The 115,343-nt window shown below is 36.6% G+C and carries 103 protein-coding genes, 4 tRNA genes, 3 rRNA genes and 2 pseudogenes (2 of these 112 only partly in view); 76 read left to right on the forward strand and 36 right to left on the reverse strand.

What is annotated here, in order from left to right:
• On the reverse strand, positions 1 to 1,032 hold the 5' portion of the coding sequence (ahpF, locus tag QSG86_RS11105) for an alkyl hydroperoxide reductase subunit F (RefSeq protein ID WP_317031223.1). The gene continues 534 nt to the left of window position 1, outside the view; only the first 1,032 of its 1,566 coding nucleotides appear in the window; it begins with the start codon at positions 1,030 to 1,032; the stop codon falls past the left edge of the window.
• Between the two features lie 563 nt (positions 1,033 to 1,595).
• Between ahpF and QSG86_RS11110 the strand changes: the two genes are divergently transcribed.
• Positions 1,596 to 1,811, forward strand: a complete 216-nt coding sequence (locus tag QSG86_RS11110; RefSeq protein WP_317031555.1) for a DUF1653 domain-containing protein — start codon at positions 1,596 to 1,598, stop codon at positions 1,809 to 1,811.
• A 285-nt stretch (positions 1,812 to 2,096) separates the two neighbouring features.
• Entirely contained in the window at positions 2,097 to 2,714 is a 618-nt protein-coding gene (locus QSG86_RS11115; RefSeq protein WP_317031556.1) for an O-methyltransferase, read from the forward strand.
• Positions 2,715 to 2,752: 38 nt separating this feature from the next.
• On the opposite strand, the gene QSG86_RS11120 is transcribed toward QSG86_RS11115, so the two are convergent.
• Positions 2,753 to 2,959 carry a KTSC domain-containing protein gene (locus QSG86_RS11120; RefSeq protein WP_317031557.1) on the reverse strand — a complete coding sequence of 69 codons (207 nt, stop codon included), beginning with the start codon at positions 2,957 to 2,959 and terminating at the stop codon, positions 2,753 to 2,755.
• Positions 2,960 to 3,238: 279 nt separating this feature from the next.
• A complete protein-coding gene (gene ahpC / locus QSG86_RS11125) occupies positions 3,239 to 3,802 on the reverse strand; it encodes an alkyl hydroperoxide reductase subunit C (RefSeq protein WP_317032559.1) in 564 nt (187 codons plus the stop codon).
• Between the two features lie 571 nt (positions 3,803 to 4,373).
• Between ahpC and hrpA the strand changes: the two genes are divergently transcribed.
• From hrpA to QSG86_RS11165, 8 genes are all read left to right on the forward strand, one after another.
• Positions 4,374 to 8,246, forward strand: a complete 3,873-nt coding sequence (gene hrpA, locus QSG86_RS11130) for an ATP-dependent RNA helicase HrpA (RefSeq protein WP_410487492.1) — start codon at positions 4,374 to 4,376, stop codon at positions 8,244 to 8,246.
• 29 nt (positions 8,247 to 8,275) lie between these two features.
• Positions 8,276 to 9,394 (forward strand): beta-ketoacyl-ACP synthase III, encoded by a 1,119-nt coding sequence (locus QSG86_RS11135; protein WP_317031559.1) that lies wholly within the window; start codon positions 8,276 to 8,278, stop codon positions 9,392 to 9,394.
• A 231-nt stretch (positions 9,395 to 9,625) separates the two neighbouring features.
• Positions 9,626 to 11,047, forward strand: coding sequence for a cysteine--tRNA ligase (gene cysS / locus QSG86_RS11140; protein ID WP_317031560.1), 1,422 nt, complete (start codon positions 9,626 to 9,628; stop codon positions 11,045 to 11,047).
• A 61-nt stretch (positions 11,048 to 11,108) separates the two neighbouring features.
• Positions 11,109 to 11,184: transfer RNA gene (locus QSG86_RS11145), tRNA-Gly, on the forward strand.
• A 471-nt stretch (positions 11,185 to 11,655) separates the two neighbouring features.
• Positions 11,656 to 13,257 carry a GMC family oxidoreductase gene (locus QSG86_RS11150; RefSeq protein WP_317031561.1) on the forward strand — a complete coding sequence of 534 codons (1,602 nt, stop codon included), beginning with the start codon at positions 11,656 to 11,658 and terminating at the stop codon, positions 13,255 to 13,257.
• Positions 13,258 to 13,288: 31 nt separating this feature from the next.
• Positions 13,289 to 14,701 (forward strand): aldehyde dehydrogenase family protein, encoded by a 1,413-nt coding sequence (locus QSG86_RS11155; protein WP_317031562.1) that lies wholly within the window; start codon positions 13,289 to 13,291, stop codon positions 14,699 to 14,701.
• Between the two features lie 186 nt (positions 14,702 to 14,887).
• Entirely contained in the window at positions 14,888 to 16,066 is a 1,179-nt protein-coding gene (locus QSG86_RS11160; protein ID WP_317031563.1) for an MFS transporter, read from the forward strand.
• An 83-nt stretch (positions 16,067 to 16,149) separates the two neighbouring features.
• The gene (locus QSG86_RS11165; protein ID WP_317031564.1) at positions 16,150 to 17,022 is read left to right on the forward strand and encodes a transporter; all 873 of its coding nucleotides are present in this window, start codon (positions 16,150 to 16,152) and stop codon (positions 17,020 to 17,022) included.
• A 180-nt stretch (positions 17,023 to 17,202) separates the two neighbouring features.
• Here the strand turns inward: QSG86_RS11165 and QSG86_RS11170 are convergent, their stop codons facing one another.
• Both QSG86_RS11170 and QSG86_RS11175 read right to left on the reverse strand, forming a co-directional pair.
• Entirely contained in the window at positions 17,203 to 18,426 is a 1,224-nt protein-coding gene (locus QSG86_RS11170) for an acetamidase/formamidase family protein (protein ID WP_317031565.1), read from the reverse strand.
• A gap of 302 nt (positions 18,427 to 18,728) precedes the next feature.
• Complete coding sequence (locus QSG86_RS11175; RefSeq protein WP_317031566.1) at positions 18,729 to 19,184, reverse strand: DUF441 domain-containing protein; 456 nt, start codon at positions 19,182 to 19,184, stop codon at positions 18,729 to 18,731.
• A gap of 247 nt (positions 19,185 to 19,431) precedes the next feature.
• Between QSG86_RS11175 and QSG86_RS11180 the strand changes: the two genes are divergently transcribed.
• The gene (locus QSG86_RS11180; RefSeq protein ID WP_317032560.1) at positions 19,432 to 20,175 is read left to right on the forward strand and encodes a 16S rRNA pseudouridine(516) synthase; all 744 of its coding nucleotides are present in this window, start codon (positions 19,432 to 19,434) and stop codon (positions 20,173 to 20,175) included.
• Here the strand turns inward: QSG86_RS11180 and QSG86_RS11185 are convergent.
• From QSG86_RS11185 to QSG86_RS11195, 3 genes are all read right to left on the reverse strand, one after another.
• The gene (locus QSG86_RS11185; protein WP_317031567.1) at positions 20,132 to 20,575 is read right to left on the reverse strand and encodes a GNAT family N-acetyltransferase; all 444 of its coding nucleotides are present in this window, start codon (positions 20,573 to 20,575) and stop codon (positions 20,132 to 20,134) included. The genes QSG86_RS11180 and QSG86_RS11185 overlap by 44 nt on opposite strands.
• Before the next feature lie 96 nt (positions 20,576 to 20,671).
• The gene (locus QSG86_RS11190) at positions 20,672 to 21,010 is read right to left on the reverse strand and encodes a type II toxin-antitoxin system RelB/DinJ family antitoxin (protein ID WP_317031568.1); all 339 of its coding nucleotides are present in this window, start codon (positions 21,008 to 21,010) and stop codon (positions 20,672 to 20,674) included.
• A 169-nt stretch (positions 21,011 to 21,179) separates the two neighbouring features.
• The gene (locus QSG86_RS11195) at positions 21,180 to 22,106 is read right to left on the reverse strand and encodes a pseudouridine synthase (RefSeq protein WP_317031569.1); all 927 of its coding nucleotides are present in this window, start codon (positions 22,104 to 22,106) and stop codon (positions 21,180 to 21,182) included.
• 409 nt (positions 22,107 to 22,515) lie between these two features.
• Here QSG86_RS11195 and tsaE point away from each other — a divergent pair, with 409 nt between their 5' ends.
• From tsaE to hfq, 4 genes are all read left to right on the forward strand, one after another.
• A complete protein-coding gene (tsaE, locus tag QSG86_RS11200; protein WP_317032561.1) occupies positions 22,516 to 22,992 on the forward strand; it encodes a tRNA (adenosine(37)-N6)-threonylcarbamoyltransferase complex ATPase subunit type 1 TsaE in 477 nt (158 codons plus the stop codon).
• Positions 22,993 to 23,002: 10 nt separating this feature from the next.
• A complete protein-coding gene (mutL, locus tag QSG86_RS11205; RefSeq protein ID WP_317031570.1) occupies positions 23,003 to 24,931 on the forward strand; it encodes a DNA mismatch repair endonuclease MutL in 1,929 nt (642 codons plus the stop codon).
• Positions 24,932 to 24,937: 6 nt separating this feature from the next.
• Positions 24,938 to 25,882 (forward strand): tRNA (adenosine(37)-N6)-dimethylallyltransferase MiaA, encoded by a 945-nt coding sequence (gene miaA / locus QSG86_RS11210; RefSeq protein WP_317031571.1) that lies wholly within the window; start codon positions 24,938 to 24,940, stop codon positions 25,880 to 25,882.
• A gap of 94 nt (positions 25,883 to 25,976) precedes the next feature.
• Entirely contained in the window at positions 25,977 to 26,468 is a 492-nt protein-coding gene (hfq, locus tag QSG86_RS11215; RefSeq protein WP_317031572.1) for an RNA chaperone Hfq, read from the forward strand.
• Positions 26,469 to 27,024: 556 nt separating this feature from the next.
• On the opposite strand, the gene QSG86_RS11220 is transcribed toward hfq, so the two are convergent.
• Positions 27,025 to 28,320, reverse strand: coding sequence for a peptidylprolyl isomerase (locus QSG86_RS11220; protein ID WP_317031573.1), 1,296 nt, complete (start codon positions 28,318 to 28,320; stop codon positions 27,025 to 27,027).
• Entirely contained in the window at positions 28,320 to 30,782 is a 2,463-nt protein-coding gene (locus QSG86_RS11225; protein WP_317031574.1) for an LPS-assembly protein LptD, read from the reverse strand. Before QSG86_RS11225 ends, QSG86_RS11220 begins: the two co-directional genes overlap by 1 nt.
• A 120-nt stretch (positions 30,783 to 30,902) precedes the next feature.
• On the opposite strand from QSG86_RS11225, the gene QSG86_RS11230 reads away from it, so the two are divergent.
• The 28 genes from QSG86_RS11230 (at position 30,903) to QSG86_RS11365 (ending at position 53,442) form a co-directional block, all read left to right on the forward strand.
• Entirely contained in the window at positions 30,903 to 31,919 is a 1,017-nt protein-coding gene (locus QSG86_RS11230) for an aminoglycoside phosphotransferase family protein (protein ID WP_317031575.1), read from the forward strand.
• Complete coding sequence (gene murU, locus QSG86_RS11235; protein ID WP_317031576.1) at positions 31,916 to 32,605, forward strand: N-acetylmuramate alpha-1-phosphate uridylyltransferase MurU; 690 nt, start codon at positions 31,916 to 31,918, stop codon at positions 32,603 to 32,605. Before QSG86_RS11230 ends, murU begins: the two co-directional genes overlap by 4 nt.
• An 86-nt stretch (positions 32,606 to 32,691) precedes the next feature.
• Positions 32,692 to 33,324: a 16S rRNA (guanine(527)-N(7))-methyltransferase RsmG gene (rsmG, locus tag QSG86_RS11240; RefSeq protein ID WP_317031577.1), complete on the forward strand. Its 633-nt coding sequence runs from the start codon at positions 32,692 to 32,694 to the stop codon at positions 33,322 to 33,324.
• 22 nt (positions 33,325 to 33,346) lie between these two features.
• Positions 33,347 to 34,129 carry a ParA family protein gene (locus QSG86_RS11245; protein ID WP_317031578.1) on the forward strand — a complete coding sequence of 261 codons (783 nt, stop codon included), beginning with the start codon at positions 33,347 to 33,349 and terminating at the stop codon, positions 34,127 to 34,129.
• Positions 34,126 to 35,013, forward strand: coding sequence for a ParB/RepB/Spo0J family partition protein (locus tag QSG86_RS11250; RefSeq protein WP_317031579.1), 888 nt, complete (start codon positions 34,126 to 34,128; stop codon positions 35,011 to 35,013). Before QSG86_RS11245 ends, QSG86_RS11250 begins: the two co-directional genes overlap by 4 nt.
• 91 nt (positions 35,014 to 35,104) lie before the next feature.
• The gene (locus QSG86_RS11255) at positions 35,105 to 35,740 is read left to right on the forward strand and encodes a MotA/TolQ/ExbB proton channel family protein (RefSeq protein ID WP_317031580.1); all 636 of its coding nucleotides are present in this window, start codon (positions 35,105 to 35,107) and stop codon (positions 35,738 to 35,740) included.
• Positions 35,741 to 35,743: 3 nt separating this feature from the next.
• Positions 35,744 to 36,166, forward strand: a complete 423-nt coding sequence (locus tag QSG86_RS11260; protein WP_317031581.1) for an ExbD/TolR family protein — start codon at positions 35,744 to 35,746, stop codon at positions 36,164 to 36,166.
• Complete coding sequence (gene msbA, locus QSG86_RS11265; protein ID WP_317031582.1) at positions 36,166 to 37,893, forward strand: lipid A export permease/ATP-binding protein MsbA; 1,728 nt, start codon at positions 36,166 to 36,168, stop codon at positions 37,891 to 37,893. The genes QSG86_RS11260 and msbA overlap by 1 nt, the downstream gene beginning before the upstream one ends.
• A gap of 2 nt (positions 37,894 to 37,895) precedes the next feature.
• Positions 37,896 to 38,912, forward strand: coding sequence for a tetraacyldisaccharide 4'-kinase (lpxK, locus tag QSG86_RS11270; RefSeq protein ID WP_317032562.1), 1,017 nt, complete (start codon positions 37,896 to 37,898; stop codon positions 38,910 to 38,912).
• Positions 38,909 to 39,670, forward strand: a complete 762-nt coding sequence (gene kdsB, locus QSG86_RS11275; protein ID WP_317031583.1) for a 3-deoxy-manno-octulosonate cytidylyltransferase — start codon at positions 38,909 to 38,911, stop codon at positions 39,668 to 39,670. Before lpxK ends, kdsB begins: the two co-directional genes overlap by 4 nt.
• 8 nt (positions 39,671 to 39,678) lie before the next feature.
• Positions 39,679 to 40,689, forward strand: coding sequence for a DNA polymerase III subunit delta' (locus QSG86_RS11280; RefSeq protein WP_317031584.1), 1,011 nt, complete (start codon positions 39,679 to 39,681; stop codon positions 40,687 to 40,689).
• On the forward strand, positions 40,673 to 41,011 hold the full coding sequence (locus QSG86_RS11285) for a PilZ domain-containing protein (protein WP_317031585.1): 339 nt from the start codon (positions 40,673 to 40,675) through the stop codon (positions 41,009 to 41,011). The genes QSG86_RS11280 and QSG86_RS11285 overlap by 17 nt, the downstream gene beginning before the upstream one ends.
• 27 nt (positions 41,012 to 41,038) lie before the next feature.
• Positions 41,039 to 41,812, forward strand: coding sequence for a TatD family hydrolase (locus QSG86_RS11290; RefSeq protein WP_317031586.1), 774 nt, complete (start codon positions 41,039 to 41,041; stop codon positions 41,810 to 41,812).
• Between the two features lie 46 nt (positions 41,813 to 41,858).
• Positions 41,859 to 42,473, forward strand: coding sequence for a TetR/AcrR family transcriptional regulator (locus QSG86_RS11295; RefSeq protein ID WP_317031587.1), 615 nt, complete (start codon positions 41,859 to 41,861; stop codon positions 42,471 to 42,473).
• Positions 42,474 to 42,483: 10 nt separating this feature from the next.
• The gene (locus QSG86_RS11300) at positions 42,484 to 43,026 is read left to right on the forward strand and encodes a prepilin-type N-terminal cleavage/methylation domain-containing protein (RefSeq protein WP_317031588.1); all 543 of its coding nucleotides are present in this window, start codon (positions 42,484 to 42,486) and stop codon (positions 43,024 to 43,026) included.
• A gap of 92 nt (positions 43,027 to 43,118) precedes the next feature.
• Positions 43,119 to 43,502: a type II secretion system minor pseudopilin GspI gene (gene gspI / locus QSG86_RS11305; RefSeq protein ID WP_317031589.1), complete on the forward strand. Its 384-nt coding sequence runs from the start codon at positions 43,119 to 43,121 to the stop codon at positions 43,500 to 43,502.
• The gene (locus tag QSG86_RS11310; RefSeq protein WP_317031590.1) at positions 43,495 to 44,106 is read left to right on the forward strand and encodes a type II secretion system protein GspJ; all 612 of its coding nucleotides are present in this window, start codon (positions 43,495 to 43,497) and stop codon (positions 44,104 to 44,106) included. The genes gspI and QSG86_RS11310 overlap by 8 nt, the downstream gene beginning before the upstream one ends.
• A gap of 56 nt (positions 44,107 to 44,162) precedes the next feature.
• Positions 44,163 to 45,134, forward strand: coding sequence for a type II secretion system minor pseudopilin GspK (gene gspK / locus QSG86_RS11315; RefSeq protein WP_317031591.1), 972 nt, complete (start codon positions 44,163 to 44,165; stop codon positions 45,132 to 45,134).
• 132 nt (positions 45,135 to 45,266) lie between these two features.
• Positions 45,267 to 45,863, forward strand: coding sequence for a 6-carboxytetrahydropterin synthase (locus tag QSG86_RS11320; RefSeq protein ID WP_317031592.1), 597 nt, complete (start codon positions 45,267 to 45,269; stop codon positions 45,861 to 45,863).
• 39 nt (positions 45,864 to 45,902) lie between these two features.
• Complete coding sequence (gene ung / locus QSG86_RS11325) at positions 45,903 to 46,616, forward strand: uracil-DNA glycosylase (RefSeq protein WP_317031593.1); 714 nt, start codon at positions 45,903 to 45,905, stop codon at positions 46,614 to 46,616.
• On the forward strand, positions 46,613 to 47,737 hold the full coding sequence (locus tag QSG86_RS11330; protein WP_317031594.1) for an enoyl-CoA hydratase/isomerase family protein: 1,125 nt from the start codon (positions 46,613 to 46,615) through the stop codon (positions 47,735 to 47,737). Before ung ends, QSG86_RS11330 begins: the two co-directional genes overlap by 4 nt.
• A gap of 3 nt (positions 47,738 to 47,740) precedes the next feature.
• Complete coding sequence (gene tadA / locus QSG86_RS11335) at positions 47,741 to 48,250, forward strand: tRNA adenosine(34) deaminase TadA (protein ID WP_317031595.1); 510 nt, start codon at positions 47,741 to 47,743, stop codon at positions 48,248 to 48,250.
• A 375-nt stretch (positions 48,251 to 48,625) separates the two neighbouring features.
• A complete protein-coding gene (gene cmk, locus QSG86_RS11340) occupies positions 48,626 to 49,309 on the forward strand; it encodes a (d)CMP kinase (RefSeq protein WP_317031596.1) in 684 nt (227 codons plus the stop codon).
• A 104-nt stretch (positions 49,310 to 49,413) separates the two neighbouring features.
• Positions 49,414 to 51,090, forward strand: a complete 1,677-nt coding sequence (gene rpsA / locus QSG86_RS11345) for a 30S ribosomal protein S1 (protein WP_317031597.1) — start codon at positions 49,414 to 49,416, stop codon at positions 51,088 to 51,090.
• A gap of 164 nt (positions 51,091 to 51,254) precedes the next feature.
• Positions 51,255 to 51,560 carry an integration host factor subunit beta gene (locus tag QSG86_RS11350; RefSeq protein ID WP_317031598.1) on the forward strand — a complete coding sequence of 102 codons (306 nt, stop codon included), beginning with the start codon at positions 51,255 to 51,257 and terminating at the stop codon, positions 51,558 to 51,560.
• Between the two features lie 18 nt (positions 51,561 to 51,578).
• A complete protein-coding gene (locus QSG86_RS11355; RefSeq protein ID WP_317032563.1) occupies positions 51,579 to 51,941 on the forward strand; it encodes a lipopolysaccharide assembly protein LapA domain-containing protein in 363 nt (120 codons plus the stop codon).
• 127 nt (positions 51,942 to 52,068) lie between these two features.
• On the forward strand, positions 52,069 to 52,767 hold the full coding sequence (pyrF, locus tag QSG86_RS11360) for an orotidine-5'-phosphate decarboxylase (RefSeq protein ID WP_317031599.1): 699 nt from the start codon (positions 52,069 to 52,071) through the stop codon (positions 52,765 to 52,767).
• A gap of 333 nt (positions 52,768 to 53,100) precedes the next feature.
• Positions 53,101 to 53,442, forward strand: coding sequence for a hypothetical protein (locus tag QSG86_RS11365; RefSeq protein ID WP_317031600.1), 342 nt, complete (start codon positions 53,101 to 53,103; stop codon positions 53,440 to 53,442).
• 6 nt (positions 53,443 to 53,448) lie between these two features.
• Here the strand turns inward: QSG86_RS11365 and ruvC are convergent, their stop codons facing one another.
• Positions 53,449 to 53,994 carry a crossover junction endodeoxyribonuclease RuvC gene (gene ruvC, locus QSG86_RS11370; RefSeq protein WP_317031601.1) on the reverse strand — a complete coding sequence of 182 codons (546 nt, stop codon included), beginning with the start codon at positions 53,992 to 53,994 and terminating at the stop codon, positions 53,449 to 53,451.
• Positions 53,995 to 54,116: 122 nt separating this feature from the next.
• Here ruvC and QSG86_RS11375 point away from each other — a divergent pair, with 122 nt between their 5' ends.
• On the forward strand, positions 54,117 to 54,665 hold the full coding sequence (locus tag QSG86_RS11375) for an FxsA family protein (RefSeq protein WP_317031602.1): 549 nt from the start codon (positions 54,117 to 54,119) through the stop codon (positions 54,663 to 54,665).
• 108 nt (positions 54,666 to 54,773) lie between these two features.
• Complete coding sequence (locus tag QSG86_RS11380; RefSeq protein WP_317032564.1) at positions 54,774 to 55,403, forward strand: LysE family transporter; 630 nt, start codon at positions 54,774 to 54,776, stop codon at positions 55,401 to 55,403.
• On the opposite strand, the gene QSG86_RS11385 is transcribed toward QSG86_RS11380, so the two are convergent.
• Together QSG86_RS11385 and rpsT are read right to left on the reverse strand one after the other, a co-directional pair.
• Positions 55,356 to 55,535: a hypothetical protein gene (locus QSG86_RS11385; RefSeq protein ID WP_317031603.1), complete on the reverse strand. Its 180-nt coding sequence runs from the start codon at positions 55,533 to 55,535 to the stop codon at positions 55,356 to 55,358. The genes QSG86_RS11380 and QSG86_RS11385 overlap by 48 nt on opposite strands.
• Positions 55,536 to 55,725: 190 nt before the next feature.
• Positions 55,726 to 55,992 carry a 30S ribosomal protein S20 gene (rpsT, locus tag QSG86_RS11390; RefSeq protein ID WP_317031604.1) on the reverse strand — a complete coding sequence of 89 codons (267 nt, stop codon included), beginning with the start codon at positions 55,990 to 55,992 and terminating at the stop codon, positions 55,726 to 55,728.
• Between the two features lie 216 nt (positions 55,993 to 56,208).
• Here rpsT and QSG86_RS11395 point away from each other — a divergent pair, with 216 nt between their 5' ends.
• The 9 genes from QSG86_RS11395 (at position 56,209) to QSG86_RS11435 (ending at position 65,064) form a co-directional block, all read left to right on the forward strand.
• Positions 56,209 to 56,877 carry a nucleoside-diphosphate sugar epimerase gene (locus tag QSG86_RS11395; protein WP_317031605.1) on the forward strand — a complete coding sequence of 223 codons (669 nt, stop codon included), beginning with the start codon at positions 56,209 to 56,211 and terminating at the stop codon, positions 56,875 to 56,877.
• Between the two features lie 154 nt (positions 56,878 to 57,031).
• The gene (rraA, locus tag QSG86_RS11400; RefSeq protein WP_317031606.1) at positions 57,032 to 57,544 is read left to right on the forward strand and encodes a ribonuclease E activity regulator RraA; all 513 of its coding nucleotides are present in this window, start codon (positions 57,032 to 57,034) and stop codon (positions 57,542 to 57,544) included.
• Positions 57,545 to 57,977: 433 nt separating this feature from the next.
• Complete coding sequence (locus tag QSG86_RS11405) at positions 57,978 to 58,637, forward strand: DUF2057 family protein (RefSeq protein ID WP_317031607.1); 660 nt, start codon at positions 57,978 to 57,980, stop codon at positions 58,635 to 58,637.
• 511 nt (positions 58,638 to 59,148) lie between these two features.
• Positions 59,149 to 60,687: ribosomal RNA gene (locus QSG86_RS11410) — 16S ribosomal RNA — on the forward strand.
• Between the two features lie 60 nt (positions 60,688 to 60,747).
• Positions 60,748 to 60,824, forward strand: a tRNA-Ile gene (locus QSG86_RS11415).
• A 123-nt stretch (positions 60,825 to 60,947) separates the two neighbouring features.
• Positions 60,948 to 61,023 (forward strand) — tRNA-Ala (locus QSG86_RS11420).
• A 344-nt stretch (positions 61,024 to 61,367) separates the two neighbouring features.
• Positions 61,368 to 64,258: ribosomal RNA gene (locus QSG86_RS11425) — 23S ribosomal RNA — on the forward strand.
• Between the two features lie 186 nt (positions 64,259 to 64,444).
• Positions 64,445 to 64,559: ribosomal RNA gene (gene rrf, locus QSG86_RS11430) — 5S ribosomal RNA — on the forward strand.
• The 16S, 23S and 5S rRNA genes sit together here with 2 tRNA genes alongside, the layout of an rRNA operon.
• A 193-nt stretch (positions 64,560 to 64,752) precedes the next feature.
• The gene (locus QSG86_RS11435; RefSeq protein WP_317030373.1) at positions 64,753 to 65,064 is read left to right on the forward strand and encodes an ankyrin repeat domain-containing protein; all 312 of its coding nucleotides are present in this window, start codon (positions 64,753 to 64,755) and stop codon (positions 65,062 to 65,064) included.
• Between the two features lie 140 nt (positions 65,065 to 65,204).
• Here the strand turns inward: QSG86_RS11435 and argF are convergent, their stop codons facing one another.
• The gene (gene argF, locus QSG86_RS11440; protein WP_317031608.1) at positions 65,205 to 66,125 is read right to left on the reverse strand and encodes an ornithine carbamoyltransferase; all 921 of its coding nucleotides are present in this window, start codon (positions 66,123 to 66,125) and stop codon (positions 65,205 to 65,207) included.
• Between the two features lie 108 nt (positions 66,126 to 66,233).
• Positions 66,234 to 66,881, reverse strand: coding sequence for a TetR/AcrR family transcriptional regulator (locus QSG86_RS11445; protein ID WP_317031609.1), 648 nt, complete (start codon positions 66,879 to 66,881; stop codon positions 66,234 to 66,236).
• A 203-nt stretch (positions 66,882 to 67,084) separates the two neighbouring features.
• Here QSG86_RS11445 and prpB point away from each other — a divergent pair, with 203 nt between their 5' ends.
• The 3 genes from prpB to QSG86_RS11460 all read left to right on the forward strand — a co-directional run bounded on the left by prpB (position 67,085) and on the right by QSG86_RS11460 (position 69,539).
• Positions 67,085 to 67,969, forward strand: coding sequence for a methylisocitrate lyase (gene prpB, locus QSG86_RS11450; RefSeq protein ID WP_317031610.1), 885 nt, complete (start codon positions 67,085 to 67,087; stop codon positions 67,967 to 67,969).
• 4 nt (positions 67,970 to 67,973) lie between these two features.
• Positions 67,974 to 69,101 (forward strand): 2-methylcitrate synthase, encoded by a 1,128-nt coding sequence (gene prpC, locus QSG86_RS11455; protein ID WP_317031611.1) that lies wholly within the window; start codon positions 67,974 to 67,976, stop codon positions 69,099 to 69,101.
• Positions 69,102 to 69,305: 204 nt separating this feature from the next.
• Positions 69,306 to 69,539, forward strand: a complete 234-nt coding sequence (locus QSG86_RS11460; protein WP_317031612.1) for a hypothetical protein — start codon at positions 69,306 to 69,308, stop codon at positions 69,537 to 69,539.
• A 324-nt stretch (positions 69,540 to 69,863) separates the two neighbouring features.
• On the opposite strand, the gene QSG86_RS11465 is transcribed toward QSG86_RS11460, so the two are convergent.
• The 5 genes from QSG86_RS11465 to QSG86_RS11485 form a co-directional block, all read right to left on the reverse strand.
• On the reverse strand, positions 69,864 to 70,175 hold the full coding sequence (locus QSG86_RS11465; protein ID WP_317031613.1) for a TusE/DsrC/DsvC family sulfur relay protein: 312 nt from the start codon (positions 70,173 to 70,175) through the stop codon (positions 69,864 to 69,866).
• Between the two features lie 24 nt (positions 70,176 to 70,199).
• Positions 70,200 to 70,478, reverse strand: coding sequence for a DsrH/TusB family sulfur metabolism protein (locus QSG86_RS11470; RefSeq protein WP_317031614.1), 279 nt, complete (start codon positions 70,476 to 70,478; stop codon positions 70,200 to 70,202).
• Positions 70,479 to 70,492: 14 nt separating this feature from the next.
• Positions 70,493 to 70,843: a hypothetical protein gene (locus tag QSG86_RS11475; RefSeq protein ID WP_317031615.1), complete on the reverse strand. Its 351-nt coding sequence runs from the start codon at positions 70,841 to 70,843 to the stop codon at positions 70,493 to 70,495.
• Positions 70,844 to 70,886: 43 nt separating this feature from the next.
• Positions 70,887 to 71,255 carry a sulfurtransferase complex subunit TusD gene (gene tusD, locus QSG86_RS11480; RefSeq protein WP_317031616.1) on the reverse strand — a complete coding sequence of 123 codons (369 nt, stop codon included), beginning with the start codon at positions 71,253 to 71,255 and terminating at the stop codon, positions 70,887 to 70,889.
• 234 nt (positions 71,256 to 71,489) lie between these two features.
• Complete coding sequence (locus tag QSG86_RS11485) at positions 71,490 to 71,765, reverse strand: transposase (protein WP_317032565.1); 276 nt, start codon at positions 71,763 to 71,765, stop codon at positions 71,490 to 71,492.
• A 410-nt stretch (positions 71,766 to 72,175) separates the two neighbouring features.
• Here QSG86_RS11485 and QSG86_RS11490 point away from each other — a divergent pair.
• From QSG86_RS11490 to QSG86_RS11505, 4 genes are all read left to right on the forward strand, one after another.
• Positions 72,176 to 72,252 (forward strand) — tRNA-Met (locus tag QSG86_RS11490).
• A 235-nt stretch (positions 72,253 to 72,487) separates the two neighbouring features.
• On the forward strand, positions 72,488 to 72,700 hold the full coding sequence (locus QSG86_RS11495) for a cold-shock protein (RefSeq protein ID WP_317031617.1): 213 nt from the start codon (positions 72,488 to 72,490) through the stop codon (positions 72,698 to 72,700).
• A 542-nt stretch (positions 72,701 to 73,242) separates the two neighbouring features.
• On the forward strand, positions 73,243 to 73,464 hold the full coding sequence (locus QSG86_RS11500; RefSeq protein WP_317032566.1) for a transposase: 222 nt from the start codon (positions 73,243 to 73,245) through the stop codon (positions 73,462 to 73,464).
• Between the two features lie 900 nt (positions 73,465 to 74,364).
• The gene (locus QSG86_RS11505; RefSeq protein WP_317031618.1) at positions 74,365 to 74,604 is read left to right on the forward strand and encodes a hypothetical protein; all 240 of its coding nucleotides are present in this window, start codon (positions 74,365 to 74,367) and stop codon (positions 74,602 to 74,604) included.
• Between the two features lie 12 nt (positions 74,605 to 74,616).
• Here QSG86_RS11505 and QSG86_RS11510 read toward each other — a convergent pair.
• Positions 74,617 to 75,454 (reverse strand): annotated as a pseudogene (locus tag QSG86_RS11510) (IS982 family transposase).
• Positions 75,455 to 76,214: 760 nt separating this feature from the next.
• Between QSG86_RS11510 and QSG86_RS11515 the strand changes: the two are divergent.
• From QSG86_RS11515 to aroC, 9 genes and pseudogenes are all read left to right on the forward strand, one after another.
• Complete coding sequence (locus QSG86_RS11515; protein ID WP_317031619.1) at positions 76,215 to 76,520, forward strand: hypothetical protein; 306 nt, start codon at positions 76,215 to 76,217, stop codon at positions 76,518 to 76,520.
• Between the two features lie 910 nt (positions 76,521 to 77,430).
• Positions 77,431 to 78,435 carry an NAD-dependent epimerase/dehydratase family protein gene (locus QSG86_RS11520; protein ID WP_317031620.1) on the forward strand — a complete coding sequence of 335 codons (1,005 nt, stop codon included), beginning with the start codon at positions 77,431 to 77,433 and terminating at the stop codon, positions 78,433 to 78,435.
• Between the two features lie 107 nt (positions 78,436 to 78,542).
• On the forward strand, positions 78,543 to 79,937 hold the full coding sequence (gene fumC, locus QSG86_RS11525) for a class II fumarate hydratase (protein WP_317031621.1): 1,395 nt from the start codon (positions 78,543 to 78,545) through the stop codon (positions 79,935 to 79,937).
• 551 nt (positions 79,938 to 80,488) lie between these two features.
• Positions 80,489 to 81,181, forward strand: coding sequence for a hypothetical protein (locus QSG86_RS11530; protein ID WP_317031622.1), 693 nt, complete (start codon positions 80,489 to 80,491; stop codon positions 81,179 to 81,181).
• A gap of 154 nt (positions 81,182 to 81,335) precedes the next feature.
• A pseudogene (locus QSG86_RS11535) lies at positions 81,336 to 81,611 on the forward strand (lysozyme); the annotation flags it as partial.
• Positions 81,612 to 81,725: 114 nt separating this feature from the next.
• The gene (locus tag QSG86_RS11540; RefSeq protein WP_317031623.1) at positions 81,726 to 82,217 is read left to right on the forward strand and encodes a hypothetical protein; all 492 of its coding nucleotides are present in this window, start codon (positions 81,726 to 81,728) and stop codon (positions 82,215 to 82,217) included.
• Positions 82,218 to 82,531: 314 nt separating this feature from the next.
• Entirely contained in the window at positions 82,532 to 82,906 is a 375-nt protein-coding gene (locus QSG86_RS11545) for a hypothetical protein (protein WP_317031624.1), read from the forward strand.
• Positions 82,907 to 83,206: 300 nt separating this feature from the next.
• Positions 83,207 to 84,217 carry a 50S ribosomal protein L3 N(5)-glutamine methyltransferase gene (gene prmB / locus QSG86_RS11550; RefSeq protein ID WP_317031625.1) on the forward strand — a complete coding sequence of 337 codons (1,011 nt, stop codon included), beginning with the start codon at positions 83,207 to 83,209 and terminating at the stop codon, positions 84,215 to 84,217.
• Positions 84,218 to 84,230: 13 nt separating this feature from the next.
• Complete coding sequence (aroC, locus tag QSG86_RS11555) at positions 84,231 to 85,316, forward strand: chorismate synthase (RefSeq protein WP_317031626.1); 1,086 nt, start codon at positions 84,231 to 84,233, stop codon at positions 85,314 to 85,316.
• Positions 85,317 to 85,450: 134 nt separating this feature from the next.
• Here aroC and thiM read toward each other — a convergent pair whose 3' ends face one another.
• From thiM to QSG86_RS11570, 3 genes are all read right to left on the reverse strand, one after another.
• The gene (thiM, locus tag QSG86_RS11560) at positions 85,451 to 86,284 is read right to left on the reverse strand and encodes a hydroxyethylthiazole kinase (protein ID WP_317031627.1); all 834 of its coding nucleotides are present in this window, start codon (positions 86,282 to 86,284) and stop codon (positions 85,451 to 85,453) included.
• Positions 86,285 to 86,422: 138 nt separating this feature from the next.
• Positions 86,423 to 87,577: a hypothetical protein gene (locus tag QSG86_RS11565; RefSeq protein WP_317032567.1), complete on the reverse strand. Its 1,155-nt coding sequence runs from the start codon at positions 87,575 to 87,577 to the stop codon at positions 86,423 to 86,425.
• A gap of 186 nt (positions 87,578 to 87,763) precedes the next feature.
• Positions 87,764 to 88,609 (reverse strand): L,D-transpeptidase, encoded by an 846-nt coding sequence (locus QSG86_RS11570; protein ID WP_317031628.1) that lies wholly within the window; start codon positions 88,607 to 88,609, stop codon positions 87,764 to 87,766.
• Between QSG86_RS11570 and QSG86_RS11575 the strand changes: the two genes are divergently transcribed.
• From QSG86_RS11575 to QSG86_RS11590, 4 genes are all read left to right on the forward strand, one after another.
• Positions 88,593 to 96,515: a VCBS domain-containing protein gene (locus tag QSG86_RS11575; protein ID WP_317031629.1), complete on the forward strand. Its 7,923-nt coding sequence runs from the start codon at positions 88,593 to 88,595 to the stop codon at positions 96,513 to 96,515. The two genes, QSG86_RS11570 and QSG86_RS11575, sit on opposite strands and share 17 nt — an antisense overlap.
• Positions 96,516 to 96,653: 138 nt before the next feature.
• Positions 96,654 to 98,012: a TolC family outer membrane protein gene (locus QSG86_RS11580; protein WP_317031630.1), complete on the forward strand. Its 1,359-nt coding sequence runs from the start codon at positions 96,654 to 96,656 to the stop codon at positions 98,010 to 98,012.
• 124 nt (positions 98,013 to 98,136) lie between these two features.
• Positions 98,137 to 100,272, forward strand: a complete 2,136-nt coding sequence (locus QSG86_RS11585) for a type I secretion system permease/ATPase (RefSeq protein WP_317031631.1) — start codon at positions 98,137 to 98,139, stop codon at positions 100,270 to 100,272.
• Positions 100,269 to 101,705, forward strand: coding sequence for an HlyD family type I secretion periplasmic adaptor subunit (locus QSG86_RS11590; RefSeq protein WP_317031632.1), 1,437 nt, complete (start codon positions 100,269 to 100,271; stop codon positions 101,703 to 101,705). The genes QSG86_RS11585 and QSG86_RS11590 overlap by 4 nt, the downstream gene beginning before the upstream one ends.
• A gap of 121 nt (positions 101,706 to 101,826) precedes the next feature.
• Here the strand turns inward: QSG86_RS11590 and QSG86_RS11595 are convergent, their stop codons facing one another.
• From QSG86_RS11595 to QSG86_RS11610, 4 genes are all read right to left on the reverse strand, one after another.
• Positions 101,827 to 103,500 (reverse strand): FMN-binding glutamate synthase family protein, encoded by a 1,674-nt coding sequence (locus tag QSG86_RS11595; RefSeq protein WP_317031633.1) that lies wholly within the window; start codon positions 103,498 to 103,500, stop codon positions 101,827 to 101,829.
• A 378-nt stretch (positions 103,501 to 103,878) separates the two neighbouring features.
• The gene (locus QSG86_RS11600; protein WP_317031634.1) at positions 103,879 to 105,051 is read right to left on the reverse strand and encodes a cupin domain-containing protein; all 1,173 of its coding nucleotides are present in this window, start codon (positions 105,049 to 105,051) and stop codon (positions 103,879 to 103,881) included.
• Positions 105,052 to 105,234: 183 nt separating this feature from the next.
• On the reverse strand, positions 105,235 to 106,611 hold the full coding sequence (locus QSG86_RS11605) for an AarF/ABC1/UbiB kinase family protein (protein ID WP_317031635.1): 1,377 nt from the start codon (positions 106,609 to 106,611) through the stop codon (positions 105,235 to 105,237).
• A 148-nt stretch (positions 106,612 to 106,759) separates the two neighbouring features.
• Positions 106,760 to 107,068 (reverse strand): hypothetical protein, encoded by a 309-nt coding sequence (locus QSG86_RS11610; RefSeq protein WP_317031636.1) that lies wholly within the window; start codon positions 107,066 to 107,068, stop codon positions 106,760 to 106,762.
• Positions 107,069 to 107,624: 556 nt separating this feature from the next.
• On the opposite strand from QSG86_RS11610, the gene QSG86_RS11615 reads away from it, so the two are divergent.
• The gene (locus QSG86_RS11615; protein ID WP_317031637.1) at positions 107,625 to 108,326 is read left to right on the forward strand and encodes a histidine phosphatase family protein; all 702 of its coding nucleotides are present in this window, start codon (positions 107,625 to 107,627) and stop codon (positions 108,324 to 108,326) included.
• 400 nt (positions 108,327 to 108,726) lie between these two features.
• Positions 108,727 to 109,773, forward strand: a complete 1,047-nt coding sequence (locus QSG86_RS11620; RefSeq protein WP_317031638.1) for a fatty acid desaturase — start codon at positions 108,727 to 108,729, stop codon at positions 109,771 to 109,773.
• A gap of 104 nt (positions 109,774 to 109,877) precedes the next feature.
• On the opposite strand, the gene QSG86_RS11625 is transcribed toward QSG86_RS11620, so the two are convergent.
• From QSG86_RS11625 to QSG86_RS11660, 8 genes are all read right to left on the reverse strand, one after another.
• The gene (locus tag QSG86_RS11625; protein WP_410487494.1) at positions 109,878 to 110,165 is read right to left on the reverse strand and encodes a cyd operon YbgE family protein; all 288 of its coding nucleotides are present in this window, start codon (positions 110,163 to 110,165) and stop codon (positions 109,878 to 109,880) included.
• A gap of 19 nt (positions 110,166 to 110,184) precedes the next feature.
• Positions 110,185 to 110,286 (reverse strand): cytochrome bd-I oxidase subunit CydX, encoded by a 102-nt coding sequence (gene cydX, locus QSG86_RS11630; RefSeq protein WP_317031640.1) that lies wholly within the window; start codon positions 110,284 to 110,286, stop codon positions 110,185 to 110,187.
• A 24-nt stretch (positions 110,287 to 110,310) separates the two neighbouring features.
• Entirely contained in the window at positions 110,311 to 111,456 is a 1,146-nt protein-coding gene (gene cydB, locus QSG86_RS11635; RefSeq protein WP_317031641.1) for a cytochrome d ubiquinol oxidase subunit II, read from the reverse strand.
• Complete coding sequence (locus tag QSG86_RS11640) at positions 111,453 to 113,039, reverse strand: cytochrome ubiquinol oxidase subunit I (protein WP_317031642.1); 1,587 nt, start codon at positions 113,037 to 113,039, stop codon at positions 111,453 to 111,455. Before QSG86_RS11640 ends, cydB begins: the two co-directional genes overlap by 4 nt.
• Positions 113,039 to 113,230, reverse strand: a complete 192-nt coding sequence (gene cydP, locus QSG86_RS11645; protein WP_317031643.1) for a cytochrome oxidase putative small subunit CydP — start codon at positions 113,228 to 113,230, stop codon at positions 113,039 to 113,041. The genes QSG86_RS11640 and cydP overlap by 1 nt, the downstream gene beginning before the upstream one ends.
• A 750-nt stretch (positions 113,231 to 113,980) precedes the next feature.
• The gene (locus QSG86_RS11650; RefSeq protein WP_317031644.1) at positions 113,981 to 114,592 is read right to left on the reverse strand and encodes an OB-fold-containig protein; all 612 of its coding nucleotides are present in this window, start codon (positions 114,590 to 114,592) and stop codon (positions 113,981 to 113,983) included.
• Positions 114,593 to 114,617: 25 nt separating this feature from the next.
• Positions 114,618 to 114,941 carry a Rieske (2Fe-2S) protein gene (locus tag QSG86_RS11655; protein WP_317031645.1) on the reverse strand — a complete coding sequence of 108 codons (324 nt, stop codon included), beginning with the start codon at positions 114,939 to 114,941 and terminating at the stop codon, positions 114,618 to 114,620.
• Positions 114,941 to 115,343: the 3' portion of an adenosine kinase gene (locus QSG86_RS11660; protein WP_317031646.1), read on the reverse strand. Its footprint extends 602 nt past the window's final position; 403 of the gene's 1,005 nt are visible here — the last part of the coding sequence; its start codon lies off the right edge, out of view — the gene reads right to left on this strand; its stop codon occupies positions 114,941 to 114,943. Before QSG86_RS11660 ends, QSG86_RS11655 begins: the two co-directional genes overlap by 1 nt.

The raw sequence follows: 115,343 nt of genomic DNA on the forward strand, positions 1-115,343 counted from the left end.
GTATGCAACACCACGAGTACGGTATTCCGCCTCACCAGGAACATTCATTTCTCTCCAGCGTGCACCGGTAGATAAAATTACTGTTTTTGATTTTAGTTGTGCGCCACTGTCTAACTGGATTTCAACCAAACCATCGGCTGTCTGATCAGCACCTTTTAGCTGTGTAACACGTTGTAAGTTAATGATATCAACACCATATTCACGAACATGTGCTTCCATTTCAGCAGCAAATTTAGGCCCTTGTGTTTTTTGTATTGAGGTAAAGTTTTCAATATCCATGGTATCCATCACTTGACCTCCCATACGTTCAGCGACAATACCAGTACGAATCCCTTTACGTGCTGCATAAATTGCAGCGGTATTTCCAGCAGGTCCACCACCAATGACTAAGACATCAAAGGCATCTTTGGCATTAATTTTAGCCGCCTCTTTTGCTGCCGAATTTTGATCAAGTTTGGCAACAATTTCCTCCAGTGTCATACGACCCTGACCGATATGTTGATTATTTTGGAACACCATCGGTACGGCCATGATTTTACGTGCTTCAACTTCATCTTGGAAAAATGCACCATCAATCATGGTTGCCGTCGTGTGTGGATTATAAATCGCAATTAAATTCAGTGCCTGAACCACATCGGGACAGTTATGACAGCTAAGTGAGACAAATACTTCAAAATCTGCAGTTAAGTTTAAATTTTTAATACTATTCAGCATCTCATCAGAAACCTTTGGTGCATAACCAGAAGTTTGTAATAAGGCTAAAATTAAGGAAGTGAATTCATGCCCCATCGGCAAACCAGCAAAAAATACACGTGGTTGCTGACCTGCTTTGGCAATACCAAAGCTTGGTACACGCGCATTATCACCATCAAAACGAGCACTAACTTGATCTGATAATGCTGCAATTTCGGTCACTAATTCTTTAATTTTATCTGACTTTTCGGAGTCATTTAAAGTTGCAACCAACTCAATTGGCCCTTCTAGACGTTCAAGTAGTACTTTTAATTGCTGTGTTGTATTTTGATCTAACATGGCTAACATCTCCAAAGGCGTCATTATGTAGTGAATAGGGATATCATAATATAAACCCAATAATTGTGAAAACAGTTTATATTTATATATTTGATCGTTTTTGTGAATTGAAAGTTCGAGAATATTATCACAAACTAAGATGTGGTTCTTTAACTAATATGAGGTTTAATTAGATAAAATCAAGATAAGTTATCGATAATGAACATAAATCAACCTGAATCATAGATACGATATCGCTTTAAACCATGCTATCAATGTATTACTTAAGATGACTACAATCCAATTTTAATGTAACTAGATTCATCTTTAATGTTTTCATTCATCAAAATGATGAATTTAATTAACGATTGCAGCTATCGCTTTTTTAAGTGAAATACCAGCTAAAGCAATAGATCATCAGCTAAAAAATATAGACGATGTTGTGATTAAAATATGCTATTTTATTGATTAAACTTACTTTAGCTCAAATTAAATTCAGTTAAATTATAATGCAATTATATTTAATTATGATTTGCTTGAATCCGATCAGCTACGGTATAAATGGATTATTATAAGGAAGCGTAATGCATATTGAACAAGGCATTTATCAACACTATAAAGGTCAACTCTATCAAGTATTTTCAGTAGCAAAACATAGTGAGACAGGCGAGGAGCTAGTCATTTATCAATGTTTATATGGTGATTATTCATTATGGGTGAGACCACTGACGATGTTTTTAGAGCACATCAATATTAATGATGAGATTATTCCGCGATTTAAGCGGATACAACCCTTGTAGCCTTAATGTATTCAGATGATTTCGTGTTGTCGTGATGGTATCTATATCGCAAAGCATTTAGATATTATTTGGATTTAATTTTGATTGATATTTTCTTAAGTTTTGATGCTCCCATGCTATCGTCATTTTTACTAGGCATAGATAGAATGTATGATAAAAGCAAATAGAAATCACAACAGTTATTGGTACATGATCCGATAGTTTTTGTTTTGCTGATTCAAATCATGCGCTGTCAAGCATGATACTTGATGGCATGAAGTATATGTATTAATGGGAAAGCTATTTATGGATTTATATCATTTTGAACAGCAGATGCAAGTGCTTTATCAACAATTTAAAGCACATGATCTTCAGCAAAAGGATCGTTTGGACAAGTATCGTAATATTGAAACAGAGTCTGCAAAATTTTTGTCGATTTTAATTCGTACTCAACAATCGCAATGTGTTTTAGAAATAGGTACATCAACAGGCTATTCAACATTATGGTTAGCGCAAGCCTTACAGCAAACACAGGGTGAGTTGCATACGCTTGAAATTGATACTCAGCGCTCACAGCAAGCTCAACAATATGCTAAAGACTTTCAACTACACGAGATTATTCAGTTTCATATCATTGATGCACTTGATTTTTTACAACATACGACACAAAAGTTTGATCTTATTCTTTTGGATGCTGAACGTGATCAATATGTTAAATATTGGCCTTATTTACATCAAATGTTAAAACAAAAAGGTAGTCTATTGGTGGTCGATAATGTTATTTCACATGCCACACAAGTAGATGATTTTATTCAACAGATTCAATGTGATTCTCGGTTATTGATTTCAACTTTAAATATAGGGGCTGGATTATTGTTGGTCAGTGGTTACTCAGAAGATCAGCATGATTATATTGATGATTAATGCATGATCTCAACATCATGCATTAATATCATCTTGTTTTATTGTAATGAAATACGTGTAAAGAGTAAGTTGTATTCTAAATTTTTTTTAATAAAATGACGCTTATCTTGTGATCGGACTAAATGATCAAAAATCACTTGAGGCACCGGATGAAATAGATCTGCCGTTCCATCATTATAAAAAATTTTTAAATATTTTGAAGTAGTATTGTAGTTCCAAAATGTGACGACATTTGTTATTCCCATAAGCAACCTCTTTTTATCATCATTTATTTATAGAGATAGTGTGTGAATTTCAATTGGATGGTTAATTATATTTTATCGCTATTTTCTCCTCATTTGATTTTTGAGATATACCAACTCAATATTATTGTGAGTGAAATATATCGTCAAATTGAGATCATGTGGTTGTTTTAATTTATAACTAACTTAAATTTAAGGCAAGTGTATATAGCAAAATTGTAAAATATTGACATAAAAAAAACCACGCAGAAGCGTGGTTCTTTATATTAAATCTAAATCAAATTAGATTTTACCAACAAGATCAATTGATGGTGCTAATGTTGCATCACCTTCTTTCCATTTTGCTGGGCAAACTTCACCTGGGTGAGCGTGTACGTATTGAGCTGCTTTAACTTTGCGAAGAAGTTCTTGAGCATCACGGCCAATACCACCAGCATTGATTTCAACGATTTGAATTTTACCTTCTGGATCAATCACGAAAGTACCGCGGTCAGCAAGACCAGCAGATTCAATTAATACATCAAAGTTTTTAGCCAATGTCCAAGTTGGGTCACCAACCATCACATATTGGATTTTTTTGATTTCGTCAGAAGAATCGTGCCAAGCTTTGTGTGTAAAATGAGTATCAGTTGATACTGAGTAGATTTCTACGCCTAATTTTTGGAATTCTGCATAGTTGTCAGCAAGGTCACCAAGTTCAGTTGGGCAAACAAAAGTAAAATCAGCTGGATAGAAGAATACAACTGACCATTTGCCTTTGAAGTTTGCTTCAGAAACTTCAACGAATTGACCGTTATGATATGCAGTTGCTTGGAAAGGTTTAACTTCAGTATTAATTAAGCTCATCATTGTCTCCATGATTGAGGTGAGTATTTAATATCCATTAGATTAACGAATTCTTTTCGATTGCTGAAATGGTATTTTTACATTATTAAAATCGGAAAAACCGAATTAGCATAATATTATCAATACCACGAGCAAAAGATTTGCTGATTGTTCGAGGATTTTAGCTATAAATATATGTATTTAATATGACTAATCATGTCATTAAACATATTTACAACAAGTGTGTTTTGATATCAATTGATCATAAAAAGTAGTCTGAGTCGAAGCAGATTATCAATTTTATCGGCATATATCATTGCACACTGATCAGGTTGTGAATATGAGCAACATGTTTATAAATCCTATTTATATTTAAGCCGGATGATGGCTTTAAATAAAAATCAACATTTCGTATTGCATCGTTATACATGATGACAGTGATGATTAAATTCAAGGGATAAAATAAAAAAAATTGAAATTTATCAAAAATCATTGGCTTTCTCTTATAGTCATTACAGCGTAAAATAGGCCATTGTTATTATTTTAGGAATTTTATTTCGTGCATTGTCATTTAAATGTAGATCAGCTTGTGATGGCTCGCGACCATCATCGTTTAAATCGACTACGTAAAGGCAGGGATGCAAATGAAGAACAATATCAAGCGTTATTTCAGCGTTCAAATCATCATGTTCGTCAGCGTATAGCACGTATTCCTAATATTCAATTAAATCAAGATTTACCTGTTACGCAATATAAAAATGAATTGATTGCTGCGATTCAACAGCATCAAGTAATTATTGTAGCGGGTGAAACAGGATCTGGTAAAACAACGCAATTACCTCAGATTGCAATGCTTGCAGGACGCGGTTTAACGGGTTTAATTGGACATACGCAACCACGTCGTTTGGCTGCACGTAGCGTATCACAACGTATTGCAGAAGAGGTGGGAGAAAAGCTGGGAGCGTCTATTTCATTTAAAGTACGCTTTAATGAACAAGGTTCACAAGACTCAATTGTTCGTTTAATGACCGATGGTATTTTATTGGCTGAATTGGCCAGTGATCGCTATCTGACCAAATATGATACTATTATTATTGATGAAGCACATGAACGTTCATTAAATATTGATTTTATCATGGGGTATCTCAAACAGCTTTTACCACGTCGTAAAGATTTAAAAGTGATTATTACATCAGCAACTTTAGATGTGAATCGCTTTAGTCAATATTTTAATCATGCGCCAGTTTTTACGGTAGAAGGGCGTAGTTTTCCTGTTGAGGTATGTTATCGTCCTATCTCTGAGCTGAATATCGTCGGAAGTGACGATGATGAGTTTGATCAGTTTGAAGAAAACTTACCTCGTGCAGTTGTTGCAGCAGTAGAAGAGTGTTTACAAGATGCTCAGCAAAAAGGGCATCCACAGCATGCCGATATTTTGATTTTTGCCAGCACAGAACAAGAAATTCGTGAATTACAAGAAACACTGCTGAAATATGGTCCTAAACATACTGAGATATTGCCGTTGTATGCACGTTTAGCACTCGCTGAACAACAAAAAATTTTTAATACTGCTGGATCGGGGCGAAGGATTATTATTGCCACTAACGTTGCTGAAACAGCACTTACTGTACCCAATATTCGTTATGTGATTGATAGTGGTTTTGCACGTATCTCTCGTTATAACTATCGGTCACGTGTGCAACGCTTACCGATTGAAGCTGTTTCACAAGCTGCGGCCAATCAGCGGAAAGGGCGCTGTGGCCGTATTGCACCTGGTGTTTGTATTCGTTTATATAGTGAGGAAGATTTTTTAAGCCGGCCAGAATTTACCGAGCCTGAAATTAAGCGGACAAATTTAGCATCTGTAATTTTACAAATGCAGAGCTTAGGCTTGGGGCAGTTAGAGCAATTTGATTTTATTGAACCACCAGATCATCGTTTAGTTAATGATGGCCGCAAGTTGTTAATTGAGCTTGGTGCAATGTCAGTTAAATCACAACAGATTTCCACTGAATCTAAGCTCGCAGTAAAAAAAGCACAGCCTATCACCAGTTTGAGTAAAATTGGTCAACAAATGGCGAAAATGCCAATTGATCCACGTTTGGCGCGAATGATTCTGGGGGGTGCACATTTTGGTGCTTTAAATGAAGTGTTGATTATAGTTGCTGCACTGGCTGTACAGGATCCACGCGAACGTCCTGCTGATAAACAGATGCAGGCGGATCAAAAGCATGCATTATTTCGTGAAGCAGACTCTGATTTTTTATTTTATTTAAAACTGTGGGAAACATTACATGCGCATCGTGATGGCATGAGTGAAAATAAACGACGCAGCTTTGCACGACAGCATTTTTTGAGTTGGTTGCGTTTACGCGAATGGAAAAAAACCTATGAACAATTGGTTGATTTGGCCAAAGCATTAAAACTTTCTTTTAATGAGAAAAAAGCCAGTTATGAAAATTTACATCGTGCCTTGTTAACAGGATTATTATCTTTTATTGCCAATAAAACAGATGAACGTAATGTGTTTATGGCAGTGCGTCAGCAAAAGGCACGAGTATTCCCAGCTTCAACATTGCATAAAAGTAATACCCCTTGGGTTATGGCATTTGAAATGGTTGAAACTTCACAAGTATATTTACGTACTCTGGCTAAAATAGAACCAGAATGGATTTTATTGGCAGCAGGTGATTTACTTAAACATCATTATTTTGAACCGCATTGGTCAAAAAAAGCAGGTGTAGTGAATGCCTATGATCAAATTTCATTATTTGGTTTGATTGTTGAGCCAAAACGTCTGATCAATTATGAAAAAGTAGATCAGGCTGCTGCACATGAGATTTTTTTGCGTGATGCTTTAACAACGGGTCATTTGGGAATTGTACCTGCATTTTTAAAACATAATTTATTGAAACTTGAAGAGGTTGAGCGAGTTGAGGATAAATTACGACGCCGAGATTTGGTGGTTGATGAGGAAACCATTTATCAATTTTATGCGGCCAAGGTTCCTGCTGAAGTAGCCAGTCGACGTAGTTTTGAAGATTGGCGTGCAACAGTAGAAACTCAGCAATCACGTTATCTTTTTATCGAAGATGATGCATTATGGCTTGATGATCGACCAACAACGCAGCAGTTCCCAGATTACTTGCATAATGGTAGTTTGCGTTTAGCGGTAAGTTATCGCTTTGATCCAAGTCATGATGAAGATGGTGCAACGGTTAAGATTCCATTGCAAGCTTTGGCACAAGTAGATGAGAATATCTGGTCTTGGGGAATTCCTGGTTGGCGACAAGATTTGATTGAAGCTTTATTAAAAAGCTTAGCAAAAGAAAAGCGTCGTCATGTCGTTCCTATTCCAGATACAGCCAAAAAGTTGTTACAACATGTTGATGTACAACATTTGCAGCAGCATATTTTAACCTATTTAGCATTTCAATTACGTGGCGAACAGATTACGGAAAAAGATTTCTCTTTAGATCGTCTTGATCCTTACTTAATGCCCTTGATTAAAATTATTGATGAAAAAGGGCATGTTTTAGAACAAGGACGTAATTTAGCTGAGTTAAAAATACGCTGTCGTACAGAGACACATAGCCCAGTAAAACAGCTGAATGGTGAGTTTAAAACATTCCCTGAAAAGTTTACTTTTGAAGCCTCGCAAAAAGTAACGGGTGTTATTGTTAAACAATATCAAGCATTGGTACCAAGTAAAGTATTTGCAGATTTACAACTTAAAGATGAATCTGGTGTTGTGATACAAACATTTAACGAACAAATGGTCGCTATTAAACAGCATCGTGAAGGCATTATTCGTTTGATACATATGCAGTTAGGTGATCTGACTCGACAGTTAAAAAAACAGATTTCAAAACCATTGGCATTGGCCTATGCACCTTTAGGGGATAAAGCACAATTAGAGCACATGCTGATTTACGCAACGTTGCAAAGTGCTATCGATAGCCTTCCTGTCAATATAGCAGAATTTGAAATACTATTAGGTCGAGTCAAAGCTTCATTTTTAACGCATGGTCAAAAAGTACTACAAGACTTAAATGATATTTACATACAGTGGCAAGATATACGCCGAAAATTATTATATTTAGATCCTACAATATTTTCGATGAGTATTAATGATATCGAAGATCAGCTAGATTTAATGAGTTTGGCTAATTTTGTTTATATTAAGCCATTAGAGGTTTGGTGTGAGTTTCCACGGTATTTAAAAGCGCTGATTTTACGTCTTGATCGCTTATCACATAACTTGCAGCGTGATCAAGCTGCAATTGAAGATATTGATCCTTGGATGGAAAAACTATTTAAGTTTAAACATGACGAACGACTAAAAGATCTTTATTTTATGGTTGAAGAATTACGTATTTCATTGTTTTCACAACCGATGAAAACAAAAATGCCAGTTTCATCCACCCGGTTGCAAAAATTATGGGAACGGCTTGCAATCAGTTAATATACACAACATATGAAGAGGAAATATACATGAGCATTCGTATTACAGGTACCGGGTTATATCATCCAAATGATGTTATTAGCAATGAGGAATTGGTTGAAAGTTTAAATGCTTATGTAGACCGTTATAATCAAGAAAATGCTGATCAAATTGCAGCTGGTGAATTAGAGGAACGTCGAGGTTCTAGTGCTGACTTTATTGAGAAAGCATCTGGTGTTAAAAGAAGATATGTGGTTGAGAAAACTGGCATTCTAGATATTGATCGTTTGCGTCCAAATTTATATGAGCGTCCAAATGATGCGCTATCATTACAGGCTGAATGGGGAGTGATTGCGGCAAAGCAAGCAATGCTAAATGCCAAGGTAACTGCTGATGAAATTGATGTGGTGATATTGGCGTGTTCTAATTTACAGCGTGCATATCCGGCAGTAGCGATTGAAATTCAGTCGGCTTTGGGTATTCAGGGTTATGCTTATGATATGAACGTTGCGTGTTCTGCTGCTACATTCGGCCTGAAACAAGCCTATGACGCTATTTGTTCTGGTGCTCGTCGTGTATTGTTGGTCAATGTTGAAATTACTTCTGCACATACCGATTTTCGTTCGCGTGATTGTCATTTTATTTTCGGTGATGTTGCTACGGCATCAATTATTGAGAATACGGAGACTAAAACAGGATTTGAGATAGTCGATATTGATCTGTTTACACAATTTTCAAATAATATTCGTAATAATTTCGGCTTCTTAAATTTAAGTGAAGTTGATGCTGATATTGATAATAATCGTTTTGCACAAGATGGGCGTAAAGTGTTTAAAGAGGTTTGCCCACTCGTCGCCAAAATGATCCGTCAACAATTGCAGGATCATAAAATTGATCCAATTATTGTAAAACGCTATTGGTTACATCAGGCCAATGCCAGTATGAATGAATTGATTTTAAAATTAATTGTCGGTAAAGAGCATGCCCAACCTGAGCTAGTTCCGATTATTTTGGATGAATTTGCCAATACTTCTTCTGCTGGTGTGATGATTGCATTACATCGTACGGCGCACGAGGTGAATGATGGTGAATATGGTGTTTTATGTTCATTTGGTGCGGGATATTCTGTAGGTTCAGTGCTCGTTAAAAAGAAAGTGTATTCTGCTTAAGTAAAATAGTGTTATTTGATTTTAATCAGCATCTGCTTTTCTGTATATAATGGTCAGTTTATGCTGACCATTTTTATAATTTTTTAAACAAAACAGTATTTTATTGCTTGATCTATCAATAATTTATGTATTTTTAATGAATTAGATATGAAAAATAAATCTTAAAACTTTATGAATAGTAAAGCTTAGGTTAAGATGATGGATCGTTTATTATATTCATATTGAAGACCTATGCAGCCATTTGTTCTATATAATTCAGAGCAACGTAAAAAAGTTGAATTTGTTCCACGTGTTGAGGGACATATTGATATGTATGTATGTGGTATGACAGTTTATGATTATTGTCATATCGGTCATGCTCGCGTTATGGTTGCATTTGACTATATTATTCGTTTTTTACGTAGCCAAGGTTGGCAAGTTAAATATGTGCGTAATATTACCGATATTGATGATAAAATTATCAAACGTGCACACGAAAATGGCGAAAGTATTCAGGCTTTGACGGATCGCTTTATTCAGGCTATGAATGAGGATGCTAAAAATTTAGGATGTTTAGCACCAGATGAAGCACCACGTGCCACAGCATACATTACACAAATGCAAGATATGATTCATCGTTTGGTTGATAATGGTGCCGCTTATCCTGCAACAAATGGTGATGTGTATTTTGCTGTTGAAAAATTTAACCAATATGGACGTCTTTCTGGACGTAAATTGGACGATATGCAAGCAGGTGCATCTGAGCGTGTTGATGTAGAGGTTGATAAAAAACATCCTTTTGACTTTGTACTATGGAAACATGCAAAAGCACATGAACCATCATGGCATTCTCCTTGGGGGAATGGTCGTCCAGGTTGGCACATTGAATGCTCTGCAATGTCAACATGCTGTTTGGGTAATCATTTTGATATTCATGGTGGTGGTTCCGATTTAATGTTTCCCCATCATGAAAATGAAATTGCTCAAAGTGAAGCTGCAACTGGCGAACAATATGTTAACTATTGGATGCATGTTGGCTTTATTAATGTTGATGGTGAAAAAATGTCTAAATCTTTAGGTAATTTTTTTACTATTCGAGATGTGATGGAAAAATTTCATCCTGAAGTCATTCGCTACTTTATCATCTCTTCTCATTACCGTAGTCCGGTCAATTTTTCTGATGTAGCATTAAAAGAAGCAAAAACGGCATTGACTCGTTTTTATCATTCTTTTAAAGCCTACCAGCAACAATATGGTGAAACAACAGTCGAAACATTGGCGGAAAGTTTTGTGGCACGCTTTAATACAGCTATGTGTGATGACTTTAATACTTCAGAAGCATTGGCCGTTTTATTTGATCTGAATAAAGAGTTAAATCGTGCAGTTAAAGAACAACAGTCTGAACAAGCTGTATTGTATTATTCTACCCTGCGTCACTTGTTGGATATTGTAGCATTGGCTCAGTATAATGTTGATGAATTTTTAAAATCTGATATAGGGCAAAACGCGCTGGCATTATCTGAAACAGAAATTGAAGAGAAAATTGAGCAGCGTCAAATTGCAAAAAAAGCCAAAGATTTTACACGTGCTGATGAAATTCGTCATGAATTATTGGATCAAGGTGTAATTTTAGAAGATACGCGTCAAGGAACATTGTGGCGACGTGCTGATTAATTAAGCAAACATTCTGGCTTGTATTGACAATTGTTGTAAAGCCTTTATAATTCGTGCCACTGCGGGAATAGCTCAGTTGGTAGAGCACAACCTTGCCAAGGTTGGGGTCGCGAGTTCGAGTCTCGTTTCCCGCTCCAGAATTTTAAAAAACCTCAATCTTAATGATTGAGGTTTTTTTTTATTGTTTTTATCTTAACTGTTTTCTGATTAATTTTAAATCGCTTAATCAAGCATAATATTAAACATATCATTTAAATTGTGATGATTGATTTAGCGATGAGCAATAGCGATTTCGCCATGATAGCATGCTGCTTATTCATGATTTCAATTTATCATTTGAGCTTAAGGATGGTACTGGAATGATTGCTAATCTTATATCTACTTGACATGTTATATTTTAGTATAATATTAACAGCTAAATTGAATTAAAATAAAAATATAAAAAATTGGGTATAACTAAATAGTTAATATATTTAATAAAATTTATTTACGTATAAAAAATGTTGCGATAATCATATTTTTCATATTTAATTAATATATTAATTAAATGTAAATAGATTCATGATTTAAGTTTTTACAAACTTGGCAGCCTCTAAGAGAGTTTTAATATGGAAGTTAAAGAGTATGATTATATTATTTGTGGTGCAGGTTCAGCAGGGTGTGTAATTGCAACACGTTTGCTTGAGCAGGGTAAAGGCAGTGTGTTATTGCTTGAGGCTGGAGGAGATGATCAGGCACTATGTATTAAAATGCCAGCAGGACTTTCTGAAGCTATTCCAACAAAAACATGGGATTATACCACTGAGCCAGATCCAAACACGCATAATAGAAGAATGACATGTGCGCAGGGTAAGGTATTGGGCGGTAGTAGCTCTGTCAATGGTATGATTTATTTGCGAGGACATCGTGAAGATTATGATGAATGGGCAACTCATTATGGATGTACTGGTTGGAGTTTTGATGATCTTCTACCATATTTTAAAAAATCTGAAGCAAATGAAAGTCTAGCAGGGCCATATCATGGTACTAATGGCTTATTGAGTGTGAGTGAAAATCGTTTTAGACATCCGTTAAGTATGGCATTTATACGCGCAGGTCAGGAACTCGGCCTGCCTTATGTAACGGATTTTAATGCGGCTCATCAGCAAGGTGTAGGATTTTTTCAAACCACAACTAAAGATGGTGCTCGTGCCAGTGTTTCAGCAACATTTTTGCAATCTGTACGCCAAAATCCAAATTTAGAGCTTAAATTAAATGCTGTAGTACAAAAAATTAATTTTGAGAATCATGTGGCTACATCTATTGATTGTGAAATTAATGCTCAGCAGTATCAATTTAAGGCACGAAAACAGATTGTATTGTCTGCGGGTTCAATTGGTACACCTAAAATTTTGATGTTATCGGGTATTGGACCAAGAGCACATCTTGAATCTTTGAATATTCCAGTAATTACCGATTTACCTGTGGGGAAAAACTATCAAGATCATCTCCATGTGTCATTAAATGCACAAACCAAAGCACCTATTTCACTGTACGGTCAAGATCAGGGCATGACCAAAATTAAAAATGGCATACAGTGGTTATTAACCCGAACAGGTGTCGTCAGTTCAAATATTTTAGAAGGTGGTGCATTCTTAGATAGTAATGGTGAAGGACGCCCTGATGTACAGGCTCATTTTTTGCCAGGACTGGATACTTGGGATGATCCAGATGGTATTGGGCGAGGGCGTACGCATGGCATTACTCTTAAAAATTGTTTACTGAGACCAAAATCACGTGGTGAAATTTTATTAAATAGTCGTGATCCAAAAGATAAACTTAAAATTATGGGTAACCTACTTTCACATCCAGATGATGTGAAAGGAATGATTCGTGCAACCCGATTTGGTTTAGATCTACTTGCTATGCCATCGTTAAAAGATCAATTAACGGAGATATTTTCACCTAAAGTCGAAATACATGACGATGAAACTGCTTTAGAGGAGTTTGTCCGTTCGAGTTGTCGGACCACATTCCATCCTGTGGGCACGTGTCGAATGGGGACAATGACTGAAAACTCTGTGGTGAACCTGTCATTACAAGTACATGGGGTTCAGCGCTTATCTGTTATAGATTGTTCAGTATTTCCATGTCTACCAAGCGGTAATACCAATGCACCTACGATTGCTGTTGCAGAAAAAGGTGTGGATATACTGATTCAATCGACTTAAAACGATACCATTAAATAAAAAGGATGTTTAAATGAATTATATGCTAATCAATGGTCATCATGTTCAAGGTCAAGGGAACATATTCAATGTGATTAATCCAGCCGATGAGTCCATCATAACGCAACTCAATGGAGCAACAACAACACAAGTCGATGATGCGATTCAAGCTGCAGCAACAGCATTTCAGCAATGGAAAAAATATACTGATACAGAAGTTAATATGCTCTTCAGTCAGATTGTTGCTGATTTAATGTTACAAAAAGATGAGATTGCTCAATTAATTAGTCTAGAACAAGGTAAGCCTCTTGCCTTAGCACATACTGAAGTGATGGGAGGAATTGCCTGGATAGAAAGTATTCAAGCGCTACAGATTCCAGTTCAAGTGATGATTGAGGGTGAAAAAACAATTGAAATTCATCATCGTCCATTGGGGGTTGTAGCTTCAATCACACCTTGGAATTGGCCATTTATGATTGCTGTATGGCAAATTTTTCCAGCGTTAAAAGCAAAAAATTGTGTTGTAAATAAACCCTCAGAATATACACCATTAAGTACACTCAAACTGGTTGAAATTATCAATCGTCATTTACCTCGTGGCGTATGTAATCTGGTGTTGGGTCATGGCGATATTGGACAATATCTGAGTGAACATCCACAAATTTCTAAGATCACATTTACGGGTTCTACCCGCACTGGACAAAGTATTTTATCGCATGCAGTGGGCTCATTAAAAAGTGTTGTGTTAGAGCTTGGTGGAAACGATGCTGGTATTGTGCTGGATGATATTGAAAATCTGGATGATGTCGCACAAAAAATATTTGGTTCTGCGTTTTTAAATTGTGGACAAACTTGTGCCGCTTTAAAAAGACTTTATGTTCATTGCAATATTTACGATGCCCTTGCTGAAAAACTGGCTCAAATTGCGGATGCACAAGTAGTCGGTAATGGTCTAAATGCCGCAACACAGATTGGTCCATTACAGAATAAACAACAATATCTCAAAGTCAAAGAACTGATTGCCGATGCCGTAGCTCATGGTGCTCAAGTGAGAACGACAAGTTCAATACAACCAGAACAAGGCTATTATATTCGTCCAACAATTATGACCAATCTACAAGAAGGCGTACGTTTGGTGGACGAAGAACAATTTGGTCCAGTATTACCATTGATTAAATTTAAGGATATCAATGAAGTAATTGTGCGAGCGAATAATACTGAATTTGGTTTAGGAGGATCAGTTTGGTCATCAGATCTTGAACAAGCACGACAGCTTGCAAGTCAAATTGAAGCAGGTACGGTTTGGATTAATAGTCACTCTGATTTATCACCATCTGCAGTATTTGGTGGATGGAAGATGTCAGGTCAAGGTTATTCTTTTGCTTTAGAGGGATTACTGTTGTTTACCCAGCAACAGGCGATACATATTCATCAGGCAGCTGAATAAGAAAAATAACAACATGCGTCAGATTATTCTATCTTCAGGATGATCTGATGTTTTTATATTTTAGTTTATTTTTTCATTCATGATTTTTTACACAATTAGTTAATATATTAACTAATTGTGTGTTCGTGTGTCAAAAGCTAGAGCTTAAATGTGTGGCTTAATTGCCCAGATAAATGGAGTTACAACATGATACGTAATAATATTTATGATTCAAAAATGCATCTTTTTGCAATCTTTATTTTTTCAGCCATTACACCGTTGGTTTTAATGGCAGCGCCAGTGCTTGCTCAACAATTGGCAAAACAATGGTTATTAACTCCATCGCAAGTAGGATTATTTTTCTTTATAGAATTAGGTTTTATGAGCTGTGCAACATTACCTGGCTTTATTTGGACCAAGAAAATTAATTTCCAAAAAGCAGCTCAGTATTTTGCAATATTATTTTTTATTGGAAATTTATTATCTATTCTGGCAACCAGTTTTGAAATGTTGTTGATTGGTCGTGCGATCTCGGCATTAGGAGGTGGTTCATTAATGATTGTTACCATTACCAGCTGTTCTTATACCAAAAATCCTGATCGCGCATATAGCTACTGGATGCTTGGTCAAGTCATGCTCGGTGCAATTGCATTGTACTGTTTTCCACAATTATTTAATTACTGGGGTCTAAACACTTGTTTTATCGTGATGTTAGTTGCGATTGTATTGGCATTTCCATTGCATAAATATTTTGCTAATTATCTGGTTGAGAAGAAAATAGCCGTTCAGGTATCCGTCGCTAAAAAATCTGGATTAGGAATATTCGCGATTATTGCGACTTTACTTTTTTATGGTGCAATTGGGGGAGTATGGACGTTTATGAGCAGTATTGGGGAGCATGCCAATATTGATAGTCATATGATTAATTCAGTCCTTGCTATTTCAACTTTGATCGGTATTTCAGGAAGTTTTATTGCGACTTTTGTGAGTGGACGAATCAATCGTTTATATCTAATTTTAGTTGGTTATGGATTATTTTTTCTTTCTTTATGCTTACTTCTAGATAATATTTCCAAAATATTTTTAGTGGTTTCAATTTTATTATTTAAATTTACATGGATGTTTTCTGCACCTTTTGTTTTAGCAACTGTAGCCAGTCTGGATCAAAGTGGAAAATTGATTAATTTTACCAATCTAGTAATCGGTGGTGGTTTGGCATTTGGTCCGATGCTTGCTGGTCAGCTTATTGAAAATACTGGCAATTATCATATGCTTATTCTATATACCTTGATGGTTTTTTTATGTTCTTTCATCATTGTTTTTTATTGCAATATGCAAAAACAGCAACGTGAGCAAGCTGTAGTCGTTAAAAATATTAAAGTTTAAATCTTAATTCATTCAATTTATTCAAGCAGGATTATATTGGAATAATCTTGATATTTATCATGTCATAAAATGGATAACGTAATATGGAAATTCGCTATAACCATATATTTTTCACACTGCTTTTTATCTTATTTTCAGTTCCTACTCATGCTGTGGATGTGGATGCAAAAGATTACTTGCCTGCACCTGATGGTACCACAGTATTTTTATTTTATGGTCAATATGCACAGCGTAATGCACTTTATCAAGGTAATCAAAAAGTTGATGGTAATGTAAAATTAGAATCTATGGTTGGATTATTCCGTTTTGTGCAGTTTACTCAATTTAAGGGTTATGTCATGGAACCACAGATTATTATCCCCGTGGGGAGATTAAAAGCATCCCAAGATATCTCTGATTTAGGCACATCATCTGGAGTATTGGGTGATATTATGTTGGCAAATACCATTTTATTTTTCAATGATCCACTCAAAGGTCGTGTATGGGGGATAACGCCGTTTTTAACAATTCCTACTGGAAACTATCATTCAGAGGATGCACTTAATATGGGTGAAAATCGTTATAAACTGACTTTACAAACTGGTTTTGTCAATAAATTTACTGAGAAATTAGGTACTGATTTAACAGCAGATGTCACTTTTTATGGTAAAAATGACGATTATGCTGAACATCAAACTTTAAAGCAAAATCCCGGTTATCAATTACAAGCAGATTTATTTTATCAAGTCCATCATGATTATGATTTAAGGGCTGGTATTTCTTATTTTAATGGTGGCAAAGTTAAGCTAGATGATGTGACAACAGATGCTGCACAACAAACTAAATTTTGGTTAGGGACACAAATTAATTTTAATCCTCGCTCTTCTATTATTTTAACCTTAGGCCGTGATATTAAAGTTGAGAATACCTTTAAAGAAAATGCACGATTTAATTTACGTTATCTATATGCATTTTAATTTTTAATTAATTGCTGAGCTGACGTTATTTTATCGATCATCAATCTTGATCTACTATTAAATAGAATAGCCATTATTGTGCGTTTATTTGGCATAATTTTGGATTGTTCAATCGATCTCGCACATGTATGCTGTAGCGAGATCGATTGAACCATAACGACAAGCGTATTGTGTTATCTATTATGGTGTTGTATTCGGCGTAAACTCTTTAAAATCAGCCTTTCTAATTTTGGCATGAATCCCTTTTGTCTTGTCGACCACTTGAGATACTTCAAAATCGGTTGCAGCACTTAAATAGGCATAGGCAATTTCTTCATCAATACCATATTCTTGATTTAAAAAGCGAATAGCTTCACGCGTAGATTTTTTCATTGCTTCATCAAGATCTGGATCTAACCCTGGTGTAATCCAAAATTCTGCATTTTCTGCTAATGGTTGCTGAACTTGTTTACCTGGAATATGATCTCGTCCAGTTTTTAATAAGGTTAATTTTACCGTTGCACGTGCAGAAGCTTCTAGCGCTGTTAATGCCACCTCACCATCACCTTGAGCAAAATGGCTGTCTCCTGTATAAAATAATGCACCGGGTACCTGAATTGGATAATAAACAGTAGAGCCTGCACCTAATTCATTGATATCAATATTGCCACCATACATTGCTGGTGGAACGGAATGTACTGGTGCTGAGGTATTTGCAGCGACCCCCATAATGCCCATAAAGGGATTAAGTGGAAAGCGAATCGCCTTACCTGATGATGTTTTTAATACACCTTCATACTCGCCAGTAGCATTTTTTTCTATGGGTGTAAATATTGAAACATTACCATAACGTTCAGGATGTTGTGCTGAGGCATCTGCTTGTTGAGTACGTTTAGGAAATTCACCCACTAATGCACCTTTACCATGGCGATTGGAAATTACACCATAAGGCACACGAGGTTCAACTTTGATGACTTCTACCTTTAAAATATCGCCGGGCTGGGCACCTTGGACTTCAATTGGTCCGGTTACAATATGTGGTCCATCTCGATGGAAATCATGCTTAAGCTTTGACTGGGTAATTTTTTTAGCTTCATCAAGAATATATTTGTCTTTAACACCTTTTGATTTAAAATATTTTTCTGCATCACGCCCTTGATCTTCAAGTAAGCCTTCGTGTGAGACGGTATCAAAGGTAACGACACTTCCAGATGGTACCGAAAGTACTGGTTTCGCATCTTTATTGGGTAAGTAGCCCCAAGTAATAGTCTCTAAAGTGGATGGGACATAATAATATTGAGGATATTGCTCTGACTGAAGTTGTGTTGGACGATCTGTAATTTGCTTTAAAACCTGAAAATCTTCTGCATATGATGTCCCGAAAATACCCAACATAATCATCGAAAGCACTGTGCGTTGAAACATAAAAATTACCTTAAGTTATGCATAATCAAGAATGGTAGTCATGATTAAGCAATTCTTGTGCCAGACTATAAAATGATTTTTTAAGCAGACATCGATATATTTTGCATTTATACGGTGCAATGAAGTGGGATGTTGTATATTTTGCGCTAAGATGATGGGCTTTGGATTAAATTATCAGCAATGGGTGTGGAATTCAATTTGCTATTTGATCATTGATATTGATCATGACGTGCTAGATGCTCAACCCTTTCATTGGCGCAAGTAATGCGGCCATAGTGGCTGGTTTTTTAAGTGGATTGTTTTTAGCGTCCAGTACCAATGATTAAGGATAGCATACCTGCAGCAATCAGAGGGCCGACAGGAACACCCCTTAATACAGCCACACCTGCAACGGTACCAATGAGCAGTCCTGCAACCACATTAGGTTGATTGGTCATGAGTTGTACACCACGACCGCCTAGCCATGCCACAAAAAGACCAATCATAATGGCTGCCAAAGATTTCCAGTCTAAAAAAGATTTTAATATCTCATTACCGGGAATTTTTCCACTTGCGATGGGCGTTAGTACGCCAATCGTGAGAATAATAATTCCCAGATTTAAACCATGTTGTTGTAATAAAGGTAAAAATTCATTTAAAGGTGTAATGCGAAAAATAATTAATACACCAGCCGCAATGGTTACTGCACTATTATGACTAAAGATGCCACAAGCGAGTAATACTAAAAGAACAATGAGATTTAGATCAAGCTGTGCCATGTAGCAGATAAAATTGTTATAAAGTAATGATTGTAGTCCTTTTAGTGGATAAAAAAAGCGTTATCTTAAATTGTCTATGCTAGATGCGCATTGAATCACCAGATTGATTTTATTCACTGCGATAGCAAATGCTATCCTATATATCATTTTTATCCGCTTATTTTATGATCAATATTTAGATGGGCTGGTAAAAATAAGAATTTTGTTTACACTATTCAAAGATTTTAAATAAGATGAATCAAGCATGATGTTGTTGGAAAAGATGTTGCAGTCACAAGGTTTTGGTACTCGAAAACATTGTCAGCAGTTAATTAAACAAGGTGCTGTCGAGATTCATAATGATGTAAAAATGAATCCTAAGGAAAAAGTTTCTCTAGAAGATTTATGCTTTAGTGTCTATGGAAAAGAATATCAATATCGTGAAAAAGTATATATTGCATTAAATAAACCAAAAGATTATGAATGCTCACATCAAGCGACTCATCATTTTAGTGTATTTGAATTATTTGATGAAATACTCTGTCAACGTAATTTACAGTGTGTTGGACGGTTGGATCAAGATACGACAGGGTTATTATTACTGACGGATGATGGTCAGTTTCTACAAGCATTGACCCATCCCAAAAAGCACGTGGCCAAAATTTATCAAATGTCCACAGTTGATCCAGTGAGCGATGAGCAAATTGTACAATTACAACAAGGTGTAGCATTGCATCAGGAGCAAGGCATTTTTGCAGCGACAGATGTATTGCGTCTAAGTGAATATCAGCTACAAATGACCATTCATCAGGGTGTTTATCATCAAGTTAAGCGCATGGTTGCTGCTGTAGGGAATAAAGTAGAACAGTTGCATCGCCAGCAAATTGGTCAACTTTGTTTGCCAACATTGGCTGAAGGTGAATGGTTGTATTTAAATTCGGAGCAAATCAGACAAGCGCGGTATCGGACTATTTCAGGAAACAGTGATACGTCTGAAATTGTTCATCTTTGACAAAACCCATTTTCTCATACAGTTCATGAGACTGGTAGTTACTACGGCCAGTCTCTAAGCTAATTCTTAATGCATTACGTTCTACAGCAAATAAAATGGCAGTATCAATCAACTGTTTAGCTACACCTTGTCGACGATAACGTGGAGTAATATAAACATCGTCTAAAATATAATAAGTGGAACAAGATACGCTTGAAAAACCCAGATAAAGCAAAACAAAGCCAGTTAATTGTTGGTCTTTGCGATGGATAAAAATAATACTTTGCTGATTTTCAAATCGTTGCTTTAAAAACTGATAAGAACGTTGTAGGTTTGAAGAACTACCATAAAATTGGCGATACTCATCAAAAAGAATGGCAAGTTCCTCTAGGTCATCTAGGGTGGCACGTTTTACAATCATTCGCAGCTCCATGCTTTAATATCAATATTGTATTGTTGCAGCATAAAACGTTTTAACGCGAAAAAAATAAAAAAAGTGTTTAAAAATGCATCATTGTTAACTTTTGTCAGTTTCTCCAAGGAGTTCATCTAACTCTTTAAAAAGATCAATATGCTCATCATCGAATGGTGTATCTTGCATGTTGATATCTGAACTGGATAATGATTCAAACTGATGATTTTTTTGAATCTGTTGCAGATGTTTGAGTTTCATAATTTTCATGACATTTATATTTTGATTTTCAATGGAAAAGGGAATTGATTTAGTAAGTACAACCTGTCTAAAAAAAAGGCGAACAGCTTGTGCAGGCGTAATCCCCAATTGTTTAAAAACAGCAAAAGCCTGTTTTTTTTCCTGTGAATCTAGACGAATTTGATAGACTTCAGTTTTTCTCATAATTGTTTAAATTGTCAGTGTCTTTATTTCAGGCTTTATTCTAATTGAACTAAATGTAATTTCAATAACATTACATCGTAAATTTAATGAGGATCATCAAAGCAACACGATTGATACTTTGTGCTGTTTTTTTTGAGTATTTTGATCATGAGTAACGTGATATATATTGCTATAAATCAAGATCATATTGTGAGCTAAAACACATTTCACGCTGCTGAATAGGATCCTGAAAAGTGAGATGTTTCGCTAATAATTGTAGTGGTGCTGAAAAATCGTCTGCTGGCTTATGAATAACTTGGGGATAAAATGGATCATTTTTGATGGGTAGTCCTAAATAACTTAAATGTACTCGAAGTTGATGCTGCTTTCCTGTATGTGGTTGTAGTAGATATTTTGCCCAGTGTTGATTGTGATGTAGTAAGGTAATATCTGTTTGACTATTATTTATACCGGGCATGACTTGCATGGTATAAAAAGGTATTCCTTTTTCCATTCTAAGATTAACTTGCTGTGGAAAAGTGAGCGTTGGATTGAAGGGAGCAATAGCATGATAGCTTTTATAAACTTGTCGCTGTGCAAATAATTGTTGATAGTGTCCACGTGTTTCAGGCGTTTTAGAAAATAAGACCACTCCAGCGGTTTCACGGTCTAGACGATGAATGGGGGTTAGATATGGATTATTTGTTTGTTGTTTTAATCGCACCAAAAGCGTTTGTTGTACATATTGACCTGTTGGCGTCATAGTTAAAAAATGAGGCTTATCGACGACCAATAAATGATCATTTTCAAATAAAATATGATGTGGAAAAGGCACCACTATTTCATGTTTTAAAAAGCGATAATAAAACACATGGCGATATGCGGTAAAAGGACTGTCAATATTTAGACAATTGCCTGATTGATCATAAATTAATTGATCTATAAAGCGTTGAGACCATTCTTGTGGAGTAATATGAGAAAATTGATGACATAAATATGCAAAAACAGTAGCAGGTTGAGGCTGAATATCAGGCAGATATACCTGACTTGCGCTGACGCCATCAATCATGGGCGGAATAAAGTCTGTTTTGGTTTTTAAGGATTGGGAATCTTGCATGGCAGCAGGCATTAGAGAGAATTTTTAAACAATAGGGCATAAATATATTTGCTGATCCAGATTTTTTATGCAACTGTAAAATCGCATAATATCGATGTTTTCAGAAATTATTAAAGGAAAAGTATATCCAATTTTGAGTTTAATTACGTATCTAGCCGATGGAAAAAATCAACTGATCCAATTCTTCATTATTTAATTGCAATGTTGGTGGCAGCAGTCTTTTTAAATTACAGATTTAAGCGATAGTGCTGTTGATGAATTGCTTTAAAAATAAACAGTTTTAATCATCTAATTTGCTGAGCTATCATTTGCTGCTATGACTTTTATGTGGAGCAACATAGGTTTTGCTGCTTTGCGGTGCTATGATACGCTTTCCTTAATACTGTGTTGTGAGTCTTCTGTTGTGAGTATGCCATATTCATTTAATTTAGCTTTAAAGAGTGAGCATGATACCCAAAATTTGGCACAGGTTTTAGCGCATAATTTTAAGCAAGGTGTGATTTATTTAATTGGTGACTTAGGGGCAGGTAAAACAACATTTACCCGTTATTTTTTACAAAGTTTAGGCCATCAAGGTGCAGTAAAAAGTCCAACTTATACGCTAATCGAACCTTATCATATTGCAGATCAAGATATTTTTCATTTTGATTTATATCGGTTAAATGATCCTTATGAATTAGAATTAATGGGAATCAGAGATTATTTGGAAACAGCTCAAGCACTGTTTTTATTTGAATGGCCATCCAAAGGTGAAGATCAAATTCCAGTGGCAGATGTGATAATTGAGATTGAAAAAACAGAAGATGAAATGGTACGTTATGTTAAAATACAATCATCATCTGTGGCATTACAACAGGCCTTAGAATTTCAATTTAATCCGCTATAGTGGTCTAAATATGCGTCGTATCCATACACTTAATCCTGCGTTAGCGAACCAAATTTCAGCAGGAGAAGTGATTGAACGTCCTGCTTCTGTTGTTAAAGAGTTACTTGAAAACTCCATTGATGCAGGGGCAACTGAATTAATTGTTCGTATTGAGCAAGGCGGCAGCAGTTTAATTGAAATTGTTGATAATGGGCAGGGTATTCATCCAGATGATTTACCCTTGGCCGTAATGCGTCACGCGACAAGTAAAATTCAAACCTCAGAAGATTTACATGCGATTATGAGTTTGGGTTTTCGCGGTGAGGCACTGGCTTCTATTGCAGCTGTATCAAGGTTAACATTAACCAGCAGTCAAAATGATGATGGTGTTGGTTATCAGATTGAAGTGAATGGTACTGCATTTGATCATCAAGAAATACAAGCTGTTGCTGCCAATCAAGGTAGCCATATTAGAGTTCAGGATTTATTTTTTAATGTGCCTGCACGTCGTAAATTTTTAAAAAAACCTAGTACTGAATTTGGCCATATTGAAGAAGTTGTACGCCGTTTAGCATTAATCCATTTTGATCTGCGTTTTGTGCTGGAACATAATAATCAACTTAAAATCAATTTACCAATTGCAGATAGTGGTGAATTACGTTTTCAACGTGTACAACAACTATTAGGACGTCAATTTATTGAGAATGCATATTGGTTGGATCATGATAGTATTCATATGCGATTAAGTGGATGGTTAGGTCATCCTTCTGATGCGCGTGCACAAGCTGATTTACAATATGTTTATGTTAATGGTCGTATTGTAAAAGACAGGACCATTTCACATGCCTTAAGAATGGCTTATGAGGGTATTTTACATGGCCATCAACATGCTGCATATTTGCTGTTTTTAGAAGTCGAACCAGAAAGTATCGATGTTAATGTTCATCCAACTAAACATGAAATTCGTTTTTTAAATCAACGAGAAATACATGAGTTTGTTCGTCATTATGCGAAACAAACGTTGTCTCAGTTTCAAACGGCATCCGCTGATTTGGCAACAGCAATGAAAGTTGAGCAAGTAGCAGAGCATTCATTTCATGCTGTGCCAGCACCTCGTTATCAAGAACAATTTCAACTTCATCATGTTGATCGTCAGCATTCGAATGAAAATAATACAGATCACGCAGCAGCATTGTTGACCGAGTTTGAACATCGCAGTGCTCAAACGATTCAAACACAGCGACATGCACACCCACCAGCAAAAGAGATGTTAAAGCGCTATTTAACGCCTATTAAAATAAGCGCTGCTGAAGATCAACAACAGCAAGTATCTGAACCCGATGCAGCAACTTTAATCGCTGCTAAAACAGATGAATATCCTTTAGGTATTGCCATTGCACAGTTACATGGTATTTATATTCTGGCACAAAATAGTGAAGGATTAATTATTGTTGATATGCATGCTGCACATGAGCGTATTGTGCTACAGCAAATGAAAGCCGCATGGGATAAACCAGAGTTTTGGCTTTCACAGCAACTATTAATCCCGAAAATTATTAGCATTACACGTATGCAGGCGATTCGGGTAGATGAGCTTAAAGATCAATTTGCCCGTTTAGGATTGGATATTAATCAATATGGTGATGAACAGGTCATTGTCCGTGGTGTGCCTGCAATTTTACATAAAGCAGATTTTGCCGCATTGATTCCTGAATTGTTGAATGATTTAGATCCAAATGATGAAGCACAAGCTTTATTAAATAAGCGTGATCAAATTTTGGCTGGCATGGCTTGCCACAGTGCTGTACGTGCACATCGAATGTTAAGTCTTTCAGAAATGAATGCTTTACTGCGACAAATGGAACAAACAGAATTTGCTAGTCAGTGTAATCATGGCCGACCAACATGGCGGGCATTTCCACTGAGCCAATTAGATAAACTTTTTGCTCGAGGAGAGTAGTTATATATGTCGAATCAATTGCCTGTCATTAATTTAATGGGGCCTACTGCAAGTGGAAAAACAGCATTAGCATGTACATTATATGAGCATGGTGGATTTGAGCTTATTTCTGTCGATTCGGCATTGGTTTATCGGGATATGGATATTGGTACAGCAAAACCGAGTAAAGCAGAACAGGCTAAATATCCGCATCACTTAATTGATATTATTTCTCCATTAGAGGTTTATTCTGCGGCAGAATTTGTAGAAGATGCTTGTCGTTTAATTGATGATATTCATGCCAAAGGTAAAGTCCCTATTTTGGTGGGCGGAACGATGCTTTATTTTAAAGCGCTGTTGGAAGGATTATCGAGTAATTTACCCAGCGCTGATTTGGCGATTCGTGATGCAATTGAGTGTGAGGCACAACAATGGGGCTGGGATGCTGTTTATGCAGAATTATGTCGCGTAGATCCTTTGGCAGGGGCAAAATTTAAAGTAAGTGATAGACAGCGCATTATTCGTGCTTTAGAAGTCTATCGTATTACGGGACAACCCATTACTCAATTACAAGCACAGCAACCCAAGAATCAACCTTATCGTTATCGATTTGAGAATTATGCTTTAGTTCCTGATCGTGCTGAACTACATCAGCGAATTGAAAAAAGATTACAAATAATGTGGGAAAGTGGTTTTTTAAATGAAGTTAAAGTTCTTATCGAAAAATATGATTTAAATAAAAATTTACCCGCAATGCGTGCTGTTGGGTACCGACAGGCCTTAGAATTCCTTACAGAATGTGATAAAAATCACATAAATTTGCAAGAATTGGAAAATAAAGCACTATTTGCAACACGACAACTGGCGAAACGTCAATACACTTGGTTACGTTCTTTGCAAGAATTGCATCAAATACACACATATTTTACGGTGAAGAGTGCACAAGAAGACTTGCTAAACTATTACGTTTAAAGCAAAATTTACTTACTATCTTTTTTATAAATTTTAATTGAAAAATTAGAGATAGTTTTGCGCTGATATTTTAGTTTTTTTTTGGAGTTATAACATGTCTAAAGGTCAAACTTTACAAGATCCGTTCTTGAATTCTCTTCGTAAAGAGCGTATTCCAGTTTCTATCTTCCTCGTTAACGGTATTAAATTACAAGGTCATATTGAATCTTTTGACCAATATGTGGTTTTATTAAAAAATACAGTAAGCCAAATGGTTTACAAGCATGCAATTTCGACTGTAGTGCCTGCACGTAATCCACGTCCAGCTGGTGCGCAAGGTAGTACACCTGCATTTGGTGGTGGTCAAGGTGGTGCACCTGCATTTGGTGGTCAAGGTGGCGGCTTCGGTGGTCAAGGTGGCTTCGGTGGTCAAGGTGGCGGCTTCGGTGGTCAAGGTGGCTTCGGTGGTCAAGGTGGCTTCGGTGGTCAAGGTGGCTTTGGCGGTCAAGGTGGTTTCGGTGGTCAAGGTGGTTTCGGTGGTCAAGGTGGCTTTGATGCAGAACCAAAATTTGATGATTCACAAGAAGATGATAATAGCAATCGTTAATTGATTCTAAACAAAAAGGCTGTCATTAATGACAGCCTTTTTTTATTCTACATAAGAATTTTATGATTATTTATGGTAAATATATCATTTTCATCTTGTCTAATTGAGCATGGGTGTAGATTTCGCTATCACCAGATTAATACGATGTCATTGTAAGATGATTTAAGCGAATAATCATATTAAAGTATCAAGCTAAACTGGCTTGTTTACAGTGATAGCGAAATCAGAAAAATAACTGAAGTGAGTATTGCAAAAAACTAAATTCAGCAAAAACCATACAATGATTATGATTGAGCATTTAAAAATTATGAATATATTGTGAGTGCGGATTTAAATGCATCACGTAATATCCGCACGAAGATATCCTATTTTATCTATGGAAGGCATGCGCTAAAGGTCACTCAAAAAAAGTAGAAAGCGAGTGAAATCTGCAAGGAGATTAGTAGGCGCTTTGCTTAGCCATCCACCACCTGAGCGTATCGGACAAGTGGTGTAGGATGTTAAGGTCACTTTAAATTCAAGATAACATCATCTGAGATGAATGCTAGGGGTGAATTTAGTTTTGTGGTGCTAAGTTAGGATCTTTAATATCGACATAGGCATTATTGCGTAGTTCACGTAACCAGCTATCTAGCTCAGAATCAAATTGACGTTCACCTAAAATCTGCCGAGCAACCTGACTGTGATATTCTTTGGTCATATCTTGTTGACGAGTATCGGTAACTTGTAGGATATGCCAACCAAATTGACTTTTAAATGGTTTGCTAATTTGTCCTACAGGTGTATTTTTCATGGTCTCTTCAAATACTGGAACCATTACCCCTGGATTTACCCAGCCTAAATTACCGCCATCGCGAGCTGAACCTGGATCATTGGAGAATGTTGCTGCAAGTGTGGCAAAATCTTCACCAGCTTGTAACCGGTTATAAATGCTTTCGATTTGCTGTTGCGCATTTTCTTCACTCACCACTTGGGATGGCTGGATCAGAATATGGCGTACTTTGTATTGTGGAATCAATGCTTTTTGATCAGCATCTTTGCGTTCGACCAGTTTAAGGATATGAAAATCATTATTTACAGGGATAATTTCGGTCGTTTGTCCTGGATTAAGCACACTTACACGTGCGGCTAATTCTGACGGAATATCGGAAAGACTGCGAAATCCCATATCGGCAGCTTCGACTTTACTTTCATGATTGGACAACTGTCGACTAATGGCATCAATATTATTATTGTTGCTGAGTTCTTTACGTGCTTGTTCAGCAAGTTGTTTGGCATTTGCTCCAGAAATTTTTAAATGTAAGACATGGACTTGTGTCCCTAGCGCTGCTTGTCCTTGTGGTGTATTTAAAAAATTATTTACATCTTGATCACTAATTTTGATTCGTGACATCACTGCTTGCTGACGTAAACGATTAATGGCTAAATCCTCAGCAACACGAGCACGAAGATTTTCATACATGCCCGGTTGTTGAGTATCAAGCTTTTGTTGAAATGCTTCTAATGAAGAGACACCCGCTTGTTTGGCAATCGTAGTCATTGCCTCATTTAAAGATTTTTCATCCGGACGAATATTAAATTTCTTAACTTGTTCTAATTGTGCTTCACGAAGAATCAGTTGTTCTAACGCTTGTTGTTCTAATATTTCTACTGGTGGTGTCGGACTATTTTGTTGTTGGTATTGTTGTTGTAGTTCTGCCAAACTTTGTGATAAATCACTTCTAAGAATGACATTATTGTCGACAATTGCCACAATTTCATCTTTGCTTTGGGCAAATACAGAAACTGAAGCAGCAATACTCATGACCAGTATTGATGTTTTAAATAGCTGTTGTAGTTGTTTCATCTTCATTAACGCTTTGTCCAAGATTGATTGACTGTATTAAGTCCTAAAATACGACTTTCTAATAACGATGCAAGCTTATTATTGAAGCTACCTAATCCTTTAAATGTAACTTCAGCCATAATGGCTTTGTTTGCTTTAACACCTGGCTCATTGACATTATCTAGATCGTTATAATAAGAGCGACCATAGACAGATATACCCCAGCAACATGATTGATAATTGATACCGAGTAGATAATCACGGCCTATACGATTTTCAATATCATATTGCGCATGTCCAATAATACGCCATTGATCTTTAATCGGTTGTACAAACGATGCTGTAACCTGATCATATTTGCGTTGTCTATTTGGGATATCTTTTTCATAATAGTAGCCAATGCTATACAGTGCACCATTATTTGCTGTGTATAAACCAGACAGGCTACGACTGGCATTTTCGCCACTCGACAACCAAGCACTATTGGCATTGAGTGTCACGTTTTTATTAATTTGACTAGAGAGACTCATCACAGGTCCGGTGCGTTTCTCAGTATCAAATTTATCATAGTCTTCATTGAGTGTTACGCGACGGTCCTCAAAGAAAAAGCTTTGACCAATACTTGCTCTTAATCGTTCTAAGCCAACAGGATCAAATAAACTATAGCTTAGGCCTAATGATGCAAAATTATTATCTTCAAGACGATCATGACCATAAAAACGTCGAGGATTAAAGAGTTGATCATAGTTTATAGTGGCTGCAACGGAGTCAAATACTGGGTTACCATTTTGATTACGATATGGGGCATACGCATAAAATAATCGTGGTGTGAGTACTTGAAGATATTTTCCTTCTTTTTCAAAGTTTAAGGCTGTATCTAAGGTAAATTCGGGTACGACCAATGAGATATTTTGTGAATTACGTGAGGTATCTGTAGTATTGGCATCGATACGTGACTTTGTTTCTAAATCATAAAATGTATTTATATTTCGTACGGCAACGCTTGGGCGAATATATGCCCATGGATTACTATAGTTATATCGAAGTGCAAAATCGTTGTAAATCCGTGTACCACTCGGTTCTGCATTGCTGGTAAAGTCGTTAATATCTTTTTTAAAGTAAGCAGAGTCATTGTTAAATTCGAATTGGAATCCTTCAGGATTCCCCGTACTATAGTTCACCAATAACTGTGGTAAGCGTGCATAAGGTCGGTCTTGATCTGGAACGCTTGGATCAAGTGTTTGGAAGTCTTCTACTTTTAAATTAGCACGTAATCCGGGAATTTGCTGACTTGAGTAGTTTAAGCCCCATACGCGACGTAAGTTAAGATCTGTTCGCGAGTTAGGATTATTATTTAAGTCTGAGAAATAGTCTTTATCCGATGCATAGTTATATTCAGCATAGGTTGAAAATGCTGGATTGATTTGCCAAAAATAATCAAAATCTAACTGTTTACGATCTTTATCATCATATTGTTTGTCCGAAGGTAAAAAGCCACCACCAATTCGGCCACCACCAAAATTTTCAGTTAAAAATCTAAATTCACCTTGTAACATTGCACCACGGCTATAAAGAAATCGTGGCGTGACGGTTGCATCATAATTGGGTGCTAAATTAAGATAAATAGGTGCACCGATTTCAAAGCCATTGGTATTGCTATAACCAAAATTTGGTGTTAATAACCCTGTTTTTCTACGATCATCAATTGGGAAATTAAAATAAGGTACAGCCAGAACGGGTACATTTTTGATATACAGCTTGGTATTTCGAGTTTCGCCACGACCACTGTCTTGATCGAGAACAATTTCTTTGGATTTTAATTGCCATGTCGGTGCTTGACTTGGCGGACAGGTCGAATAAGTTGCATTGTTTAATACTACAACATTGGCAGATGAACGGATAATTTTATCTGCCCGACCATGGGCATTTTGATCTTCAGAAATATAAAGACTATTTTCTAAATCACCAAATTGTGTTTTTAGATTGTAATTGATGTGATCACTTTGTGCTAAAAGACCATTCTGTGCCATCTGTACTTGACCTTCTGCATTGGCATAGGTTTGTGTTTTATCGATGGTCACTTTATTGGCTTTAACTTGACGACCCTGTTGCTCAATGACAACATTGCCCTCTAAAATGGAATCACCATTCGGATTATAGTGTCCGTAATCGGCTGTAATGACAGATGTTGCTGTATTACTTTCTTGAGGTTTGGCATCTGAACCAATCGGGGTAATCCAGATACCAGAACAAAATTCAGCATTGGGCGATTGCGTTTGACGTTGCTTTGCCTCTGGTGCTGATTTATCAACATAGTACTGTTCAAAAAAATGTTGCCCAGGATAGCTTTCTTTAATCGCTGTTCTTAATTGCTCATTGGTAGCTGTAGAAGCAGCCTCTAGAGACGCTGCATACGACGATATAGAACTACCACATAAAAGGGTTAAGATCGCAGTCGCCAAAGGATTGTATTTAAACTGGTGCTTCATTTGTCCATTAACCAAGAGTGCTTAATCGTAATTAATTATTCTCGCATCATAGAGAAAAAGTTGATAAGTGGCTACACTTAATACTTTAAAAAATTAGCCTGTAAGTAGAATTTACCGCAAATGACTACACAACGTGAACAATCGATCCATAATTGGATAACAACTGTACTGGATTCTCATCAGTTTGAAATTCATTTTTTAGCAGGCGATGCAAGCTTCCGTCGTTATGCACGAATTAAACTGGATAATAAAACATTTATGCTGATGGATGCACCACCTGATAAAGAAGATTGTGTGCCTTTTGTCACAATAGATGAATTTTTTGATCAAAATGGCGTACGTGTCCCACATATTATTGCAAAAGACTTCACTCAAGGATTTTTACTATTAGAAGATTTTGGTGATACGTTAATCTCTACTTTACTGAATGACATGACAGTAGACCGTTACTATCAGCAAAGCTTTAAGCAATTGATACAATTACAATCTATTGAAGATCAACTTCGTTTGCCTGATTATTGTTACGAAAAGTTAATTGCAGAAATGAACTTGTTTACGGATTGGATGTTACCTTCATTGGCGATTCAACTTACAGATGATCAAGCTGCATTATTGAAAAGAACATTTGCAATTCTGGCAAATGCAGCAGTGGCACAGCCCCAAGTAATTGTCCACCGTGATTTTCACAGTCGAAATTTAATGAAAATTGAAGATGAAGAAAACTTAGGGATTATTGATTTTCAGGATGCTGTCATCGGTGCAGATACCTATGATTTGATTTCAATTACTCGTGATGCCTACGTGCAATGGCCGTCTGAGCGTGTCGAACAGTGGTTTGCTTTGTTTTATGAAATGTTGCCCAATACAGCAAAAGAGCATCGTGATTTTAATCAGTTTAAAAAAGAGGCTGATTTTATGGCGGTACAACGTCATCTTAAAATTTTAGGTATTTTTGTACGTCTATTTGAGCGTGATGGTAAAGCAGGATATTTAAAAGATTTACCGCGTGTGATGTGGTATGTACTCGAAGAAAGTCAACCTTATGTTGAGTTAAAAGCATTTGTTGAGTTTATGCATGAGATTGTTCTGCCAAAATTTGCAGCCAAGTATGGTCAATATGAGGTGCTACAAGCATGAAAGCGATGATCCTTGCAGCTGGCTTAGGTAGTCGAATGCGTCCATTGACCTTACATACACCAAAACCTTTATTAAAAGTTGGTGGTATTCCTCTTATTGTTTGGCATATTCAGAAACTGGCTGCAATTGGTGTTACTGACATTGTAATTAATACCGCTTGGTTGGCAGAGCAACTGATTAAAACTTTAGGCAATGGCAGTCAATTTGGTGTCAATATTGCTTGGACGCGTGAAGAGGAGGGCCTAGAAACAGCAGGGGGAATTATTAATGCATTGCCGCTGCTGGGGGAAGAACCTTTTATGCTCGTAAATGGTGATGTTTGGACCACGATGAGTTTTGCGACCTTGTTAGATATTCAGTTGGCCGAACAAATGGCACATTTGGTTTTGGTTGATAATCCTGAGCAGCATCCTCAAGGTGATTTTGTTTTGGCTTGTGGTCAAGCCTATACCTTTGAACAAGGTATTCAAGGTGAACATTTAACATTTAGTGGGATTTCAATGATTAATCCAAAATTGTTTGATGGTTTAAGTCCTGGTAAGCGTCCTTTAGCACCGTTACTCAAACAGCATATGCTAAAAGGACAGATTACAGCATCCAAACTTCAAGGGCATTGGATTGATGTTGGCACACCAGAACGCTTAAATGCTTTGGATCTTGCTATTCGTCATGGTCACTATGCTTAAATGAATATTCGCTAAGCACTCTATAGTGTGATGGTCATCATAAATCGGTATACTTAAAACTTACTTCATCGAGACGTTAATTGTTTATGCACACGTTTTTTCAAGAACTCAAAACAGGCAGTCAGGCACTCGGTCTATCACTTTCAGATGAGACTTTAAATTTACTTCTTCAATATCAAGATGCATTGGTGTTATGGAATAAAGCATATAATTTGACCGCTATTCGGGATCCAAAAGAAATGTTGGTTAAACATTTGCTGGATAGTTTAAGTATTTTAAATGATTTACCAGTAGGTCGCTTGCTTGATATCGGAACAGGTGGCGGTATGCCGGGTATGATTATTGCCATTTGCCAGCCAGATCGCCAATGTGTATTGCTAGATTCAAATGGTAAAAAAATTCGTTTTTTAAAACAATTTATTGCTGATTTAAAATTACAAAATGTCATGGCAGTACAGACACGTGTAGAAAATCGAGACAGTATTGACCAGCTTGGTCAGTTTGATGTGATTACTAGTCGAGCATTTGCATCATTAACTGATTTTGTAACAGCATCATTGCCGTTTATGCATCAAAATAGTGTAATTGCATCAATGAAAGGCTTGGTTCCTGAAGAGGAAATGCTGCTTTTAAAAGATCAGTTTAGTTGTGAAATTATTGCTTTAAATGTTCCTCGACTTGATGAGCAACGTCATTTGTTGTTATTAAAAAAATATTAATTTTTAGGGATTGGGGAAAGCTATGACACATATCATTGCCATCGCAAATCAGAAAGGCGGTGTTGGCAAAACCACTACGGCTGTAAACTTGGCAGCATCGTTAGCGGTATTAAAAAAGCGTGTTTTATTGATTGATATGGATTCTCAAGGTAACGCCACGATGGGGTCGGGAATCCAAAAAAATGATTTACATTATTCAGTGACCGATGTTCTTTTGGGTGAGGTTGCAATTGAAGTTGCGATTAACAAGACTGCGGTAGGCTATGATGTGTTGGGGGCGAATCGTGATTTATCTGGGGCGGAGTTAGCGATTGCTGAGCAAGAAGGTCGTGAGTTTATTCTTCGTCAAGCATTGCAACAGGTTGAAAAAAATTATGACTATATTTTGCTTGATTGCGCACCAAGTTTAAGTTTAATCACGGTCAATGCCCTGACCGCAGTACAAGGCGTTGTGATCCCAATGCAATGTGAATATTATGCGTTGGAAGGTTTAGCTGATTTAACTCAAACCATTGATCGTATTCAGCAAGCCTTAAATCCTAATCTGGAAATCGTGGGTGTTTTAAGAACCATGTATGATCCGCGTAATGCTTTGACACGTGATGTTTCAGCAGAATTAGAGCAGTTTTTTGGTAAAAAACTCTATGACACCGTCATTCCTCGTAATATTCGTTTAGCAGAAGCGCCTGCACATGGATTACCGATTATTTATTTTGAAAAAAGTTCAAAGGGCGCAGTTGCTTATTTAAATTTAGCAGCTGAAATATTAAAGAAAAGTAAAGTAAAAAAAGGAAAGTCGGCATGACCATAAAAAAACGTGGATTGGCTAAAGGTCGTGGTTTAGATGCTCTGCTGGGTTCTATCCAAAAAGAAAAATTACAACTTGAAGCACAAACTATGGATCATGGACAGCTTAAATACGTTGATGTTCAATTACTTAAACGCGGTGAATATCAGCCCCGTCGTTTTATTAATGAAAAAGACTTAGAGGAATTAGCTGCATCTGTTAAAAAACATGGTGTGATGCAGCCCATTGTGATTCGTGCTGTTGCGGACTCGCAATTTCCCTATGAGATTATTGCTGGTGAACGTCGTTGGCGTGCTGCACAATTGGCAGGTTTAACTGAAATTCCTGCGATTATCCGTGATTTGCCAGATCAAGTTGCTATTGCATTGGCATTGATTGAAAATATTCAACGCCAAGATTTAAATCCTATTGATCAAGCCATGGCTTTACAGCGTTTTCATGATGAGTTTGGTTTAAGCCATCAGGAGATTGCAGATACTGTGGGTAAAGCCAGAACCACAGTCAGTAATTTATTGCGTCTATTGGCTTTGACTGAGTCGGTCAAGGATTTGATGCAACAAGGCTTGTTGGATATGGGGCATGCACGTGCAATTTTAACCTTAAAAGAAAAAGATCAGCTTAAAATCGCACAAACTGTCGTGGAGAAAAGTCTTTCAGTACGTCAAACTGAGCAGCTGGTACGTGAATTTAACAGCGAAAAGGCACCACAGAAAAAAGCAGATCTGCCCACTGATATTCAAAGCCTATCACAACGTTTATCTGAACGTTTTAACGCCAATGTCAAAATTGATTATAATAAGCAAGGCAAAGGTAAATTGACCATTCATTATCATTCCTTAGACGAATTGGATGGGATTTTAAACATTTGTTTGGCTGATTAATATTTTTATATTTGATTAAGGTCTATTGATCGTATGCCAATAGTGTAATCAGGCAAAAAGATAATCAATAGATCCTAATTTGGGGAATCAAATGTGGACTTTAATGATGGCGGGTGGCTGGTTAATGCTGCCCTTAATTTTATGTTCAATCTTGACTATCACTATTCTAATTGAACGTTATGTGAAATTACGAAAATCAAAAATTTTACCAAAACAACTTCAATTACATATCGGACAGGATGTACATACTGCACTACAACAATTACAACAGTCAGCTGATTTACAAAAAACAGCATTAGGTCGAATTTTTACGGTCGGCTATCAAGCACGATTTCAATCGGAACATTATGCACGTGTACAAATGGAAGTCGTTGCATTTCATGAAATTGGTGCATTATCAAAATATATTCCCTTGTTGGGAACCATCAGCACCATAGCGCCTTTATTGGGTCTTGTTGGTACTGTATTTGGAATGATTGAATCCTTTCTTATCATGGATTTGACAGCCAGTACGCCAGGTCAAATGATTGCAGGCGTTTCACAAGCCCTCATGACGACAGCATTGGGCATGTTGATCGCCATTCCAGCATTATATGCATATCGTTATTTTCAAGGGCTTGTTAATGATTATATTGGTGAATTAGAGCAACAGGCGACATTGTTTCATACACTGCTTTTTTGTTCTTTTTTTGAACAAAAGACGCCAGATCCATCGGTAATGGAATAACTTATGAGATTTAAGCGTTCACAGGTTGAAGATATTCACATAAACTTAACCCCTATGATTGATTGCTTGTTGTTTATTTTAGTTGTTCTATTATTGTCAACAACATTTGATCAAATGAGTCGTATGCGTTTAACACTGCCGGATGCTCAGGGTCTCCCACCGAAAGCGGATCTGCATAAGATAGAAGTTGTTGTGAATGCGCTGGGACAATACGCTATCAATGGTCAGGTACTTTCTGGCAATGGCATTTCTGAATTAAATACAGCGATTAAACATATTGTGAATGATCGCCGTGATTTAGTGTTTGTAATTACAGCCGATGCAAAAGCGACACATCAAGATGTTATTCGCGTGATGGATGTTGCTGGTCAGCTCGGTTTTGTTAATATTAATATTAGTACCAAGCTCCCAACTCGAGGTTATTAGTGAAGAAAGATCTGCAGGTCTATCGTCGTTTGCTTAAGTATTTGCTCCCTTTTTGGGGATTGATGCTTATTGTATTTATTGGCTTTGCGGTAAGTGCTGCAACTGAGGTTGCCGTTGCTAAATTATTACAGAAAATTATTGATGCCATTCAACACCGAAACACCCATTTCACAACAATATTTCCTTTATTGGTTGTTGGATTGGTATTTTTCCGTGGTCTAGGATCATATATTGGTGGATACTATACAGCTGTTATTTCAAGATATTTAGTATTTAATGTTCGTCAAGAAGTTTTTGCAAAAATTTTAAAATTGCCTTCGCAGTATTTTTTAGATAATACCACAGGCCATATTACCTCAAAAATTCTTTATAATGTTTCTGAACTGACGAGTGCGACCACAGATTCCTTAAGAACTATAATTCAACAGGGATTGATTACCATTGGCTTGTTTGGCTTTTTGATTTATACCAACTGGCGTTTAACGCTATGTATTGTGGTCTTTGCACCATTGATTGGGATTTTGATTAGAAAAGCTGCAAAACGAATGCGTAAACTTTCTATTCAAGTGCAAGATACCATGGGCGATGTCAACCACGTCGTACAGGAAACTGTGAATGGTAATCTGGTGGTAAAAGGTTTTTCTGGGCATGATTATGAGCAAACACGCTTTAAAAAACATTCTTTAGACAACTTGAAACGTGGTTTGAAAATGGTAGCTGTTTCACAGCTTAATAGCCCTATTGTGCAATTGATTATGGCAATTGCGATGGCCATTATTATTTGGATTGCATTAAGACCTGAGATATTACAAGATATTAGTGCGGGTGCATTTGTGGCCTATATTACTGCTGCCGGAATGTTAAGTAAGCCTATTAAAGCGCTGACTGAAGTCAATGAAAAATTACAAAGAGGCCTTGCTGCCGCGCATTCAGTTTTTGAACTATTAGACTTAGATGAAGAAGTCAATACTGGTGTATTGACACCTGTATTACAGGGTGCAATTACTTTTGATCATGCTAAATTGGTTTATAGCGATGGTTATGTGGCTATTAAAGACTTTAACTTAGAGGTTAAAGCTGGACAAACAATTGCTTTGGTTGGTCGCTCTGGTGCAGGTAAAACATCATTGGTCAATCTGCTGGTTCGTTTTCAAGAACTTAATGCTGGTCGTATTCTACTGGATGATATTGAAATTCGAGATATTGAATTGGCATGTTTAAGATCACAAGTGGCTATGGTTAATCAACAGGTGATTTTATTTAATCGTTCAATTAAAGAAAATATTGCGTATGGGCAATTAGAAAATACACCTGATGATGCGATTATCGCTGCAGCTAAAGCAGCTTATGCACATGATTTTATTATGGCACTTCCTGAAGGATATGATACTAAACTTGGCGCACAAGGTTTAAATCTGTCAGGTGGTCAACGTCAACGTATTGCGATTGCACGTGCGATTTTGAAAAATGCGCCTATTTTAATTCTGGATGAAGCGACCAGTGCCTTAGATAATGAATCAGAATATTATATTCAACAGGCATTTGATGCAGCCATGAAAGATCGAACGACTATTGTGATTGCACACCGTTTATCTACGATTGAAAATGCAGACTGTATTGTCGTTATGGATAAAGGTGAAGTGATTGAACAGGGTACGCATCTTGAATTGCTCGCGAAGCATGGTGCTTACTATCAGCTTTATCAACGTAATTTTGAGGAAAACTAATGATGTCAGTAGCTCAATTTATTCAAAATGCTTGGAATAAACAAGCTAAATGGTTAATTGTGCTACGACCTTTATCTTTGCTTTATCAGTCGATTTCGCTACTGAATAAAAAACTATATCGTACTGGAATAAAGCCGACCTATACCTCACCTGTTCCAGTAATGGTCATTGGTAATATTACGGTAGGTGGCAGTGGTAAGACACCGTTATTAATTCAATTGGTGAATTACTTGGATAAGCATGGTGTTAAGGTTGCTGTCATTAGTCGCGGTTACGGCGGTAAAGGTCCATTTCCTGCTTATGTTGATTTTGATTCTACACCAGAGTCTGTTGGTGATGAGCCGTGCTTAATTGTTCAGTCAACAGGTGTGCCGATGGCAGTAGGTGCTAATCGCCAGAAAGCGATTGAGCTGTTATTGGCCAAACATCAATTAGATCTTATTATTAGTGATGATGGGCTACAACACTATGCTTTAAATCGTCAATTAGAATGGATTGTTCTTGATCAACATAGAGGTCTGGGTAATGCGCGCTTATTACCAGAAGGTTATTTACGAGAGTCACCAGAGCGATTAAAAACAGCCACCGTAATTGAACATAGTACATCGCCTGCTACTGATTTACATATGTATTTGGCTGTCACACAGCCTTATTTATTGAATGAAATTCAGGATTTTGATTTTAATCCGCAACAGAATTTTTATGCTTTGGTTGGCATTGGTTTTCCACAACGTTTTTATCGTACTTTAGAGTCGATTGGCGTAAAGCAATTTCAGTGTTATGAATTTCCAGATCATCATGATTATGAGCTGGAGGATCTTGACTTCGATGATGTGGGACCAATTATTACCACAGAAAAAGATGCCGTTAAACTGTTGCATTTGCTCAAAGAACATCCTGATTATAAACGTGAAATTTGGGTAGTTCCTGTGGAGGCCATATTGTCTAAACAATGCTATACCTTATTGGATCATCAGCTTGAACAACTCGGTGTTCGGGTGACGAAGGAAAATTTATGAAACATATTGTTATTCCAGCTCGGTTTTCGAGTTCACGATTGCCAGGTAAACCATTATTGGAAATCCATGGTCGACCGATGATTTTACGGGTGGTTGATCAAGCAAAAAAAGTGATGGGTTTTGATGATTTATGTGTAGCAACAGATGATGAGCGCATTGCGGTATTGTGTCGTCAGGAAGGAATTGATGTTGTATTAACCTCGAACAACCATCCTTCTGGTACTGATCGTTTAAGTGAAGTCGCGCATATTAAGGGATGGGATGCTGATGATATTATTGTGAATGTCCAAGGTGATGAGCCTTTATTGCCAGCCGTATTGGTTCAGCAAGTTGCTCAATTATTGCAGCAACAGCCAGAATGCTCAATGGCAACATTGTGTGAGGAGATCCATGATATCGCTGAATTTCAGCGTGATAGTATTGTTAAGGTGGTGATGTCTCAACATCATCAAGCGTTATATTTTAGTCGGGCGACTATTCCTTATGATCGTGATGGCCTACATATAGGCGCGAATACCCTACAGCATGCTTATCGGCATTTGGGTGTATATGCTTATCGTGTCAAGTTGTTACAAGATTATGTCACATGGCCAAGAGGTATACTGGAAAGTCTAGAAAACTTAGAACAATTGCGTGTTTTGGAGAATGGGCATCGTATTGCAATTGCGATTGCGGAGGTAAATTTACCACCTGGTGTCGATACACAACAAGATTTAGATCGTTTGAATACGATGGATATTTCACTTTTTAATGATTAGGGTTGTTCATGCAAGAACCTGCTGTACAAATTTATCCATGGCAACAACATGTCTGGGATACGTTGACGACCAGATTTCCTCAAATCGGCCATGGTTTATTATTTTATGGTCAATCCGGCTGTGGAAAACAGCAGTTTACTCAGCAGTTTTTAGCATGGGTATTATGTCAGGATCGTGATTCACAGCGCTTGGCTTGTGGTGTATGTGGTAGTTGTCAGTGGTTAAAAGCGAATACTCATCCAAATTATGTACATATCACAACAGATGAAGATAATAAAAAACAAAATGCCAAAATTAAAATTGAAAAAATTCGAGACTTATTGCCTTTTGTTCAGCAGACTGTAGATGGTTGGCGGGTTATTGTGATTGAGCCTGCAGAAGCACTTAATATGGCCTCAGCCAATGCATTACTAAAAACACTGGAGGAACCTGGTGATCGTGTCATGATTATTTTATTGGCTGATCATTATTTAAAACTTCCAGCAACGATTCGTAGTCGATTACAGCATTTTGCACTGGATCGAATCAGTGCTGAACAAGCAGATCATTATTTAAATCAACACTTAATTGATCATGATCTACGCCAACGACAATTGTTAATGAATTTGTCGAATCAAATGCCATTACAAGCCGTGATTTTAATGGAAAAATTATGGTTAGAAAAAAGAGCTGAATTTTTACAGGATTGGTATGCGTTAGTGACACAAAAAAGTATGCCACTGACTATGGCCACCAAGTGGCATAAAGTATTAGTATTTAATGAATTTATGCAAATGTTTGAATATCTACTGGCAGATGTCATTGCATTTAAAATGCAACAGACAATTAAGAATATCGATTTGGATTTTACCATGATATCTGAACAGTATACATTGGAAGTCTTATTTACTTTATATTCGAATTTACAACAATCAAAACAAATGTTGCAGCAAAATGTACAAAGTAATTTGATCTTAGATCAGCTTTGTATTCAATTAATGAATATTAATAATGAGGGGAGAAATGCTGATAAATACTGAAGTTATTCATGTTGATATTCCGAATAAAGAAAAACTCTACCAAAGTTATATGCCATTTGTACAAGGTGGTGGCCTATTTATTTCTTCTCAACTTTCGATAGCTATGGGAGCAGATATTTCACTCTCGATTCATTTGCCTGAACAGTCTCAGCCAATTTTACTGAATGCTAAAGTGATTTGGCTAACTCAAAAACAAAATGGATTAAAACCACAAGGATTTGCAGTTCAACTGATCGGTGAAATGGGACTTTATTGCCATACTGAAGTAGAAAAATTACTAAAGGACTTTAAAGCATATACCCAGACTAGTTACACTATGTAATCACCATGACAAGATTAGGAAAGTTTAGTGTTTGTAGATACGCATTGTCATTTAACCATGTTAGATTTGACGCCTTATCATGGCAGTTTAGATTTGGCACTTGCTCAGGCGCGAGAGGCGGGTGTTTCGAAATTTATGGGTATTTCGGTCGGACTAGATGATCATATTGAGTTATCTCAAATTGCTGCACGCCATGATGATGTCGGTTATACGGTTGGTGTGCACCCATGTGAAGATCCAGCAGTCATGGCGAGTGCGACCATTGAGCGTTTGGTTGAGTTGGCTGGAGAGGATAAGGTTTGGGCACTAGGTGAAACCGGTTTAGATTATTTTCATAGTACGGCGTTTATTGCGGAGCAAAAAGCGTGTTTTACTCGCCATATTCATGCATCACAAATACTGAAAAAACCTGTTGTTGTGCATACACGCGCTGCAAAATACGATACGATTGATATTATTCGCGCAGAAAAATCGACACATGGAATTTTGCATTGTTTTACTGAAGATTGGCAAACAGCAAAAGCGGTATTAGATTGCGGTTACTATGTTTCATTTTCTGGTATAGTTTCATTTAAAAATGCACAGGATTTAAGAGAAGTTGCTAAACAAGTGCCATTAGATCGCGTATTGATTGAAACAGATAGTCCATATTTAGCACCTGTTCCTTATCGAGGTAAATCGAATGAACCTAAATATGTGCCGTATGTGGCAAAAGCGTTAAGTGATGTATATGATAAATCGCTTGAAGAAATAGCTTTCATTACGATGCAAAACTTTGAAAATCTACTTCTGCAAAAATGAAAATTAGATTATTACGATATGAAATAAGAGAGTTTATAGGGTGAAGATGGATCGTCAGGCTCAATTTAGAGCAAGAGAAACCTTAATTTTTCAAGTGGCTGAACAATTACTGCTTGAAAATGGTGAGTCAGGTATGACTCTCGATACTTTAGCTGCTGAATTAGACTTGGCGAAAGGAACACTGTATAAACACTTTCAGAGTAAAGATGAGCTGTATATTCTGCTGATTATACGTAATGAAAAAATGTTACTTGAAATGATTCAGGATAAAGATAAGGGTTTTCCTGAACATTTGGCTTTTTTTATGTTACATCATTTACATCATCCAGAACGTACGGTACTTTTTCATCAAATTGAAGAGCGTTTATCGATTACAGGTGTGGGATTAAATCATTTATTTTATGAGTTGTATCAAATTCGTAAACAAAGACTGCGTATAATCGTACATATGACGGAACTGTATTTGGCTGAGATACAGAGCTTAATGAGTGTTAGAGATTATTTGGCCTCTATTTGGTCGTTAACTTACGGCGCTGCAGCAATATTAAACTCGAGTTTTTATCAGCGTTATTTAGGTTCGCGTGATACTTTAAGAATCGCGTATATTGATCAAATTCTTGCCTTACCTTTGCAGTTTAAAGCTTTTGACCCTGTAATCTAGAGATATTTATATGATGCCATCATCAATACGCGGATTTACCTTGGTTGAATTGATGGTGGTTATTGTTATTGTTGCGATGTTAGCATCATTGATCTTGTTGAGTAACACACGTGTCGATGAACGAAAAGCGATGCAAGCACGTGAAGTACTGTTACTTGATATACAGCGCCTTACACAAGAATCTCAAGATCAATCTAAAGTTTTGGCACTGGCCATTCAACAAAGCCAAAATCATGATCAGTATCATATTGTTGAATATCAGCCATTGGCTAAGCAGCAACAAGCTGTATTACTGAATTCAGCATCCGATTGGGTACCGTATTCATCATTTAAAACGCGTGAATTGCCGGATGGTGTTTCATTACGTGTTTATCCTCAAGAGGAGGAGATGCAGTCTCGTAATCGGATGACATCAGTTGACTCAACTGTGCCCGCATTAGTCTGGTGGGGTAACGGTGAGATTAAACCCGTGACGATTCAATTCTTTTATCAACAAAAACCGATTGGCGCTGAAATCAAGATTGATTATCTCGGTCATATGAATGAAAGCTAAACAGTTTATCTTGTTTTAATCAAGCTGGCTTGATATCGAGTGATATTAGCTGATAGAGATTAAAATTTGCGTGAATTGTTTGGGTATCATCAATGACAGAAAAAGGGTTTACATTACTAGAGGTGATGGTTGCCTTAGCAATTTTTGCTATAGCAGCTTTAGTATTAACTCAAGTTTCAATGCAGTATAGTCAAACCATTTATAATGCCGAACTTAAAACCAAGGCACAGTTTGTGGCAATGAATGAACAAGCTGTGATGAAGATTAAGCGGGAATGGTTGACTGGAACACAATCAACTCAGACGACTCAACAAGGCGTGCTTTGGCAGATTGATAAAAAAAGTCAGTCGACCATCAGTCCTCATATACAACGGATTGATCTACAGGTCAGTGTATTAGATTCGCAGACAAAACAAGTACTAAGTGTGATCACCAATTTAGTGTTTTTTAACCATAAGGTTGAAAGCAATGAATAAGACTGCTGCTGGTTTTACGTTGGTTGAGCTTTTGGTTGCAATCGCTATTTTTGCCATTTTAGCTGCAATGGGGTGGCAGGTTTTCGAGCATATTTCTTATGTAAAAGCACGTAATACATTACGTGAAAAAAACTTGATACAATTGCAGCAAACCTATCAAATCTTTCTCAAAGATAGTATACAGATCGCTCCTATAGTGGCGAATCAGTCATCTGAATTACAACCAGCATTATTATTACAAGATCAAAAAATTGCCTTAACCAAGGCAGGAGTAACAGATCCTTTGGCACAAGCAAAACCTGTTTTTGAGCGTATTGAATATCGCTATCAACCCGAGCATAAACATGTTGTGCGATCGCGTTATGCCTATTTAAATATCATGGGAGAACAAGCCATACAAAGTAGTATTGTTCTAAAGAATATTGATGCATTTAAAGTCACTGTACTTAATCCGAATGAAATGGATACTTGGCCAGATGGAGCAGTCACGTCACTTAATCAAACACGTTTACCATCAGGAATCAAGGTTGTTTTTACGCAAAATGGTATTGGTTATGAATGGGTGTTTGCAGTGATGAATGCGTCATCTGGGCGCAATAATTAGTCTGTAATATAGTGGCTTAAGATCATATGGATTGATTAATTTTTTGAGCAATAATAATGGCTAGCAAGTGTCAAGGCATTGCATTATTGACCGTTTTGCTTATGGTGGCATTGGCCAGTATTGCTGCTGCTACTTTGCTCAAGCGTCAAGTTAATAGTATGCAAGCGGTAAATTACTTACAACAACAAAATCAAGCATTATTGTATGCAATGAGTGCAGAAAATTTTTTACAGGCATTGCTACTCAATGATATGGAAAATAGTGCAGATGTTGATCATCAACATGAAATATGGGCCAAGCCGATGCCTGTATTTCCGATTGAGAATGGTTATATTCAAGGTGTTTTAGAAGATCAGTCCGGTCGTTTTAATTTAAATTGTTTATTAGATGCTCAGGGGCAGGTCAATCAAGCCGCTAAAATCTGGTTTGAACAGTTATTGACTCGCGTTGGTCTTCCAGCAGAATTATCTCAGGCAGTCATTGATTGGCAGGATTCAGATGATCAAGTCATGGGGGCTATGGGTGCAGAATCGGCATATTATCAGGGTCTACCTCAGCATTATTTACCTGCAAATCATTATTTTTATAGTATAGAGGAGTTAAAGCAAGTTCGTGGTTTTGAAGGTGATAAATTTAATTTAATTGCACCTTATGTGGCAGCCAATCCAAATATTGCAAGTCGAGTAAATATTAATATGGCTACTGCAGTTGTACTGGCAAGTTTGAGTGATTCATTGGATCTGGTGATGATTCAAAATGAACTTGATCAACGTAAGCAGAATTTACAGTATTTTAAAAATGTTAATGAACTTTGGGCGTTAAAGAGTTTTTCTGCGATGGATAATCGACTTAAACAGCAATTTATTGGCCTATTAACAGTGCAGTCAGATTACTTTCAAGCCCGTATAGAAGTTACTTTAGCCAATACAACGCGACAATGGACAAGTTATTTGGTTAAAAAAAATCATCATATTGATGTTGCTTATCGAAGTTTAACGCCATTTAATACAATTAGCTCTAACAAATAAGCGAATAAAAAGATATACTTAGCCTTGATGTGTTTATCCTATTAATGTGAGCAATAAAATTAATGTGCGCATTTTGGGTTTTGCTTTATAATTGAGCTTAATATTAAAAATAATGGATTTCATTACGGCCATATGATCATTCGTAAGTTATTTAAATTTGAAAATGCGCATATTGTACGCAATTGTAGCTCTGATCGTTGCAAACGATCTATACATGGTCATAGCTATAAAGTTGAGTTGCTGCTGAAAGCATCTAAGTTGGACCATGGTCAAATGGTGTATGACTTCGGTTTGCTCAAAGGTGTTGTTAAAGATTTATTTGACGCTTTTGATCATGCAATTTGTTTCTGGCAACATGATGATGTGGATTATATACGCGCATGTAAAAAATTTAGTGCACGCTGGATTTCTTTACCTGTTTCACCTTCAGCAGAGCAGTTTTCACGTATTTTCTTTTATCTTGCTCAGCAAGTATTAAAATCGACTGAAACTCAAAATGGTGAAGGGGATGTGGAAGTTTATTCGGTGATCGTGCATGAAACAGATACTGGTTATGCCCAAAGCTTTCTAGATGATATTGAGAATGATCAAATGGGAGCTTTGTCTCTGAATGACATTATTTTTTCAGAACAAGTCCAAGCAGAATGGGCTGATCATGAAATGTATGAAAAGTTAAAAAATGGCTTTAAATTTCAAAATCCAACTGTAGATTTACAAGTTAAAATTTAACTACATGATATGAGTTGTAAAGGAATTAGGAATACAGGTATGTCTTTGACTGATCAGCAACTTGCTAAATTAGAAAAAGTGCAATTAGAGGCAAGTTGGAAATATGGCTTAAGTGATTTTTTATTAAGTCAAAAAATGGATGAGTTAAAGGAATTTTTAATTCAAGAAAAAAAAGCAGATAAAGTCATTTATCCGCCTAGTTCACTTATCTTTAATGCATTTAACCTAACTCCGCTTGCGAATGTAAAAGTTGTCATTTTGGGACAAGACCCTTATCATGGCGCCAATCAAGCACATGGCTTAAGTTTTTCTGTGCAAAAAGGAATTGCTTTGCCACCATCGTTACGTAATATTTTTCATGAATTAAATACTGACCTTGGTGTGACTATTTCTACACATGGTGATTTAACACATTGGGCGCAACAGGGTGTGCTGTTATTGAATAGTGTTCTGACTGTGGAAGCAGGACAACCAACTTCACACCAAAAACGTGGTTGGGAAGACTTTACAAATCATGTGATTGATGTATTAAATGATCAACGTGAAAACATTGTGTTTATTTTATGGGGTGCATATGCACAACGTAAGGGACAACGGATAGATCAAAATAAACATCTGGTATTAAAAGCAGCGCATCCATCGCCGTTGGCTGCAAATCGTGGTGGTTTTTTTGGTTGTAAAGTTTTCTCAAAAACAAATAATTATCTTAAACAACATGGCATTGAGCCGATTAATTGGCAGCTGGACGCATGACATATTCTCCCGTTTCTCAAAATTATCATCCGGATTTAATTGTTGAAGAGGCTCAAAATGGTTGGCGTATTGTACGTCTAAACCGTCCTAAGTCTTTACATGCACTCGATGAATCTATTGTTTCTGCATTATTGGAAATTTTTCAAAATTTCCATAATGACACTACGGTTAAAGCGATTTGGCTAGATTCAACTACGCCAAAAGCTTTTTGTGCTGGTGGTGATGTACGTAAACTTCGTCAACTGGTGATTAATGATGAGGTTGATACTGCAAATGAGTTTTTTAAACAAGAGTATGCATTAGATTTATTACTTCATAATTATGCTAAACCTGTAGTTGTCTGGGGTGAAGGTTATGTGATGGGTGGAGGCTTAGGATTGTTTATGGCCGCACCTTTTAGGTTGGTCACGCCTTATTCTCGTTTGGCAATGCCTGAAATCAATATTGGTTTATATCCTGATGTTGGTGCAACCCGGTTCTTGGCGGATCGTGGCGCAATCGGTTTGTTTACAGGGCTTACTGGCTCGATTATGACTGCTGCTGGTGCGTATGGTATTGGCTGGGCGACCCATATTTGTGATGTCTCACGAGATATCGTACTCGAAAAGGTGATTGGTATTGACTGGGATCACTATCCTGCAGGAGATTTTAGAGCTTTAGATGATACTTTAAATAGTTTACATCGTCCCGTTGGCCCTGGCCCATTACAAAATTCTCTCGATACCATTCATAGTGTTTGTCGTGGTATTCATTTTGAACATGATTATGAATCAATTATTGGTTTGGGTGATGCACGAAGTGATTGGTTGCGTCAGGCCAGTGAGAATTTACAAAAGGGTGCACCTACCACAGCAGCGCTGACTTGGTTATTATGGCAGTGGGGGAAACAAGTTCATTCTTGGAATGAAGTTTTTGAGCTTGAAACACAAATTTCTGATTGGAAAATACGTCATCCAGATTTTGTTGAAGGTGTTCGCGCACGTTTGGTTGATAAAGATCTTTCTCCTGAATGGTATGTAGGAAAAAGTTATACGTTAAAAGATATTTTAGCGGATTATCCTCCAGTAACGACGATTGCCAGTTGGAATGCCTTATTAAAGCATTATGGTGTTATTGCTTAATTTATGTCAGTTATTTTGTATAGTGATGAATATTGGATGCAGTTTGCTTTTGAGCAGGCTGCATTAGCAGCTGCGCAAAACGAAATTCCAGTTGGGGCTGTTATTGTGAGTAATCAAACTATGATTGGTGCTGGTTTTAATCAGCCAATCGCTTTGCATGATCCAACAGCACATGCAGAAATTCAGGCGATACGTGCTGCTTGTCAGACATTGAACAACTATCGATTACCTGATGATGCAACTTTATATGTGACTTTAGAGCCTTGTACGATGTGTGTAGGTGCGCTCATTCATGCTCGGATTCATCGCGTTGTATTTGGGGCATTTGAGCCCAAAGCAGGTGCCTTAGTGAGTGCACGTCGTTTACTGGATTTGGGATATTATAATCATAAATTTGAATTTATCGCTGGATGTCTTGGTCAACAATGTTCTATTCAATTATCCGATTTTTTTAAAATGCGTCGTGAGCAGAAGCGCCAACAGAAAAAACAACAGCAGTTAAATGAATCTTGATCTCTAGATCAGATAGGGATGAATGAACAATTAAAATTGTTGTATTGATTTAGTAATTTATTGGATAGGCTATCTCATCTGTTAAAGGCTTGGGTTTATCGGTATATGAGATCGAATCACTATCGATGCATGACTTGATAACACTATAACACTTATATCAAGCGTGTTGTTTTCTAAAAAATTGTAATAAAATGCTTATAGAGATAATGATGTTGATATCATTTTTGGTATAGATGTGTGAATTTAATGCAATGGGTAGAGGAAATCGGGTTGTTCTATACCATTGAATCGCGAATCTCTGTACTATTTGTGGTATGCGCTTTTGCAATTGGGCATTGATTTTTTTTGCGCAGTTTTATCAATGATGGAAAGGTAATGACGGTAAATATTATTACAATTGATGGTCCAAGTGGTTCTGGAAAAGGTACGTTAGCAGCTAAACTGGCTGCACACTATCATTATCACTTATTGGATTCCGGTGCGTTATATCGTTTATTGGGATTGTCCTTATATCATGTACATCTGTTGGATAAGTTGGAAAGCTCATTAGATCAATGTATTGAAATTGCTAAAAATTTAGATATTAAATTTATGACAGTGGATCATGTGGTTCAGACCTTTTTAAATGGCGAAAATGTGACCACGGAAATACGCACTGAATATGTGGGTGAATTTGCTTCTAAGGTTGCTGCTATTCCTGCCTTGAGAGCTGCATTGTTGGAGCGTCAACATGCTTTTGCACAAGCGCCTGGCTTGGTCGCTGATGGGAGAGATATGGCGACATCTATTTTTCCGCATGCACAAGCCAAAATTTATTTGACAGCTTCTGCCCAATCTAGAGCTGAGCGTCGTGTAAATCAGTTGCAGGCAATGGGGCTAGATGCTAAAATAAACGACATTTTAGCTAATATACAAGCTCGAGATAAACGAGACATGGAGCGCACAGTCGCTCCGCTCAAGCCGGCAGATGATGCTTATATCATTGATAGTTCTGAACGATCAATTGATGAGGTATTTCAATTAATGACGGCTTATATTGACCAGCGATTAGCAGATTAAATTATTCAGCGAGAGTATAGCTTGATCAGTTTTTATGGACTATATGAACGCGTAACTAAACCGGCCTTGTCTGATCCAAGACCGCAGATTTTACTAGGTATATCATGACCGAATCTTTTGCAGCCCTCTTTGAAGAAAGTGAATTAAACCTCAACGTTGAAAAGGGTGCTGTCATCCAAGGCGTTGTCGTAAGCATCGACTCTGACTGGGTAACAGTTGACACAGGCCTTAAATCTGAAGGTGTTGTTGACCGTGCTGAATTTTTAAATGAACAACGTGAACTTGAAGTTCAGGTTGGTGACACTGTAGATGTTGTTGTAGAAGCGCTTGACAACGGTATGGGTCAAACAGTTTTATCACGTGAAAAAGCGAAACGTGCTGAAACTTGGACTAAGCTTGAAAAAATCTTTGAAGATGGCGAAATCGTTACTGGTGTTATTTCTGGTAAAGTGAAAGGCGGTTTCACAGTTGACATCGGTCCAGTACGTGCATTCTTACCAGGTTCTTTGGTAGATACTCGTCCAATCCGTGACACAACTCACCTTGAAGGTAAAGAGTTAGAGTTTAAAGTTATCAAACTTGATGCTAAACGTAATAACGTTGTTGTATCTCGTCGTGCAGTTATGGAAGCTGAATCTTCAGCTGACCGTGAAGCGCTTCTTGCTCAGCTTGAAGAAGGTCAAACTGTTACAGGTACGATTAAAAATCTTACTGATTACGGTGCGTTTGTTGATCTTGGTGGTATTGATGGTCTTCTACATATCACTGATATGGCATGGAAACGTATTAAGCATCCATCAGAAGTGGTTGAAGTTGGTCAAGAAGTTACTGTTAAAGTACTTAAATTTGACAAAGAACGTAATCGTGTATCTTTAGGTCTTAAACAATTAGGCGAAGATCCATGGTTAGCGATCATGAGCCGTTATCCTAAAGGTTCTATCGTTAAAGCACGTGTAACAAACTTGACTGACTACGGTTGTTTTGCTGAAATCGCTGAAGGCGTTGAAGGCTTAGTACACGTTTCAGAAATGGATCACACCAACAAAAACATCCACCCATCTAAAGTTGTTCAGATTGGTGATGAAGTTGATGTTATGGTTCTTGAAGTTGATGAAGAGCGTCGTCGTATTTCTCTTGGTATTAAACAAACTCGTGCTAACCCATGGGAAGAGTTTGCTAAGAACCACGACAAAGGTGAAAAAGTTTCAGGTACAATCAAGTCAATCACTGACTTTGGTATCTTCATCGGTTTACCTGGCGGTATCGATGGTCTGGTTCACTTGTCTGATATTTCTTGGAATGAACAAGGCGAAGAAGCAATCCGTCGTTACAAGAAAGGTGATACAGTTGAAGCCGTTATTCTTTCAGTAGATGCTGAAGGTAACCGTATCAGCCTTGGTATCAAGCAGATGAATAGCGATCCATTCAACGATTTCTTAGCTGCTAACGAACGTGGTGCTTTGGTTAAAGGTACTGTGACTGCTGTTGATGCTAAAGGTGCAACAGTTAAGTTGGCTGACGAAGTTGAAGCTTCTCTTAAAGCATCTGAAATCAACCGTGATCGCGTTGAAGATGCAACTAAGTTCTTAGAAGTTGGTCAAGAAGTTGAAGCTAAAATCATCAATGTTGACCGTAAATCTCGCTCTATCAACTTGTCAATCAAAGCGAAAGATGAAGCTGAAGAGAAAGAAGCTGTAGCAACTTTACGTCAAGCGACGAATGGTCAAGACAATGGTCCTAAGACTATTGGTGATTTGATTAAAGCTCAGATGAATCACTAATCAGTAGCGTTAAAAGTGTTTTGTTAATGTAAACTAACTAATACTTTTTATACGAATACTGTAAACGGTAGCGTAGTATTTGCATATTACGCTACCGTTTTGTATTTAAACAAGTTATTATTAAGTGTGATTCTAAAGAAGCTTGATAATTAAAGAGGTCGCAGATGACTACTGAAGTACTTAATAAGTCTGACTTAATAGAACGTATTTCTCTCAAAAATCCACATTTAGCTGAGCCTTTAGTGGAAGAAGCTGTTAAGATAATGATTGATCAAATGATTGCATCATTATCTGCAGATGACAGAATAGAAATTCGTGGGTTTGGGAGTTTTGCACTCCACCATAGAGAGCCTAGAGTTGGACGTAATCCAAAGACTGGTAAATCTGTTGAAGTGGCAGCTAAATCGGTTCCTCATTTTAAACCGGGTAAGGCGCTACGTGATGCAGTGAATCAATCTGTACAAAAATAATCATGATATGGGGTGTCTATGCGTTATGTTTTAGTCGTATTATTAATTGTGATATTCGGATATTCATTAGCGTTAGTGCTGCAAAATAGTACTGAGCTTTCCGTTGATTTGTTATTTACTGAAGTTCCTGCAATGCGTTTAGGATTGTTGTTATTACTTACCTTGGTTTTAGGTATTGTAGTAGGATTACTTCTTGGTATCCAAATCTTTCGTGTATTTCAAAACAGTTGGGAAATTAAACGACTACGTAAAGATATAGACCATCTTCGTAAAGAACAAATCCAGATAGCACAAGCTGCTGCTGCTGAAGCTGCAGCAAATATGAGGCATGAAAAAACAGTGTTGGATATAGAACCAAATAAAACATCCACTCCACTCTGAATCATCAGCCGTTGTGTTGTTTTTTTAAACACTCTAAAGCTTGTTCTTTAGAGTGTTTTTGTTTTAGTGTACTGAATCTGCTTTGTTGATTGAGGTTTTCGTTTTATAATCCGTTCAATTTTAATTGATGAAAAGGGAACCCCACTTGAGTATTATTGTTGCACTTGATGCTAAAAGCCAATTTGATGCATTAACGATTGCAGAGCAGTTAGATCCTGCTTTATGTCGAGTGAAAGTTGGTAAAGAGCTCTTTACTCATGAAGGTCCATCTATTGTTAAGGCATTACATGATCGAGGGTTTGAGGTTTTTTTAGATCTTAAATTTCATGATATTCCAAATACAACAGCGCAAGCAGTGTGCGCTGCTGCAGATTTGGGTGTATGGATGGTGAATGTACATGCATCTGGTGGTCGTAAAATGATGGAGACATGTATCGAGCGTTTAAATGCGGGTCATTATGCGACGCAATTGATTGCCGTCACTGTGTTAACATCGATGGGGCGTGAAGATCTGCAAGATCTGGGGTTGGATATCGAGCCTTTGACACAAGTCCAACGTTTAGCACAATTAACTCAGGAAAGTGGTTTGCATGGTGTAGTGTGTTCTGCACAAGAAGCAAAAGTATTGCGAGAAACTTTAGGGCCAGATTTTGCTTTAGTGACACCGGGTATTCGTCCGGCGGGAGTACAAGCAGATGATCAAAAGCGTATTGTAACACCGAAACAAGCCATGCAGGAGGGTTCTACACATCTGGTGATTGGTCGTCCAATTACGCAAGCAGCCTCTCCATCACAAGCATTAAAAGATATTCTAGCAACCTTGTAGTGACGATAATATTTTAGTCTTGCCTAAATATAAACGTTATCAAATTTTGATTGATCTCTTGTATGGCTGAATATCATGCGTGCTATACGCACACTATGTAGTGATTATGCTGCTGAATGATGTGCTTACAAGAGATTTATTTTTATCATATCACTGTTGGATTTGAACATGGTCTTTTCAATCTTACAGTTTTGGTTTGTTAAATGAGCATAAGTCAAAGGAAACGATCATATATTTTTAAATTAATAATAGTGTTTTTATTTGAGCGTATGAATTTTGATGATAGATAAAAATCAAGTGAACTGATGAGATCATGGTGAGTAAAGGATTAAAATGGATAAGTATCTGATTGTTTTGATGGTGGTTATATTTTGTATTTTTTTAATTATATATACGCAGAGAAGCCAGCAAAACTCAGCTGAGCCTAAGCAGTTTAAGCAAAGAGTACTTAAGGCATTTCCAGAATTTTCAGTGGTTGAAAAATATAATAATATTATTATTTCTAAATTAAATCAGCAGCATCAATTGCAAGAATTGGTGACGATTCGGATTGATGCAAACCAGCAAAAAAATATACGTCTGTATGGTGGTATGATGATTGCAACCTATCCTAAACCACCATCAATACGAGAAATGAAAAAAGATTTTACACTGCATTTACAGGCAATTCACTGATTGTAATTAGCGACGACGACTACTACTGCGACTACGTCCGCGTGCCATACCACCTAGAGCATTTAATACGGCCATTTTGCTCATACTACCAGATGCATGTGCATGACAAATTGCAGCAGCCAATGCATCTGCTGCATCTGCCTGAGGGCGTATACTGAGGTTTAATAATTTCATGACCATCATTTGTACTTGCTCTTTATCTGCTGCACCATAGCCGACTACAGATTGTTTAATTTGTCGTGCGGTATACTCTGCAACCTCTAAGTCTGAGTTCACTAAAGCTGCAATCGCTGCACCACGTGCTTGTCCTAACTTAAGTGCTGAATCTGGGTTTTGCGCCATAAACACTTGTTCAACAGCAGCTTCGGTTGGTTGATGAAAGTTTACAATACGGGCAATACCTGCAAAAATACGTTTTAGGCGTTCTGGCATTTCTGTTGTTTCTGTACGGATTGTTCCCGCATCAATAAAGCGTAGTTTTGAACCCTCTTGTTCGATAATTCCATAACCAGTTAGGCGCGAACCAGGATCAATACCGATAATTAATGACATATTTACCCTTTAAAAATAATAGAATGCCCATATTGTTACATAAGCGTATCAGAAAAGCTTGATAGTGATTAAGCAGTTGATGACGAAACTTTATTTAATTTATTGAGAATAGATTAATTTTTATGAAATTATTTCTTATTTTGTTCGTGGGCTTAATCCTTGAAGTTTTGGTCTGGATTGGTGTGGGTGATTTGGTTGGAAGCATGTGGTATGTTTTCTTCTGGTTTATTGCTGCATTTTTTATCGGTTTGAGTATGATTCGAAAATACGCTGCGGGTGTAATGCCGCAAATGCAGCAAATGCAAATGGGGCAAATGACGGGTGATCCTGCATTAACTCAAAATTTACCCAAAATTATTGCTGGTTTCTTATTGATGATTCCTGGGTTAATTACCGATTTTTTAGCTTTATTGATTTTAATTCCTGCTGTTCAAAATTTACTAAAAAATACCATGATGAATATCATGATGAAGCGTCAACAAGACATGTTGAATAAAATGATGGGTGGCATGGGGGGTGCACAAGGTCAAAATCCATTTGCAGATATGATGCGCCAAATGCAGGATATGCAGCAACATGAGCGTGGTGATTCAAATGTGATTGATGGTGAAGCACGAGAAGTAAAACCTGAATCAAAACAGATTGAATTTAAAGATGTAAATAAAAAATAATACGAATATTTAATCATGCTGAACATTGATGTTCAGCTTTTTTTTTATTTGAATCCTATACTTGTATCTTGATTTATAATAGATACTATTTAAATTGCATTACTGATGATATCGTTACTTTTAACTATTTGTCTTTTACATTTTGTAGCACAGTTAAGTCCTGGGCCAGATGTTTTGTTGATTGCCAAAAGTTCGGCATCTACCACAAAATTAAATACGCTAAAAATCATTTTAGGAATTTCTGTTGGAATCGTGATTTGGGTTTTACTGACTTTATGTGGGTTTAGTTTACTCATAGAGGAATTTCCATGGATTCAGCAGCTTTTAATGTGTATGGGTGGGTTTTTCTTGGCTAAAATGGGCTGGGGAATGTTGAGTTATGGATTAAAAATGCGTAAACAACAGTTTCAGCTAGATGATGGTGATCCTGTTGAAAATCAGAATTACTTTTTATTGGGATTGTTGACAAATTTAGCCAATCCTAAAACTTTAATTTATTTTAGCAGTGTATTTTCTCTTGCATTAAGCTCATCTGCATCGGGCATCATTAAGACTTATTTAGCTTTTATTATTCCAATTCAGACTTTTCTTGTATTTGTATTATTTATGCTCATCATGTCTTTACCTAAGGTTAAGTTAGCGTATCGTAAATCAGGCAGTTATATTGATATTTTATCAGGCATATTGTTTTTAATCTTTGCTTTGTTTTTGTGGTATGACGTTATTCGAATGTTCTGATTGACTTTTATCTGCTGATTGTTTTGGATAGCGATTAGGTTTTAAGGTGGTTGCTGTGTTCTCTGAGCCTTGATATTGATGACTACGATTAGCTCTTTCACGTAATCCTCCTTTTTTAATTAGTTGAATCATTTATATATTCCTTAAATATCTATTCTTGTATAAGCGGGATTATGCTATGTGGCTAATGTTGAGTTTGCTTATACATATTGGATCATAAAACAGTGGGTGTATTGGCGAAATTAAATCATCTTTAAATTAATAATATCGTATTATTTGGGATTAAAAAAAGCCCTAAAAAGGGCTTTTTTTAATGAACAAATTAATTTGCTAATGCTTTAACTTGTGCATTTAAACGGCTCTTGTGACGAGCTGCTTTGTTTTTGTGAATGATGCCTTTGTCAGCCATGCGATCAATAACAGGTACAGCAGTTTTGTATGCTTCAGATGCAGCAGCATAGTCACCAGCAGTGATTGCAGCGATTGTACGTTTGATATAAGTACGCACCATAGAACGTAAGCTTGCGTTGTGTTTACGTGCTTTAACGTTTTGACGAGCACGTTTTTTAGCTTGAGCAGAGTTTGCCACTCGTGCACTCCTTGAATTAGATTGGTCTGGGCGGGCTGCAATTACATCTGAAAACCAATATCAGAGAATTCATGAACCAGCCCGTAAACAAGTGGCATATTTTGATTAATCTATATCGCGAAGTCAAGTCTTGACATGCTTTGGCAACATTTTAGATGCAGAAAAAAGCATAAGATAATGTTAAATTGGCCTCAAAGTGAGGGTGATTGATTAAAAATGACACAGATGGTAGAAAAAGCAATTATTATTGGTGCAACAGGTTTGGTGGGGTTAACACTCATACAGCGATTAAATACCTTACCCAGTTGTCGTCGTATTACTGCTGTGGTTCGTGCTCAAAATCCTATATTGCATCAATTTGAAAAAGTTCAACAGTTGGTTGTTGAAGACTTTTTATTATTGAATGCCCAGGATGTTGCTGACTATTCACATGCATTTAGTTGTTTAGGTACGACCTTAAAGAAAGCAAAATCCAAAGCGGGTTTTTATCAGGTTGATTTTGCGATAAATGCGCATTTTGCAGACTTATTGCTATCGAGCAATACGCATTATGTATTGGTGAGTGCACTAGGAGCTTCTGTTGATGCTCAATTTTTTTATCAACGCGTTAAAGGTGAGTTGGAATCTTATATTCGATCTTTATCCTTATTTAAGGTGTCGATTATTCGACCTTCATTATTATTAGATCAGCGTATAGAAACACGATTTTTAGAAAACTTGACTAAATATTTATACGCTAAGATGGTCGCTCTTGTACCAGTTTCACTTAAATATAGGCCTGTGACTGCTCAGCAGGTGGTTCAAACCATAATTTATGCTGCGCAAAATCAAGATGCTGAGTATGTTGTATATGATAATTCAGCTATTATTGAGCTTAATCACTAGATGATATTTAAAAATAAAATATTAAAATTGATCACCATGTTTAGTAGGTATTGATGTCTATTTTTATACTATAGTCGATAACACTAATTCTCTAAAATATAACACAATAAATTATGCTAAGTTATTTTTAGTAAATGAATAACGAGGAAACAACGTGTCTTTATCTACATTTGTGACGTGTGATGTATTAGATAATTATCCAGATCAGAATTTTCAGGTGCTTACACCTTCTTTAGATGGTAAATATTTTAAAAGTTATGGTGCACGTAAAAGTTTTGCTGGACAAATTGTGACAGTAAAGTGTTTTGAAGATAATTCTCGAGTCAAGGAATTGTTGGCAACCAATGGGCACGGCAAGGTACTTGTTGTTGATGGCGGCGCCTCTATGCGCTGTGCATTGATGGGGGATATGATTGCTGAATCTGCTGTAAAAAATCATTGGAATGGTGTCATTATTTATGGATGTGTGCGTGATGTTGATGCACTTGCAGAATTAGATTTAGGGGTTCATGCATTGGCTGCAATTCCACAGAAAAGCCATCGTAGAGGGCTTGGTGAGGTTGATGTTGTATTGCATTTTGGCGGCGTTTGTTTTCATCCAGATCATTATGTCTATGCTGATAATAACGGTATTATTGTAAGCACTGAAAAGCTGATTGAGTTTTAAATAAAATCTGATTAAATTAAAGTGCTATCCATTAAAATTTATGGATTATTTAAAATGCTTAAGTAATCCATATTTTAATGGAAATTTATCTTTTATTGATTGGATGTTTATAGTGAATGGTGGTGATTAAACAGCTGATCGATCATGTACATTCTGCTTAAGCGATTGAGATTGTTTATTTAGTAACTGATTCGTGATTTTAAATATAAAAGAATTTTTACTTTAAGTTGATGATAATTGAGGGTTAATCATAAAATTACCGCAATTGATTATTTTGAATAAAAATTTTATCCGTAAATCAGATTGTAAAGTAAATATGATAAAAGAAATCATCACATCATGGCTTATATACTGGTAATACTGTTTATTTCATTAAATTGTCATTAAAAATATAGATAGTGTGCTTTTTATAATTGATTCATGAGTAATATAGATGATGAAACAAATCTTGGCATCTATGATGGTTTTGTCTTTCACTGGTTTGGTAAATGCTGCGGTTACTTTGCAGATACAACAAGAAATTAAAGTAGAAGAGATTAATGGTCAAGCTATTAAGTCGGGTTTAATTCGCTCAAATTTGGATCAATATCAATTAAATGCTGGTACCAATGAGTTAGAAGTTAGTTATTATCAGTATTTTGATGCTGAAGATGGTATTGGTGCACACGATATCGTTAGATCTGCACCAGTATTCATTAAAACACCAATTTTACAAGACAATCAGACTTATCGATTAGCATTGATGAAAATGCCACAAAATAATGATCAAGCAAAACAGTTTGCAAAACAACCCATTTTTGGCCTATATAATAGTCAGAATGAATTATTGATGACACAAGCTGGTGCAGTACAGTCACGACAAAGTATTATGAATGCATTTTTGGGTGATCAAGAACAGACATTCAAATCTAAAAATATGACGAATAAACAACCAGAAGCAAGCTATACCGTTGCTGCTAAAATAATGCCAGAACAAAAACAAGCTGAAACTGCCAATAAGGCGACATCTGCATCTTTACATCAATTAATTAATACTTGGCAGAATGCGAGTAAAGAAGATCGTCAAAAGTTTATGATGTGGTTGGCTGAGTAAAATCATTTGTAATATCGTAATCGATGATAAATCCTACTGAATTTATACTAAAATGCTTTTTTTGATTAAATTACGATCAATTGACTGGTTTTTTAGTAGGAATTATAAAAAAAGGGCTTGTGTTCGATGTGAAATACTGTAGAATGCACATCCATCGGCGGTGATGTTAAATAAAACTTCTGATAAATCAATAAGTTGCTTAAGTGTTAAGATTCTGATTAGGGTTTTGAGTTTAAGGTTAAACTTAGATTTGTTAGAAAATAAATTAACAAAACCAGTTGACTTTTCTACCGAAGAGCGTAATATAGCCGACCTAGCTTGCTGGTGACGAACCAACAAGAAGATCATTAAGAAATTATGAAGAACAACTTGTGTGGATTTTTACTGATTGATTGATCGAAATATTATCATTGATTGATTGGTTTAAATTACTCGAAGTTTATTTGAGAGAATTTGTCAGAAAATTGATGAGCCAGATTTAGTAGCTTAGATTAAAGCTACAAAATGATTTTAACTGAAGAGTTTGATCATGGCTCAGATTGAACGCTGGCGGCAGGCTTAACACATGCAAGTCGAGCGGGGAAAGGTAGCTTGCTACTGGACCTAGCGGCGGACGGGTGAGTAATACTTAGGAATCTGCCTATTAGTGGGGGACAACATTCCGAAAGGGATGCTAATACCGCATACGTCCTACGGGAGAAAGCAGGGGATCACTTGTGACCTTGCGCTAATAGATGAGCCTAAGTCAGATTAGCTAGTTGGTGGGGTAAAGGCCTACCAAGGCGACGATCTGTAGCGGGTCTGAGAGGATGATCCGCCACACTGGGACTGAGACACGGCCCAGACTCCTACGGGAGGCAGCAGTGGGGAATATTGGACAATGGGGGGAACCCTGATCCAGCCATGCCGCGTGTGTGAAGAAGGCCTTTTGGTTGTAAAGCACTTTAAGCGAGGAGGAGGGTACCTTGGTTAATACCCAAGAGTACTGGACGTTACTCGCAGAATAAGCACCGGCTAACTCTGTGCCAGCAGCCGCGGTAATACAGAGGGTGCGAGCGTTAATCGGATTTACTGGGCGTAAAGCGTGCGTAGGCGGCTTTTTAAGTCGGATGTGAAATCCCCGAGCTTAACTTGGGAATTGCATTCGATACTGGGAAGCTAGAGTATGGGAGAGGATGGTAGAATTCCAGGTGTAGCGGTGAAATGCGTAGAGATCTGGAGGAATACCGATGGCGAAGGCAGCCATCTGGCCTAATACTGACGCTGAGGTACGAAAGCATGGGGAGCAAACAGGATTAGATACCCTGGTAGTCCATGCCGTAAACGATGTCTACTAGCCGTTGGGGCCTTTGAGGCTTTAGTGGCGCAGCTAACGCGATAAGTAGACCGCCTGGGGAGTACGGTCGCAAGACTAAAACTCAAATGAATTGACGGGGGCCCGCACAAGCGGTGGAGCATGTGGTTTAATTCGATGCAACGCGAAGAACCTTACCTGGTCTTGACATAGTAAGAACTTTCCAGAGATGGATTGGTGCCTTCGGGAACTTACATACAGGTGCTGCATGGCTGTCGTCAGCTCGTGTCGTGAGATGTTGGGTTAAGTCCCGCAACGAGCGCAACCCTTTTCCTTATTTGCCAGCACTTCGGGTGGGAACTTTAAGGATACTGCCAGTGACAAACTGGAGGAAGGCGGGGACGACGTCAAGTCATCATGGCCCTTACGACCAGGGCTACACACGTGCTACAATGGTCGGTACAAAGGGTTGCTACCTCGCGAGAGGATGCTAATCTCAAAAAGCCGATCGTAGTCCGGATTGGAGTCTGCAACTCGACTCCATGAAGTCGGAATCGCTAGTAATCGCGGATCAGAATGCCGCGGTGAATACGTTCCCGGGCCTTGTACACACCGCCCGTCACACCATGGGAGTTTGTTGCACCAGAAGTAGGTAGTCTAACCGCAAGGAGGACGCTTACCACGGTGTGGCCGATGACTGGGGTGAAGTCGTAACAAGGTAGCCGTAGGGGAACCTGCGGCTGGATCACCTCCTTAACGAAAGATTGACGATTGGTAAGAATCCACAACAAGTTGTTCTTCATGCAATATATCTGAGGGTCTGTAGCTCAGTTGGTTAGAGCACACGCTTGATAAGCGTGGGGTCACAAGTTCAAGTCTTGTCAGACCCACCATGAACAAGACTTAAAGTACTACTTTAAGGCGAAGTGCAAGACAAACGAACGAAAGTGAGTGCGTAGTGTATGGGTTCAAGGATTCTGAGTGAAAAGAAACAAGATATATTGAGATCTTAAGCTGGGGACTTAGCTTAGTTGGTAGAGCGCCTGCTTTGCACGCAGGAGGTCAGGAGTTCGACTCTCCTAGTCTCCACCACTTATCCTACGGATAAGTTATAAGCAAATAAACGGATAGCTTATAGAGCTTAGTGATAAAGCATTGTAAAATGCATTGTTATTAATCTCTGTGATTTATCACAGTTTACTACGTGCTGACGAGGCAGTAGTTAATCATTAACAGAATATATTTGAGTTGAAATAATTTGTTCATACTCGTTTCAAGTAAGTAATTACAAGAAATGAGTTACTAGCGATTAAACTGAATCAAGCGTTTTGGTATATGAATCTAATTGAAGCTGTATAGTGATTAAGTTCACAAAGCTCTAAACTGTAATGTTGGTTGTTCTACTTGTAGGAACAAACGACTGTTTGGGGTTGTATAGTCAAGTAATTAAGTGCATGTGGTGGATGCCTTGGCAGTCAGAGGCGATGAAAGACGTAATAGCCTGCGATAAGCTCCGGGGAGGCGGCAAATATCCTGTGATCCGGAGATTTCTGAATGGGGAAACCCACTTACCATAAGGTAGGTATTGCAACATGAATACATAGTGTTGCAAGGCAAACGAGGGGAAGTGAAACATCTCAGTACCCTTAGGAAAAGAAATCAATTGAGATTCCCTCAGTAGCGGCGAGCGAACGGGGAACAGCCCATTAAGTTATGTGTGTTTTAGTGGAATGCTCTGGGAAGTGCAACCGTAGTGGGTGATAGTCCTGTACACGAAAGGGCACACATAATGATGACGAGTAGGGCGAGGCACGTGAAACCTTGTCTGAATATGGGGGGACCATCCTCCAAGGCTAAATACTCCTGACTGACCGATAGTGAACCAGTACCGTGAGGGAAAGGCGAAAAGAACCCCTGTGAGGGGAGTGAAATAGATCCTGAAACCGCATGCATACAAGCAGTGGGAGCCGACTTGTTCGGTGACTGCGTACCTTTTGTATAATGGGTCAGCGACTTACATTCAGTAGCAAGGTTAACCGTATAGGGGAGCCGTAGGGAAACCGAGTCTTAATAGGGCGTTTAGTTGCTGGGTGTAGACCCGAAACCAGGTGATCTATCCATGAGCAGGTTGAAGGTTGGGTAACACTAACTGGAGGACCGAACCCACTGTCGTTGAAAAGCCAGGGGATGACTTGTGGATAGGGGTGAAAGGCTAATCAAACTTGGTGATAGCTGGTTCTCCCCGAAAGCTATTTAGGTAGCGCCTCGGACGAATACCATTGGGGGTAGAGCACTGTTTCGGCTAGGGGGTCATCCCGACTTACCAAACCGATGCAAACTCCGAATACCAATGAGTACTATCCGGGAGACAGACTGCGGGTGCTAACGTCCGTAGTCAAGAGGAAAACAATCCAGACCGCCAGCTAAGGCCCCAAAATTATAGTTAAGTGGGAAACGATGTGGGAAGGCATAGACAGCTAGGAGGTTGGCTTAGAAGCAGCCACCCTTTAAAGAAAGCGTAATAGCTCACTAGTCGAGTCGGCCTGCGCGGAAGATGTAACGGGGCTAAAACTATATGCCGAAGCTGCGGATGTATACTTTGTATACGTGGTAGGGGAGCGTTCTGTAAGCCGATGAAGGTGGATTGAGAAGTCTGCTGGAGGTATCAGAAGTGCGAATGCTGACGTGAGTAACGACAAAACGGGTGAAAAACCCGTTCGCTGAAAGACCAAGGGTTCCAGTCCAACGTTAATCGGGGCTGGGTGAGTCGACCCCTAAGGCGAGGCCGAGAGGCGTAGTCGATGGGAAATTGGTTAATATTCCAATACTTCTGTGTAATGCGATGAGAGGACGGAGAAAGTTAAGTCAGCCTGGCGTTGGTTGTCCAGGTGAAAGGATGTAGGCATGTATCTTAGGCAAATCCGGGGTACTCTATGCTGAGATCTGATAGCAAGCGAGTTTACTCGCAAAGTGGCTGATACTATGCTTCCAGGAAAAGTCTCTAAGCTTCAGTTACACAGGAATCGTACCCGAAACCGACACAGGTGGTCAGGTCGAGTAGACCAAAGCGCTTGAGAGAACTCTGCTGAAGGAACTAGGCAAAATGGTACCGTAACTTCGGGAGAAGGTACGCTGCTGTCGGTGATGGAACTTGCTTCCTGAGCTGATGGCAGCCACAGAAACCAGGCCCCTGCAACTGTTTATTAAAAACATAGCACTCTGCAAACACGAAAGTGGACGTATAGGGTGTGATGCCTGCCCGGTGCTGGAAGGTTAATTGATGGGGTTAGCGTAAGCGAAGCTCTTGATCGAAGCCCCAGTAAACGGCGGCCGTAACTATAACGGTCCTAAGGTAGCGAAATTCCTTGTCGGGTAAGTTCCGACCTGCACGAATGGCATAATGATGGGGGCGCTGTCTCCAGCAGAGGCTCAGTGAAATCGAAATCGCCGTGAAGATGCGGTGTACCCGCGGCTAGACGGAAAGACCCCGTGAACCTTTACTGCAGCTTGACATTGAACTTTGATCTTACTTGTGTAGGATAGGTGGGAGGCTTTGAAACCGAGACGCTAGTTTCGGTGGAGCCAATCTTGAAATACCACCCTGGTAATATTGAGGTTCTAACTCTGTCCCGTAATCCGGGACGAGGACCATGTCTGGTGGGTAGTTTGACTGGGGCGGTCTCCTCCTAAAGAGTAACGGAGGAGTACGAAGGTGCGCTCAGCGTGGTCGGAAATCACGCGTAGAGTATAAAGGCAAAAGCGCGCTTAACTGCGAGACCCACAAGTCGAGCAGGTACGAAAGTAGGTCTTAGTGATCCGGTGGTTCTGTATGGAAGGGCCATCGCTCAACGGATAAAAGGTACTCTGGGGATAACAGGCTGATACCGCCCAAGAGTTCATATCGACGGCGGTGTTTGGCACCTCGATGTCGGCTCATCTCATCCTGGGGCTGAAGCAGGTCCCAAGGGTATGGCTGTTCGCCATTTAAAGAGGTACGCGAGCTGGGTTTAGAACGTCGTGAGACAGTTCGGTCCCTATCTACCGTGGGCGCTGGAAATTTGAGAGGATCTGCTCCTAGTACGAGAGGACCAGAGTGGACGAACCTCTGGTGTACCGGTTGTGACGCCAGTCGCATCGCCGGGTAGCTATGTTCGGAAGGGATAACCGCTGAAAGCATCTAAGCGGGAAGCCTACCTCAAGATAAGATTTCCCTTGGACTTTATGTCCTCTAAAGAGCCGTTGAAGACTACGACGTTGATAGGTTGGATGTGGAAGCATGGTGACATGTGAAGCTGACCAATACTAATTGCTCGTGAGGCTTGACTATACAACACCCAAACAGTTGTATACAAAGCATCAATCGATTCATAAAACATCATCTAACGATGAAAATACTTGATTTAGTATCGCTAATCGAACATCATATCCAACTCAGATATAACCTCTGTTAATAACTCATTTGGTAGAAAACTTAGCAATAGGTAAGTCTAAGCAAGTATCCATAAACAGTTGTGCTGGCGACAATAGCAAGAGTGAACCACCTGATCCCTTCCCGAACTCAGAAGTGAAACCTCTTCGCGCTGATGGTAGTGTGGCGTTAGCCATGTGAGAGTAAGTCATCGCCAGCTCATTATTCAAAAATCCCTCAAGTAACCACTTGGGGGATTTTTTTGGCTGCGCTTTTCAACAATTCAGCTTCAGTATATTTCTGCTTGAAAACTAAAGTGCTATATTATAATGCATCTTGATCAGTGTGCTGTTTAGCTTGAGCAGCATATTCAAATGTACGTTAAGCTTCAATTTACTTGAGAGGGTTGAATCATGAAATTCAACGCATTTTCTATGCTTCCTGCAGATGAAGCGGAGCTTCATTTACCTGAATTGGTTTATTGGGCTTCTTTGGGTGATTTGAGTGAAGTAAAAAAGAGCCTTGCGCGGGGCTGTGATGTAAATAGCTGTGATGATGAAGGCTATAGTGCATTACAAGCTGCTGCTGAAAACGATCACCTTGCAGTTGTACAATATTTGATTACACAAGGTGCTGATCTTGCTTCCCAAGGAAAATATAATGCTTTAGAGTTGGCAGAAATGGCAGGAAATAATGCTGTTGTATGCTATTTAAAAGGATTATAAATAAAAGTGATTATTATATTAAAATGAAAAAATAATGATGACAGTGTTTGCGTGTTTTCTAGAAAATACAAATGATCGAAATTTGTTAATCGATAACAAAACCAGTATCAAACTGGTTTTGTTATACATAATCTTAATAATTAGTCTTTTTTCGCATTTTCATTGAGTAAAAACTCAACCAAAGCTTTCTGTGCATGAAGGCGATTTTCAGCCTCATCCCATACAACAGCATTTTTATAATCTAACATATTTTCTGAGATTTCTTCACCGCGGTGTGCAGGAAGGCAGTGCATAAATAAACAACCTGCATGAGCTAAACTCATGAGTTTTTCATTGACTTGATAGTCAATAAAAGCTTTTGCACGGATTTTTTGTTCTTCTTCTTGTCCCATACTTGCCCAAACATCAGTTACGATTAAGTCTGCATTGACTGCAGCATCTTCCGCAGTATTAACTAATTCTACGCAGTGTGCAAATTCAGATAGAAATTTTTCCTGTGGTTCATAGCCTTTTGGAGATGCAATTTTTAATTTAAAGCCCCACATGTGTGCTGCTTCGATATAAGAGTTACACATATTATTGCCATCACCAATCCAGGCAACCGTTTTACCTTCAATGGTACCACGGTGTTCAACGAATGTCTGAATGTCTGCTAATAATTGACAAGGATGATGATCGTCTGTTAAAGCATTAATAACAGGTACTTTAGAATAAGATGCAAAACGCTCAACAATTTCATGGCCAAAGGTACGAATCATGACGATATCGAGCATGCTGGATATTACACGTGCTGAATCTTCTATAGGCTCGCCACGACCTAGCTGGCTATCTCGTGAAGAAAGAAAAATTGCACTACCCCCAAATTGGCTCATACCAGCTTCAAACGATACACGTGTACGTGTGCTGGATTTTTCAAAAATCATCCCCATGACTTTGCCAACAAAAGGTTGAAAAACTTCATTATTATGTTGTTTTTTCTTGAGTTCGATACCACGTTGGATAATTTGGTTAAGTTCAGATGTTGAAAAGTCGCGTAAAGTTAGAAAGTGACGTAGAGCCATGTTTATTCCACAATAATTGCTGATAAAAACAACAATTAGTTGTTCATTGGTTAATAGGAAGGGTTAATATTTATAAATATACTATATAGAGAAAAATTGCAAAACAAACTAGCTCTTTTGATGAGCATATAGAAATAAATCGACACAATATGTGATGTAGTTGAGTGTTTCTTGATCGTTTTCGGTAACTGAAATATTCATTAAAATTTTCCATTCGATGTTACGTAAAATTCCAAAATAAAACTGCGCTGAATATAATGGATTTTCACATTTTAACAGCCCTTTTAGGTGTGCTTTCTTTAATACTTTAGCAATTGCCAGTTGAATTTGTCTTGGTCCGCGATCATGAATGTAATGAGCTAGATTAGAATCTCTTTGTGTTTGTTCTAAAATTAAGCGTAAAAAAGCAGTATTTTCTTCTTTTTTCAGATGTAGATGAAAATTCATTAAGGTATGAATAAGATAAAGTCGTATATCATTTACATCATGAGGCTCTGTTACACAAATATCTTGAAAAAACTGTTCTCGACGATAATCACAGATTGCAGTGAATAAACCTTCTTTATTACCAAAATATTTATAAATGGATGTCTTTGAACCACCTGCATGTTTAACGATATCATCTAAGGAAACTGCATCATACCCATATTCTAAGAATAATGTTGTTGCACTTTCTAAAAGTGCAGTGCAACGTTCATGCCCACGTTTTGTTTGTGGTATATCATGAGCATAAGCAGGTAATGGGATATCTGACATAAGAGCTAGACTAAAAAATGACTTTGTATAATTATATCAAAAATTAAATCTTTATTTATTTTAACTGCCTCTTTTCTGAAAATTGAATTAAATAATTCTAGGACTAAAGTTTTAGTTGAATCTGCTGTAGTGACAGTGTGGATAAATAAATTTATCGTTATACTCAAATTTCAATAATAAATGAAATACTGTGAAAAAGGATTATGATACAAACAATATCTGCAGGTTTAAGATTTAGACAGGCACTTGAAATTGAAAAGCCATTACAAATTATCGGTACAGTGAATGCTTATGCTGCGATGATGGCCAAACAAGTGGGCTATAACGCAATTTATATTTCTGGTGCAGGTGTTGCCAATTATTCTTATGGCCTTCCTGATTTAGGAATGACCAGTCTGGACAATGTACTTGAAGATGTTCGTCGTATTACCGAACGTGTTGATACCCCATTGCTGGTGGATATTGATACTGGTTGGGGTGGTGCTTTTAATATTGCACGTAGTGTAAAGCAAATGATTGCAGCAGGAGCTGCTGCGGTTCATATTGAAGATCAGGTGGCACAAAAACGCTGTGGTCATCGTCCTAATAAGGAAATTGTTTCACAACAGGAAATGGTTGATCGTATCAAAGCCGCTGTTGATGCTAAAACCGATGCAAATTTTGTGGTTATGGCACGTACAGATGCACTACAACAGCAAGGGCTACAAGCCGTGATTGATCGTGCATGTGCATGTGTAGAAGCGGGTGCTGATGCCATTTTTGCTGAAGCAATGACCGATATTAGTATGTATAAAACGGTTTGTGATGCTGTGGGTGTACCGGTATTGGCCAATATGACTGAATTTGGTGATACACCATACTATAGCGTAGATGAATTGGCGGCACAGGGCATTGCCATGGTGCTTTATCCTTTATCTGCAACACGTGCAATGCAAAAAGCAGCACTAGAAGTCATGCAGGCAATTCGTCAGGATGGTACACAAATTAATGTGCTGGATAAAATGCAACCACGCAAAGAGTTGTATGAATTTTTAGATTATCACACGTTTGAAAATACTTTGGATAAACTATTTAAGCAGGAGCAATAATCACATGGCTGAAGGAAAAGTACTGACTGGCGCAGGATTGCGTGGACAAGTCGCAGGCAAAACAGCATTATCTACAGTGGGCAAGAGTGGGGCCGGTTTAACCTATCGTGGTTATGATGTGCAAGATCTTGCAGAGCATTGTCAATTTGAAGAAGTCGCATATTTAATTTTCTTCGGTGAATTACCGAACCAACAACAATTAGATGCATATAAAGCAAAATTAAAGTCTTTGCGTCAATTGCCAACAGCATTAAAAGAAGTTCTTGAACGTATTCCTGCTGATTCACACCCGATGGATGTGATGCGTACAGGTGTGTCGATGTTGGGGAATCTGGAAACTGAGCAATCTTTTGCAGAGCAACAGGATGTAGCGGACCGTATTTTAGCGACCCTGCCTGCGATGATTTGTTATTGGTATCGTTATAGTCATGAAGGTATCCGTATTGATGAAAATACCGATGATGATTCGATTGGTGCACAATTTTTACATTTATTACATGGTGAAAAACCGAATCAGTTACATGAACAAGTCATGAATGTTTCATTGATTTTGTATGCAGAGCATGAGTTTAACGCTTCGACCTTTACGGCACGCGTGTGTGCATCAACGCTTTCAGATATGCATTCATGTATTACTGGTGCGATTGGTTCATTGCGTGGTCCATTACATGGTGGTGCCAATGAGGCTGCAATGGAAATGATTGAAAACTGGACCTCACCAGAAGAAGCTGAGCGTGAAATGCTGGCTAAACTGGAGCGTAAGGAAAAGATCATGGGCTTTGGTCATGCGATTTATAAAGACAACGATCCACGTAATGGCATCATTAAAATTTGGTCAGAGCGTTTGGCACAGGATGTGGGTGATACAACGCTTTATCCAGTATCGGTTCGCTGTGAAGAAGTGATGTGGCGTGAGAAAAAATTATTTTGTAATGCCGACTTTTTCCATGCCTCTGCCTATCATTTTATGGGGATCGCAACCAAGCTATTTACCCCGATTTTTGTGATGTCACGTGTTACAGGCTGGGCGGCACATGTGATGGAGCAACGTGCAGATAACCGTATTATTCGTCCAAGTGCAGACTATACTGGTTATGAGTTACGTAAAGTGCTACCTATTATGCAAAGATAATATTGCTCAATTTCAGCTCATAAAAATCTCATCAGAGATTTTTATGAGCTAGTGGTGTAATTATTTTTAATACTATGAAAGTAAGAGGATATATTTTTGATTGGATGTTTAATCATTAAACAAATAGTACAATAAAAAGTATCTTCTATTGTAAAACAGTGGTAAAAATAAAAATAAAGTGCTGAATGAATGTAGGTTAATAGTATGAAAACCACAGTTAAATATGTCGTATTAAAAAATTTAGATTATCAACTGGGCACACCATTATTTCAGGAACAAATTGAGGCTGATGGGCAGTATTTTGATCAGATACCTGCGATTATTTCATTCCAAAATCATCAGTTTAAAGTTAAAAGTAAAGAGCTTAAACGTGTTTATCTTGTTGAAGAGCAAGAAGAGCATCAAACCATCATTGTTAAAGTAATTGCCTTGATCTAACGATTTATTGATCTAAAATGCTATTGATATGCTTTAGCATGAATTCTTAAATTAATCCGAATCATGTTTAAGAAAATAAGTATTTTTCATCTTAGGTTTAATTGATTATTATGATCGTGATCAATTGATTGATCTGATCATGATGAAAATTGAATTAAAATAAGTACTAAAATTGTACTTATTTTATTCTTTTAAATAAAAGATATCAGCTATGATCAGGATGAATTAAAATTAAGTAAAACATAATTGATGAAAATACACGATATTACTCATAATATAATGAGATAACCCAAGTAATACCATCGTAATGGCATTACTTTAAAATTATAAACAATTGGCTGGTTTGGGTATTCCTGCTAACCGACTTAAGTGTCTGGCAACCAGACCAGTATTAAATTTCTCTTGTAATAAGCTATTATTAATTTCAGGACCTATTGTTTTGATTAAAAACTTAATTAATGGCCGTGTTGCAGGGGCATGTCCAAATTGTTGATAGAACGAGCGTACAGCATATAATATCTGAAAATGCCAAGGTGTGAGTTCAAGGTCTAAGTTGCGGGCTAGGGTCTGAGCGACTGCTTCATTCCAAATGGTATAATCAAGTAGGTGTCCATCTTGATCAAGCTCTATATTCATGATGATCCCAAATTTGTCGATGTTTTATTTTAATGAAATACAACGTTGATGTTGTAAACAAAGCTCTGCAAAAGCATGATATTCAATCACATGTAGATTGTGCGGATTTAAATTGAGTAGAAGATCTGAGTCATTTTGTAGAATATAAATTGCCTTAAGCTGCTGTAAAAAAAAATGATGAACAAATTGTACTGCATCACCCATTAACACGATTTGATCATTATCACTGTATAAGGATTGGAGTTTAAGTAATGCTTGTGGTGTTGCTGCAAAATTAGATTGAATTAAAAAAAGATTTGACATCAGTAACCTCATGCTTACCAGTATAAAATATGATCAAATTGGTTAAGGAAATTAGCATCAAAATCAATCCACTCAATTTCATGTTGTGTCTGTATTATAGCGGGTAAGTTTTGGTGACATTGTTCTATATAAATTGGAGTAAGATCATAAAATTCAAAGCTATCAACTAGATTAGAGGCTAATTTAAATGCATGCTTAAATTGATCAAATTCTAGTTGTGATTGAAGTAAGCTAAGTGCAGCGTCTTGAAGTAAAATTTTCACATTACAACCAAAAGTTGCCAGCACCATTGTTGCCGATAGACTTTCGTGAACTTGCAAATTATTTAGGTTAGACTGAGTTAAAACTACAAGTACAGATTTCACACCATTTACCTTTTAAAAGTAATAAACTCGGAAATATAAAAAATTAGAATTGTATGAGATGATTGGCAGTTTGTACTGCATCGGCAAGTTCGCCAAGTCCAACCAATTCAAAACCAGCGGCTAAGTTGTGTTGATGGATTTGATGACGTTTAGCATTGTTTTCATCTGTGATACCGCGTGTTAGTGCAGCACTTACACAAACAGGTAAACGTATATTAAGTTTTTGCCATTCTTTTTTTAAATTACGCTGGTCATCTGGTATCCACTGTAAATCGTTTGCAACATAGACACCATCTTGATAAAAGAAAACACTAAACTGTTCATTTTTATCTTGTAAAGCTTTGGCCAAACCTAAAGCATGCCATGCATGAATAGAGGTGGGTGAGGAGGTAATGAGTAGTAAAGTATTCATTAAAATTCACTGAAAATAATCATGTTTCTTTGTATGAGAGATATAAACTTCGTGGTAGAAGGTAGTATACAATGATTTTAAGTGCCATCTAAATAAATTACATTATTATTTTAAAAAATATTAATAAATTGATATTTAAAAACAATGGCTTATTATTTTTTGTAATAAAAAACACTGTAACTTTTTATTAGGGTTTGTTGACATTTTATGATACTGGCCAACTCAATATACTAACTAAAGCAACTGAGTTCTTATGGTTGTGCTTTTTTTAAATAAATACCTATCTATATATAGCTTACTAGATTGAGTATTCAATTTCTTAGTAATATTTGTTCCTGTTTGAGTATTTCTAATTTTCTCTCTAAGTCTTTTTGAATCAAAACTCTTATCAGCGCGCAATATTTCTGTTTCTTTTAAATCTAAAGCATTAATTAAATCAGGTGTAACTTTCATATCATGGGGTGTGCGATTAACGATTATAAATTCGATAGGATTTCTATTTGCATTCACAGCCAAATGAATTTTACAGTTATTTCCAGTAATACTTTTGAAAATAGATTATTTCTTTAATTCCTGTTACATGTTGGCGTGCTCTGACATGACTCGCAGCAATTAAGATCCACTCTAAATTAGCACGAGAAGATCGTATTTAAATATATTTAGTAACTGAATACGGTAGAAGATGGCTTCAATAAATAATTTCAAATTATATTTGAGAGAAATATCAAAATTAACGAGAATAGCTTTTAGCTTAGACCAGCATTGTTTGAAGTATAGCGAGAAATGAATTGGGTTTGGCGATTGAATTTTACTTTCTTGCTATTTTTTGAATCATAAAGGTCAACAGGTTCTAATTTATTATATAAATTAAATAAAGTTTGCTTTGTTGTTTATTAGGGCGTATAACGTCTACTTGTCGATGCGGGATGGAGCAGTCTGGTAGCTCGTCGGGCTCATAACCCGAAGGTCGTTGGTTCAAATCCAGCTCCCGCTACCATAGCGTTTTTTATATTCAAAGTTTATAGCCTAATCATCACTGATTAGGCTTTTTTTATTTAAACTAAAATATATGTAGGTATTTATTCTATATGTGTTATAGTGGATTTTCACTAGAATTATAATTTTAATTATTTACTAATTTTATCTTGTTTAGATTTATGTCTTTCATTTTATTAAAAGTTAATCTTAAAAATTATTTTCTAATTATTGTCATATAATATAGGAAATAAACGATGTCTAATTTAACAACGGGTACAGTAAAGTGGTTTAATGATACCAAAGGTTTTGGATTTATTGCTGCAGATAATGGCCAAGATGTTTTTGCACATTTTAAAGAAATCCGTTCAACTGGTTTCAAAACATTAATCGAAGGTCAGCGTGTAGAGTTTAATATGCAGCAAGGCCAAAAAGGTATGCAAGCAAGTGATATTGTTGCTATCTCATGATTATCTTCTTGGTCGAAGTTAAAGATCAATTCAATCAAAAGTATTCTGTAAAGGGTACTTTTCATCACAGCATAACAGAGATTACTAAGTCTAAAGAAAATATTAAATTTATTACGATTGACAATGAAAATATTAAACCTAGTTTTGATTTACATTTTCATAGTATAGATTCTGGCAAAATTTTTAGATTAGTTTAATTTAATTTATTATTTTAAACGCTGTTATCTTATCTTTGGATCGAATCCGTAGGCGAAACGGAAGTGTTTAGGGTGTTAACGGAATTGCGTATTCTCTTTAATAAAATATTTTAATAGTTTATTGCCCTTAAACAGTTAACGCTGAGTATGAAATCGCACCATACCGATCTGGGAAGTCCACAGTTATTGTGGGCTTTTTAATTATTTAAAAAATATATGCTAGTGTAAAGTTTTAACTTAAATTTTAGCTATAAACCTCTTTGATTTCAGCAATATCTCTTTGAACTGATTTTAAATATTTAATTGTTGCTAATTTTACATAAGCTCAAATATGAGTGAATGATGATGAATATGTCTAATGGCTGGACTACAGCCAAAGCAGTGAATGGTGATATCATTCGAATCAAGATTATTCCTTTTGAGAAGGAACAAAATACGATTTTAGGTAAAGTTCTTGTCGAAGTGTCTAAACAGATTCAAATGGAGTCTGGAGAAAAATTTCATTTCAATTTGGATGGACGATCCTTTTTTATAGGAACAAACAGTTTATATAAATTGGTTTGTTAATCGATTTATAAAATAAAAAGTATAGCAATGTAAGTTTTTTGTTTTTAAATTAAATAGTGCTTTTTAATACTGGTTATTAGGTTACTATGCTTAATCATATATGAGTAAATTTTTAATGAGTAGTGATAGTACTGATGTAATGATTAGAAAAAATAATCTTAATCCACCAGTAATTTTAGTTGATGCATATTCACCTAATCGAAGACGTAATAAAAAAAGTAATAAAAGAAATCAGAGACAGCAGATTGAAACTATAAATGTAGGAAGGTGGCTTCTCATTATTTTTACTGTTTTAATAATATCATTTTTTGCAGTTGGCTAATTTATTGTTCCATAGAATCCCAAATAGTGTTTCAGTGTATTCTTTTTGAACACAGGTATCTATTTGTATCTCATAAAGAAATAAAGCATTAGATTAATATAATTATTCTGATAAGGCTTATCAGATATTAAATTGTAAAATTATGCTAAATTTTAATTAAAATATATTGATCTAAAATAATCATCTCAATCAATAAAGTAAATTAAATCAAGATTTAATCCGAATTTTTTTTGTATTTCGCCTGAAATTATTTTTATTAATGGAAATCCAAATGAAGCAATACAGTTAAACTAAAAGTGCAAGTGCTTAATGCTGTTAATAATTGTATTAACTCAATCCGTATCTAAAATGATAGCTCATGTACCTTTGGGTAATGCTGCTGACTTTGAGTTTACGGAATGAGGTGGTTTTTTTGAAAGTATATTAAATGGCAATGATTATTAATTATTATTTAATAATATTATTATGTAAATTAAATAAAGTTTGTTTTATTGGTGGGTAAGGCGCATAATATTGGCGCTGTATTTTATTATTGTAATTTATTTTAAAGAGAGTCATAGTTAAAGAGAGTTATGGTAGTGTCAAGTCAATATGAGATTTCTATAATCCGACAAAAAATGGGCTGGTATGCGGCAAGAGATTCAAGTGATCAATATATTCTAGTTGAAGCCATGGGACATCATTTTGAATTACATGATAAATTGATTGTTAACGATGGGATTGTGTGGAATATCACTCGTAAAGAAGAAACAAGCTCAATTATTCACAATTATACTGATCGCACAAATGCTGAAAAAATATTGAAATCATTAATATAATCCGAGTCCTGTTTAAGCCAATGATTTAATAATTTTAATTGTTGGCTTATTCTGCTGAGTTAATTGATAGGCATATAACATGCATAAATCCCACTCAAAAAGCCTGAGCTACTGCTAGCTCTACTTATCACCAAATGGTATTGACCTTTCAATAGACTGAATAATGCTTCTATTTTATTACGCTGTTTTAAGTGATATTTATCTGATTCACAGAGTTGAACAGGCTGCATGCTTTTTCGATGCTAGGTAATCAAATTAAGATCTTGATCTGTCAATTTACTCTTTAAATCCTGACTAATATCGCCACGATCTGCATAAAGCTTTGCTTCTAGGCCCTCAATCAAATGCTCCAGCATTTTTATGTCAGCCATGTGTCCATTGGATAATGCTGAACAAACGATTTCACCAAGTTGATTCATCAACATATAATTTATAGCCAAGAACTGGCCGATTGAGCTTTTACCACAAGAAGCAACTCTGGCTTATGATTTATGGCGTTGAATCTGTTGATTTGTACAGACCGGTAAAGTGGTTCAATCGATCCATAAATATGGGCTATTTTGACTTTTCGTGAAAGCCACATGTAAAGCATCTAATACCAATTGGTGTATATTGATTAGATGAATACATGGTAAATATTTGAATAAATATCTCTTATTTTGCTCCAATCATGTGAAAAATGCTTTGAAATTGGTAAATGAGCGCATGTATACCCAATGACAATAAAAGTGATTTCTGAAATACTTAAGTGAGCTGTTCGGACGCTTGAAAAACGATGGTGTTGCTTAAGGAATTGCCAATAAGTTGCTTTAAATTTAAGAAAAAAATCATCAATGATGCAAATCTGCAATTCGGATTAATATAGAGAAATTAAGCTCATGAATTACGATTCTCACTGCTCTATGAGCTTTTAACGATTAATAAAAAGCCTACATCCTCTCCCAAAGATGTAGGCTAAACTGTTGGTTAACTCATTATTTTATTTCGTTATCTGTTATTATTATTTATCGAGTATGTCAATAAATTAAATAAAATGGAAATCATAGTCACAATTTTGTTAAAAAATACCAAGTTGAGCAGTTGGAATATCTACTTGATTGCCTTATTAAAAATGATCCATCAGCTTAGTTTAAGATCAGGCTTGCTTTTATTAGTTTAATTGGATGTTATCAAATGAAATCAATAAGTATTAATAGTCATTAGATGAAATAATTGATCAATACCCGTAATTTATCAAAAAACTAGAAATAAAAAAAATCGCGAATAAGCGCACTGTTTAAAGCAAGTTAAAAATATTTAGAAGTTGAAAAATACTATTTCAATAATTAGAACAAAATTTTATTGAAACTGTTGCTAGGTCATTGCTCTATTAGTCATGGCTGTTAATGATGATCAAGTGGAAACATCAACTGATGTTTATGGTAATTTATTAGTGACTATTGAATAAGATAGTAGATCGTGTTATTCCTCTAGGAATTCAAGGTAATTTAAAGTAGGACTATTCAGTAGCCAATGAAATTAAAGGGAAATAAATTTTAATCATTATTGGTTTCGATCGATTTGCTTTTTCTTATTATTATTTTATAAACGATTTAATCGGACGAATTTTTATGAAAAAAATACTAGGTTTACTATTAACAATTGGCTTGATTGGCTGTAGTGGAAATGCTGAACAAGCTAGAGCTAACCTTGAAGACCAGGCTGTTTTAAATGTAAAGGAAAAATTAAATTATCCTGACTCAGCCCAATTTAGAAATCAAAAAGGCACTTGTGGTGAAGTAAACTTTAAAAATGATAAAAATGAATTTATTGGCTTTAAAAAATATATAGTTGTTCAGGATATGGTAATTATTGAAGGTGATAATAATAGCGTATTCGAGCAGCAATGGAAGAAACACTGTGTAAATTCTAATTAAAAAAAAATAAGGCCATCTTCGGATGGTTTTATCATCTAAGTGCTAGATTAAATTTACAAAATTAAAGTTCATCACAATACAACCATAAGAGTAATCATCGATTGCATAGACCTTTTTTAGTTAAACTTGAATTGTTACCATTCCTCTAAATACTGCTGGTTTATACTTATTGCATAGTAAAAATATAATGAGTAAATCACGATATATTTATAAACTAAAAGTGAAACGATTCAACTCATGACTGAATATGGCTATTCTGTCTAGATGTGGTCGTGCATTTAGAGCTATTGTCGCATAGCAATGATAAATACTGAAAGACGGTAAACCTTTATATAATAATATGGATGAACATGAATTTTTCGACGTATAGAAAAAAACTCTTCACCTTAAAGTAATTTTAAACAGACTGAAGAGCAACGAAACATCTTAAAATGAAAGCATTATTTTCACATCATTCATCATATTGATTTGTTGCTTAAGGCTCCTGATTTAGCTGATTCATTATTGAGAAAACTTTAACTGAATGAATAGAGAATAAATCAAATTTCTAATCAATTCTCACAAAAAAATAGCTGAAAAATAAGATAAAAATGAGCGCAATTATACATGGATCAATTTATGGATTTTTATTTTAATATGCTAACTGATATGACTATCGATTAACATCAATAATATTTTAAATAAATGAATTAATTTTATTGTAAATGAAATACAGTTGATAACTAGAACTACAACACATGTAATATTTTAAGTAGATAAAATAATATCATAATGCTCTTACATATTAACCGATTCAAGAGAAATTTTGAGTCGGTTTTCTGCCTCTATCATCTATGGATAACGCTGTAAGAACATCAAAAATACACCAATAGTCTGTAAGTTGTTGAGTAATATTAGGAGCGTCTAAACAATGATTTTAGTGACAGGTGGATTAGGCTTTTTAGGTTCACATATTGTATTAAGCTTGATCGCTCAAGGTCAAGAGGTTGTTATTGTTGACAATTTGTCTACATCTAATATACAGATATTAGATCGATTACAATATATTACACAAAGATATGTGCCTTTTACCAAAGTAGATATACGTAATACACCCGCGTTAATTAGGGTCTTTGAGCAATATTCGGTAGATACTGTTATTCATGCAGCAGGATTTAAATCAATAGAAGAGTCTATTTTAAAACCACTGGAATATTATAATGCAAATGTTAGTTGTATATTAAGTTTATTGCGAGCAATGCAACAAACGGGTATACGTAATTTAGTTTATTTATCTAGTTTACAAATTTATGCGGAGTCTAGTTTAACATTAACAGAAACAACGCCATTTGAATATCGTTATGATAATCCTTATATTAAATCACAACAAATGATTGAACAGATCATGACGGATACCTTTGCGACTGACTCTGAGTGGAACATGGTGAGTTTAAGGTTGGGAAATGTTGCTGGTGCATTTGAACATACGGTATTGGGAGAGATGGTTAATCCTTTGCCTAAAAGTATAGTTCCTTTAATGATGCAGGCTGCAATGGGGATACGTGAAGTTATTGAAATAAGAACCAAGAAAAATGATATAGCACAAAGTTTACAGCGTAGTTTCGTTCACGTTTTAGATGTCTGTCATGCTGTTCATCGTACTTTGGCATGGTTGACTCAGCAAACGCATGCTTTGGCCTTTTTTAATATTGCTGGAGAAGTGATTTCTATTGCTGAATTAGTTGAAATTACAGAACAAGTTACTAAGAAATCGATTAAAACCATAGTAGTTCCATGTGGATTTCAAGAAATCGAACAGGTGGGGAGTGCGAGTCAGAAGGCAAAAGATATATTGGGTTGGTATGCTCAGCATTCAATCGAAAAAATGATTGAAGATCAATGGTGGTTTTACAGTCAAAATTTAAATATTAATTAATAACAATTATCATTTACAATTGTGTATTAATCTCATAAAATTTTAGCCTAGCCATAGCATCGTGTCTTTGCTAAAGCCAAGAATGAAGGATCAATTAGAGGTAAAATATGAAAACACGTATTGAACATGACACTATGGGTGAAGTCCATGTACCTAGTGATGTACTCTGGGGAGCACAAACACAACGTAGTCTAGAAAATTTTAAAATTGGTCATGAAAAGTTACCACGTGCTATGATTCGTGCGATGGGGCTAGTTAAAAAAGCTGCGGCGAAGACGAATGCTGAATTACAACAAATTTCACCACAACTTGCACAATATATTATGCAGGCTGCAGATGAAGTCATTGCTGGAAATTGGGATGCACAATTTCCATTAGTGGTTTGGCAAACAGGTTCAGGTACACAAAGTAATATGAACTGTAATGAAGTGATTGCTAATATCGCGAATCAAAAGTTAGGTCAGGCCCTAGGTACGCAGCAGCCAGTACATCCGAATGACCATGTCAACCGTGCACAATCTACCAATGATTCATTTCCTACGGCTATTCATGTTGCAGCAAGTATACAAATTAATGAATTATTGATCCCAGCAGTAACGCAACTACGCGATACGTTAAATCAAAAATCTCAACAATTTTCAGCGATCGTGAAAATTGGTCGGACACATTTACAAGATGCAACTCCTCTAACTCTAGGTCAAGAATTTAGTGGTTATGTCTCACAGTTAGATCATGGTTTAAAGCGTTTAGAACAAGCATTAACAGGGCTTTATGAATTACCTTTAGGCGGGACTGCAGTTGGTACAGGACTAAATGCACATCCTGATTATGCTGTAAAAGTTGCACATGAGTTAAGCATTTTGACGGGATTACCTTTTGTAACTGCACCTAATAAATTTGAAGCATTGGCTGGACGTGATGCTGCTGTATTTGCTTCTGGCGCATTAAAAACATTAGCAGTGAGTCTAAATAAAATAGCCAATGATATACGCTGGTTAGCGAGTGGTCCACGCTGTGGTTTAGGAGAGTTGAAAATCCCCGAAAATGAACCTGGTTCAAGTATTATGCCTGGTAAAGTTAATCCTACACAAAGTGAGGCAATGACGATGGTCGTTGCTCAAGTATTGGGTAACGATACGACGATTGGTATCGCTGGAGCATCAGGTAATTTTGAACTTAATGTTTTTATGCCTGTGATTGCATTTAATCTATTACAATCGATTCAATTGTTAGGTGATGCGTGTCATAGTTTTAATATCCATTGTGCTATGGGGATAGAACCTAATCTTGAAAAAATTGATCATTATTTGCATGATTCATTAATGTTGGTGACGGCATTAAATCCAGTCATTGGCTATGAAAATGCTGCTAAAGTTGCAAAAACAGCATACAAGGAAGGAAAAACTTTAAAACAAGTTGCGGTTGAGTTGGGGTTAGTCACAGAAGCCCAATTTGATCAAGTAGTTAAGCCAGAGAATATGGTTTCAGCAAATATTAAGTAATTAATATCAAGATAGCAATCATGGCGTAAATTGACTAAGCAATGATTTTATCGATTTAATTCTTGGCTTAATTAGAATGATTGAATTGATATGTTGATCATTATGGTTCTACTTAAAAAAACCTAAAATACTATAAGTTTTAGGTTTAACTACATGATCTCGTCTTTTTTACATGAGGATGGTAAAAGAACTCATTCATAAAACAGAGTCTTCATTACTCTTTAATATCAAGGTAAGTATTGGGCTTGTCGTGTTTTTGTGTCATTGATAGCTCTGGTTTTATTGTTACTTATATTGATTTATTATTGATGATTTTGCTTGGGTTACATTTTCTTTAACAGATTTACCTTGTGTTGGTCTTGATACTGCTGCTTTAGGTAGTCGGGTCGCTCAAGGTATTTTCTGAAACCTTAAATACAATAGATGAATGAAATTTAAAATGATGTAAATTAGAAAAATATTTCACATTCAATATTAGATATATTAAAACACATCTTCGAGTGGCTTTTCTTTTATCCTATTATGGCGTAGATAATCTAATAAGAGAATTTATGAAAAAATTGTGGTTACTATTAGGTTTTTTGTTTTCAAATCAAGCTTTTTCAGCAGACTTGCAGTGTCTAAAATCATTTGAAACTTTTAAAAATATACAAGATGAAGGTATAAATGCTGTAATAAATGGCACTAACGATGATATTAAGGCATTTGGTGATCAATATGATTATTCTGGGCTATTTAAAAAAAATCATGCTGGAAAGAGTTACTGGATTGATGAAGATGTAGCTAAAACATCACTTTTGATTATGGCTTCGAGTTTTAAAAATGGAGAAGCAGAGATTGTTAATTACACATTTAGTGAACCTAAAGCTAATTTTATATCAAGTATTGGTGAAGTATGTGTAGTACCAATGCAGTCAACCAGCACATATTTAGAGGATGAAATGACTACCAATGCTGATGTTATTTTTATAAGAGACTTAAACAGTAATCAGTGGCGCTTATTTACATATTATGGAAGTGAAAAAAAAGAAGATTTTAATGAATTTTTTCCAGATTTTCCTAAATCTGTAAAGCTTTCGGCTTCTTCTACAACATATAAGTCAGGGAATAATTTAACATCTATTGATTACGCAAAAATACTTTATAAAAAAATGGCAATGGATATACCTCCAGAAGTTTTACATGACTTACAAAAAAAGCAAGAGGAAACTACATTGAGAAAGAAAATGAATGGATTTAACTAATTTAATTAAATGATGAGAATACCTCTCTTGTAACTTATCTCTTATTTCAGGGATAAAAGGATTTTTAATTTGATCTAATAATATTAAAAATCAATGCTAAAATTATATTGATCTTATGATTTTAAAGAAAAATTCTGATCTGCGATTTGGGTTTAAGATTTATATACGGAATGATTTAAAGATATTTGAGTGCACTGTAAATGATGCTATCACGGGGGTATTAACACAAAACCAATTTGATGCATTGGTATTACTGACCTACAACATTGGCTCGGGTGCATTTAAAAATTCCACATTCCTTAAAAAATTGAATGCTGGTGATATTAAAGGCGCGGCCAATCAATTTGATGTCTGGGTCAATGCTGGAGGTAAACGATTACAAGGATTAGTTAATCGTCGCGCAAAGGAGAAGGGGTTGTTTTTAAGTTGATTCACGCGTGATAATTGCTAAAATACGCAACACTTTAAAACACTGTTTTTCTAAAGTTTTGATAGGCTTTTAAAAAATTTATTAGAAACAGTTACTTATATTAGGAAATTTTCAATGCTCGATATTTATTTAACAGATGCCAAGAAATCGATTCAATTTAAAGATTATCCCGGGGAGCATCCTGTTAAATTTATTTTAGATTTTAAAAAGATTTTTCCTAGTGTTATGGAGTTATTGCTTCCGGTTTTACCAGAAAATGAAAATTTAGAAGAAATGCAATGGGAATCGACTCGTCATGATTTTGAATGTTTTCAACTTTTATTAACAGGTTGGGGAGTAATAGAGTTACGTTTAGCCACGGTTGTAAAGTTTAAGGATAAATCATTTGCAGATCAAATTGTTGTTTCTGCACAAATGCAACGTAAGCAATTTGCAAAGGCACATGCTCAACTTAAAAGTATTGAGTTAGATTATTTAATGATGCATGAAATCCATGCACGTATTGATGCTGAATTGATAGAGGTAGGTGAAAAATTTTATTTACCAATATTACGTAATTTATGGAAAGATAAAATATCTACACAAGTAATAGAAGCCAAAATTTGATTATTGTTCGATCATAGCTGGAGCAATATATAAAAATATGCCAGTACAACATAGACTGGCTTATTTTTAACTTAAATATAAAAATAGAATAATCTCGCCAGTCTTATAACATCGGTGGTCTAATAAACTGATAAACATCTATAGTTTGCTTGGTTTAATCTTTTATACTGGCTCTGACAGTAACTCTATTCGTAGCTTGATTTGTATATCGGTAGCCTTTTAACCTGTTATCTCTTTTATTTTTATAAAATGCACTGTATGGTAAAAAAATCGGCTAAGCTTATGCCATTAGATTTATTTATGGTGCGTTATAGATGTCAAAACATAGTCCGAAATTATCGCCACTTCAGGAATTGATTGCTGAACAAAAATTGTTATGTGAAGAGGTTGAATCTGCTTATATTGAGGTGAGTGGTGATGATGTTGTGGCTGTGGCAACACAAACACTCAATCAAGAGCCAATTGTTGGAATTCGAAAAATTGCAGAAGGTCCTGAAAATGTGAGTTGGTATATTTATGGTGGTGAATTACCAGATGGCGATGCAGTTTTTTCAACGATGACCATTAAAGAATTACAGGAAATTATTCCAGAAGTATTACCATATTTGGCTTTAGATACGGGTTATCGCTTTATGATCGATAGTGATGATTATGAGGATGTATGGAAAGAAAGTGATATATCTGAATAAAATATGATTACTTACACAGTCATGATGATGATCAAAAGTGAGCAGTAAAGGAAAAGATTAAATCTTTTCCTCTGAAACTGATGCTATAACCGCAGTAATCATAAAAAAATTATGACTTTGAAAACGTTGTAGTTAATATTTTTAAGTGCAATGATTTTCAATATATCAATGTTATTATGTTCGCAAATTAAAAGCTTTAAATCGTTTAGAAAAATTTGCTCTAATGCGATAAATCCTTACTAAATGATAAGAAAAACAAGGTATCATAAGTCGTTTAAAATAATTTTGGAGAGACCTTAAGTGGATCGACCGACTATTAGCCCTGAACATTTACAGGAAGCTGCTGAAAACTTAACTACTATTCGCGATTTTATTCGCTTTGGTGTTACGGCATTACGTCAATACGATGCGCACTTGGGTCAAGGGACAGAAGATTATTTTGCTGAAAGCTCAGCATTAGTGTTACAAACTTTATCATTGGATTGGAATGCTGATGCTGAAATCTTGGCAGCCAAATTGTTACCCAGTGAGAAAGCTGAGTTTTTAGCCTTATTAGAACGCCGTATCAATGAGAAAGTACCTACGTCTTATTTACTGAATTTAGCTTATTTTTGCGCAAAGCCATTCTATGTTGATGAACGTGTTTTGATTCCACGTTCACCAATTGCGGAATTGATTGACAATCGCTTTGCACCCTACTTTTTGGATGAAAATGGTAAAATGGGGGCAGCAGTCAATAATTTACCTGAAAATCCATCTCCTAAAACACCACAACGTATTTTAGATATGTGTACCGGTTCTGCATGTATTGCCATTGCTTTAGCATATGCATTCCCTGATGCAGAAATTGATGCAACTGATATTTCTAAAGATGCGTTGGAAGTAGCGCAAATTAATACGGAATATCACCATAAACAATATCAATTGGCCTTATTGGAATCTGATTTATTTGCCAAAATTCCAGCTGAAAATCAATATGATTTAATTGTATCTAATCCACCTTATGTGGATGCTGAAGATATGGCAGATTTACCAGAAGAGTTTCATCATGAGCCAGAGTTAGCTTTGGCTGCAGGTCAAGATGGTTTGGATCTTGTGCGGAAAATGCTTGCTCAAGCAGCAGATTATTTGACTGAAGATGGTTTAATTGTTATTGAAGTCGGTAATTCAGAATGGGCAATGAAGCAAAATTTCAATACCATTGATTTTTATTGGTTACAATTCCAAAAAGGTGGTACAGGTATTTTTGCATTAACTGCACAACAATGTCGTACTTTCCGTGATTTATTCATTCAGTCTGTTCAATTATAAGGAGGTATAAGCTATGGCAGGTAACAGTATTGGTCAGTTGTTCCGTGTAACCACTTGCGGTGAGTCTCATGGTGTTGGTTTAATGGCTATTGTTGATGGTGTTCCTCCTGGGATTGAACTTTCGGAAGCAGATTTACAAACGGATTTAGATCGCCGTAAACCGGGGACCTCTAAATTTGCGACACAACGGAAAGAACCAGATGCTGTTGAAATTATTTCTGGTGTATTTGAAGGCAAGACAACGGGAACCTCGATTGGTTTATTGATTCGTAATACAGATCAAAAATCAAAAGATTATGGCAATATTGCACAGACATTCCGTCCGGGTCATGCAGATTATACCTATACGCAAAAGTATGGTTTTCGTGATTACCGTGGTGGTGGTCGCTCAAGTGCACGTGAAACTGCCATGCGTGTTGCTGCGGGAGCCATTGCTAAAAAGTATCTTTTAGAGCAGTTTGGTATTTTGATTCGTGGGCATGTCACACAAATTGGTCCAGAAAAAGCACACCATTTGGACTGGGCTGAAGTATCAAATAATCCATTTTTTTGTGGTGATGCTACAGCAGTACCACGTTTTGAAGCATTGGTTACATCGCTACGTGAACAAGGTACAAGTTGTGGTGCTCAACTTGAAATTATTGCTGAAAATGTACCTGTAGGCTGGGGTGAGCCAGTATTTGACCGTTTAGATGCCGATATTGCGCACGCAATGATGTCAATTAATGCCGTGAAAGGGGTGGAGATTGGTGATGGTTTTGCTGTTGCTGAGCAGTTTGGTCATCTTACGCGTGATGAATTAACCAGTCATGGATTTTTAGCAAATCATGCAGGTGGAATTTTAGGTGGAATTTCAACAGGACAGGATATTCGTGTAGCAATTGCTTTAAAGCCAACAGCATCAATTACTACGCCAGGTAAAACAATTAATATTAACCGTGAGGATGTTGATGTTTTAACTAAAGGTCGCCATGATCCTTGTGTCGGGGTACGTGCGACTCCAATTGCAGAAGCAATGCTGGCGATTGTTCTCATGGATCATTTTATGCGACATCGTGCACAAAATGCAGATGTTATTGCACCATTTACAGCTATTTAATCGTGAATAATGAAAATTCATTATTAATCTATGGGTATAATTTAAAACATTAAATTTTATAATGCCAAATACTTATCATATGCTATCGCTCTAGCACATGATAAGTATTGATATTAACCAGCAAAGTGATTTTTTTATTCTAAAATCTCTATATTGATATATTGTTCAATCTTTGTTGGATTTAAACAATAAATTTGATCTAAAAATTCCACATTAAAATGTCCCACGGTTTGAAATTTTTCAAAAGCCAATTGTCCAGCAATTGAAAAGTGTACATGTGCTGCAATCGTAGCAATGGTCGTATTTGTAACAGCTGTATATGCTGCAATTAAGGCGCCTAAGGCACAACCTGTTGCCGTAATTTTAGGTTGTAAAAATGATCCACCATTAATTTTAATTACATTATTCATTGCTTTCGATAAAATAAAATCAGCTTCACCTGAAATAGCAATACATGGTGAATATTGAAGTAATACTTTGGCTTGTTGGTAAACATCAGTACTATTGAGTGTACTATCGACGCCTTTTGATTGAATTTGATGACCTGCTAGTGCACAAATTTCAGAAGCATTACCACGAATAACGCTAGGTTGTAATGTTATAAGCTCATCAATGGTCTGTGAGCGCCACGCCAGTATTGTGCTATAACCTACAGGATCAAGTACCCATGGTTTTTGATTTTGTTGTGCTGCTTTTGCCGCAATTTTCATTGCTTGTATTTGCTCTGTGGTAGGGGTACCTGTATTGATACTCAGTGCATGGGCAGCATGGATAAAGTGACCTGCTTCAAAAGGATTATCAATCATCGCAGGTGAAGCACCTGCAGCCAGTAAAATATTTGCTGTATAATTGGCTGCAACAGTATTGGTAATGCAATGGATGAGAGGATGTTGTTGTTGTAATGCTTGCCACGCTTCTATGACCTCAGCTGTGATCATTTTGATTTGTGTTGAATCAGAACTAGACATAAATTATTTGTCCCATTAAATCATATGTTTTTAGCAGTAATATTGGTTTTAAATTTCACCTAAGGAAATGATTATACTCATGTCATAAGCATGGGTTGTATGTTGCTTGATTGATGAGTAGCTTAATTTAAATTCATATTATTGAGTGAAATAATGATCTTGATGTTTGCAGTCATCGCAAAATAAAGAGACATAATTTCCCGCATCATAATCGATGGATAGGTTGGTTGAGCCGCAATGCATACAGCGTTTGGTAGAGTAAAATTTTAATCGTGGTTCAATTTTTTTCCATACACGTGTAAGTGGTTGAACAAAAATGGTTTCATCATAACCTAGAAAGTGAAAAAATAAGATTTGACTCATTTTGCTGAGTGGTAAGTTATAGGGTCTCGGTAATATAAATGTTTCCCATTTTTCTGCTAAAGATTTAGTACGATATTGCGCTAAGGTTTTTTTTAATAGGTTGGTGTTGATAAAATTTTCATTACGTGGTTGTAATACTTTTTGTTGATATAAGTATTCTAAGGCATTTTGGATTAAGTAATAGATTTGACCTAATGCCAGCACATCCAGTAGCCGAAAACAAAAAATCTGAAAACTCTTATTACCTGCAATATTGATTTTCCACATACGGCAATAAAATTGCATAAATTGAATGATTTCTTGATAAAGTAGATGATATAAAGCATCTTTAACCTCCTCAGCACTCTTAAATGGCACGCCTAATGTTAGATTTTTATAGAACCAATGTCTGAGTTGTTGGGTGATGCTAAATATACTTGGTTCACCATAACCATCTAAACGAACATTTAGGTAATATTGATGTGATTGATTATCGTGGTCCTTGGAAATCAGGATATGATCATGGATTAAAGATTTCATTAAATGCGATTGATATAAATAATTTGGCGAAATCGCTTGATATTTATATACATCCCAGTCTATAAACTCTGGATATGTCGTATGCTCTTGAACGGAATCATCTAAAAGGCTTAATAAGAATAATTTATGAATAAAACTCAATTTACTCAGTTCAATTTCTGTTGAAATGCTTCGTTTAGATTTGCGAGTTTCTTGTAAGCGTGTTTCTCTGAGTAGCTTTTTTCTTTTTGATGTGCACTGTTCACAGTGGCAATTATATTGATTTTCTGCGTAAATTTGGTGTTTACAATGACTGCATTCGTGAAAGTGTACTGGTATATCGTATTGTTCTGCTTCTACCCAATACATTGATGCACGGCACAGTGGGCATTGTACACTTTCATCGAGTTGTTTTTGAATGATTTGCAGCATATCTGGTGAGTTAAAAGATGATTCGTTCATGATTATACATGTTTTTATTTATAAAATATGCTGTAGTTGTTGAGAAGCGTGGATTGTAATTATTAAAATAAACTGGAAATTTTAAGTGTGTGTCCTTATTAAAATAAGCCCATCGCAGTGTTAATGGTGTGATGGGCTAAAAAGTATGTGATGAAATTATTCAATAAACTGAATAGAGGTTCCTATGGCGAGTATTCTGGATAAGTATTGTACATCCCAGTTGGTTAGTCGAATACAGCCATGTGAGGATGATTTAGAAATTAAAGAAGGTGAAGGTGAGCCGTGGATACCAAAAGATGGCTTAGATAATCCAATCCATACATTACCAACTGGATTGTTAGGGCCTGGTGGTAGTGATAATGGTTTTAAGTTATTGCCTTGGATGAAATTTTTGGGACTATAACTATAATAAGGATTATGCACAATCGAAGTTATTTTGTGTGTTCCACTTGGGGATGGATTTTCTTCACTGCCAATTGTAACAGGGAAAGCAGCCACTAACTTACGCTTTGAATTAAAAAGAAATAACTGTTTCATCCCTTTATGAGCCACGATAGACTGTATATCTTGTATTGGTTTGCGCTGGATGTTGGCCACAATAATTTTTTCCCCAACGGTATCAAACTTATGCTTAGGATTTAATTGTTGTAAAAAAAATTCATCCATTCCAAAACGTTCTGCAAGCATTTCAGACATACGAACATAGTTTAGATTTTTCATTTTTGCCTGATCTGCATAATCCAGCGGAATATTGCTGATAAATGAATATTTTAGATCTTGCGCCGTCAGTTGATACTCAATAAAGACAGGATCTTTTGTGTTTTTATTGAGTAGATTCCATATGGTTTCATCCATAATACCAGTTGGATTTAAGCCATTCATAATTTGAAATGACGAAATCGCTTTAATTGTATTTAAGCCGCGTTTTCCATCTATTGGACCAGTGGATGATAAGTGGCGATTAAGTAAAACTTGAATCTTGCTATTGAGTGGAATATTCAAAGCGTCACTATTTTCCGACCATGTGACTTTGCATGCACCAGTCGATCATGTAGATACTTCTGTTGAAGACACGTTAAAATTTGATGTGCCATATCAAGTCAAAGATGAGCATGATGCCACTGCAAATGGTGTGATTAAGGTGACTGTAGAAGATGACAGTCCAATTGCACGTGATGATGCGAATCGTATTGTTGAAGATGCAGCACCTGTCAGCGGTAATGTGCTGGATAATGATCAGGTGGGTGCAGATGGTCATGGCCAAGTGACGCATGTGGGTAATACCGCATTATTCAATGGTGAAGTGACGGTCGTAGGTAAATACGGTAGCTTAACCATTCATGCAGATGGCAGCTACACCTACACCTTAGACAATAGCAAGCCAGAAGTGCAGGCATTGTCTAAAGATCAGGTGGTGACTGAAGAATTTGCTTACAGCATGCGTGATGCGGATGGTGATCAAAGCGATGCTAAATTAACCATTAGCATTACCGGTCAAAATGATGCGCCTGTGATTAATACGGATGCCAAAGCAGTGGTGTCTGAAGAGGGTTTCACCGATGCTAATCCAGATGCGGATGGTAATACGGATACCACCAATAGTGCAGTATTTACGGGTTACATCAATGTCACAGATGTTGATCGTGATGCGGAGTTAACTTATCAATTTACCGGTGTGCCAAACAACTTTGTAGATCTAGGGCCTAAAGGATTAACCAGTAATGGTGATCCAGTGGTGTGGATCTTTGATAAGAATTCACCAAATAAAATCACTGGTCAAGCCAATGGTAAAGATGTTATTACCATTACATTGGATGCCAAAACTGGTGAATACAATGTGACTTTGCATGCACCAGTCGATCATGTAGATACTTCTGTTGAAGACACGTTAAAATTTGATGTGCCATATCAAGTCAAAGATGAGCATGGTGCAACCGCGAATGGCAATATTACTGTTACGGTAGAAGATGATAGTCCGATTTTGGTTAAAAATGGTGAAACTATTGTTCTTGATGAAAAATATTTACCATTGGGAAGTGCCACAGATTCCACCCAGACGACAGTAACAGGTACTTTAGACGTTAAATGGGGTGCGGATAATGGTTCACAAAAAGATGCCCAGTTTACTGAGCAAACTAAAGCTGAATTAATGAAGTGGTCAAATAATAGCTTTAATCCAAATAAATTAACCATTAGCTTTGCTAATGATATGCATACGTTAATTGCTAAAGATGGTGATAAGGTTTTATTTGAAGTTAATCTTCTCATTAACGCTAATGGTAATGTTGAATATCAATTTACTTTAAAAGGTGCTTTTGATCACGATGCATTAACTGAGCTTAATTTACCATTTGATTCAATTAAAATTACGGATGCAGATGGTGATAGTGTTACAGGTTCATTTAATGTGGTGGTGAAGGATGATAATCCAGATCCAAAGCTTGTTCAGAAAATGGAAGTCAATGAAGACTTATATATTCCAAATGGCGGAAAACCAACCAATACAATCAATACCAATGCTGATGCAACAGGCACAAATACGCAAATTGACGGTAAAGTTTCTCATAATAATTGGGTAAAAACCCCACATGGCGAAGCTATGGTTAATCCAAATGGTACCATTACCTATAAACCAAATCCTAACTTTAGTGGAACAGATAGCTTTACTTATACCACGACTAAAGATGATGGTACTCAAGTACAGCATACCGTTGAAGTGGTGGTCAATCCGATTTCAAATGATCCACCAAAATTAACGACCAATACTAAAGAAATTCTATGTACACCAGAAGATACAACACTGAAATTAGGTTTAAAAACACCTCAAGTTTCAGATAATGTGGATCAAAATGGTGTTACAGCAGGAGATCAACCTGAACGTTTAGGTGCAATCACATTAACATTATCAGGTGCTGGTACAACAACCGTTACATTAGGTGATGGCGGGAAAAATACTGGTGCGATTTTAGTTGATGGTAATGGGCAACCATTAAAACTCAATGCGAATGGTAAATATACCATTGTCTTGGTTAATGCGGATGGTACATTACATGCTTCACACACTACGGATATTAAACTTGATCAATCAAATGTCAATTATTTAACGGTTGAACAGTATGAGAAAATCCAAGCTCAGCCAGGTGAAAACCGTCATGAAAACTTTGAAGTTAAAGTGACAGTGACCAGCTATGAGGTGGATGCAGACGGTCGTATTGATAAAAATGCTATAGGCGTGGGTTCAACACCAAATAACTTGGCTGATGATAAACCAGGTATCGGTGCAACCAATTCCGAAACCGTTAAAGTCACCGTACAAGCTGTAACCGATAATGCTGCATTAACCTTTGATACAGCAGTCACCATAAAAGCGGCTGATTTTGTTTCAGGCAACCAAAATAATCAAGCTAATCAAGATCATAGTTATACGGTTAGTTACGATGCAACGAAAGCAATTCCTAAAGCAACCGTCACGATCAATGAGGACTATAGTTTTAATCTTAAAGATATTACCAATATTAACTTTAATGATTTGGATGGTAGTGAGCAGCGTTCGATTAAGATTGAAAATCCACTAGATTCTGGTGGCGATATTCGTGTTTTTTATAATGGAAAATGGCATGACTTACCAGTAGGAGGAGAACCACTCATTATTCTTGCTAATTCAGGATTAGCTGGTCAAACTGGTCATGAAAGTAGCTTCCCGGATATTAAAATTGCAGGTGCACAAAACCAAAGTCAAAATATTAATGGCATTAAAGTCACCATTAATACTCAAGATACCGATAGTGATAAAGCAGCATGTGGTGACCCTATTGCTGAGAAAAATTTAACGGATAACTCCGTGATCATTAATCTTGAAGTTAAGCCTGTGGCAGGTGATATCACGATATCTAATGTTTCAACGCTAGAAGATACAGCCGTTGCTTTCTTAGCAGGTTTGAAAGTGACTGATAAAAATCAAAATTCAGTCACAGCAACCAGTAAAAATAGTGAGGTGATTAATCAGGTTAGCTTTACTATTCCAGACAATTGGAAAGTAATTGCCCCAGATCTTTCAACAGGCTGGAGTGTTCAAGGCGATGGAATTACGGGTAAATACGTCATTCATTTTGATGATAGTCTAACTGAAGCGGAACGTGAGGCGATTTTAAGTCAATTTAAAATTTTGCCACCGGCGCATAGCAGTAAGGATTTAAATGATCTGAAAGTGACGGTCACCACTACGGATACTAAAACAGATGCTACAGGTAAAGTATCTTCCGATACTGTAGAGAAAATTTTGGACTTAGATATCAAAGTGACACCTGAAGCCGAGCGTTTAGAACAGATTGAAGGAACGACTGGAAACGACAGTAGCCATTGGAAACCAACAGATACCGATGGGGCAGCGACAGATGGTAACCATGATAAAAATACCGCAAATGGGGATAAAACAGCCGATTTAACCATGAATGGTGATCATGTTTATTCTTATGCTGTTGATTTAAATCAAAGTTTGGATTTTGTTTACGACCGTTCAATTGCGAATTATGATTCAAATACGATCTATCCACCAAATAGTATCTCGTTGAATACGTTCCTGAAAAATAATCCATTTGCATTTGAGGGACAACCATTTGAGATCAATCAAGATAATTTTGATCTCAAACAGGGCTGGTTTAACCAAGATGGTCAAGCGCTTCCAACTGATGTCACAGGCCATAAAGAACAAACCTATGCCAAACTAACTGGATTTACCGGAGATAAAGCGACACAGGTCAATGCAACATTTGAGTACTCTAAAGACGGTGGTATTACTTGGCAGCCAGCAGATGTAATCAATGGCCATGTTGCGGTGCCAATGGAGTATTTAGATCATGTACGTGTCAATATTCCAGATATTTATAATGATGGTTTATTTGCTATTAAAGTTGAAGCTTTAACCGTTGATACCGATGAAGATGATGGCTCAAAAGTTTATGCAGTAAGTGGCACAGCTTGGTTAACCAATATTGTGGTATTACCGACGGCAAGTGATGTAACCTTACAAGTTAATCAACGTGTCGTGATGAATGAAGACTCAAGTAAAGAATTATTTATTCGTACTCAATCTACTGATGCGAAGGAAAAGTTTGAAATTAATATTAAAGGCTTACCTGATGGTTCTAAAATTGAGCTAGATGGTCATGTTTTTAATACAACAGATCCGACGACATGGAAGGTGGGCGATAAATATGAATTGACTCAGTCGACAGATGGTACTTTTAATTTAAGCTTAAAAGATATGAGTACCGGTGCCATCAAGCCAATTTATACGCCACCGCTCAATAGCAATACCAATGGTGATAATACTGAACTTAAAGTTACTGCACAGACTGTAGATAAATCCAATGGCTTTACTTCAATTGGTGAAGAAACTACTTTACCAATTGATATCTCCGTGATTGGTGTACCTGATACGCCAATTGTAGATCTTAACTCGGATCTGGTTTGGGATGAAAATACTTTAGATAAGCATGGTGTTACTGAAAATACTGCATCATCTACAAATCAAGCCAATATGATTGATTTGGCTGAATTTATCAAAAATATTCAATCGGGTGAGTTAACAAGCACACCACATGATCATTCTGAAACGGTGAGTTTACGTATTACTGGCTTACCAGAAGGCTTTGATTTGGTGGATGCACAAGGTAAGCCTGTGGTAACCTTATTAGGTGGTGACGGGGAAAATCGTATCTGGCTGATTAGTCAGGATGATATCGCTAAAGTCAGTATCAAGTTGCCTGTTAACTATAGTGGTGAACAAAGCTTTATTGTACAACCTGTTGTTACGGAGAATGATGGTAGTTCGGCACTCTTTCCTAAGCAGGAAGTCAACTTCACTGTTAATCCTTCACCAGAAGTGACCTTGGCAACGTCATCCAATGTTTGGGAAGATGAAGTAGATGGTAAACTTGGCCAATTGAATCTTTCTAAAGTTTATCAGAATGGCGATCAAAGCAATGAAGAGATTGTGGCGATTCGTATTTTGGCACAGCAATTAACGGATCAAAATATTATTCTGTATAAAGATGCAGCAGGTACAGAAAAGCTGGTTGCAAATGCAGACGGTTATATTTATCTGAATGCAGATGATGCAGTCTATGTACGTGGGCCAGCCAATTTTAGTGGTGAAAAAGTCATTGATATTGAATATGTTGCTAAAGATAGCTATATCAATGACAAAGGTGAAGTTGTCACTAAATACTCTGGTCAAACTGATAGCTTAGATTGGTCAAAAGCAGAGACTATTGAGCATCAACTTAACTTTAAACCTGTGACAGATGATGTATTGTTGACGATTAATGCCATTGAAGGACAATTGGGGCAAACGGGCTTTGAGGCTGTCAAAAACAATCAAGAGATTACTGTTTCTTTAGATATTTCTCAGGTTGTAGATGAGTCTTCTAAAAAGGCAGCAGATAGTACACGAGAAAATGAACAGGATTATGACTTTACTGTAAGTGAAGGTGGTGAGCATATTAATTATTATATGATTAATAATGTTCCTGAAGGGATTATTGTTAAAGGTGCGTATTATTTAGGTGAAGGCAAATGGATGCTCGAAGCTAAGGGTGATTTTACTGGAATGCTTAAACAAGACATTACCTTTAAAATGACCGAATATGCACCAGGTGATTTAAAAAATCATCCAATTACCATTGATGTCTTTACCCAAGATAAGTCTGAAGGTGAAGTGAAAAAAGCCAGTGTGACATGGGAGTTGAGTACTGATTTCTCTGGTCAAGAAGGTGAAGATGTTGTGCCGCCGAGTCTTGAAATTGATGTTAAAGACTATATTGCCACAGAAGATATCAAATTTAGTTTAGATCAGTTGGTTGATGTAAAAGAAATTGATTTTGGTACTAGTACTGAATTGGACATGGTTATTACAGTTCGTACTGAACCAGGCGATGGCATTGTTTTAGAAGGAATGGAATCGAAACAAGCCATTGAAAATGGCCAAACTGTCACCATATGGTATAAAGTGGTGAGTGGTGTAACTGAGTCTAATATTGATGCAGAGTTGGCAAAAGCATTACAGCAAATTCAGGTCAATACAGGATTAAATCAAAACAGTAATGCCAATAATCTGAACAAGATTCCAGAATTAGATATTTCTATTTCTTTGACTAATTATGCCACTGGAGCTTCAGGAAGTGCTTCAGGAAGTTCGGATGTAACGATTTTACCGGCAACAGATAAAGCTGAAATCAGCATCAGCGCTGGCGAAACCATTGAAGATAGTCAAGCGATCATTCCGATTGCGATCACTGTATCTAATGCAGCAGATCAATCAGGTGACTGGAAGATTGTAGATGGTAAAATGTATTTTACCGTAGCTAGTGATGTTTCGGGGACGTTGACCTATAGCAATGGTCAAGTGGTGAAGAGTCTTACTGCTGCTGAGCTAAAACAACTTGGTATTGATCTTGGTTTGACAGATGGGCAACTGGTTTATGTGGTTGAAGGTGTTGAACCAAATACAGCAATCAATTTGCAATATCAGTTGGATGGGCAATCTCACGGTGTTAAAGGTAACTTTGAACTCAATGCTTGGGTACAAAATCAGGAAAATGCATTAAGCTCAAATGGCTCAACTCAGGTTGTTATTTCTGATGGTCAAGGCCAATTGGTCATTAAACCAGTGAATAATATTCCTGTACTTGAAGTTATTGCTCAAGGTAACGAGCAAGATGGTACTGGTCGTTTGGCGAGTGGCAGTATTCAATTGAATTTTGCCAAGTTTGAAAACATGCCTCATCAAACGGGTGAAGTATTATATTCCGCTGTGTTACAAAACATTCCGGCTGGCTTTATTATCTATTATGGCGAGGATGAAGCGAGTGCCAAAATGGCTGTCAATGCTGGAGAAGGAGTTTGGTCATTACCAATTACAGCTAATGAATTACCAAAATATATCTCGATTAAACCACCTGCAAACTGGAGTGGCACACTAGATGATATTAAATTGACTGTTTCAACAGGTGAAACAACATTAAAACCAACAACTTCAGAATATGAATTTGATTTAGTGGTGAAACCTGTTGCTGATGGTATTCAAGACTTTGTACCGACGTATAGTTTTAATGAGAAAGGTTCAATCTCTACTGTATTAAACTTAAATATTGGTATGCGTGATCCTTCTGCAGCAACGAACTCTACAGCAAAAGATCAACATACTGAGGTAACGGATTTAATCCTAAAAGGCTTTACGGATCCAGCGGCAATCTTTATTGCCAATGGTGTTGAAATTAGTGCTGATCGTATTACGTTAATCCAGGATAACAATGGTGTGTATCAATATACCATTACTGGCTTAACACAGACTGAGCTAGATCAACTGGAAATTGTACACAAGAATACCAATGGCCAATTGATCATTAAGGCAGAGGCTTATACTTATGAAGTTGATCTAAATGGCAATAAAGTCAGTGAAAATAGTGCAACTAAAGATGCTGACTTTAAATTCCAAGTTAGTGGAGTTGCTGAAACAGCAACAGCAAGCCTGATGTTACTGGATGATGATCAGGATACCACCAACACATCACAGACGCATTTTGCATCTGATACTGATGGAATTTTACAAGGCCATACAGGTCAGGACTACTTTATTTGGGATACTGTACCTGATGAAGATATGGTCACCCGAGTTCAGGATTTCAATCCAGATGAAGATCAGCTTGATGTAAGTCGATTATTGGATCAACTGGGTTGGGATGGTGAACGTCCATTGAGCGATTTTATGTCTTATACACAAAACGGTGAAGATGCTGAGTTGGTGATTGGCAAAGATTCGAATTCGGTCACCATTATTGTTGAAAATAATGACTGGTCAAATATTGAAGGTCTGATGAAGTCTGATGACTTCAAAGCAGATAATTAAGTTTCAGGTGGTAACCCACAGGATGATGTCAATTATCCTGTGGTTTTAATGCACTAACAGAAAAGACTTTGGTCAAGTACTCCGGTGCAAAAGTTGATTATTTCTATGTATCTTGTATTGAAGAATTAAGGAAACCCTGTGAAGTTTAGTATCCTAACAAAATCTACCCTTGCATTATTATTGACTTATGTAACGAGTCAAGTATCCGCTGAAGATTTAAAATCAGTTGCTAAAACAGCAATTGAAAAAAATCCGGAAGTGCAAGCTCAATGGTATAATTTTGTTGAAGCAACCTCGAATCAAAAGCAAGCCAAAGCAGGCTATTTACCAAAACTTGATTTTAATGTGATTTATGGTCAAGAAGATCGTGAATTTGACCAACGTGGTTGGTTCAATCAGGGACAAACTGAGTTAACATTTACCCAAATGTTATTTGATGGCTTCCGTGTGAAAAGCCGTGTTCAACAAGGTGATTTTGCTGCATTAAAAAGTTATTATGAACTGAATGATGCTGTGGAACGTAAAGCATTAGAAGCATCACAGGCCTATATTGATGTTTTACGCTATCGTGAATTAGTTCGTTTAGCACAAGCTAACTTTGACAATCACCAGCGTGTATACAATCAAATTCAGCAACGTGCACAACAAGGTGTAGGTAACCGTGCAGATTTATCACAAATCTCAGGCCGTTTATCTTTAGCACAAACCAACTTAATGACAGAGCAATCCAACTTAAATGATGTATTGTATCGCTTTATTAGTATTGTTGGTTATGAACCTAAAGAGTTGGATCCGGTTGTATTAGATACTGATATTCCAGCATCATTGGATGGGTTAATTGATGCAACTTACCAGCATAATTATAGCTTACGTGCAGCATTGAGCAATGTTGAATATGCGCAAGCGAATGTTCAAGAGCAAAAATCGAATTTTTATCCGAATTTGGCTTTTGTTGCGCGTACAGGATACTATAAAAACCGTAATAGTTTTGATTCATGGAATGACGAACGTGAACATGGGCGAGACAGTATTGTTGAATTACGTTTAAACTATAATTTATTTAATGGTGGTGCAGATAAAGCGGCTTATAATTCTGCCAATGCGCGTGTATTAAAAGCACAAGATACCAAAAATCAAATGTGTTTAGATCTACGTAAATCAGTGTCGACAGCATTTAATAATGTTAATAACCTAGAATCACAAATGCAATGGCTACAACGTCATCGTGATGAGTCTGCTGCTGTTGTGAAAGCATATAATGATCAATTCGATATTGGTCGTCGTAGCTTGTTGGATGTTCTTGATTCAGAAAATGAAGCATTTCAATCGAATCGTAGTTATGCGGCTGCACAATATGAGTTAATGAAAGCACAACTGCAAATTCTTTATAGCACTGGTAAATTATTACCAGCACTGGGTGTGCAGCGCGATAACCTTCCTACCACTTCCGATATTACTGATCATGAATTAGATACTGCAAAGGTATGTGCTAGTTAAGTCAAGTCATTCATGGTTTAGGTTTCACCTTTAATATTGACATTAAAGGTTTTTAGGGTCATTCCTAAAATTTTGAGAGTTTTGCTCGGGATGAGCAAACTCTCCTTTTCGCTTAGGTGTAATTGTGGCAACAAATAAACTTTTTGATCCCTTAGTCGCATGTTTAATCCGGGTTGCTAAAGATAATCAAATTCATCTTACTCAAGACGGAATACTTTCAGGTTTACCTCTCCCCAATGGTCGTTTAATCCCTGCGTATTTTAATCGAGCTGCAGAGAATGCAGGATTAAGCAGTAATTTAGTTGTTCAAAGCTTAAATCAAGTTAATGTTTTTTTGTTGCCTGCGATTTTATTATTAAAAAATAATTCCGCATGTATTTTATATAAATTAGACTTTTCTAAACAGATGGCAACAGTCTGTTTTCCAGAAGTCAGTGATACTGTGACTGAAATCGAATTGTCTCAATTGGCTGAACAATATTTGGGTACAGTGATTTATCTAAAACAGCGTCAACTGGTGATTGATTCCAATATTAAAACACAAAAAACCAATAAGCATTGGTTTTGGGATGTGATACATCAGCATCGTACGATTTACAAAGACATTTTATTAGCAGCATTCATGATTAACATTTTTGCGCTATGTTTGCCTTTGTTTATTATGAATGTCTACGATCGTGTAGTGCCCAACCATGCAATTGATACCTTATGGGTATTGGTCATTGGTATTATGATTATCATTAGTGCTGAAGTGCTGCTTAAATTGGTGCGAAGTTATTTTGTAGACTTGGCAGCCAATCGTGCAGATACCAAATTATCAGCATTTATTATGGAGCGCGTGTTAGGTAAACGTCTAGAAACCAATACTCAGTCGATTGGTGCTATGGCATCAAGTATTCAATCTTATGAATCTATTCGTTCTTTTACCAGTTCAATGACATTGATTTCTGTGATTGACTTACCGTTCTTTGTTGTATTTTTAATTGTGATCGGCTTTATTAATTGGGTCTTTTTAATTCCATTAATTATTGCCGCAGTAGCAATTGTTCTTTACGCACTTTCCACACATATTCGACTTAAAACATTGTCTGAATCGATGACTGAAGCATCACAACAACGTCAAGCGTTTTTGGTGGAAATGTTAAACTCACAAGAAACAATTAAGAGTTTTAATGCTGCAACACGAATGCAAAGCGTTTGGGAACGTACGTCTGGTTTTGTGATTCATTACTCGTCAAAATTAAGATTTTCAGGCGGATCGGTTGGCCAAGTTGCGGCTTGGATTCAACAAACTGCAGGTGTTTTAATTATCTTGATCGGGGTATATCAAATTGTCAACGGTAACTTATCACAAGGTGCCTTAATTGCTTGTTATATGTTATCCAAACGTGCTTTAGCACCAATTTCACAACTTGCTAATCTTTTAACCCAGTATTATCAAGCGTCTAGTTCTTTACAACAACTGAATCAAGTGGTGGATGCAGAGCAGGAACGCGATATCACAAAAGGCTGGGTCAGCCATCCGAATTTACAAGGTCATATTGAATTTAAAAATGTATCTTTGAAATATCCTAATGAAACGAAAGATGCTTTAAATAATGTTTCATTCAGTATTAAAGCGGGCGAAAAGGTGGCTATTCTCGGTAAAATTGGTTCTGGTAAAAGTACCATTGAAAAAGTGTTACTGTCTTTATATCGTCCCACTGAAGGTGCTGTTTATATTGACCAAAGTAATTTAGCGCAGATTGACCCTAACGAATTACGTAGTCAAGTTGGTTATATTCCTCAAGATATCCAATTATTGAATGGTACGCTGTTGTCTAACATTACCTTGGCTAATCCACATATTAATCGAGCTGGCCTAGAGCAAAGTTTGATGATATCTGGATTAAACCGAATTCTAAAAGATCAAGAAGATGGATTATCGATGCAAGTCGGTGAAGGGGGACGAAAATTATCTGGTGGTCAGCGTCAAGCGGTTGCAATTGCACGTGCGATTGCTCAACAGGCACATATTCTGATCTTTGATGAGCCAACCAGTGCGATGGATGTAAATATGGAGAATCATGTGATTAAATCATTAAAAAATTACATGACACCTCATCATACTCTATTGTTGGTTACCCATAAGCCTGAACTGTTACAACTTGTTGATCGTATTATTATTTTAGATTCAGGGCGAATCGTTGCAGATGGTCCAAAACAGCAGGTTCTAGATACATTCTTTTCTAAAAAACAGACTGTTGAGGTGGCATCGTGAGTCAAGATCAAGATAAAACAAAGCGCGAAAAGCTGTTTAATAGTATTGGTGACAATATTGAAAAGTCTGAAAAGTTATTGGGTAATAAACTGTTTAGACCTTGGGGTGAAAAGTATAAAGCAGCATCACCTCAGGATTGGCAACAACAAGTAAAAGAGGTGACTGGTTCACAGAAACCATTGCAAGCGAAAGGTATTCTTTACACTATTGCAATTATTTGTTTAATTCTTTTTATTTGGGCTGCATTTGCTAAACTCGATGAAATTACCCGAGGAGAAGGAGAAGTTATTCCATCCATGCAGATGCAAGTGGTACAGTCTGTTGATGGTGGCGTTGTTCAAAAAGTCTTTGTCCAAGAAGGTGATCATGTCAAAAAAGGACAATTATTGGTTCGTATTGATCCGACCCGTTTTAGCTCTAATTTAAATGAAGTGACAGCAAAAATATTTGCCTTAGAAACCAAAGTGAAACGCTTAACTGCGCAGGTAAATGGTACAGCTTATGCTGCGAGTCCAATTCCTGCAGGCGTATCTACAAGTGAAGCGGCCAATATTTTATCACAAGAAAGTCAGTATTATAGCGAAAGCATGCGTGAGCTTAGTGCACGAACCATGACCAATCAAGGTTCTGTATCTCAGCGTCAACAAGAGTCACAACGTGCCAGTGCTGCCTTAGCACAAGCAGAGCGTGCCTATCAAATGGCGGTACGAGAGTTAAATACAACTCGTCCATTATTAAATACTGGTGCAGTATCTGAAATGGATATTTTACGTTTAGAACGTGATGTATCGAATGCTGATGGTGAACGTAAACAGGCTGCGGCAAATTTAAGAGCGATGAATGCTTCAGTAGGAGAAGCACGATCACGTACATCAGAAGGTGTTGTGACTTTAAAAAACCAGTGGCGTAATGAGCTTGCAGAAGCTCAGGCACAATTGGTCAGCTTAAAAGGTAGCGTATCCGGTGTTGCCGATCGCGTTAAAACAGCGGATATTCGTGCACCAGCAAATGGTATTGTACAGCGTATTCATTTTAATACCTTAGGTGGTGTGGTTAAACCAGGTGATCAAGTTGCTGAAATTGTGCCATTAGATGGACAAATGATTGTTGAAGCAAAAGTATCACCTAAAGATATTGCATTTATTCGTCCTGGATTGCCAGCAGTGGTAAAATTTAATGCATATGACTTCTCGATTTATGGGGGGATGGATGCAACCGTAACTCATATTAGTCCAGATACCATTACCGATGATAAAGATAATACCTATTATTTAGTTCGTGCTGTTACTAAGCAGCCATCTTTTGGTAAAGGGTTATCGGTAATTCCAGGTATGACGGTTCAACTAGATATCATGACAGGCAAAAAAACGGTATTGTCTTATTTGATGAAACCTATCTTAAAAGCTAAATCCAATGCATTGACAGAACGTTAATCGAACAATTGTTAAAATAGTCTCATACGGCATACAAATAAAAATGAGCATCTGAGGATGCTCATTTTTTTGGCCTAAATATTATTAATATAACAAGTGGTGTAAATTAATCATCACAATATTAAAAGTGTTGTGCAGATGCCAATTGCCACATTCGATAATAGAAGTTGTCCTGTGGCTGTTCTGGGTCATAGCTTAACAATTCACCTTCGGTAAGAAAGAAATGTAACTGTGCATAATTTTTAATCTCGCGATCATTAATACGCTGTGCTAAGTGATGTGCTTTAATATCTTGAGGATGTTCTAAACCAGCAGCAGCGAGCATTTCTGCCAAAGCATGCAGGGTATTTTTATGAAAATGATAGACTCGCTCTGCCTTAGTGGGTACGTGTAGTGCTTTTTGACGTTCTTTATCTTGAGTTGCGACACCGACTGGGCATTGATTGGTTTGACAACTTTGTGCTTGAATACATCCAATAGCGAACATAAAGCCACGTGCTGAATTGATCCAGTCGGCACCGATAGCCATGGTGCTTGAAATATCGAACGCACTGACAATTTTACCACTAGCACCAATTTTGATTTTATCCCTAATTCCAGCACCGACTAATGTGTTATGTATAAAGTGTAATCCTTCACGTAATGGTGTACCTACATTATCAATTAATTCAACGGGTGCAGCACCTGTTCCACCTTCTGATCCATCAACCACAATAAAATCTGGATAAATTTGAGTGTCGAGCATGGCTTTGACAATGCCCATAAATTGCCATGGTTGACCAAGGCAAAGCTTAAATCCAACAGGTTTACCCAGAGAAAGTTCTCTTAACTGTTGAATAAAAGACATGAATTCTAATGGTGTATGAAATGCCGAATGATTAGATGGAGAAATACAGTCTTCATCTTGACTGACACCCCGAATTTTTGCAATTTCTGCTGAAATCTTATCTTTAGGTAAAATGCCACCATGTCCTGGTTTAGCACCTTGAGAGAGTTTAATTTCGATCATTTTAACTTGAGGTAATTTGGCCTGTTCAGCAAACTTTTCTGGATCAAACTTACCCTCTGAGGTACGACAACCAAAATAACCACTGGCAATTTCCCATACAATGTCACCACCATATTCTAAATGATAAGGACTAATGCTTCCTTCACCCGTATCATGATAAAAATTTCCCAGTTTGGCACCTTTATTTAAAGCAAGAATAGCATTGGCACTTAAACTGCCAAAACTCATTGCTGAAATATTCATAATAGATGCATTATAAGGTTGTGAACATTGCTCATTACCAATTGTAATTCTAAAAGTGGCTGGATCTGCCAGTTTACTAGGCGTCATTGAATGCATTAAAAAACGATAATCATCTTGATAAACATCGACAATAGAGCCAAAAGGTTTATCTGAGCTTTCATTTTTTGCACGCTGATAGACTAAACTTCGTTGCATACGAGAAAAAGGTAAGGCATCTTGATCAGCTTCAATAAAATATTGACGAATTTCAGGTCGAAAATCTTCAAATAAAAATCTAAAATGTCCCATAATCGGATAATTTTTTAGAATAGAGTGCTTGTTTTGTAAAATATCATATAGGCCAAGCAGGCTGAGTAGGGCAGAGATTAACCATAAGACATTCAGTAATTTTTCTGAAATGAAATAATAAATATAATGCGTATCATAGTTTAAACGTAACCAAAAGATAGCTACTAAAATGAAAATACTCAAAAACCAAATTGAATAGCGTGAAAAAAAAGTATTTAAAAACTTATGCCGTATGCTTTGTGATAAACTCGCCACGAATAGCGTCCCCAAACGATTTAGATTTATTGAAGTAACAGTGCATTTTTTATATGGAAAGTTTAAGTATCGATTTGTCAAAATGTCGTTGATGCATCGTATTGTTAAATTGAATAGGTGTGACTATCGTGCTTCAAAGTTGACTATAAAAATAAGCAATGATGGCTTTGCAAAGGTTTAATACTGGAATATGTAGTGATTGTTTATTGAGATCAATTTACTGTTTTATGGAGTATTGATCACTTATTTGCTTTGCAGATATAAAATGTATAAGAGATAAAATATACCGTACTATGACGATATATTTTATCTGATAAAAAGCCAGCAGTGATGGCTGAATAGTCAATATATTTTGATAAAAATATGGGACTTAATCGCTTAAGACAACGTTGTGTCGAGTGGTACCAGCATTAAAATGGCTTCATTAATTAGTTGAGCAAGATCTTCTAGAATGTCTGGATGATCTAAATTTTCATTAAGCTCAATACATTGGCCATCTGCAAGCTGCTTTAATAATGGTGCAAAGCGTGTAGAGATACAAATTTGTTCACCATTAGCCCAAAAAAGAACATCATCATTTTGCTGTGTATAGAGCAGGCGAGAAGCTGGCTCTAATATAATTTGATAGCCTTCTTGTTGTGCAGCGAGTAAGTCATCTCTTGTAATATCTACACTTTCAGGAAGATTTTCAGGGTATTTTGCTTCCGAAATTAAACGCATTAAAGCATCATCTAATAATGCAGAATCTTGTAACTGCTGTAATAATGCTGATTTTAAATCACTTAACTCAGTATTAGAAACTTCTCCCACTGCAGTAACATGCTGACGTAGAAGATCTGATAGTGGTTTTTTAAGTTCAGTAAGATCAGCAAATGTATCACTGACGCGATCCATCATTTCTGCGATATTCGGCATACGGAAACCAAAAGAAAACGTTAAACATTCATCTTCTGCTACACCGTAATGTGCTAGGCCTGGTGGTACATATAATAAATCTCCAGGTGCTAAAACCTCATCAAAATGAATGTCCATATCTGTAAGCAATTTAAGGGGTTGATCTGCAATAAATGTCGTCGTTGCATCACACATTTGCCCCAATTGCCAACGACGATGACCATAACCTTGAACTAAAAAAACATCATAATAGTCAAAATGTTGCCCCACTGAGCCACCTTTAGGCGCATATGAAACCATAATATCATCACGACGCCATTGGGGAATAAATGGAAATTTCTTCCATAATTCAGCAACTTCAAATGACGAGTGATCCACAGCTTGGATTAATAATGTCCATAATTTGGGTAATTTTTGAAAATCGCCTTTAATTAGTGGTGATGATTTGACACTCCATTGTTTAGGATCTCGATCCTTTTGCCGAATTAAACGAGCATTCACATGTTCTTCAAGTGCCAGCTCCATCATATCTTCAGGTTCAAGAAGATTGATCACTTCAGGTAATGCACCACGGACCAGAAGTGGTTTTTTTTGCCAGTATTCATGCAAAAACTCTTCGGCGGTGATTCCACCCAATATATCAAGTGTTGTAGACATAATTTAAATAATAAAAAATTTTGACTATTGTGTTGTGAAATCTCTCATGCTGCAAGTGTTATTGAAATAAATCTAGCCTTTGATATTTGATCATGGTTTACTATTAATTTTATTTCAAATGAGTTGAATTTCTTATTCACCTTATGATGTCTATACAGACATCATTGATGGTGATTAAAATGACTATGAATGATATTTGTCAAGCATACGTCGTACATTGGTTTTGGCATCAATCACGGTCATGAAGGTATAAGCGCCAATAAATTTACGACTAATAAACATAAACTCTTTTGGTGGAATCGTAAAATAGCGTGAGGCCATTGATTTTGATGCTTGTTGCATCACTCGGTTATGTAACTGACTTTTTTTCCAATCGTAACGATTCTCTTCATCCATGACACCTTCAGGAAGATCCGGATTGTTGAGTAAGCTACTAAATGCTTCCGTTGCAATTAAAAATACTTTTGCCATATCCGGCTTAATACTTTGAGGGATGTTATTAAAGAAGTCATAATCAGTCATGGCGTAGACCATTTGATCAAGGCTGTGATCATAACCTGCTTCAATTAAATGACGTGCAACACCAAGTAGTTTTTGATCAAATTGACGAATAGCCCCAAAGTCCAGTAGTACGATTTGATCATGACCGCTTTCATGCTCAGCTAAACGCACCAAATAATTGCCAAAATTCGGATCGGTTTGCATTTCACCCCATTCAAAAATTTCGCGTACAGCAATTTCTAAAGAGGCTTCCCCAAGTTGATTACGTCGATGTTGCGGCAGAGATAACAGTACGGGACTATTAATTGGCACGCCAGCCTCATAGGTCATACAGAGTACTTGATTTGTACAATAATCCTCGATAATTTGAGGAACAATGTATCTAGGGTCTTCGGCAAGACGTTGTGCAAAACGTCGGGTGGTATCGGCTTCAATTTTATAATTTACTTCACGATGCATCATTTCACGTACTTCATCGAACCATTGGTCGAATTCACGTGTTTGCGGCACCAAACGGGTGAGTTTAAGCATATTTTTAAATAGATTCATATCTGAATCGATGGCATCTGCAACACCAGGATATTGAACTTTTAATACGATACTTAAACCATCAGATTTACGTGTTGCCCGATGAACCTGTGCTAATGATGCGGTTCCTAAAGGCTCATGATCAATAATCAAATCATTAAGTTTTGAGCCTAATTGCATACGCAATTGTTGTTCTATAATTGGCCAATCAAGCGCTATGGTCTGATTATTTAAAGTATTGAGAGCTTGGGTAATTTCTTCAGGTAGAAAATGCTCTCCATAGAGTGCCATCATTTGGCCAATTTTAACGATTGAGCCTTTGAGTTTACCAATTTCTGTAACTAAATAATCTGCTTGTTCTTTCATTGCCTGTTTACGTTTTTTTTCTTTGTCTTCTTCATTGGCAAAAAGCGTTGAGGCACTTGATGCAGCCCAACGTGTTCCGGCAAGAAATGAAGCTTTGGCGATAGATAAGCGTCGATCTATAGACGAAGTTTTAAGTTGTTTGAGCTTATCGTGCTGATCCGACATAAAGACAACGTCCTTAAATTAAGAGCCATTGAAAGAAGAGTAATAATTATAATGAATATTACAGTGTCTGAACGTATTAAAAAAGTTTAAGTTGCTGAAAGCTTAAACAACTTTGCTTTAATTTAATAAAATAGCCTAAGTATGACAATTATTTCATTCGATATTGCGTTTTAATTATACCTTTTTGCTGCAAAATAACACGATTATGCTGAATAAATTGTAAAATCATATCTTGAACTAATTGATGGCGAAATCCCATGGCATAGCCTTTGATGATAATGATACTTGGCAGGCTAAAAAATAAATATTTAGCATCATCAAGTGATGGATTTGCATAGATATTTAAGTCATTCAGTAAATACTGTAACAACTGTTTTTCGTGTTTGACCTCAGGAGAACGTATATCTTCCCAGTAGCGTTGTCGCATTGCCATCAGGTTGTTATGTTTATAGCTCATTTAAACCAGAATATTAGATTGAAAACTTAGATTATATTATGCGGGTATCGCAATAAATTTCCAACTATTTCCCAAGTCAATCATGATTCAGATGTTGCATATAAAATTAAATACTAAATCATCAACGTAGAATTTGACTGTAGCGGATTGGCACGTGAGAGGGCAAGCCCATCCACGGATAGATTTAGCTATCGTTTTAGTCTATTTAATAGAATCATCAGCCCCCATGCTGTTTAAGCACAAGTATCGATATTCGCTCTATAAAAATGATATTAATATAGTTGAAATGGTTGATTATTTGTTGAAAAATAGAATTAAAGTCTAAAAACTGGGTATTTTATAAAGTCTATGGTATGTTTTGTTAGTTAGACTGTAATGGCCGAGCGCATTTATGATGGTAATGATCATAAATATGGTAAGCATCCAATATTTAAATCGCTTTGGGTAAGCATATCTGTTTTACATCTTGCTATACTGAAGTTGATTGCTTTATATACGCTTGAAAATAATTATACAGCACCAAAATATATTCTAAGTTCAACGAGTTAATACGTAAATGACAACAATTTATTTCATTCGGCATGGTCAAGCCTCATTTGGTGAAGCCTGTTATGACAAACTATCACATAAGGGTGAACAACAAGCAAAAATATTAGGTCAATATTTAGATAAAATTTTAATCAATGAAAAACCGCATATTGTGGCTGGTTCAATGCAGCGGCATCAGCAAACGGCTTATATTTCATTACAAGAATGTTTCCCGAATGCTCAAGTGTATACCAATAGTGCATGGAATGAGTTTAATCATCAGCAAGTTTTTGCACGATATGATGCTCGCTTTGCTGATCCACAGGTATTAAAACAGGTGATATCACAACAACAAGATCCCTTTAAATATTTAGGGAATCTATTTGAAAAAGCAGTACAACGTTGGGTATCTGGTGAATATGATCATGACTATGATGAAACTTGGTTGCAGTTTAAGCATCGTGTTGAAACAGCTTTACAATATTTATGTCAAGAAATTAGTACCAATAAACCTGATTCAGTGCTGGTCTATACTTCAGGTGGTGTAATTTCCTTACTGGCAGGAAAAATGTTGGATTTAAGTATAGAGAAGACATTTGAATTAACATGGGCTGTAGCCAATACCAGTTTAACCACATTAAAAGTGCTCGATAATGCGCCTTATTTACTGACATTAAATGAGCATTATTTTCTGAAAGCACAAAATCCTCAATTATTAACTTGGATTTAAATTTTATTGTATTGATGATGAAATAAAGGAATAACATAATATGCTTTATTTCATCATATATTTTTATGATTTGAATAGACGCTCTATTTGACCAATCTAAGTCATTTTCGATTAAATTTTAACGACTAATCAGGTTTCAATCGTATCGAAAATACTGAGAAATCTTGATATAACTACATGGTCGCTATAATCCTGAATATAGACCATATTGAAAATCATGATCATATCATCTCGTAATTTGTCATGACGAATATGTTGTTTATGACTAACGCTTCCATAAAATCATCATTGATTAGAAATGCATAAAAGATATGCAAACAATAAATTATCATAAAAAATATTATTTATTTTTAATGAATTTACTTTAATGTACAGTTGTTCATTAATTTAGGGTTTTTATATGGCTCTTTCTTCAGACATGATCAATCAACAGAAAGTGTTAAAAGTTCGTGCTGTGGTGAGTAAAGCTGGAGATGATTTACGTCAGCGCTATCCAATTTTACAACGACAAAATTTAATCGGGGCAAGTATTTTAATCTTGGCATGGATAGGGATAATTACCGCCAGTTATGCGTATGCCTATCAGCACATCTCTGCGTGGCTCTGTATTCCGTTAGTGGCATTTTTTGCTTCATTAACCCATGAGTTGGAGCATGATTTAATTCATTATATGTATTTTAAAAAAACGCCATGGGCACATCATTTAATGTTGGCTTTAGTCTGGCTGGCACGACCCAATACGATTCATCCTTGGGCACGTAGACGATTACATCTTAATCATCATAAATATTCTGGTTCAATTCATGATTTAGAAGAGCGTGGTATTGGTAATGGTATGTCTTGGGGAATAAAGCGTATTTTAGTGATGAGTGATCAACTCATGACTATTTATTTACGTCCATTACAAATGTTTAAAATGATCACTTTATTTCTTGAAAAGCAGCCAGAAAAAGAGCGTAAAGTTGCATTAATTTTACAATTAATCGGTTTTTTCCCACTGGGTTTTATTTATTATGGTCTATGCTATATTTTTGTAATTTATCATGTCGGTAATATGGTGGCTGCGCTATTTGGATTGCATATTGCATGGTCCAGCATATTGTTACAGGCAATCCCGTGGATTAATTTTCTAGCTGTAATTTGGCTAATTCCAAATTTTATTCGTTCATTTAGTTTGCAGTTTATTAGTTCCAATATGCACTATTATGGTGATATTGATTCAAGAGATGTGATTAAACAAACTCAAGTTCTAACGGTATGGTGGTTAACGCCGTTGCAGTTATTTTGCTGTAATTTTGGTGCGACACATGCAATTCATCATTTTGTGGTTAAAGAGCCTTTTTATATTCGACATATGACCAGTAAAATAGCACACCAGGTGATGAAAGAAGTTGGTGTACGTTTTAATGATGTAGGAACATTTAAGCGCATGAATCGTTGGCATTAACAATCTGTTAATGTTCAATTATGACCGCCTCAAGTTGCTGATTTAAAAGTTTAATCATACAATAAAAAAGAGCACAATATTTGTGCTCTTTTCGATAAAATGACTTAGGCAAAAAACCAGATATAGTAACCCCAGAGCATCAGTGGCCATGCAAGCCATGGACTGAAAAGCCATTTCCAAAGCCAAAATCTTGGTTGAAAGCCAACACCATGAATAAATCCTCCAGAGATTCCTACCATGATCAGCATCATGGCACCGTGACTATAGCCACCATTGTCATCTAACATTGCAGATGGGTGGACTAACAATACAGCAGCTAATGGAAACGCCAATATGCATGAGATGATCATGACTAATTTATTCGGCTTTTTTTCTATTGAATCTGATTTCATCGTGATGTCTGTCATTTTATTATTCCTCATCAAGATCTTGATGGCTTTCCATATACAGTGCACTGAGTACACCTGCAAAACACGCCATCAAAATACCGAGAATCCATGCAAAATACCACATAATCTGTTCTCCATAGCTTGAGCCTTAGTAAAGGCTATGCGAATTCTCTTTAATGTATTTTTTATCCACAACACCCCACATCTTATAGTAACACCAAGATGTATAAAGCAAAATAAGTGGAACAAAAATACACGCTGCAATGGTCATTACAGTTAAAGTCATTTGGCTAGATACTGCATCCCACATAGTCAAGCTTGAAACTGGATCTGTGCTTGATGGCATAAGGAATGGAAATAACGCAAAACCAGCAGTTAAAATTGCACCTACAATTGCAAGGGTAGAGCCTAAGAATGTTAATCCTGCTTTAATTTTACCTGCAGAGCCAATCACAATCAGTGAGCCAAGGATTGCCATAATCGGTGCAATCATGGTAATTGGATATAAACTATAGTTATTCATCCAACCAGGATTGGCATTAGTAATCACTTCTTTGATTAATGGATTGGCAACACCATTGGTATTATAAGGTTGTTGTAAAGTATAGCCTTGGATATTACCAAAATATAACCAAGCACCAATAATCAAGAAGCAGACTAAAAATACTCCACCCATGAGTTGAGCAGCTTTAGCAGCACGTTTTTGTAGGTCACCATCAGTACGTAGCATTAACCAAGCACCACCGTGTGCGCAGAGCATGGAAAGACTCACTACACCACAAATAAGAGCAAATGGATTAAGCAGTTGATAGAAGTATCCGGTATAGAAAGAGCGCAAAGTATCATCTAGATAAAATGGCACACCCAGTAGCATATTACCAAATGCAACACCAAAGACTAATGCTGGCACTGCACCACCAATCGCTAGTCCCCAATCCCATGAATTACGCCATTTTTTGTTTTCAAGTTTGGAACGATAGTCAAAGCCGACAGGACGTAAAAACAAGGCAAATAATACCAATAACAATGCCCAGTACATACCTGAAAAGGCTGTGGCGTAGACCATCGGCCAAGCTGCAAATAGTGCACCACCTGCAGTAATAAACCAGACTTGGTTACCATCCCAGTGCGGTGCAATGGTATTAATTGCCGCACGGCGTTCTTCATCTGTTTTTCCAACAAATGGCATTAATGCCATTGAGCCCATATCGAAACCGTCTGTTAGCGCAAATCCAATCAGTAAAACACCGACTAAAACCCACCAGATGATTTTGAGCAATTCATATTCGATCATACTTGAGACTCCTCATTTGCCTTTTTAGCAGCTTCAAGTTTTTCAAAATGATATTTACCAGTATGAAGTGAACTTGGGCCAAGACGAGAGAATTTAATCATTAAGTAAAGTTCAATGATTAATAGTACTGTGTAAAATAATGCCAATGCAGTAATTGAACCAATGACATCTGCCTCGCTTAAGCTTGATGCTGAAAGGTAAGTTGGAAGCACTTCACCAATCGTCCAAGGTTGACGGCCACCTTCTGCAACATACCAACCTGTTTGTGCTGCAAACCAAGGTAATGGTAGTGAAAATAATGCGAATTTTAATAACCATGGTTTATTTTCTGCATTGCGTTTAGCGACAGCGAACGCAGCAAGAATAAAGAGTAGAAGCATTAAGAAGCCACAAGCCACCATAACGCGGAATGATAAGAATAATGCCGTTACGTTTGGAATACTGTCTCGTGCAGCAGCTTTAATTTGTTGTTCGTTTGCATCTACAACATTGGTTGTGTATTTTTTAAGCAACAAGCCATAACCTAAATCTTTTTGGGATTCAGCAAATGCTGCTTTAAGTTCAGGAGACTGATCACCTGCACGTAATTTTTCAAGTTGACCATATGAAACCATACCATTACGAATACGTTGTTCATGTAATTTAATGAGGTCTTTTACCCCTAAAATAGGCGTATCGAGGGAACGTGTTGCAATGATTCCAAGGACATAAGGGATTTTAATTGCGTAATCTGTCGTCATGGTATCGTTGTTTGGAATACCAATCAGTGTAATTGCAGCAGGTGGTGGCTGTGTTTCCCATTCTGCTTCAATTGCTGCAAGTTTTGACTTTTGAACGTCACCGACTTCATATCCAGATTCATCACCTAATAAAATCACGGAAAGTGTCGATGCCAAACCAAAAATAGCGGCAATTGCAAATGAACGACGTGCAAAGGGTAAGTCACGCTTTTTAAGTAAATAATAACTCGAAATCGCAAGTACAAAAATAGCACCTGTTACATAACCAGCAGAAACGGTATGAACAAATTTAACCTGAGCAACAGGGTTAAACAGTAAAGCACCAAAATCTACCAGTTCCATACGCATGGTTTCGTAGTTAAATGCAGAGCCGACTGGGTTTTGCATCCAGCCATTCGCAATCAAAATCCATAACGCTGACATATTAGAGCCAATGGCCACTAACCATGTCACACATAGATGTTGAACTTTGGAAAGTCTATCCCATCCAAAAAAGAATAACCCAATAAAGGTCGATTCCAAGAAGAATGCCATGAGGCCTTCAATTGCTAATGGAGCACCAAAAATATCGCCGACGTAGTGTGAATAATAAGCCCAGTTGGTACCGAACTGGAATTCCATGGTTAAACCAGTTGTTACACCAAGAGCAAAGTTAATCCCGAAGAGTTTTCCCCAGAATTTAGTCATATCTTTATAAATTTCTTTACCAGAAACAACATAAGTGGTTTCCATGATGGCAAGAATAAAGGCTAGACCTAAAGTCAGTGGCACAAAAATAAAGTGATACATCGCAGTCATTGCAAACTGGAACCGCGATAGATCGACCACGCTTTCAGAAATCATCAACGTGTCTCCTTGGTTACGGAAGAGTTACCAGCAATACGCTCGGCAACCTGATTGTCAAAGTTCTTAGGAATAGTCGGGGCATCGAACCAAATGTTTTTTATGATGAGTAAAATAATGACTTTAATAATTAAAATAGCCGTTATTTCCCGAACAATCCTTTTGTTAAAATCTTTAGATTTTGAGCTCATATTTATAAGCCATTATTGGAATATATTTATATTATTAATAATTTACAATAAGAAATAAATAGACTACATAGTATAAATGTAACTAAATAATAAAAAACCATAAAAAACAATATGTTAAAAAATCCAATAGCTTGAAAAATATTCTAAAATAATCGATTATAAAGTTGACTAAAATACTTGTAATTAATATTATAAAACAGAGTAAAATACTCGGTTTATGTGTTTTTATTACACACTTAAATAGATAAATAAAATGTAAGTAAAATGATTATGATAATTATTTATTACAGGGGTTATTTTATTCCTTATATTTAATTTCCAACTATTATATAAATAATATGATTTGTGTTGAATTAAATATATGTGAAGTATTGTTAAAGCTTTTGCTGATTTGTATATAAAATAAACAGAAAAATGCAAGCATATATTTTATGATGAAGTTTATGGTTTTATAGCGGTTTAATTCGTTAATTAAAAATTAATAATGTGGTAAAAAAATAGATCAGAATTTTTATGAATGATGATGTAGCGTAATAGTGAAATTATTTAAGGTCAATTGATATGGATAAAATTCAAAAAGACGTAACCCATCATTTTAAATATAAATCGGAGCGGTTGATTTGGGCAGCTGTGATTACAGTTGTGTTTAGGATGTAAGCACTATGCATCTGCTCTGGTCGTGTAATCATCACTAGAGATCATTGCTTGCATTTTGGGGCAGGTCTGCCGATCATAAAAACCTGATCGGTATTAATTGTGATGATTTAAGATATGATTAGATCGTGAAATACGTTTAGCAATATAATAAGATTTATGTTGTTTAATTAGTAAAATTTGAGCTTGTAATTCTAACTCACCAAATTCAGGTTCGACCTGAATATAATGTAATTGTCCGTATTGATCTCTAACACGGGCTTGAGCAGAAAAACCTGGACGAGCATTGCCGCTAGAAACAGTCGCTAAACAGCCAATCAGATTAATATTTTTTTTGTCAAATCGAGGTTTGATCACTTGATCTAAACAGTGAATCATAAATACAGTAAAAAATATTGAAATGATAATCGCAGGGATAATGATATAGTAAAATGGCACGAATATATGAAACTTTGCAAAAGCAACCCACTCTAAAATATATCCAGCCACACTAAAGTTTAGCAATAAAAATATCAAGATGAGAATTTTACTAAATCTGATATCAATCAGCTTTGAACGAAGTACATAGCGTGGGAAACAGCTTTTTAAGTAATAGCTGGTTTTAATATTGAGATAATAGCCTAAGGTCTCTACCATGCTCACTATCACTAAAATAATTAAACTCATGTGAAAAGGAATGAGGTTAGGGTCAAATAGAAAAGTGTGCATGGTATATCCTGATATCCTGATATCCTTATTCTACAAGGTAGATTCCACCATCAGAGTGTACTTCAATCGCGACTTTTTCAAGAGACTGACCTTGGCAAGGTCCAGAAATACACTCGCCAGTTTCGACTAAAAATAGTGCGCCATGTGTAGAACATTCAATATATTCTTGTTCTCGATCTAAAAATTGATTTTCTAGAAACTCCAATTCAACTTGTAAATGGGGACAGATATTTTGATAAGCAAAAAATTGTCCATCACGTTGAGTGATAAAGATAATATCATCATCGGGGGTTTCAAATGAACGTGCTTCACGTTCTGGAATATCTTCAGTATTACACAATTTAAACATTATACTGATTCCTGTTCTAATTTTTCTAATAATTGGCGGTATACCGTAGTGCTTAGGCGAGGGCCAAATTGTGCAACCACTTCACTTGAAATCAGGATGGCTAATTCAGTTGCTTTTTGACATGAATAACCTGCATTTAGACTATATAGAAATGCACCAGCAAAAGCATCGCCAGCACCATTGGCATCGACTGGGACGATTTTACGTCCGGCAATTTTAAATGTTTCTTCTGGTGTAGAAACCAGTGCACCATCTTCACTTAATGTAATGACAATGTATTGACTTAGTAATTTGAGTTGGGTTAGTGCTGCCTCTAAATCTTGCGTTTCGGTATACATTAAAGCTTCTTGCTGATTACAGAAGATGAGATCTACACCATCATCAATTAATTCATTTAAACCT

It is taken from the genome of Acinetobacter sp. SAAs474 (genome assembly GCF_032823475.1).
Taxonomy (GTDB): Bacteria; Pseudomonadota; Gammaproteobacteria; order Pseudomonadales; family Moraxellaceae; genus Acinetobacter.

Bases quoted from the DNA above. Each gene is read 5' to 3' on its own strand.
- QSG86_RS11110 (WP_317031555.1), top strand. From the start codon at position 1,596: ATGCATATTGAACAAGGCATTTATCAACACTATAAAGGTCAACTCTAT.
- QSG86_RS11115 (WP_317031556.1), top strand. From the start codon at position 2,097: ATGGATTTATATCATTTTGAACAGCAGATGCAAGTGCTTTATCAACAA.
- QSG86_RS11120 (WP_317031557.1), bottom strand. From the start codon at position 2,959: ATGGGAATAACAAATGTCGTCACATTTTGGAACTACAATACTACTTCA.
- ahpC (WP_317032559.1), bottom strand. From the start codon at position 3,802: ATGAGCTTAATTAATACTGAAGTTAAACCTTTCCAAGCAACTGCATAT.
- hrpA (WP_410487492.1), top strand. From the start codon at position 4,374: ATGGCTCGCGACCATCATCGTTTAAATCGACTACGTAAAGGCAGGGAT.
- QSG86_RS11135 (WP_317031559.1), top strand. From the start codon at position 8,276: ATGAGCATTCGTATTACAGGTACCGGGTTATATCATCCAAATGATGTT.
- cysS (WP_317031560.1), top strand. From the start codon at position 9,626: ATGCAGCCATTTGTTCTATATAATTCAGAGCAACGTAAAAAAGTTGAA.
- QSG86_RS11150 (WP_317031561.1), top strand. From the start codon at position 11,656: ATGGAAGTTAAAGAGTATGATTATATTATTTGTGGTGCAGGTTCAGCA.
- QSG86_RS11155 (WP_317031562.1), top strand. From the start codon at position 13,289: ATGAATTATATGCTAATCAATGGTCATCATGTTCAAGGTCAAGGGAAC.
- QSG86_RS11160 (WP_317031563.1), top strand. From the start codon at position 14,888: ATGATACGTAATAATATTTATGATTCAAAAATGCATCTTTTTGCAATC.
- QSG86_RS11165 (WP_317031564.1), top strand. From the start codon at position 16,150: ATGGAAATTCGCTATAACCATATATTTTTCACACTGCTTTTTATCTTA.
- QSG86_RS11170 (WP_317031565.1), bottom strand. From the start codon at position 18,426: ATGTTTCAACGCACAGTGCTTTCGATGATTATGTTGGGTATTTTCGGG.
- QSG86_RS11175 (WP_317031566.1), bottom strand. From the start codon at position 19,184: ATGGCACAGCTTGATCTAAATCTCATTGTTCTTTTAGTATTACTCGCT.
- QSG86_RS11180 (WP_317032560.1), top strand. From the start codon at position 19,432: ATGTTGTTGGAAAAGATGTTGCAGTCACAAGGTTTTGGTACTCGAAAA.
- QSG86_RS11185 (WP_317031567.1), bottom strand. From the start codon at position 20,575: ATGATTGTAAAACGTGCCACCCTAGATGACCTAGAGGAACTTGCCATT.
- QSG86_RS11190 (WP_317031568.1), bottom strand. From the start codon at position 21,010: ATGAGAAAAACTGAAGTCTATCAAATTCGTCTAGATTCACAGGAAAAA.
- QSG86_RS11195 (WP_317031569.1), bottom strand. From the start codon at position 22,106: ATGCAAGATTCCCAATCCTTAAAAACCAAAACAGACTTTATTCCGCCC.
- tsaE (WP_317032561.1), top strand. From the start codon at position 22,516: ATGCCATATTCATTTAATTTAGCTTTAAAGAGTGAGCATGATACCCAA.
- mutL (WP_317031570.1), top strand. From the start codon at position 23,003: ATGCGTCGTATCCATACACTTAATCCTGCGTTAGCGAACCAAATTTCA.
- miaA (WP_317031571.1), top strand. From the start codon at position 24,938: ATGTCGAATCAATTGCCTGTCATTAATTTAATGGGGCCTACTGCAAGT.
- hfq (WP_317031572.1), top strand. From the start codon at position 25,977: ATGTCTAAAGGTCAAACTTTACAAGATCCGTTCTTGAATTCTCTTCGT.
- QSG86_RS11220 (WP_317031573.1), bottom strand. From the start codon at position 28,320: ATGAAGATGAAACAACTACAACAGCTATTTAAAACATCAATACTGGTC.
- QSG86_RS11225 (WP_317031574.1), bottom strand. From the start codon at position 30,782: ATGAAGCACCAGTTTAAATACAATCCTTTGGCGACTGCGATCTTAACC.
- QSG86_RS11230 (WP_317031575.1), top strand. From the start codon at position 30,903: ATGACTACACAACGTGAACAATCGATCCATAATTGGATAACAACTGTA.
- murU (WP_317031576.1), top strand. From the start codon at position 31,916: ATGAAAGCGATGATCCTTGCAGCTGGCTTAGGTAGTCGAATGCGTCCA.
- rsmG (WP_317031577.1), top strand. From the start codon at position 32,692: ATGCACACGTTTTTTCAAGAACTCAAAACAGGCAGTCAGGCACTCGGT.
- QSG86_RS11245 (WP_317031578.1), top strand. From the start codon at position 33,347: ATGACACATATCATTGCCATCGCAAATCAGAAAGGCGGTGTTGGCAAA.
- QSG86_RS11250 (WP_317031579.1), top strand. From the start codon at position 34,126: ATGACCATAAAAAAACGTGGATTGGCTAAAGGTCGTGGTTTAGATGCT.
- QSG86_RS11255 (WP_317031580.1), top strand. From the start codon at position 35,105: ATGTGGACTTTAATGATGGCGGGTGGCTGGTTAATGCTGCCCTTAATT.
- QSG86_RS11260 (WP_317031581.1), top strand. From the start codon at position 35,744: ATGAGATTTAAGCGTTCACAGGTTGAAGATATTCACATAAACTTAACC.
- lpxK (WP_317032562.1), top strand. From the start codon at position 37,896: ATGTCAGTAGCTCAATTTATTCAAAATGCTTGGAATAAACAAGCTAAA.
- kdsB (WP_317031583.1), top strand. From the start codon at position 38,909: ATGAAACATATTGTTATTCCAGCTCGGTTTTCGAGTTCACGATTGCCA.
- QSG86_RS11280 (WP_317031584.1), top strand. From the start codon at position 39,679: ATGCAAGAACCTGCTGTACAAATTTATCCATGGCAACAACATGTCTGG.
- QSG86_RS11285 (WP_317031585.1), top strand. From the start codon at position 40,673: ATGCTGATAAATACTGAAGTTATTCATGTTGATATTCCGAATAAAGAA.
- QSG86_RS11295 (WP_317031587.1), top strand. From the start codon at position 41,859: ATGGATCGTCAGGCTCAATTTAGAGCAAGAGAAACCTTAATTTTTCAA.
- QSG86_RS11300 (WP_317031588.1), top strand. From the start codon at position 42,484: ATGATGCCATCATCAATACGCGGATTTACCTTGGTTGAATTGATGGTG.
- gspI (WP_317031589.1), top strand. From the start codon at position 43,119: ATGACAGAAAAAGGGTTTACATTACTAGAGGTGATGGTTGCCTTAGCA.
- QSG86_RS11310 (WP_317031590.1), top strand. From the start codon at position 43,495: ATGAATAAGACTGCTGCTGGTTTTACGTTGGTTGAGCTTTTGGTTGCA.
- gspK (WP_317031591.1), top strand. From the start codon at position 44,163: ATGGCTAGCAAGTGTCAAGGCATTGCATTATTGACCGTTTTGCTTATG.
- QSG86_RS11320 (WP_317031592.1), top strand. From the start codon at position 45,267: ATGATCATTCGTAAGTTATTTAAATTTGAAAATGCGCATATTGTACGC.
- ung (WP_317031593.1), top strand. From the start codon at position 45,903: ATGTCTTTGACTGATCAGCAACTTGCTAAATTAGAAAAAGTGCAATTA.
- QSG86_RS11330 (WP_317031594.1), top strand. From the start codon at position 46,613: ATGACATATTCTCCCGTTTCTCAAAATTATCATCCGGATTTAATTGTT.
- tadA (WP_317031595.1), top strand. From the start codon at position 47,741: ATGTCAGTTATTTTGTATAGTGATGAATATTGGATGCAGTTTGCTTTT.
- cmk (WP_317031596.1), top strand. From the start codon at position 48,626: ATGACGGTAAATATTATTACAATTGATGGTCCAAGTGGTTCTGGAAAA.
- rpsA (WP_317031597.1), top strand. From the start codon at position 49,414: ATGACCGAATCTTTTGCAGCCCTCTTTGAAGAAAGTGAATTAAACCTC.
- QSG86_RS11350 (WP_317031598.1), top strand. From the start codon at position 51,255: ATGACTACTGAAGTACTTAATAAGTCTGACTTAATAGAACGTATTTCT.
- QSG86_RS11355 (WP_317032563.1), top strand. From the start codon at position 51,579: ATGCGTTATGTTTTAGTCGTATTATTAATTGTGATATTCGGATATTCA.
- pyrF (WP_317031599.1), top strand. From the start codon at position 52,069: ATGAAAAGGGAACCCCACTTGAGTATTATTGTTGCACTTGATGCTAAA.
- QSG86_RS11365 (WP_317031600.1), top strand. From the start codon at position 53,101: ATGGATAAGTATCTGATTGTTTTGATGGTGGTTATATTTTGTATTTTT.
- ruvC (WP_317031601.1), bottom strand. From the start codon at position 53,994: ATGTCATTAATTATCGGTATTGATCCTGGTTCGCGCCTAACTGGTTAT.
- QSG86_RS11375 (WP_317031602.1), top strand. From the start codon at position 54,117: ATGAAATTATTTCTTATTTTGTTCGTGGGCTTAATCCTTGAAGTTTTG.
- QSG86_RS11385 (WP_317031603.1), bottom strand. From the start codon at position 55,535: ATGATTCAACTAATTAAAAAAGGAGGATTACGTGAAAGAGCTAATCGT.
- QSG86_RS11395 (WP_317031605.1), top strand. From the start codon at position 56,209: ATGACACAGATGGTAGAAAAAGCAATTATTATTGGTGCAACAGGTTTG.
- QSG86_RS11405 (WP_317031607.1), top strand. From the start codon at position 57,978: ATGATGAAACAAATCTTGGCATCTATGATGGTTTTGTCTTTCACTGGT.
- QSG86_RS11435 (WP_317030373.1), top strand. From the start codon at position 64,753: ATGAAATTCAACGCATTTTCTATGCTTCCTGCAGATGAAGCGGAGCTT.
- argF (WP_317031608.1), bottom strand. From the start codon at position 66,125: ATGGCTCTACGTCACTTTCTAACTTTACGCGACTTTTCAACATCTGAA.
- QSG86_RS11445 (WP_317031609.1), bottom strand. From the start codon at position 66,881: ATGTCAGATATCCCATTACCTGCTTATGCTCATGATATACCACAAACA.
- prpB (WP_317031610.1), top strand. From the start codon at position 67,085: ATGATACAAACAATATCTGCAGGTTTAAGATTTAGACAGGCACTTGAA.
- prpC (WP_317031611.1), top strand. From the start codon at position 67,974: ATGGCTGAAGGAAAAGTACTGACTGGCGCAGGATTGCGTGGACAAGTC.
- QSG86_RS11460 (WP_317031612.1), top strand. From the start codon at position 69,306: ATGAAAACCACAGTTAAATATGTCGTATTAAAAAATTTAGATTATCAA.
- QSG86_RS11465 (WP_317031613.1), bottom strand. From the start codon at position 70,175: ATGAATATAGAGCTTGATCAAGATGGACACCTACTTGATTATACCATT.
- QSG86_RS11470 (WP_317031614.1), bottom strand. From the start codon at position 70,478: ATGTCAAATCTTTTTTTAATTCAATCTAATTTTGCAGCAACACCACAA.
- tusD (WP_317031616.1), bottom strand. From the start codon at position 71,255: ATGAATACTTTACTACTCATTACCTCCTCACCCACCTCTATTCATGCA.
- QSG86_RS11495 (WP_317031617.1), top strand. From the start codon at position 72,488: ATGTCTAATTTAACAACGGGTACAGTAAAGTGGTTTAATGATACCAAA.
- QSG86_RS11500 (WP_317032566.1), top strand. From the start codon at position 73,243: ATGAATATGTCTAATGGCTGGACTACAGCCAAAGCAGTGAATGGTGAT.
- QSG86_RS11515 (WP_317031619.1), top strand. From the start codon at position 76,215: ATGAAAAAAATACTAGGTTTACTATTAACAATTGGCTTGATTGGCTGT.
- QSG86_RS11520 (WP_317031620.1), top strand. From the start codon at position 77,431: ATGATTTTAGTGACAGGTGGATTAGGCTTTTTAGGTTCACATATTGTA.
- fumC (WP_317031621.1), top strand. From the start codon at position 78,543: ATGAAAACACGTATTGAACATGACACTATGGGTGAAGTCCATGTACCT.
- QSG86_RS11530 (WP_317031622.1), top strand. From the start codon at position 80,489: ATGAAAAAATTGTGGTTACTATTAGGTTTTTTGTTTTCAAATCAAGCT.
- QSG86_RS11540 (WP_317031623.1), top strand. From the start codon at position 81,726: ATGCTCGATATTTATTTAACAGATGCCAAGAAATCGATTCAATTTAAA.
- QSG86_RS11545 (WP_317031624.1), top strand. From the start codon at position 82,532: ATGTCAAAACATAGTCCGAAATTATCGCCACTTCAGGAATTGATTGCT.
- aroC (WP_317031626.1), top strand. From the start codon at position 84,231: ATGGCAGGTAACAGTATTGGTCAGTTGTTCCGTGTAACCACTTGCGGT.
- thiM (WP_317031627.1), bottom strand. From the start codon at position 86,284: ATGTCTAGTTCTGATTCAACACAAATCAAAATGATCACAGCTGAGGTC.
- QSG86_RS11565 (WP_317032567.1), bottom strand. From the start codon at position 87,577: ATGCTGCAAATCATTCAAAAACAACTCGATGAAAGTGTACAATGCCCA.
- QSG86_RS11600 (WP_317031634.1), bottom strand. From the start codon at position 105,051: ATGTCTACAACACTTGATATATTGGGTGGAATCACCGCCGAAGAGTTT.
- QSG86_RS11605 (WP_317031635.1), bottom strand. From the start codon at position 106,611: ATGTCGGATCAGCACGATAAGCTCAAACAACTTAAAACTTCGTCTATA.
- QSG86_RS11610 (WP_317031636.1), bottom strand. From the start codon at position 107,068: ATGAGCTATAAACATAACAACCTGATGGCAATGCGACAACGCTACTGG.
- QSG86_RS11615 (WP_317031637.1), top strand. From the start codon at position 107,625: ATGACAACAATTTATTTCATTCGGCATGGTCAAGCCTCATTTGGTGAA.
- QSG86_RS11620 (WP_317031638.1), top strand. From the start codon at position 108,727: ATGGCTCTTTCTTCAGACATGATCAATCAACAGAAAGTGTTAAAAGTT.
- QSG86_RS11625 (WP_410487494.1), bottom strand. From the start codon at position 110,165: ATGAAATCAGATTCAATAGAAAAAAAGCCGAATAAATTAGTCATGATC.
- cydX (WP_317031640.1), bottom strand. From the start codon at position 110,286: ATGTGGTATTTTGCATGGATTCTCGGTATTTTGATGGCGTGTTTTGCA.
- cydB (WP_317031641.1), bottom strand. From the start codon at position 111,456: ATGATCGAATATGAATTGCTCAAAATCATCTGGTGGGTTTTAGTCGGT.
- QSG86_RS11640 (WP_317031642.1), bottom strand. From the start codon at position 113,039: ATGATTTCTGAAAGCGTGGTCGATCTATCGCGGTTCCAGTTTGCAATG.
- cydP (WP_317031643.1), bottom strand. From the start codon at position 113,230: ATGAGCTCAAAATCTAAAGATTTTAACAAAAGGATTGTTCGGGAAATA.
- QSG86_RS11650 (WP_317031644.1), bottom strand. From the start codon at position 114,592: ATGCACACTTTTCTATTTGACCCTAACCTCATTCCTTTTCACATGAGT.
- QSG86_RS11655 (WP_317031645.1), bottom strand. From the start codon at position 114,941: ATGTTTAAATTGTGTAATACTGAAGATATTCCAGAACGTGAAGCACGT.